The 113,581-nt window shown below is 58.2% G+C and carries 114 protein-coding genes, 1 pseudogene and 1 riboswitch (1 of these 116 cut by a window edge); of the genes and pseudogenes, 52 read left to right on the forward strand and 63 right to left on the reverse strand.

Annotated elements, in window-relative coordinates:
- Window positions 1-299 precede the first annotated feature (299 nt).
- Window positions 300-638 (reverse strand): hypothetical protein, encoded by a 339-nt coding sequence (locus GH784_RS10145; protein WP_065702513.1) that lies wholly within the window; start codon window positions 636-638, stop codon window positions 300-302.
- Between the two features lie 319 nt (window positions 639-957).
- On the opposite strand from GH784_RS10145, the gene GH784_RS10150 reads away from it, so the two are divergent.
- The 9 genes from GH784_RS10150 (at window position 958) to GH784_RS10190 (ending at window position 11,161) form a co-directional block, all read left to right on the forward strand.
- On the forward strand, window positions 958-2,046 hold the full coding sequence (locus GH784_RS10150) for a septal ring lytic transglycosylase RlpA family protein (RefSeq protein ID WP_065702554.1): 1,089 nt from the start codon (window positions 958-960) through the stop codon (window positions 2,044-2,046).
- A 76-nt stretch (window positions 2,047-2,122) separates the two neighbouring features.
- Entirely contained in the window at window positions 2,123-3,295 is a 1,173-nt protein-coding gene (locus tag GH784_RS10155; protein WP_003515250.1) for a D-alanyl-D-alanine carboxypeptidase family protein, read from the forward strand.
- A gap of 137 nt (window positions 3,296-3,432) precedes the next feature.
- Window positions 3,433-4,107 carry a dTMP kinase gene (tmk, locus tag GH784_RS10160; RefSeq protein ID WP_065702514.1) on the forward strand — a complete coding sequence of 225 codons (675 nt, stop codon included), beginning with the start codon at window positions 3,433-3,435 and terminating at the stop codon, window positions 4,105-4,107.
- The gene (locus GH784_RS10165) at window positions 4,100-5,125 is read left to right on the forward strand and encodes a DNA polymerase III subunit delta' (protein ID WP_038490997.1); all 1,026 of its coding nucleotides are present in this window, start codon (window positions 4,100-4,102) and stop codon (window positions 5,123-5,125) included. Before tmk ends, GH784_RS10165 begins: the two co-directional genes overlap by 8 nt.
- A 104-nt stretch (window positions 5,126-5,229) precedes the next feature.
- Window positions 5,230-6,780: a methionine--tRNA ligase gene (gene metG / locus GH784_RS10170; RefSeq protein WP_003515246.1), complete on the forward strand. Its 1,551-nt coding sequence runs from the start codon at window positions 5,230-5,232 to the stop codon at window positions 6,778-6,780.
- An 11-nt stretch (window positions 6,781-6,791) separates the two neighbouring features.
- Complete coding sequence (locus GH784_RS10175; protein WP_065702555.1) at window positions 6,792-7,574, forward strand: TatD family hydrolase; 783 nt, start codon at window positions 6,792-6,794, stop codon at window positions 7,572-7,574.
- A 2-nt stretch (window positions 7,575-7,576) separates the two neighbouring features.
- Window positions 7,577-8,407 (forward strand): MBL fold metallo-hydrolase, encoded by an 831-nt coding sequence (locus GH784_RS10180; RefSeq protein WP_065702515.1) that lies wholly within the window; start codon window positions 7,577-7,579, stop codon window positions 8,405-8,407.
- 21 nt (window positions 8,408-8,428) lie between these two features.
- Entirely contained in the window at window positions 8,429-10,210 is a 1,782-nt protein-coding gene (locus GH784_RS10185) for a chloride channel protein (RefSeq protein WP_013636093.1), read from the forward strand.
- Window positions 10,211-10,387: 177 nt separating this feature from the next.
- Window positions 10,388-11,161 (forward strand): class I SAM-dependent methyltransferase, encoded by a 774-nt coding sequence (locus tag GH784_RS10190; protein WP_065702516.1) that lies wholly within the window; start codon window positions 10,388-10,390, stop codon window positions 11,159-11,161.
- 65 nt (window positions 11,162-11,226) lie between these two features.
- On the opposite strand, the gene GH784_RS10195 is transcribed toward GH784_RS10190, so the two are convergent.
- Window positions 11,227-11,607 (reverse strand): RDD family protein, encoded by a 381-nt coding sequence (locus GH784_RS10195; protein WP_003515241.1) that lies wholly within the window; start codon window positions 11,605-11,607, stop codon window positions 11,227-11,229.
- A gap of 118 nt (window positions 11,608-11,725) precedes the next feature.
- Here GH784_RS10195 and GH784_RS10200 point away from each other — a divergent pair, with 118 nt between their 5' ends.
- The 12 genes from GH784_RS10200 to GH784_RS10255 all read left to right on the forward strand — a co-directional run bounded on the left by GH784_RS10200 (window position 11,726) and on the right by GH784_RS10255 (window position 24,182).
- Window positions 11,726-12,199: a ribonuclease H family protein gene (locus GH784_RS10200; RefSeq protein WP_065702517.1), complete on the forward strand. Its 474-nt coding sequence runs from the start codon at window positions 11,726-11,728 to the stop codon at window positions 12,197-12,199.
- 300 nt (window positions 12,200-12,499) lie between these two features.
- Window positions 12,500-13,522, forward strand: coding sequence for a substrate-binding domain-containing protein (locus GH784_RS10205; protein WP_003515239.1), 1,023 nt, complete (start codon window positions 12,500-12,502; stop codon window positions 13,520-13,522).
- Window positions 13,523-13,641: 119 nt separating this feature from the next.
- A complete protein-coding gene (locus GH784_RS10210; RefSeq protein ID WP_065702518.1) occupies window positions 13,642-15,135 on the forward strand; it encodes a sugar ABC transporter ATP-binding protein in 1,494 nt (497 codons plus the stop codon).
- Complete coding sequence (locus GH784_RS10215) at window positions 15,132-16,076, forward strand: ABC transporter permease (RefSeq protein ID WP_019566277.1); 945 nt, start codon at window positions 15,132-15,134, stop codon at window positions 16,074-16,076. Before GH784_RS10210 ends, GH784_RS10215 begins: the two co-directional genes overlap by 4 nt.
- A gap of 1 nt (window position 16,077) precedes the next feature.
- Complete coding sequence (locus GH784_RS10220; RefSeq protein ID WP_003515236.1) at window positions 16,078-17,046, forward strand: ABC transporter permease; 969 nt, start codon at window positions 16,078-16,080, stop codon at window positions 17,044-17,046.
- Window positions 17,047-17,049: 3 nt separating this feature from the next.
- Window positions 17,050-18,072 (forward strand): LacI family DNA-binding transcriptional regulator, encoded by a 1,023-nt coding sequence (locus GH784_RS10225; protein WP_003515235.1) that lies wholly within the window; start codon window positions 17,050-17,052, stop codon window positions 18,070-18,072.
- Between the two features lie 33 nt (window positions 18,073-18,105).
- Window positions 18,106-19,155, forward strand: a complete 1,050-nt coding sequence (locus GH784_RS10230; protein ID WP_065702519.1) for a sugar phosphate isomerase/epimerase family protein — start codon at window positions 18,106-18,108, stop codon at window positions 19,153-19,155.
- Between the two features lie 11 nt (window positions 19,156-19,166).
- Entirely contained in the window at window positions 19,167-20,336 is a 1,170-nt protein-coding gene (locus GH784_RS10235; protein WP_065702520.1) for a Gfo/Idh/MocA family protein, read from the forward strand.
- 128 nt (window positions 20,337-20,464) lie between these two features.
- A complete protein-coding gene (locus GH784_RS10240) occupies window positions 20,465-21,319 on the forward strand; it encodes a sugar phosphate isomerase/epimerase family protein (RefSeq protein WP_194842960.1) in 855 nt (284 codons plus the stop codon).
- Window positions 21,320-21,472: 153 nt separating this feature from the next.
- Entirely contained in the window at window positions 21,473-23,158 is a 1,686-nt protein-coding gene (locus GH784_RS10245; protein ID WP_065702522.1) for a GMC oxidoreductase, read from the forward strand.
- Entirely contained in the window at window positions 23,158-23,718 is a 561-nt protein-coding gene (locus tag GH784_RS10250; RefSeq protein ID WP_065702523.1) for a gluconate 2-dehydrogenase subunit 3 family protein, read from the forward strand. The genes GH784_RS10245 and GH784_RS10250 overlap by 1 nt, the downstream gene beginning before the upstream one ends.
- Window positions 23,719-23,786: 68 nt before the next feature.
- Window positions 23,787-24,182 (forward strand): c-type cytochrome, encoded by a 396-nt coding sequence (locus GH784_RS10255; RefSeq protein ID WP_065702524.1) that lies wholly within the window; start codon window positions 23,787-23,789, stop codon window positions 24,180-24,182.
- Between the two features lie 160 nt (window positions 24,183-24,342).
- Here the strand turns inward: GH784_RS10255 and GH784_RS10260 are convergent, their stop codons facing one another.
- From GH784_RS10260 to GH784_RS10300, 9 genes are all read right to left on the reverse strand, one after another.
- Entirely contained in the window at window positions 24,343-25,503 is a 1,161-nt protein-coding gene (locus GH784_RS10260) for a glucoamylase family protein (protein WP_065702525.1), read from the reverse strand.
- Window positions 25,504-25,727: 224 nt separating this feature from the next.
- A complete protein-coding gene (locus tag GH784_RS10265; protein ID WP_013636078.1) occupies window positions 25,728-26,111 on the reverse strand; it encodes a response regulator in 384 nt (127 codons plus the stop codon).
- Window positions 26,108-28,426, reverse strand: a complete 2,319-nt coding sequence (locus GH784_RS10270) for a GAF domain-containing protein (RefSeq protein ID WP_236768926.1) — start codon at window positions 28,424-28,426, stop codon at window positions 26,108-26,110. Before GH784_RS10270 ends, GH784_RS10265 begins: the two co-directional genes overlap by 4 nt.
- Before the next feature lie 27 nt (window positions 28,427-28,453).
- Window positions 28,454-28,879 (reverse strand): response regulator, encoded by a 426-nt coding sequence (locus GH784_RS10275; protein WP_065702526.1) that lies wholly within the window; start codon window positions 28,877-28,879, stop codon window positions 28,454-28,456.
- A gap of 11 nt (window positions 28,880-28,890) precedes the next feature.
- Entirely contained in the window at window positions 28,891-30,000 is a 1,110-nt protein-coding gene (locus GH784_RS10280; RefSeq protein WP_003515223.1) for a PAS domain-containing protein, read from the reverse strand.
- Window positions 30,001-30,232: 232 nt separating this feature from the next.
- The gene (locus GH784_RS10285; RefSeq protein WP_038490962.1) at window positions 30,233-31,009 is read right to left on the reverse strand and encodes an ABC transporter permease; all 777 of its coding nucleotides are present in this window, start codon (window positions 31,007-31,009) and stop codon (window positions 30,233-30,235) included.
- A complete protein-coding gene (locus GH784_RS10290) occupies window positions 30,996-31,817 on the reverse strand; it encodes an ABC transporter ATP-binding protein (RefSeq protein ID WP_083211501.1) in 822 nt (273 codons plus the stop codon). Before GH784_RS10290 ends, GH784_RS10285 begins: the two co-directional genes overlap by 14 nt.
- 9 nt (window positions 31,818-31,826) lie before the next feature.
- Window positions 31,827-32,828, reverse strand: a complete 1,002-nt coding sequence (locus GH784_RS10295) for an ABC transporter substrate-binding protein (RefSeq protein WP_003515219.1) — start codon at window positions 32,826-32,828, stop codon at window positions 31,827-31,829.
- 48 nt (window positions 32,829-32,876) lie between these two features.
- A complete protein-coding gene (locus GH784_RS10300; RefSeq protein ID WP_065702528.1) occupies window positions 32,877-33,959 on the reverse strand; it encodes a 4-oxalomesaconate tautomerase in 1,083 nt (360 codons plus the stop codon).
- Between the two features lie 105 nt (window positions 33,960-34,064).
- Between GH784_RS10300 and GH784_RS10305 the strand changes: the two genes are divergently transcribed.
- From GH784_RS10305 to GH784_RS10340, 8 genes and pseudogenes are all read left to right on the forward strand, one after another.
- Window positions 34,065-34,961, forward strand: coding sequence for a LysR family transcriptional regulator (locus GH784_RS10305; protein ID WP_003515217.1), 897 nt, complete (start codon window positions 34,065-34,067; stop codon window positions 34,959-34,961).
- Between the two features lie 814 nt (window positions 34,962-35,775).
- A pseudogene (locus tag GH784_RS10310) lies at window positions 35,776-36,201 on the forward strand (ISNCY family transposase); the annotation flags it as partial.
- Between the two features lie 63 nt (window positions 36,202-36,264).
- A complete protein-coding gene (locus tag GH784_RS10315; protein WP_075807477.1) occupies window positions 36,265-36,552 on the forward strand; it encodes a hypothetical protein in 288 nt (95 codons plus the stop codon).
- A gap of 223 nt (window positions 36,553-36,775) precedes the next feature.
- Window positions 36,776-37,342 (forward strand): YceI family protein, encoded by a 567-nt coding sequence (locus tag GH784_RS10320; protein ID WP_038490955.1) that lies wholly within the window; start codon window positions 36,776-36,778, stop codon window positions 37,340-37,342.
- Window positions 37,343-37,453: 111 nt separating this feature from the next.
- On the forward strand, window positions 37,454-37,843 hold the full coding sequence (locus GH784_RS10325) for a COG4315 family predicted lipoprotein (protein WP_065704576.1): 390 nt from the start codon (window positions 37,454-37,456) through the stop codon (window positions 37,841-37,843).
- A gap of 5 nt (window positions 37,844-37,848) precedes the next feature.
- Window positions 37,849-38,355 (forward strand): sigma-70 family RNA polymerase sigma factor, encoded by a 507-nt coding sequence (locus GH784_RS10330; protein WP_065704579.1) that lies wholly within the window; start codon window positions 37,849-37,851, stop codon window positions 38,353-38,355.
- Window positions 38,352-39,131 carry an anti-sigma factor family protein gene (locus GH784_RS10335; protein WP_065704581.1) on the forward strand — a complete coding sequence of 260 codons (780 nt, stop codon included), beginning with the start codon at window positions 38,352-38,354 and terminating at the stop codon, window positions 39,129-39,131. The genes GH784_RS10330 and GH784_RS10335 overlap by 4 nt, the downstream gene beginning before the upstream one ends.
- Before the next feature lie 3 nt (window positions 39,132-39,134).
- Window positions 39,135-39,776, forward strand: a complete 642-nt coding sequence (locus GH784_RS10340) for a cytochrome b (RefSeq protein ID WP_153793406.1) — start codon at window positions 39,135-39,137, stop codon at window positions 39,774-39,776.
- On the opposite strand, the gene GH784_RS10345 is transcribed toward GH784_RS10340, so the two are convergent.
- Window positions 39,777-40,427: a pyridoxamine 5'-phosphate oxidase family protein gene (locus GH784_RS10345; protein ID WP_013636066.1), complete on the reverse strand. Its 651-nt coding sequence runs from the start codon at window positions 40,425-40,427 to the stop codon at window positions 39,777-39,779.
- Between the two features lie 298 nt (window positions 40,428-40,725).
- Complete coding sequence (locus GH784_RS10350) at window positions 40,726-41,376, reverse strand: glutathione S-transferase family protein (RefSeq protein ID WP_065704583.1); 651 nt, start codon at window positions 41,374-41,376, stop codon at window positions 40,726-40,728.
- Between the two features lie 268 nt (window positions 41,377-41,644).
- Between GH784_RS10350 and GH784_RS10355 the strand changes: the two genes are divergently transcribed.
- Entirely contained in the window at window positions 41,645-42,301 is a 657-nt protein-coding gene (locus GH784_RS10355; RefSeq protein WP_003512980.1) for a peroxiredoxin, read from the forward strand.
- A gap of 63 nt (window positions 42,302-42,364) precedes the next feature.
- On the opposite strand, the gene GH784_RS10360 is transcribed toward GH784_RS10355, so the two are convergent.
- On the reverse strand, window positions 42,365-42,817 hold the full coding sequence (locus GH784_RS10360; RefSeq protein ID WP_065704585.1) for a DUF5680 domain-containing protein: 453 nt from the start codon (window positions 42,815-42,817) through the stop codon (window positions 42,365-42,367).
- Between the two features lie 166 nt (window positions 42,818-42,983).
- Between GH784_RS10360 and GH784_RS10365 the strand changes: the two genes are divergently transcribed.
- From GH784_RS10365 to fghA, 3 genes are read left to right on the forward strand one after another with little or no spacing between them, the layout of a single operon-like run.
- Window positions 42,984-43,439 carry a YaiI/YqxD family protein gene (locus tag GH784_RS10365; RefSeq protein WP_003512976.1) on the forward strand — a complete coding sequence of 152 codons (456 nt, stop codon included), beginning with the start codon at window positions 42,984-42,986 and terminating at the stop codon, window positions 43,437-43,439.
- A 25-nt stretch (window positions 43,440-43,464) separates the two neighbouring features.
- Complete coding sequence (locus GH784_RS10370; protein ID WP_065704588.1) at window positions 43,465-44,124, forward strand: DUF1345 domain-containing protein; 660 nt, start codon at window positions 43,465-43,467, stop codon at window positions 44,122-44,124.
- A 33-nt stretch (window positions 44,125-44,157) separates the two neighbouring features.
- Complete coding sequence (gene fghA, locus GH784_RS10375; RefSeq protein ID WP_065704590.1) at window positions 44,158-44,991, forward strand: S-formylglutathione hydrolase; 834 nt, start codon at window positions 44,158-44,160, stop codon at window positions 44,989-44,991.
- A 108-nt stretch (window positions 44,992-45,099) separates the two neighbouring features.
- Here fghA and GH784_RS10380 read toward each other — a convergent pair whose 3' ends face one another.
- The gene (locus GH784_RS10380; RefSeq protein ID WP_013636059.1) at window positions 45,100-45,498 is read right to left on the reverse strand and encodes a RidA family protein; all 399 of its coding nucleotides are present in this window, start codon (window positions 45,496-45,498) and stop codon (window positions 45,100-45,102) included.
- A 165-nt stretch (window positions 45,499-45,663) separates the two neighbouring features.
- On the opposite strand from GH784_RS10380, the gene GH784_RS10385 reads away from it, so the two are divergent.
- Entirely contained in the window at window positions 45,664-46,257 is a 594-nt protein-coding gene (locus tag GH784_RS10385) for a TetR/AcrR family transcriptional regulator (protein ID WP_065704593.1), read from the forward strand.
- 24 nt (window positions 46,258-46,281) lie between these two features.
- Here the strand turns inward: GH784_RS10385 and GH784_RS10390 are convergent, their stop codons facing one another.
- From GH784_RS10390 to crcB, 5 genes are all read right to left on the reverse strand, one after another.
- Window positions 46,282-46,770, reverse strand: coding sequence for a hypothetical protein (locus GH784_RS10390; protein ID WP_013636057.1), 489 nt, complete (start codon window positions 46,768-46,770; stop codon window positions 46,282-46,284).
- Between the two features lie 60 nt (window positions 46,771-46,830).
- Entirely contained in the window at window positions 46,831-47,625 is a 795-nt protein-coding gene (locus GH784_RS10395) for an ATP12 family chaperone protein (RefSeq protein ID WP_065704595.1), read from the reverse strand.
- Window positions 47,626-47,655: 30 nt separating this feature from the next.
- Entirely contained in the window at window positions 47,656-48,324 is a 669-nt protein-coding gene (locus GH784_RS10400; protein ID WP_065704597.1) for an HAD family hydrolase, read from the reverse strand.
- A 6-nt stretch (window positions 48,325-48,330) separates the two neighbouring features.
- Entirely contained in the window at window positions 48,331-49,320 is a 990-nt protein-coding gene (locus GH784_RS10405) for an RluA family pseudouridine synthase (RefSeq protein WP_003512960.1), read from the reverse strand.
- Between the two features lie 66 nt (window positions 49,321-49,386).
- Entirely contained in the window at window positions 49,387-49,764 is a 378-nt protein-coding gene (gene crcB / locus GH784_RS10410) for a fluoride efflux transporter CrcB (RefSeq protein ID WP_013636055.1), read from the reverse strand.
- A 202-nt stretch (window positions 49,765-49,966) separates the two neighbouring features.
- Here crcB and GH784_RS10415 point away from each other — a divergent pair, with 202 nt between their 5' ends.
- Both GH784_RS10415 and GH784_RS10420 read left to right on the forward strand, forming a co-directional pair.
- Window positions 49,967-50,257 (forward strand): hypothetical protein, encoded by a 291-nt coding sequence (locus GH784_RS10415; protein WP_065704598.1) that lies wholly within the window; start codon window positions 49,967-49,969, stop codon window positions 50,255-50,257.
- 119 nt (window positions 50,258-50,376) lie between these two features.
- Window positions 50,377-50,805 (forward strand): plastocyanin/azurin family copper-binding protein, encoded by a 429-nt coding sequence (locus tag GH784_RS10420; RefSeq protein ID WP_003512955.1) that lies wholly within the window; start codon window positions 50,377-50,379, stop codon window positions 50,803-50,805.
- Window positions 50,806-50,867: 62 nt separating this feature from the next.
- Here the strand turns inward: GH784_RS10420 and GH784_RS10425 are convergent, their stop codons facing one another.
- Complete coding sequence (locus GH784_RS10425) at window positions 50,868-51,857, reverse strand: copper chaperone PCu(A)C (protein ID WP_065704600.1); 990 nt, start codon at window positions 51,855-51,857, stop codon at window positions 50,868-50,870.
- 88 nt (window positions 51,858-51,945) lie between these two features.
- A complete protein-coding gene (locus tag GH784_RS10430) occupies window positions 51,946-52,326 on the reverse strand; it encodes a hypothetical protein (protein ID WP_083211652.1) in 381 nt (126 codons plus the stop codon).
- Between the two features lie 173 nt (window positions 52,327-52,499).
- Here GH784_RS10430 and GH784_RS10435 point away from each other — a divergent pair, with 173 nt between their 5' ends.
- From GH784_RS10435 to GH784_RS10455, 5 genes are all read left to right on the forward strand, one after another.
- Window positions 52,500-52,685, forward strand: a complete 186-nt coding sequence (locus GH784_RS10435; protein WP_003496099.1) for a DUF3008 family protein — start codon at window positions 52,500-52,502, stop codon at window positions 52,683-52,685.
- Window positions 52,686-52,809: 124 nt separating this feature from the next.
- Window positions 52,810-52,897: riboswitch (glycine riboswitch) on the forward strand.
- Window positions 52,898-53,051: 154 nt separating this feature from the next.
- Window positions 53,052-54,191: a glycine cleavage system aminomethyltransferase GcvT gene (gene gcvT / locus GH784_RS10440; RefSeq protein WP_065704604.1), complete on the forward strand. Its 1,140-nt coding sequence runs from the start codon at window positions 53,052-53,054 to the stop codon at window positions 54,189-54,191.
- Window positions 54,192-54,219: 28 nt separating this feature from the next.
- Complete coding sequence (gcvH, locus tag GH784_RS10445; RefSeq protein ID WP_013636049.1) at window positions 54,220-54,582, forward strand: glycine cleavage system protein GcvH; 363 nt, start codon at window positions 54,220-54,222, stop codon at window positions 54,580-54,582.
- Complete coding sequence (gcvP, locus tag GH784_RS10450) at window positions 54,582-57,446, forward strand: aminomethyl-transferring glycine dehydrogenase (protein ID WP_003512945.1); 2,865 nt, start codon at window positions 54,582-54,584, stop codon at window positions 57,444-57,446. The genes gcvH and gcvP overlap by 1 nt, the downstream gene beginning before the upstream one ends.
- A 159-nt stretch (window positions 57,447-57,605) precedes the next feature.
- Entirely contained in the window at window positions 57,606-58,409 is an 804-nt protein-coding gene (locus GH784_RS10455) for an endonuclease/exonuclease/phosphatase family protein (protein WP_153793407.1), read from the forward strand.
- A 46-nt stretch (window positions 58,410-58,455) separates the two neighbouring features.
- Here GH784_RS10455 and GH784_RS10460 read toward each other — a convergent pair whose 3' ends face one another.
- Entirely contained in the window at window positions 58,456-58,959 is a 504-nt protein-coding gene (locus GH784_RS10460; protein WP_153793408.1) for a hypothetical protein, read from the reverse strand.
- A gap of 133 nt (window positions 58,960-59,092) precedes the next feature.
- Between GH784_RS10460 and GH784_RS10465 the strand changes: the two genes are divergently transcribed.
- Complete coding sequence (locus GH784_RS10465) at window positions 59,093-60,433, forward strand: MFS transporter (protein ID WP_029658762.1); 1,341 nt, start codon at window positions 59,093-59,095, stop codon at window positions 60,431-60,433.
- Between the two features lie 60 nt (window positions 60,434-60,493).
- Here GH784_RS10465 and GH784_RS10470 read toward each other — a convergent pair whose 3' ends face one another.
- From GH784_RS10470 to cysG, 5 genes are all read right to left on the reverse strand, one after another.
- The gene (locus GH784_RS10470; RefSeq protein WP_003512938.1) at window positions 60,494-61,306 is read right to left on the reverse strand and encodes a ferredoxin--NADP reductase; all 813 of its coding nucleotides are present in this window, start codon (window positions 61,304-61,306) and stop codon (window positions 60,494-60,496) included.
- 146 nt (window positions 61,307-61,452) lie between these two features.
- A complete protein-coding gene (locus GH784_RS10475; RefSeq protein ID WP_003502665.1) occupies window positions 61,453-61,959 on the reverse strand; it encodes a DUF934 domain-containing protein in 507 nt (168 codons plus the stop codon).
- Window positions 61,960-61,969: 10 nt separating this feature from the next.
- Entirely contained in the window at window positions 61,970-63,640 is a 1,671-nt protein-coding gene (locus GH784_RS10480; RefSeq protein WP_003512935.1) for a nitrite/sulfite reductase, read from the reverse strand.
- Between the two features lie 8 nt (window positions 63,641-63,648).
- A complete protein-coding gene (locus GH784_RS10485) occupies window positions 63,649-63,963 on the reverse strand; it encodes a DUF2849 domain-containing protein (protein ID WP_003512933.1) in 315 nt (104 codons plus the stop codon).
- Entirely contained in the window at window positions 63,956-65,419 is a 1,464-nt protein-coding gene (gene cysG, locus GH784_RS10490) for a siroheme synthase CysG (RefSeq protein WP_065704609.1), read from the reverse strand. The genes GH784_RS10485 and cysG overlap by 8 nt, the downstream gene beginning before the upstream one ends.
- 262 nt (window positions 65,420-65,681) lie before the next feature.
- Between cysG and GH784_RS10495 the strand changes: the two genes are divergently transcribed.
- The gene (locus GH784_RS10495; protein WP_065661048.1) at window positions 65,682-66,269 is read left to right on the forward strand and encodes a deaminase; all 588 of its coding nucleotides are present in this window, start codon (window positions 65,682-65,684) and stop codon (window positions 66,267-66,269) included.
- A gap of 64 nt (window positions 66,270-66,333) precedes the next feature.
- Window positions 66,334-67,179 carry a nucleoside triphosphate pyrophosphohydrolase gene (mazG, locus tag GH784_RS10500; RefSeq protein WP_025593370.1) on the forward strand — a complete coding sequence of 282 codons (846 nt, stop codon included), beginning with the start codon at window positions 66,334-66,336 and terminating at the stop codon, window positions 67,177-67,179.
- A 202-nt stretch (window positions 67,180-67,381) separates the two neighbouring features.
- Here the strand turns inward: mazG and hflX are convergent, their stop codons facing one another.
- From hflX to dusB, 8 genes are all read right to left on the reverse strand, one after another.
- The gene (gene hflX, locus GH784_RS10505; protein ID WP_236761495.1) at window positions 67,382-68,749 is read right to left on the reverse strand and encodes a GTPase HflX; all 1,368 of its coding nucleotides are present in this window, start codon (window positions 68,747-68,749) and stop codon (window positions 67,382-67,384) included.
- A 165-nt stretch (window positions 68,750-68,914) separates the two neighbouring features.
- Window positions 68,915-69,157 (reverse strand): RNA chaperone Hfq, encoded by a 243-nt coding sequence (hfq, locus tag GH784_RS10510; protein WP_003496145.1) that lies wholly within the window; start codon window positions 69,155-69,157, stop codon window positions 68,915-68,917.
- A 184-nt stretch (window positions 69,158-69,341) separates the two neighbouring features.
- Entirely contained in the window at window positions 69,342-70,718 is a 1,377-nt protein-coding gene (trkA, locus tag GH784_RS10515) for a Trk system potassium transporter TrkA (RefSeq protein WP_003512920.1), read from the reverse strand.
- Between the two features lie 50 nt (window positions 70,719-70,768).
- Complete coding sequence (ntrX, locus tag GH784_RS10520; RefSeq protein WP_003512918.1) at window positions 70,769-72,133, reverse strand: nitrogen assimilation response regulator NtrX; 1,365 nt, start codon at window positions 72,131-72,133, stop codon at window positions 70,769-70,771.
- Window positions 72,123-74,384, reverse strand: a complete 2,262-nt coding sequence (locus GH784_RS10525; RefSeq protein ID WP_003512916.1) for a sensor histidine kinase NtrY-like — start codon at window positions 74,382-74,384, stop codon at window positions 72,123-72,125. Before GH784_RS10525 ends, ntrX begins: the two co-directional genes overlap by 11 nt.
- A gap of 149 nt (window positions 74,385-74,533) precedes the next feature.
- Window positions 74,534-75,985: a nitrogen regulation protein NR(I) gene (gene ntrC, locus GH784_RS10530; protein WP_003512914.1), complete on the reverse strand. Its 1,452-nt coding sequence runs from the start codon at window positions 75,983-75,985 to the stop codon at window positions 74,534-74,536.
- Entirely contained in the window at window positions 75,982-77,130 is a 1,149-nt protein-coding gene (locus GH784_RS10535) for a two-component system sensor histidine kinase NtrB (RefSeq protein WP_003512904.1), read from the reverse strand. Before GH784_RS10535 ends, ntrC begins: the two co-directional genes overlap by 4 nt.
- Window positions 77,127-78,113 (reverse strand): tRNA dihydrouridine synthase DusB, encoded by a 987-nt coding sequence (dusB, locus tag GH784_RS10540; protein WP_272870597.1) that lies wholly within the window; start codon window positions 78,111-78,113, stop codon window positions 77,127-77,129. Before dusB ends, GH784_RS10535 begins: the two co-directional genes overlap by 4 nt.
- A 305-nt stretch (window positions 78,114-78,418) precedes the next feature.
- On the opposite strand from dusB, the gene GH784_RS10545 reads away from it, so the two are divergent.
- Together GH784_RS10545 and GH784_RS10550 are read left to right on the forward strand one after the other, a co-directional pair.
- Window positions 78,419-79,606 (forward strand): bifunctional 2-C-methyl-D-erythritol 4-phosphate cytidylyltransferase/2-C-methyl-D-erythritol 2,4-cyclodiphosphate synthase, encoded by a 1,188-nt coding sequence (locus GH784_RS10545; protein ID WP_065704611.1) that lies wholly within the window; start codon window positions 78,419-78,421, stop codon window positions 79,604-79,606.
- Window positions 79,603-80,112 carry a CinA family protein gene (locus GH784_RS10550; protein ID WP_038490894.1) on the forward strand — a complete coding sequence of 170 codons (510 nt, stop codon included), beginning with the start codon at window positions 79,603-79,605 and terminating at the stop codon, window positions 80,110-80,112. Before GH784_RS10545 ends, GH784_RS10550 begins: the two co-directional genes overlap by 4 nt.
- Here GH784_RS10550 and GH784_RS10555 read toward each other — a convergent pair.
- Entirely contained in the window at window positions 80,094-80,549 is a 456-nt protein-coding gene (locus tag GH784_RS10555) for a type II toxin-antitoxin system RatA family toxin (protein WP_003512897.1), read from the reverse strand. The two genes, GH784_RS10550 and GH784_RS10555, sit on opposite strands and share 19 nt — an antisense overlap.
- 9 nt (window positions 80,550-80,558) lie before the next feature.
- On the reverse strand, window positions 80,559-81,128 hold the full coding sequence (locus tag GH784_RS10560) for a P-loop NTPase family protein (protein WP_065704613.1): 570 nt from the start codon (window positions 81,126-81,128) through the stop codon (window positions 80,559-80,561).
- A 247-nt stretch (window positions 81,129-81,375) separates the two neighbouring features.
- Here GH784_RS10560 and GH784_RS27125 point away from each other — a divergent pair, with 247 nt between their 5' ends.
- The 3 genes from GH784_RS27125 to GH784_RS10570 all read left to right on the forward strand — a co-directional run bounded on the left by GH784_RS27125 (window position 81,376) and on the right by GH784_RS10570 (window position 83,474).
- Entirely contained in the window at window positions 81,376-81,552 is a 177-nt protein-coding gene (locus tag GH784_RS27125; protein WP_003512893.1) for a hypothetical protein, read from the forward strand.
- Window positions 81,553-81,666: 114 nt separating this feature from the next.
- Window positions 81,667-82,401, forward strand: coding sequence for a helix-turn-helix transcriptional regulator (locus GH784_RS10565; protein ID WP_025593361.1), 735 nt, complete (start codon window positions 81,667-81,669; stop codon window positions 82,399-82,401).
- A gap of 95 nt (window positions 82,402-82,496) precedes the next feature.
- Complete coding sequence (locus tag GH784_RS10570; protein WP_065704616.1) at window positions 82,497-83,474, forward strand: DMT family transporter; 978 nt, start codon at window positions 82,497-82,499, stop codon at window positions 83,472-83,474.
- A 30-nt stretch (window positions 83,475-83,504) separates the two neighbouring features.
- Here the strand turns inward: GH784_RS10570 and lipA are convergent, their stop codons facing one another.
- The 11 genes from lipA to GH784_RS10625 form a co-directional block, all read right to left on the reverse strand.
- Window positions 83,505-84,476: a lipoyl synthase gene (gene lipA, locus GH784_RS10575; RefSeq protein ID WP_065688311.1), complete on the reverse strand. Its 972-nt coding sequence runs from the start codon at window positions 84,474-84,476 to the stop codon at window positions 83,505-83,507.
- A 104-nt stretch (window positions 84,477-84,580) separates the two neighbouring features.
- A complete protein-coding gene (locus GH784_RS10580; RefSeq protein WP_003512885.1) occupies window positions 84,581-84,829 on the reverse strand; it encodes a GlsB/YeaQ/YmgE family stress response membrane protein in 249 nt (82 codons plus the stop codon).
- An 81-nt stretch (window positions 84,830-84,910) separates the two neighbouring features.
- Window positions 84,911-86,356 carry a dihydrolipoyl dehydrogenase gene (lpdA, locus tag GH784_RS10585; protein WP_013636031.1) on the reverse strand — a complete coding sequence of 482 codons (1,446 nt, stop codon included), beginning with the start codon at window positions 86,354-86,356 and terminating at the stop codon, window positions 84,911-84,913.
- Between the two features lie 58 nt (window positions 86,357-86,414).
- Complete coding sequence (locus GH784_RS10590) at window positions 86,415-87,059, reverse strand: SGNH/GDSL hydrolase family protein (protein ID WP_003512881.1); 645 nt, start codon at window positions 87,057-87,059, stop codon at window positions 86,415-86,417.
- A gap of 12 nt (window positions 87,060-87,071) precedes the next feature.
- The gene (locus GH784_RS10595; RefSeq protein WP_013636029.1) at window positions 87,072-88,442 is read right to left on the reverse strand and encodes a pyruvate dehydrogenase complex dihydrolipoamide acetyltransferase; all 1,371 of its coding nucleotides are present in this window, start codon (window positions 88,440-88,442) and stop codon (window positions 87,072-87,074) included.
- A 14-nt stretch (window positions 88,443-88,456) separates the two neighbouring features.
- On the reverse strand, window positions 88,457-89,878 hold the full coding sequence (locus GH784_RS10600) for a pyruvate dehydrogenase complex E1 component subunit beta (protein WP_065704618.1): 1,422 nt from the start codon (window positions 89,876-89,878) through the stop codon (window positions 88,457-88,459).
- A 17-nt stretch (window positions 89,879-89,895) separates the two neighbouring features.
- On the reverse strand, window positions 89,896-90,939 hold the full coding sequence (gene pdhA, locus GH784_RS10605; RefSeq protein ID WP_003512874.1) for a pyruvate dehydrogenase (acetyl-transferring) E1 component subunit alpha: 1,044 nt from the start codon (window positions 90,937-90,939) through the stop codon (window positions 89,896-89,898).
- Window positions 90,940-91,092: 153 nt separating this feature from the next.
- Complete coding sequence (locus GH784_RS10610; protein WP_003512872.1) at window positions 91,093-91,410, reverse strand: FtsB family cell division protein; 318 nt, start codon at window positions 91,408-91,410, stop codon at window positions 91,093-91,095.
- A 234-nt stretch (window positions 91,411-91,644) separates the two neighbouring features.
- Window positions 91,645-92,919 (reverse strand): phosphopyruvate hydratase, encoded by a 1,275-nt coding sequence (gene eno, locus GH784_RS10615; protein WP_003512870.1) that lies wholly within the window; start codon window positions 92,917-92,919, stop codon window positions 91,645-91,647.
- Between the two features lie 147 nt (window positions 92,920-93,066).
- Window positions 93,067-93,912, reverse strand: a complete 846-nt coding sequence (kdsA, locus tag GH784_RS10620) for a 3-deoxy-8-phosphooctulonate synthase (protein ID WP_065704620.1) — start codon at window positions 93,910-93,912, stop codon at window positions 93,067-93,069.
- Complete coding sequence (locus GH784_RS10625) at window positions 93,912-94,793, reverse strand: VOC family protein (protein WP_065704622.1); 882 nt, start codon at window positions 94,791-94,793, stop codon at window positions 93,912-93,914. The genes kdsA and GH784_RS10625 overlap by 1 nt, the downstream gene beginning before the upstream one ends.
- A gap of 210 nt (window positions 94,794-95,003) precedes the next feature.
- Between GH784_RS10625 and lexA the strand changes: the two genes are divergently transcribed.
- Window positions 95,004-95,726 carry a transcriptional repressor LexA gene (gene lexA, locus GH784_RS10630; protein ID WP_003512859.1) on the forward strand — a complete coding sequence of 241 codons (723 nt, stop codon included), beginning with the start codon at window positions 95,004-95,006 and terminating at the stop codon, window positions 95,724-95,726.
- A 438-nt stretch (window positions 95,727-96,164) separates the two neighbouring features.
- A complete protein-coding gene (locus GH784_RS10635; protein WP_065704624.1) occupies window positions 96,165-96,848 on the forward strand; it encodes a glutathione S-transferase family protein in 684 nt (227 codons plus the stop codon).
- Window positions 96,849-96,864: 16 nt separating this feature from the next.
- On the opposite strand, the gene GH784_RS10640 is transcribed toward GH784_RS10635, so the two are convergent.
- Window positions 96,865-99,300 (reverse strand): ComEC/Rec2 family competence protein, encoded by a 2,436-nt coding sequence (locus tag GH784_RS10640; RefSeq protein ID WP_065704626.1) that lies wholly within the window; start codon window positions 99,298-99,300, stop codon window positions 96,865-96,867.
- A 306-nt stretch (window positions 99,301-99,606) separates the two neighbouring features.
- Here GH784_RS10640 and gltA point away from each other — a divergent pair, with 306 nt between their 5' ends.
- Window positions 99,607-100,896 carry a citrate synthase gene (gltA, locus tag GH784_RS10645; protein WP_003496202.1) on the forward strand — a complete coding sequence of 430 codons (1,290 nt, stop codon included), beginning with the start codon at window positions 99,607-99,609 and terminating at the stop codon, window positions 100,894-100,896.
- 130 nt (window positions 100,897-101,026) lie between these two features.
- On the opposite strand, the gene lpxB is transcribed toward gltA, so the two are convergent.
- From lpxB to rpsB, 13 genes are all read right to left on the reverse strand, one after another.
- A complete protein-coding gene (gene lpxB / locus GH784_RS10650; protein ID WP_153793409.1) occupies window positions 101,027-102,208 on the reverse strand; it encodes a lipid-A-disaccharide synthase in 1,182 nt (393 codons plus the stop codon).
- Window positions 102,205-103,086 carry an LpxI family protein gene (locus tag GH784_RS10655; RefSeq protein WP_003512855.1) on the reverse strand — a complete coding sequence of 294 codons (882 nt, stop codon included), beginning with the start codon at window positions 103,084-103,086 and terminating at the stop codon, window positions 102,205-102,207. The genes lpxB and GH784_RS10655 overlap by 4 nt, the downstream gene beginning before the upstream one ends.
- A 3-nt stretch (window positions 103,087-103,089) precedes the next feature.
- Window positions 103,090-103,905: an acyl-ACP--UDP-N-acetylglucosamine O-acyltransferase gene (gene lpxA, locus GH784_RS10660; protein WP_013636021.1), complete on the reverse strand. Its 816-nt coding sequence runs from the start codon at window positions 103,903-103,905 to the stop codon at window positions 103,090-103,092.
- A complete protein-coding gene (fabZ, locus tag GH784_RS10665; RefSeq protein ID WP_013636020.1) occupies window positions 103,902-104,369 on the reverse strand; it encodes a 3-hydroxyacyl-ACP dehydratase FabZ in 468 nt (155 codons plus the stop codon). The genes lpxA and fabZ overlap by 4 nt, the downstream gene beginning before the upstream one ends.
- On the reverse strand, window positions 104,362-105,429 hold the full coding sequence (gene lpxD / locus GH784_RS10670; protein ID WP_013636019.1) for a UDP-3-O-(3-hydroxymyristoyl)glucosamine N-acyltransferase: 1,068 nt from the start codon (window positions 105,427-105,429) through the stop codon (window positions 104,362-104,364). Before lpxD ends, fabZ begins: the two co-directional genes overlap by 8 nt.
- Window positions 105,430-105,478: 49 nt before the next feature.
- Window positions 105,479-107,803 carry an outer membrane protein assembly factor BamA gene (gene bamA, locus GH784_RS10675; RefSeq protein ID WP_065704631.1) on the reverse strand — a complete coding sequence of 775 codons (2,325 nt, stop codon included), beginning with the start codon at window positions 107,801-107,803 and terminating at the stop codon, window positions 105,479-105,481.
- Window positions 107,804-108,002: 199 nt separating this feature from the next.
- On the reverse strand, window positions 108,003-109,124 hold the full coding sequence (gene rseP, locus GH784_RS10680; RefSeq protein WP_019565535.1) for an RIP metalloprotease RseP: 1,122 nt from the start codon (window positions 109,122-109,124) through the stop codon (window positions 108,003-108,005).
- A gap of 49 nt (window positions 109,125-109,173) precedes the next feature.
- Complete coding sequence (locus GH784_RS10685) at window positions 109,174-110,007, reverse strand: phosphatidate cytidylyltransferase (RefSeq protein WP_003512845.1); 834 nt, start codon at window positions 110,005-110,007, stop codon at window positions 109,174-109,176.
- On the reverse strand, window positions 110,007-110,750 hold the full coding sequence (locus GH784_RS10690; protein WP_065704633.1) for an isoprenyl transferase: 744 nt from the start codon (window positions 110,748-110,750) through the stop codon (window positions 110,007-110,009). The genes GH784_RS10685 and GH784_RS10690 overlap by 1 nt, the downstream gene beginning before the upstream one ends.
- A gap of 64 nt (window positions 110,751-110,814) precedes the next feature.
- Window positions 110,815-111,372: a ribosome recycling factor gene (frr, locus tag GH784_RS10695; protein WP_003512840.1), complete on the reverse strand. Its 558-nt coding sequence runs from the start codon at window positions 111,370-111,372 to the stop codon at window positions 110,815-110,817.
- Between the two features lie 66 nt (window positions 111,373-111,438).
- The gene (gene pyrH / locus GH784_RS10700) at window positions 111,439-112,161 is read right to left on the reverse strand and encodes a UMP kinase (RefSeq protein WP_035218853.1); all 723 of its coding nucleotides are present in this window, start codon (window positions 112,159-112,161) and stop codon (window positions 111,439-111,441) included.
- A gap of 97 nt (window positions 112,162-112,258) precedes the next feature.
- Window positions 112,259-113,185 carry a translation elongation factor Ts gene (tsf, locus tag GH784_RS10705; protein WP_003512838.1) on the reverse strand — a complete coding sequence of 309 codons (927 nt, stop codon included), beginning with the start codon at window positions 113,183-113,185 and terminating at the stop codon, window positions 112,259-112,261.
- Between the two features lie 361 nt (window positions 113,186-113,546).
- Window positions 113,547-113,581 carry the final stretch of a 30S ribosomal protein S2 gene (gene rpsB, locus GH784_RS10710; RefSeq protein WP_003512836.1) on the reverse strand. Its footprint extends 733 nt past the window's final position, so only the last 35 of its 768 coding nucleotides appear in the window; its start codon lies off the right edge, out of view; the stop codon is at window positions 113,547-113,549.

A 113,581-nucleotide genomic window follows, 5' to 3' on the forward strand; every position in this document is an offset into this window, starting at 1 on the left:
TCTAAGTGCTGACATAATAATTACCTCAAATATAAGTAATATATTAAATCAGCATTTTCTTACGGGTCAACATCTTTCACTAGGCGCTTGATCGCATCGCAATATTCTTCGCATGGACGATTTCAACGCGGTAGGGGCTTAAACGTGACAGACACCCTATCTGCCATAAATTCCAAACAGACAGTTTGAAATCAACAGAACCGGCAGCGTTAGCGACGCGTGGTGCTTTTAGCTTGGAAATTTCTTGTATCACCGAAATGAAGAAACCCGCCTGTCGGCGGGTTCCGTTGATTAATGTATTAGAGTTCTGGACAGCCGCGTTCGTTCGCGAATGTGATGCGCTCCGGTCCTCGGCGGGTGAAGCCTTGGACGACGACGCGACCGGGGGTGACGCGCACGATTTCGGGGTCGCGCAGGCCTGCCTCGCGGGCGGCGGCGCGGGCTTCGCGTTCGCCGCAGCCACGCATGCGCGGAGGTCCTCGTCGGTCCATGTCGCGGTCGCGATCACGTATAACCGGGCGAACGCCGTCGGGGCCGATCCGCAGCTCCATGTCCTGCGCACTTGCGTGAATAGGCGCGGCAATGGACACCAACGCGATGCCGAGTGCCAGGCCGGCGGTTTTCATTGACTTGATCATGTTCCCTCACTCAGCCGAAAACCGGCGGAAGCTCGTGTGTTTGCGAGGGGAAAACGCGGTCGGGCTTCGTTTGTTCCTTGAGCAGGAGACATCTCGAGACCGCGCGTTTACAGGCGCGTCGGGCTTCCCGCGCTGCGGAAAAGACATAAATCGTTAACCACGTTCATTACAATTTTATCGAATTTGCAGAAGTCGTTCGCATTTTTGCCACGTTATGCACAAGATTAAGCGACTGTTAGGTGCTTCGATGGCAGGGGCATGCATCGAGGCAAATGAGGGTGCGGTTCTCCGAGCCTGCAAGCAGCGTGGGGCAGACGATTTGAAATCTACGGTCAAGAAACTCGGCATCAACGCCAGATCGGGCGTGAAGTGGCTTGCAATTTCCGTGCTTTGCGCCGCGACAGCCTCGTGTTCCACCACCTCTGAGACCAAACCGAAGCAGAAGCGCAGCAAGGAATATTTCTCCGAATCGGAATATGGCGTCAAAGCCAGCCCGCGCGTGGCCGACGGCCAGAACATTCCCAAGGGCGGCGGGCGTGAGCTTCTCGGCAATGCATATACCGTCAAGGGCCGACGTTATTTTCCGAAGGAAGAGCCGGGTTACAACAAGACCGGTCTTGCCTCCTGGTATGGTTCCGCCTTCCACGGCCGCCTGACGGCAAATGGCGAGGTCTATGACAAGGAACATCTTTCCGCTGCGCATCCGACATTTCCCCTACCGAGCTATGCGCGCATCACCAATATGGAAAACGGTGCATCGGTTCTGGTGCGCGTCAACGATCGCGGACCCTTCCATGAAGGTCGCCTGATCGACGTTTCCAGCAAGACCGCAGATCTTCTCGACATGAAGGGCACTGGAACGGCGAATGTGCGGGTGCAATATGCAGGCCGCGCGCCGCTTGATGGGCACGACATGCCTTATCTGATGGCGTCCTATGTTCCGAAGGGCTCTCGTTCTCCGGGTGTTGCGCCGGAAGGGCAGATCGCGACTGGTGTCATGGTGGCTTCGGCTTCGCCGAATTTCGTGCCGGCCCCGACATCAAACCCGAATTACGGTGCTTCGACGCAGACGGCGCTGGTTGGTACCAAAAAGAATGCAGCGCTCCAGGCCATGCCGCTGGTCAACGGCCCCGCACCGGCCTTCGAACAATTTGCAATCCTGCCGGAAATCGGTCCGTTCCTGGCGGAACGCCCGGAAGGCAATTTCACGCGTGAGCCGGCAGCACCTGGCGGCAACTATCTGCGCGTGCCAACGCCGTCGTCCAAATATGCAGCGGCTTATTCCGAGGAGTCCTCTGCGGTTTCGAGAACGTCACGTGCGTTCGACAGCGTGCTCGTCGATCGCGGAGCGCTCAACGAGGATTCCATACTTGCCCATGCGAAGCGTCAGCAGGCGAAGACGCGCTGACGGGTTGAAGAGTTTATGGCTGACTTGCGTTTTCGTCGCGAGCGGCGGGTTGCGGCAGGGAAAGCTGGGCGGTTTCATGCACAAGGCCATTCATCGTTCTTTTCTCCCGGTCGCGGCAGCGCTCGCATTTGCGTTTTTCGGTAACGGTCCGGCGCAAGCGCAAACGCAAACAGCACCTTTCATCGCCAAGGCCGAACAGGCCTATATGATCGATGCCGAAACCGGCACGGTGCTGCTTTCCCAGAATGAAAATCAATCCTTTCCGCCCGCTTCGCTTGCCAAGCTGATGACTGTTGAGGTGATGCTGGATGCGCTGGCCAAAGGGCAGGTAACGCCCGAGACAGCTTATCCCGTTTCTGAATATGCCTGGCGCACGGGTGGTGCGCCGTCGCGGACCTCGACCATGTTTGCAGCGCTGAAATCTTCCGTCAGCGTCAACGATCTTCTGACTGGAATTATTGTGCAGAACGCGAATGATGGCTGCATCATTGTCGCCGAAGGCATGGCAGGGTCCGACTCCGCTTTCGCCAAGCGCATGACGGTGAGAGCCGGCGAACTCGGCATGAACCGCAGTGTCTTTGCCAATTCGACGGGTCTTCCCGATCCGGGCAACCAGACGACCGCGAAGGATATGGTGCTTCTCGCCCAGCATCTGCGCGATACCTATCCCGATCGCTATGGGCTTTTCACCAAGCCGGATTTCGAATGGAACCGGATTTTCCAGCGCAACAAGAACTCTCTGCTGGGTAACGGCATAGACGGTCTCGGGCTTGGTTTTGCGGAAGGCAGCGGTTTCGCAGCTGTCGTTTCGGCCGAGCGGGAAGGGCGCCGGGTCTATCTGGCGCTTGGCGGCATCGCCGACGACAAGACGCGCCAGGACGAAGCACGCCGGGTGGTTGACTGGGGGCTGACGGCCTTCGAAAAACGCCATCTTTTTGCAAAGGACGAAGCTGTAGGTTCGGTCAGCGTCTACGGTGGCGATGTCTCGCATATAGACCTGTCGCCCCGGGAAGATGTCAGCGTGCTGGTACCGGTCAATAATCCCGAGCGTATTTCCGGGCGGATCGTCTATCGCTGGCCGCTCAATGCACCGCTCGACACTGGTGCGAATGTCGGCACACTCAAGGTTTTTTCGGGCGAAAGGCTGTTGCGGGAAGTGCCGCTTTACACGAGAACGGCAGTCGGCAAGGGCACGTTGACGCAGAATGCAGCCGGGGCGCTCAAGGAATTGCTGCTGTTCTGGCTCTGATGCCTATCCCGCAAGCCGCAACTTTCCCTATGCTTTTGTTCAGACATCGGATTTTCTGAAAAGCGCTTCACACTTTTCGGTTCGATGCTGTAAACAGGCATTTCGATATTTCTGAGAATTCCTCACAGGACGTGACATTGGACGAAAAGACCGGATTGTTCATCAGCTTCGAGGGCGGCGAAGGCGCTGGCAAGTCGACGCAGATTCGCACGCTTGCCGAGGCGCTTCGCGACCGTGGTTTCGATGTGATCGTAACCCGTGAGCCGGGTGGTTCGCCGGGGGCGGAGGCCGTTCGCCATGTTCTGCTGTCGGGTGCTGCCGAATCCTTCGGCGTGCGCATGGAGGCAATCCTGTTTGCGGCAGCGCGCAACGACCATGTCGAGGAGGTCATTCGCCCGGCACTGGAACGTGGCGCAATCGTGCTTTGTGACCGGTTTCTTGACTCCTCACGTGTCTATCAGGGTACGACCGGCAATCTGGAGCCGGATTTCATCGAGACGCTGCAACGCGTTGCTATTGATGGCGTTGTACCGGAACTGACGTTGATCTTCGATATCGCCGCCGAAAAGGGCCTTGCCCGGGCCAGAAAGCGTGCGGATGAGGGTGCCGCACCGGACCGTTTCGAAAAAGAGCAAATCGAGACCCACGAGAAGCGGCGTGAAGCCTATCTGGATATTGCGCTTGCCGAGCCGCGTCGTTGTCGGATCGTCAATGCCGATCAGCCGGAAGACAAGGTGACGGAAGACGTCATGTCATTTGTCGAGCCTTTGCTCGAGCGGCTGGAGACTGCGGCGGGCACGGCGCATGAGTGAGGTTCAGGGCGTTCTCGACGGCGCAATTGCGCCGCAGCAGAACACGAAGCTTTTCGGCCATGGCGAAGCGGAGGCGTTTCTTGCGCAGTCCTATCGCTCCGGCAAGGGCCACCATGCGATCCTGATCGAAGGCCCTGAAGGCATTGGTAAGGCAACACTCGCTTTCCGTTTCGCCAACCACGTACTTACCCATCCCGATCCAGCCACAGCACCGGATTTCCTGGCCGATCCCGATACGGAATCGCTTGTCAGCCGGCAGATAACGTCGGGTGCGTCGCATAATCTGCTGCATCTGACCCGCCCGGCGGATGAAAAGACCGGCCGCGTGAAATCCGCCATCACGGTGGATGAGGTGCGGCGGGCAGGGCACTTCTTCTCGCAGACCTCGGGCACCGGCAATTGGCGTATCGTCATCATCGATCCGGCTGACGATCTCAATCGCAATGCCGCAAACGCCATTCTGAAAATACTGGAAGAGCCGCCAAAGCGGGCGATGTTCCTCGTTTTGTCGCATGCGCCGGGCAAATTGCTGCCGACCATCCGCTCGCGCTGCATGCCGCTCCGGCTGCTGCCGCTTTCGGATGCGGATATGGTGCAGTCGCTCGATCATCTCGGTATCAGCCCGGCTGGCGAAAAGCGGGATGCGTTGCTTTCCGCCTCCAAGGGCAGCGTCGCGCAGGCGTTAAAACTGATGAATTACGGCGGCTCCGACATTGTGGAGGCGCTCGCCTCCGTCATGACGGCCGAAGGGCCCGGTGCACGCAAGCAGATGCACAAGCTTGCCGAAGTTCTGGCACAGAAGGATGGCGATATCGTTCTCGGCTTCTTCATGGAGCACGTGACGGAGGAGTTGATGGCGCGTGCGAGAGCGGCGGCGATGGCCGGTGATATCGCGGCGGCAGAGAAACATGCGCGCCTTTCGTCGACGCTTTCGGAACGCATTACCGTGGCGCAGGCCTATAATCTCGACAAGAAGCAGATGGTGCTTTCCATTCTGGAAGATGTTCGCGGCGTGTGAGACCCAAGAGATCGAACGGAACGTACGCTTTTGCTTTCGCTGTTGCGAACAATCGTTTAAGAGCGGTCTATCCAAAAAACAGCCTGTAAAGTCGATAGACCGTCATGACAGACAAGACACCCTTCTACATCACCACCGCAATCTCCTATCCTAACGGCAAGCCGCATATCGGCCATGCCTACGAACTGATTGCGACGGATGCCATGGCACGCTTTCAGCGCCTGGACGGAATGGATGTTTTCTTCCTGACCGGCACCGACGAACACGGCCAGAAGATGCAGCAGACAGCGCGGGCGGAAGGCATTTCGCCGGAAGAGCTGGCGCAGCGCAATTCCGACCAGTTCCGCGAGATGGGCAAGCTGCTCAACGCCTCGAACGACGATTTCATCCGCACCACGGAAGAACGTCACCACGAGACCTCGCGCAATATCTGGAACCTGATGGCCGACAGCGGCGACATCTACAAGGACAGTTATGCCGGCTGGTATTCAGTGCGCGACGAGGCCTATTACGGCGAGGACGAGACGGAAGTGCGCGCCGACGGCGTTCGCTATGGGCCGCAGGGCACGCCCGTCGAATGGGTCGAGGAGGAGAGCTATTTCTTCAAGCTCTCGGAATATCAGGACAAGCTGCTGAAGCTCTACGAGGAGAACCCGGATTTCATCGGTCCCGCTGAGCGTCGCAACGAGATCATCTCCTTCGTCAAATCCGGCCTCAAGGACCTGTCGATTTCCCGCACGACATTCGACTGGGGCATCAAGGTTCCTGATGATCCGAAGCACGTCATGTATGTCTGGGTCGATGCGTTGACCAACTACATTACCGCTACGGGTTACATCGAAGACAAGAACGGTCCGCGCGCAAAATATTGGCCGGCCGACGTGCATATCATCGGCAAGGACATCATTCGCTTCCACGCGGTCTATTGGCCGGCCTTCCTGATGAGCGCCAAGCTGCCGCTGCCCAAGCGGGTTTATGCGCACGGCTTCCTGCTCAACAAGGGCGAGAAGATGTCTAAGTCGCTTGGTAACGTCGTCGATCCGGTCAATCTGGTCAACCATTTCGGTCTCGATCAGGTCCGCTATTTCTTCATGCGCGAAGTCTCCTTCGGCCAGGACGGCAGCTATAGCGAAGAGGGCATCGCCACCCGCATCAACGCAGATCTTGCCAATGGCATCGGCAATCTGGCCAGCCGCTCGCTGTCGATGATCGTCAAGAATTGTGACGGACAGATCCCGACGCCCGGGCCGTTGACCGATGAAGACAAGGCGATGCTCGCCTCCGCCGACGGGCTTCTGGCACTCTGCCGTGAGGAAATGGGCAAGCAGCTCATCCATCGCGCGCTTGCGGCCATCATCGCCGTCGTTTCGGAAACCGACCGCTATTTCGCGTCGCAGGAGCCGTGGGCTCTGAAGAAGACCGACCCAGAACGAATGGGCACCGTTCTTTATGTGACGGCGGAAGTCGTCCGCCAGATCGGCATTCTGTTGCAGCCCTTCATGCCGGGATCCTGCGAGAAGCTGCTCGATCTCGTTGCTGCCCCTGCCGACAAACGGGATTTTGCCGCACTCGGCGAAGCCGGACGTCTGGTTCCGGGAACGCCGCTTGAGGCACCGAAGCCGGTCTTCCCGCGTTACGTCGCACCGGAAGCGTGAAGGCGACGACCATGCTGATCGATACGCATTGCCATCTGGATTTTCCCGATTTCGAGGCTGAGCGCGACGATATCATCGCCCGCGCCCATGCTTCCGGCGTTGCCCAGATGGTGACGATCTCGACCCGGGTGCGCCGTCTGCCCGAGCTTCTAAAGATTGCGGAAAAATATCCGTCGGTTTTCTGCTCGGTCGGCACGCATCCAAACAATGCCGACGAAGAACTCGACATTTCGGCCGACGAGCTTGTGCGGCTTGCCGAGAGCCACGACAAGATCGTGGCGATCGGCGAGGCGGGGCTGGATTATTTCTACGACACGCAAAAGCCGGAAGACCAGAAGACCGGCCTCGTTCGCCACATCGAGGCGGCAAGGAGAACGAAGCTTCCGCTCGTCATCCACAGCCGCAGCGCTGATGAGGACATGGCTGCGATTCTGCGTGAAGAAAGCGACAAGAGTGCTTTTCCCTTTATTCTGCATTGCTTTTCCGCAGGTCCCGATCTCGCCAAAACCGGCGTCGAACTTGGCGGTTACGTATCCTTTTCCGGCATTCTGACGTTCCCGAAATCGCAGGATATCCGCGATATTGCAGCCACCGTGCCGCTCAACCGTCTGCTGGTGGAAACGGATGCGCCTTATCTCGCGCCCAAGCGTTGGCGCGGCAAGCGCAATGAGCCTTCTTATGTGGTGAACACGGCGGAAGTGCTGGCCGAGGTACATGGCATCTCGTTCGAGCGCATGGCCGAAATCAGCACCGAGAATGCTTTCCGCTGCTTTTCGAAGATGACAAGGGTGTAGGCGTGGCAATCTACCGTCGCCGCTTTACGGTTCTCGGATGTGCGTCGTCTCCCGGCGTGCCGCGCATCAACGGCGACTGGGGCGCCTGCGATCCTGAAAACCCCAGGAATCGGCGTACTCGTGCGGCCTTCATGGTGGAGCAGATCGGACCCGATGGCGGTAAGACCACCGTCGTCATCGACACCGGGCCTGATTTTCGCGAGCAGATGATTGCCGCCAAAGTGGAGGCAGTCGATGCGGTTCTATACACTCATGCCCATGCCGACCATTTGCACGGTATTGACGATCTGCGCATCTATTTCGCCATTCAGCAGAGCCGCATTCCGATCTATGCCGATCCAGTCACCATGGCGCGCATCTGGGATGGTTTTGCCTATTGCCTGGAAACGCCTCCGGGCAGCAATTATCCGCCGATCGTCGAGCCGCGGATCATCGCCGATATCGACGCGACCCTGATCATCGACGGGGCAGGCGGGTCGATACCTTTCAACGTGCACATGCAGCAGCATGGTGACGTGCACTCGCTCGGCTTTCGGATTGGCAATGTCGCCTATTGCACCGATGTCAGCGATTTTCCGACCGAAAGCGTGCCCAAGCTTGCCGGTCTCGACGTCCTCGTCATCGATGCGCTGCAGCACCGTTATCACCCCAGCCATCTCTCGCTCGAACAGGCGCTCGGCTGGATCGATAGATTTGCACCCAAAAGGGCGATCTTGACCCATATGCACATTCCGCTCGATTATGACACGGTGATGCGCGAAACGCCTGATCATGTTGAACCGGCTTACGACCAGATGCGTTTCGAAGTCGAACTTGAGATTGAAGCGCCCTAATACCGCCTGAAAAGGAACAGCATGTCGACCCGGCCTTTCCGTGCACCCAGTATGGCGAGCTTCTTCGACAATCTGCGCTCCAGTCGCCTGCGGGCGATGTTCCGGCGCGGCGAGCTGGGGCTGGTGGCTCTCGCCGTCCTCATCGGCATTGCGGCCGGCCTTCTGGTGGCGCTGATCGGTGGATTGAGTACGGCCCTTCATGTGCTGGTCTTCGGTGTCGAGCGGCTGAGCAGCAGTGAACTCTCCGGCTGGATCGTGCTTGCCGGGCCAGTCATTGGCGGCATCGTACTCGGCCTGATCCTCTTCATTCTTTCGAAAACCCGCAAAAAGCCAATGGTCGACCCCATCGAGGCAAATGCGCTGCATGGCGGCCGCCTGTCGCTGACGGACAGCATCATCGTCTGCGTGCAGAACATCGTCTCAAACGGTTTCGGCGCATCTGTCGGGCTTGAGGCAGGCTATACGCAGATCGCCAGCGGTGTCGCTTCCAAGATCGGCATCAAGCTAAAGCTGAGACGAGGAGACATGCGCATCCTCGTCGGCTGTGGTGCTGCTGGTGCCATTGCCGCTGCCTTCAACGCGCCTCTGACCGGGGCATTCTATGCCATAGAACTCATCATCGGCACCTATACCGTCGTGACACTCGCGCCGCTCATTGTCTCGGCGCTGGTGGCCAGCATCGTGGCAGGGCTCATCGGCGGACATGGCCTGTCCATCGATATCTATGATGCCAGCCGTGTGACGCCGCCGGATTATGTACCGGCCATCTTTCTCGGCGTGGTATGTGCGTTTATCGGCATCGTGCTGATGCAGACGGTCTCCCTTATCGAGGAAACGGCCCGCAAAAGCGCCATTCCCGGCTGGCTGCGTCCAACAATCGGTGGCGTGGCGGTGGGCGCACTTGCGCTGATTTCACCGCAGGTCCTGTCGAGCGGCCACGGTGCGCTCCATCTCAACATCGATGCCGATCTGACGATTTACGGGCTGGCCGGGCTTTTCCTGCTGAAGGCTGCGGCGAGCGCGATTTCCATCGGCTCGAATTTCCGCGGCGGTCTGTTTTTTGCCTCGCTGTTCATGGGCTCGCTGGTCGGCAAGATTTTCGCACTCTGCGCACCCTATATCGGCTATGGCTCGACAGCACCCGTGGTCTACGCCGTGGTCGGCATGAGTGCTTTTGCCGCCGCCATTATCGGCGGTCCTCTGACGATGACGTTTCTGGCGCTGGAACTGACCGGAGACTTCCAGATCACGGCTTTGGTGCTGGCGGCCGTTATCACGACATCGCTCGTGGTACGCACCACCTTCGGTTACTCCTTCGCCACCTGGCGTTTTCATCTGCGGGGCGAAAGCATTCGCAGCGCCCACGATATCGGCTGGATCCGCGACCTGACGGTGGGCAAGATGATGCGCGCCGATATTCGCAAGGCCAATGTCAGCATGGGTCTTCCCGCCTTCAAGGAGAAGTTTCCGCTAGGCTCGACGCAGCGGGTTATCATGACACATGACGACGGGCGTTATGCCGGCATGGTCCTGGTGCCGGAAATCTACGCCGATCCGATGGATCGCGATCCCTCCAAGATCAGCCTCGAGACCTACCTAAATTACAAGAACGACGTGCTGCTGCCGGCGATGAACGCACGTCAGGCGGCGGCAGCCTTCGATGCTACCGAAAGCGAAGCTCTGGTTGTCGTCAACGACAAGATCGAAAACCGACCCGTGGGCCTGCTGACGGAAAGCCATACGCTGAGGCGGTATAGCGAAGAGCTCGAGCAAAGGCGCCGGGAGGCATCAGGAGAGTTATAAATCACATCAGGAAACTGCGCTTATATGTTGAAATAAATAGTTTTATCGCGGTTTATATCTTGGGAAACAGACTTGTGATTTTCCAGTGATGTCGCATGGGCTAACTTGGCATCACATTGTGAAGCAAGCTGTCATTCGCCGCAGCGGATGCGATTTGAGTAGTCAAAGGAATAGACCATGGATGGCGGCAACTTCGATCTCAAGGAGGAAATCCGCGATTATTGGTCGAAAAGATCAGAGACTTTCGATCTGGCCTTTGGACACAAGATAGCAGCCGGCGCCGAGGCCAATGCATGGCAGAAGCCGATCCGCGACCTGGTGGGATCTGAGCCGAAACATATCCTTGAACTGGCCTGTGGCACCGGCGAGGTGACGCGGCTTATTCATGATCTCGGCCACGAGGTCACGGCACTCGACTTTTCAGAAGCGATGTTATCCGTAGCGCGCGCCAAACATGCGGGAAAACCAAGGCTACGTTTCGTGATGGCGGATGCCGAAAACACCATGGAGCCGGATGCGTCCTATGATGCGATCATCTGCAGGCATCTGGTCTGGACACTGACGCAGCCTGAGGAGACCTTCCGCGAGTGGTTCAGGCTGCTTCGTCCGGGCGGTCGGCTCTTGTTTTTCGATGGTGACTGGGCAACGCCAAAACCGGCAGGGCGTCTCGCCAGCCTTTTGATCCGGCTCATCGATCTTTCGGTGGGGGCCGACAAGAATTACGATGGTGCCCAAAGCAGCCATCATGCCGCAATCATGAAGGCGCTTCCGTTCGGGCAGGGGTTGCGCCCGCAGATGCTGACGCCGCTCCTGATCGCCGCCGGCTTTACCGGCATCGAACTGCACTCACATGCCCCGATTGCGAGAGCGCAGCGGAAAAACACCAACCTGCGCAACAGGCTGCGAACTTTCGTCTACCGTCGTTTCATCCTGACCTGCCGCCGTCCTTGAAACGGGACTGGTAATGGGAAACGGGAAAGGTGAGGGGCCGAATGTGAAATCACACAACCACAAACTCAGCGGTCCTTTACAATAGCACCACCCGAGAAATGGTCGCGGTACCAGGGCAGAAACCATATTGCGAGCGGGCCGAAGACCATGCGATAGAGCGCTTGCGTAAAAGTCAGTCTTTCGCCGGTGCGCCGGACGACCTTTAATCGCATTAGCAGTTTTCCGGGAGTTGCCATGAAGGCGCTGCTTTCGAAGGCCGGGAAATAGCAAAACAACACGGATGCCAGCCATAAAAGCGTTACGCCCATCAGAGGTGTCGGCGGTTGCCCCGCTGGAGCGTCCATATATTGCGGTAGCCACTCTGCGGCGATGAATGTCGGTGCAAACGCCACACTGATGAGCAAGATGAGATCGACTATTCCTGCGACGATGCGTTTGAAGACCATGTTTCATCCCTGGACGTGAATCTGACTCGAATAAGATGATTGTACAAGCTATCTACAGAAAACACCCGAAAGCGCTGTCATTCTTTCCAAGCGCCTTTGACGCAAGGAAACGAGCTCCATGACTGCTCCACTCGTCATCTACGCGGATGGTTCGTACGACCCCGTTGCATTATCGGGAAGCTGGGCGTTCATCGTGTTTGAAACCGAGCGGCAGATCCATGCTGCGCGAGGAACGGAAATCGGACTTACGAACAATTCGTTTGAAGTCATGGCGGTCATGAATGCACTTTTATGGCTCGATGCACAGGCTCCAGGCCGGCCAGCCAAGCTCTGGACAGACTCCGCTCACGTGATGGAAGGTTGCCATCGCTGGCGCGAAATCTGGCGGAGCAACGGGTGGAAACGCATCAATCCAGATTCGCGAAAACGCAAACGACAGATACCAGATGGCGGTCTGTGGCAGAATGTGGATCGTTTGCTCCTTTGTAATCCGAACGTCGAGATAGCGTGGTGCAAGGGACATTCCGGTATAGCCGGGAACGATCTCGCGGATGCTTTGGCCCGTGCCAAGATGGTGGATGGGGGCAATTAGTCTCACGCCAACCGGTCTATAGACGCCCGCCAGCAGCTTGTTCTTGTTGAAGTAGCGGAGCTTCAAGCTGTCCGTGCATGAACAAAATTGGGGCGTTATCAGCCCTGCAATCCACGCCAGTATGGTGCCGCTGTTCCTCCTTAAATTGCCGTCCCATCTCTCCGCCAAGGCTCGGCAATTCGTTGTGGCAACGAGAGCATAAAAAATCCCAGCTGGGTTGACTCATTTATGAAACCGGTTACATTTCCTCATGTAAACGGTTTCATCGGTTAAAAACCGTGCTTGGAGGAGCAAATTTTCATGTTTAAACATTTGATGGCTGCTGCCGCTATGGTGCTGGCGGCGGGCACGTCCGTGCATGCTCAGGAACAGAGCTTCAAGATCGGTCTTTCCAATTCTTTCGTCGGCAGCGAGTGGCGCACGCAGATGATCGAGGAAGCTCAGGCTGCCGCAAAGGCGTGGGGCGAAAAGGGCGTGAAGGTCGAAGTCGTCGTTCAGAGCGGTAATGTCGATGTGCAGGGGCAGATCGGCCATATCCGCAATTTCATGAACCAGGGCGTTGATGCGATCCTCATCAATCCGGGCAGCCCGACTGCCTTTGATCCGATCTTCGCTCAGGCGAAGGCACGCAACATTCTCGTCATCGCAACCGACGCGGAAGTGTCTTCTAAGGACGCGATCTATGTCGGCATCGACCAGAAGGCCTGGGCGGCACAGTCCGCACAGTGGCTTGCGGATTCGCTGAAGGGCAAGGGAAGCGTCGTCGCGATCAACGGTATCGCCGGCAATCCCGCCAACGAAGCCCGCGTCGCCGGTTACCGCGAAGTGTTCAAGAAATATCCTGATATCAAGGTGCTGAACGAAGCCAATGCGAGCTGGGATCAGGCGCAGGGCCAGCAGGCGATGCAAAACCTTCTCGCCACGTATCCCGATATCAGCGGTGTGTGGGTGCAGGACGGCATGGCCGACGGCGCATGGCGCGCAATCGAAGCCGCCGGCAAGACCAAGGACATCGCCGCGACAGGTGAAATCCGCAAGGACTTCATGACGCGCTGGGAGAAGGAAAAGTTCAACTCCGGCGCCTCCGTCAATCCTCCGGGTGTCATGGCCAGCGCGCTCAACGTTGCGGTTCTGAAGCTGCAGGGCAAGGAATTCAAGGACGGCATTTTCGGCGGTACCTACGGCAACGCCATCTATATTCCGATCCCCTTCGTCAGCAACGACAACCTCGCGGACAACATCAAGTCCGCCGAAGGTAAGCCGGGCTATTGGTCCGTCACGGCAACCGTGACGCCGGAACAGGCTGGCGAGTTCTTCAAGTAAGATCAGTCTCGGGCTGGCCGCAAACGCCAGCCCGAAACCTGAAATTCGAATGTGGACCGCGTATTGCGCGCGTCCGCCAGTGACGAAGCACAATGACAAGTAAAATTCGGGGACATGCGATGGCGAACGCTCTGGAAGCGGCCGGCATACAGAAGAATTTTGGCGCCGTGCGTGCGCTTTCCGACGGCAGGCTGACCGTTGGTCGCGGTGAAATTCACGCGCTGCTCGGTGCGAATGGTTGCGGCAAGAGCACGCTGTGCAAGATCGTTGCAGGTGCGGTCGCGCCGACCAGCGGCACCATCCGGTTCAAGGGCGAAAACGTGCGCTTCAAAAGCCCGCGTGACGCCGAAAATGCCGGCATTGCGCTGTTTTATCAGGAGCTAAGCCTCATTCCGCAGCTTTCCGTCGCTGACAATATTTTTCTCGGTCGCGAACCGAAGCGCGGCGTTTTTGTCGACAGCAAGGCCCTGAAAGCCGAGGTGCGCAGGCTGATCGCGCTGTTTGACGGTGTTGCCGGCACCGGTCTGGAGCCGGATGCGATCGTCGGCAATCTGCCGCCCGATCAGCGCCAGCTCGTCGAAATCCTGAAAGTTTTCGCCCAGAATGCCAGCCTCATGATCATGGATGAGGCAACGGCGGCACTTGATGGCCGCCAGTCCGAGCGTTTTTTTGAGATACTCAGAGCCAAGAAGGCGGACGGTATCTCCACCATCATGATTTCCCACCGGCTCGATGAGGTTTTTGCTGTCTGCGACCGCATCACCGTCATGCGTAACGGTGCGACCATTTCGGAACTCGACACCGCCGCTACCACCCGCGAGGCCGTGGTACATGACATGGTCGGCGATGTCCGCGCCGCGCCTGCCCGCCAGCAGGGACGCGCAGGTGCAGCGCCCAGCCTGAAGGTGACGGACGTTGCGGGCGAGGGTGTTCGCGGTGTCAGTCTTGAAGCCTATCCGGGTGAAATCGTCGGTTTGGCGGGATTGCAGGGGCAGGGCCAGTCGGCCTTGCTGAAGGGCCTGTTCGGCGCAAGCCCCTTTGCCGCCGGGCAAATCCAGTTCGAGAGCCGTGATGTCGCCATCGGCAAGCCTTCGCAGGCGGTTCATAACGGTTTTGCCTATGTATCGGGCGACCGCGGGCGTGATGCCTCGCTTCAGGGCCGGTCGATCTTCGAAAATCTTGTTGCAGCTCTGATGGTGCGCGAAAAGATGAGACTGGTCCGGCCCGCGACGCTGAAGCCGCGAGTGCAGAAGGTCGCGGACGACATGAAGACGAAGTTTGCCGGCATGGATATGCCTATCGGCACGCTCTCAGGCGGCAACCAGCAGAAAATCTTCATTTCCCGCTGGCTTGCCACCGCGCCGAAACTGCTGCTGCTCGATGATCCGACCAAGGGTATCGATCTTGGCGCCAAGGCCGATCTCTTCGCGCTGATGCGCCAGCAGGCTGACGCGGGCGCGACCATTCTTCTTTATTCCTCGGAAGATGCGGAAATCCTCGAATATGCCGACCGCATTCTCGTGTTCAACGGCGGACGCATTTCTGCGGAGCTGACCGGAGCCGACATGACATCCGTCAACATGACCCGCGCCGCCTATGGAGACGCCGCATGAATTCCCTCGGTTTTGTGCGCAAGCAACCCTGGATCATAACTCTTGTGGTTCTGGCCGTTCTCATCGGCGTCAACACGTTTCTGCAGCCGTCTTTCGTGCAGCCGGCCGTATTGCAGTCGAACCTGACGACATTTCTTCCCCTGATCCTGGTCGCCATCGGCCAGACCTATGTCATTCTGGCGGGGGATATAGATCTGTCGGTCGGAAGCATCGTAGCGCTCGCCAATGTCGTTACCGTCAGCGTCATCGCTGCACTTGGCGGAACGGCAGGTGCCGTCGTTGCAGGTATGGGAGCGGGTGTTGCGGTCGGGCTGATCTGTGGGCTGGTCAACGGCCTGTTCATATCCGGCCTGCGTTTCCAGCCCATCGTCACCACCTTCGCGACGGGCATCATCTTCGCCGGTCTGGCGATCTGGGTTCTGCCGCAGGCCGGTCTTCCCGTGCCCGAAGCCTATTGGCAGACCTATTCCGGCAGCTTCATCGGTTTGCCTTTCGTGCTGTGGATGCTGTTGGCTGGTATTGCCTTTACGCTCGTTGTGTCGCGCATTCCGTTTCACGTGCATTTGTTGGCCGTGGGCGGCAATCGCACGGGCGCTTTCCAGACGGGCCTGCGCCTCTCCGGCATTCGCATTGGCGCCTACATGATTTCCGGTCTGTTTTCAGCGCTCGCAGCGCTGTGCCTGACGGGCGAGACCGCCTCCGGCGACCCCTTGCTCGGTGCAAGCCTGGCGCTCTCCTCCATTTCGGCGGTCGTTCTTGGCGGCACAGCACTTTCCGGCGGCTTCGGCAGCTCGACAGGATCGATCGCCGGCGCGCTGGTGCTGGGCATGATCGGCAATGTGATTTTCTTTGCGGGCTTGCCCTTCGAGTACCAGACATTGGTGCAGGGGTTGATCGTGCTGACGGCACTTGCCGGCGGCGTTCTGGTGACGAGGCGTTGAGATGACAAATTCCGGTTTGAAAATCAAATCCATCATCACCGATCCGCTGACCATTGCGATTGGCGCGTCAGTCTTCCTGCTGCTGGTCGGCGAACTGTTGTCGCCCGGCTTCGCACAGGGGTCGCAGATCGTGCGGCTGCTGACGATCGCCGCCATTCTCGGCATCGTCGCGGCGGGCCAAAATCTTGTGATCCTCGGCGGACGCGAAGGCATCGATCTTTCCGTCGGCGCGATGATCTCGCTCGGCGCGGTCCTTGCCGGCAACATGATGAACGGACAGAATGTCGGAATACCGCTCGCCATACTGGTCGCAGGTGGCATTCCCTTCCTGATCGGCCTCATCAATGGCCTCGGCATCACCTTCGTTCGCATTCCGCCGCTGGTCATGACACTGGGCATGACAGCGGTGATCCAGGGCGGGCTTGTGGTCTATTCGCAGGGCGTTCCATCAGGTGCGGCGGCGCCGCTTCTGGCGGGTTTCATCAACCGGCCTCTCGTTTTCGGTATTCCCGGCGTCCTCTTCGTCTGGCTTGGCATTGCCGCGATCATGCTGTTCGTGCTGCGCCGCACGGCCTTCGGCTTCTCCATTTACGCCATCGGCTCCAACGAGCGGGCGGCGACCTTGGTCGGATTGCCCGTGTCTTTGATCCGCACGCTGCTTTACGGCCTGTCCGGCCTGTTTGCCGGTCTGACCGGGGTCTGCGTGATCGGTTATACCGGCACCTCCTTCATTTCTGTCGGCGACCAATATGTCCTTCCATCGATCATCGCTGTTGTCATCGGCGGCACTTCGCTTGCCGGTGGTGCGGGCGGATATATCGGAACCATGGCCGGGGCAGTTGCGCTCACCATTCTGCAAAGCGTACTGATAACGCTCAACCTCGATGTATGGGCCCGGCAGATCATATTCGGTGTCACGTTACTTGCGCTGATGCTGCTTTATGGCCGCCAAAAGCAGTTGCGTGTGTGACAGATGAGCAAAGACCAAGGTTCGAATATCAGGGAAGTTGCAGCTCTCGCGGGCGTTTCAATTGCGACCGTGTCACGGGCGCTGCAACAACCCGACAAAGTCCGCCCGGAAACGAGGAAGAAGGTTTTCGATGCCGTCAGGCAGGCAAACTTTGTTCCCAACGCCCAGGCCGCAAGCTTCAGGCGTCAATCCAACAATACCGTCATTCTTCTCGTTCGCGATATCGGCAACCCGTTTTATCTCGAGATCTACAAGGGCGTGGAGGAAGCGGCGGGGGAGGCGGGCTTCAAGGTGCTCATGGGCGACGCCCGTAACGACGAAAACCGCGTGGCGACACATATCGACATGGTCAGGCAGAAACATGCTGACGGCCTCATCCTGATGACCGGCCAGTTTCCTTCAGAGCTTCTCGGTCAGGGTGACGCGCTGCCGCCGATCGTCATCGCTTCGGAAACCGTGCCAGGCATCGCGCTGCCCACCGTCAAGGTCGATAACCGCGCCGCGTCCAAAAACGCCGTGCATCATCTGATCGAAGCAGGGCACACGAAGATCGCACATCTCGCCGGACCTTTTCCGGAAAGTCTGGCACAGGAGCGTTTCGAGGGCTACCGCGACGCGCTTGAGGAAGCGGGTATCGGTTACGCGGATGAACTCGTCGTGACAGGCGATTACAGCATCGAAGCCGGTAGACAGGCGATTGCCGGACTTCTCGAAAACGGCATTTCCTTCACCGCCATCTTCGCCTCGAGCGACCAGATGGCGATTGGCGCGATCAGCGAGCTGCGCGGGCGCGGGCTGTCCGTGCCGACCGATGTCTCGGTTATTGGCTTCGACGATATAATTTTCGCCAATGCTTTCGAACCACCGCTAACTACAGTGCGCCAGCCCCGGCAGGAAATGGGCCGCAAAGCCATGGCGCTGATGGTCGACCGGCTTAATGGCAAACGCACGGCCGAAACCATCGTGCTGGATACGGAACTGGTGGTGCGCGGCTCGGTCGCGCCCTGCCGTTCGCCGCACCGGTAGCGGCCAGACTGTGAATGCAAGGAGTGTAAGGACATGAAGACGATCAAAGGCCCGGCGATTTTCCTCGCGCAATTTGTCGGGGACAAGGCACCCTTCGACACGCTGGACAATCTCGGCCAATGGGCGGCTTCCCTTGGTTACAAGGGCATTCAGGTGCCGACCGATCCCAAGCTCTTCGATCTTGAGAAAGCTGCCGCTTCCAAGGCTTATTGCGATGATATCAAGGGACGTCTGGCCGAGACAGGCATCGAGATCACCGAGCTTTCAACCCATATTCAGGGTCAGCTCGTCGCTGTTCATCCTGCCTATGACGAGATGTTCGACGGTTTTGCGCCCGCCGAACTGCGCGGCAAACCGCAGGCGCGTCAGGAATGGGCGGTCAACCAGCTGAAGTGCGCGGCGAAAGCCTCGCAGCATCTGGGCCTCAAGAGCCATGCGAGTTTTTCCGGCGCGCTGGCGTGGCCTTTCGTTTATCCGTGGCCGCAGCGCCCCGCAGGTCTTGTCGAAATGGCCTTTGCTGAACTCGGCAAGCGCTGGACGCCCATTCTCGATACATTCGAGGAGAATGGCGTCGATCTCTGCTACGAGCTGCATCCCGGCGAAGACCTGCATGACGGCATTACCTTCGAGCGTTTTCTCGAAGCCACCGGCAATCATTCGCGCGCCAACATCCTTTATGATCCCTCGCACTTCGTGCTTCAGGCGATGGATTATCTTGATTTCATCGATATCTACCACGAGCGCATCCGGGCCTTTCACGTCAAGGATGCCGAGTTCAATCCGACCGGCCGGTCCGGCGTCTATGGCGGTTATCAAGGCTGGGTCGACCGGCCGGGGCGCTTTCGCTCACTCGGCGACGGGCATGTCGATTTCGGCGCGGTGTTTTCCAAGCTCACCCAATACGACTTCGAAGGATGGGCCGTGCTGGAATGGGAATGCGCGCTGAAACACCCGGAGGACGGGGCGCGTGAAGGTGTTGGCTTCATTGAAAATCACATCATCCGCGTGACTGAGCGGGCTTTCGACGATTTCGCCAAAAGCGGCGTCGATGATGCCGCCAACCGTCGCCTTCTCGGGCTTTGAAAGGGATAGACATGTCCTCCGCAACAGCAAGATTTAATAGCCGCCGCATTCGTCTCGGCATGGTGGGTGGCGGTCAGGGTGCCTTTATCGGCGCGGTGCATCGTATCGCCGCGCGGCTCGACGACCGTTACGAATTGGTCGCCGGTGCGCTTTCCTCCGACCCGGCACGCGCCAGCGCTTCGGCAACCCTGCTCGGCATTGCGCCCGAGCGGTCCTACGCTTCTTTTGAGGAGATGGCGTCGGCCGAGGCCGGTCGTGAAGACGGTATCGAGGCGGTCGCCATCGTCACTCCCAATCACCTGCATTTCGCCCCGTCCAAGGTCTTTCTCGAATCTGGCATCCACGTCATCTGCGACAAGCCCGTCACAGCGACGCTGGAGGAGGCCAAGGAGCTGGCGAATATCGTGAGGGCATCCGACAGGCTGTTCATCCTCACGCATAATTACACCGGCTATGCCATGTTGCGGCAGATGCGGGAGATGGTTGCCAACGGTGCCATAGGCAAGCTGCGCCATGTCCAGGCCGAATATGCGCAGGACTGGCTGACCGAAGCGGTTGAAAAGACCGGCGCAAAGGGAGCGGAATGGCGCACCGATCCGAGCCGCTCGGGCGCGGGCGGGGCAATCGGCGACATCGGCACCCACGCTTTCAACGCCGCCGCCTTCGTGACCGGTGAAATTCCCGCGAGCCTCTACGCAGATCTCACTTCCTTCGTTCCGGGCAGGCAGCTGGATGACAGCGCCAATATTCTGCTGCGTTACGAAAGCGGCGCGAAGGGCATGCTCTGGGCAAGCCAGATCGCTGTCGGCAATGAAAACGCCCTGTCGCTCAGGGTCTATGGCGATAAGGGCGGCCTTGAATGGCACCACCGCGTGCCGGACGAGCTGTGGTTCACACCTTACGGCGAGCCCAAGCGGCTGATTACGCGCAATGGCGCGGGCGCAGGCGCTGCCGCCAACCGCGTCAGCCGTGTGCCATCAGGGCACCCGGAGGGATATCTCGAGGGTTTTGCGACGATCTACCGTGAAGCCGCAGACGCAATCATCGCAAAAAGGGAGGGAAAAGCAGCCGCCGGGGATGTGATTTATCCCGGCATAGAGGACGGCCTTGCGGGTCTCGCATTCATCGATGCGGCCGTGCGGTCCAGCCTGACCTCGTCCTGGGTAGAGATCGACATATAGATCACTGGATATCGGGGACTGACGACGCAGGGCATCGGAGGTTGTGCCCAGCATTACCCGACTGATTGTTCGGAAGAGCACGGGCAGGCGTGTCGTCATATTGATCAAACGGAAAGGGAGTCACGCGTTTGAAAACGTTCAAGTCAAAATTCGCAAAGATGGCATTCGTCGTCGGACTGGCGGCCGGTATCGCAAATCCGGTTTTTGCCGATGACAGCAAGACGCTGCCGATTGCCGCGCAGATGTACACACTGCGCAACGCCGGAACGCTTGAGGAGCAGCTTGCCATCCTCAACCGCGCGGGCGTTTCCGCCGTGGAAACGGTGGATATGCAGAAGGTCAGCGCCAGCGAGCTGAACGCGCTTCTGGAAAAGCACAAGATCAAGGTCATTTCCTCGCATGTGCCGATCGACAAGCTTCGCGGCAATCTCGACGATGTCATCACCGAGCAGAAGGCTGTCGGCAATCAGGTCGTGACCGTGCCGTTCCTCAAGCCCGAAGACCGCCCCAAGGACGCCGCAGGCTGGACAGCCTTCGGCAAGGAACTTGGCGGATATGCCGACAAGCTTTCCGCGGCTGGCCTCTCCATGGCCTATCACAACCATGATTTTGAAATGGTCAAGTTCGACGGCAAGACGGCGCTTGAACTGCTGCTCGATGCCGCGGGCCCGAAACTGCAGAGCGAACTCGACGTCGCCTGGGTGGCGCGCAGCGGCAATGATCCGGCTGAGTTCCTCGGCACTCTGAACGGTCGGGTTTTTGCAATCCACGCCAAGGACAATGCACCGGCCGGCACGGCCGAAAACGAGCGCGGCTTTGCAACGATTGGCACCGGCGTTCTCGACTGGAAGACGATCCTGCCGGCGGCCAAACATGCCGGTGCACAATGGTTCATCCTTGAACACGACCTTCCGCTCGATGCCGAAGCGGTCGTGACCAAGGGCAACGCGTTCCTGAGCGAGCGCCTGCCGACCATTCAGTAAACACTACCAGTAAAACCAGAACCGCACCCCGGCGGCCGGTTTCGCCGGGGCGCATAAGGTTCGACAGACGCATGATGAAGTTTCCGCCGCGTTGCGACGGGGAGCGCATTGTCTCGTCGACTTTTTACCCAAGTACCAATCGGAGGAGTTATCATGGCGGACAATCATTATGATGCGATTGTTGTCGGTTCAGGCATAAGTGGAGGCTGGGCTGCAAAGGAACTCACGGAAAAAGGCCTGAAGGTTCTGCTGCTGGAGCGCGGCAGAAACATCGAGCACATTACCGACTATCAGAATGCCGACAAGGAAGCCTGGGACTATCCCCATCGCAACCGCGCCACGCAGGAGATGAAGGCGAAGTATCCGGTGCTCAGCCGCGACTATCTGCTGGAAGAGGCCACGCTCGGCATGTGGGCCGACGAGCAGGAAACGCCCTATGTCGAAGAAAAGCGTTTCGACTGGTTCCGTGGTTATCACGTCGGCGGCCGTTCGCTGCTGTGGGGACGCCAGACCTACCGCTGGTCGCAGACCGATTTCGAGGCCAATGCCAAAGAAGGGATCGCCGTTGACTGGCCGATCCGTTATCAGGACATTGCTCCCTGGTATGATTACGTCGAGCGTTTCGCCGGCATTTCCGGCAGCCGCGAAGGCCTGGACATTCTTCCTGATGGTGAATTCCTGCCGCCTATTCCGCTGAATTGCGTTGAAGAGGATGTGGCACGCCGGTTGAAAACCGCCTTTAAAGGCACGCGACACCTCATCAATTCGCGCTGCGCCAACATCACCCAGGAACTTCCCGATCAGGAGCGCACGCGCTGCCAGTTCCGCAACAAGTGCCGGTTGGGCTGTCCTTTCGGCGGCTATTTCAGCACGCAGTCATCGACCCTGCCGGCGGCAGTCGCCACCGGAAATCTTACGCTCCGGCCTTTCTCCATCGTCAAGGAAATCCTTTACGACAAGGACAAGAAGAAGGCGCGCGGTGTCGAAATCATCGATGCCGAAACGAACCTGACCTATGAATACACCGCCGATGTGATCTTCCTCAACGCTTCGACGCTCAACTCGACCTGGGTTCTGATGAACTCGGCCACAGACGTGTGGGAGGGAGGGCTCGGCAGCAGCTCGGGCGAACTCGGCCACAATGTGATGGACCACCATTTCCGCATGGGCGCCACCGGCGAGGTGGAAGGTTTCGAAGAGTTTTATTTCAAGGGCCGCCGCCCGGCGGGATTCTATATTCCCCGTTTCCGCAACACCGGCGACGACAAGCGGAGCTATCTGCGCGGTTTCGGTTATCAGGGATCCGCCAGCCGTTCGCGCTGGGAACGGGAAATCGCCGAACTCAACATCGGAGCCGACTACAAGGAAGCGCTGACCCAGCCGGGCGCCTGGACTATCGGCATGACTGCCTTCGGTGAAATGCTGCCTTATCACGAGAACCGCGTGAAGCTGGACCACGACAAGAAGGACAAATGGGGCCTGCCGGTCCTGTCGATGAATGTCGAGATGAAGCAGAACGAACTCGATATGCGCGAAGACATGGTCAATGACGCAGTCGAGATGTTCGAAGCGGTCGGCATCAAGAACGTCAAACCGTCGAGGGGCAGCTATGCGCCGGGCATGGGCATCCATGAAATGGGTACGGCTCGCATGGGACGCGACCCCAAAACTTCCGTGCTCAATGGCAACAACCAGGTCTGGGATGCGCCGAACGTCTTTGTTACTGACGGTGCCTGCATGACTTCGGCCTCCTGCGTCAACCCGTCGCTTACCTACATGGCGCTGACGGCGCGTGCCGCGGAATTTGCCGTTTCCGAACGCAAGAAGGGGAATCTGTGATGAACAGACGTGAACTGCTGAAACTGATAGCCATTGCCTCCGGTCTTCCGCTGATCGGCGCTGACGTGGTCACTGCGGCGGAAAACGCCGCCAAGCCCTCCGGCGACGTCCACGTGTTCAGCCCGGAGGAAATCCGGCTTCTGGACGAGGTGGCTGAAACGATTATCCCTCGCACATCCACCCCGGGTGCGAAGGACGCTGCCGTTGGCGCATTCATGGCAGTCTATGCGGCGGATTGTTACACGGGCGAACAGCGGAAACTCTTCCTCTCCGCTATGGCTGACATCGAAAACCGCAGCCGGACGGAATACAAGAAGGCGTTTCTGGAGCTGACGTCGCAGGAGCGGCAGACGCTGATTTCTGCGCTGGACAAACACGCCCGGGCGGAACAGACACCGACCGCACCGCATCCCTTCACACTCGTCAAGCAGCTGACGCTGCTCGGTTTCTTCACCTCGAAGATCGGCGCCACCGAGGTTCTCGTTTACGACGAAATCCCCGGCGGCTTTGAGACCTGCGTTCCCTACAAGAAGGGTACGCCCGCCTGGGGCACGACCTGAATTGAGAACAAGCCGCCCGCCTGCATTCGCAGGCGGGCGCGTTCATACGGCAGAACAAGGATGACACGATGCGCAAGAGAATGATCATCACGGCGGCAATGCTGGCAGCAAGCGCCATTCCCGCTTTTTCAGAGGGCGATGTTGCCAAGGGGGAGGCGGCCTTCAAGCGCTGTTCCGCCTGTCACGCCATCGGCGAGGGCGCGAAAAACAAGGTCGGCCCGCAGCTTAACGGGATCATCGGCCGCACTGCGGGCGGCGATCCGGACTATAATTACTCGAATGCGATGAAAAAAGCAGGCGGGGAAGGGATGGTGTGGACACCGGAGGAACTGCGAGACTTTCTCAGCGCTCCCAAGAAGAAAATCCCCGGAAACAAGATGGCCTTGGCGGGCATCAGCAAACCGGAAGAACTGGATAATCTTATCGCCTATATCGAAAGCGCGTCTTCGAAACCAGCCGAATGACAGCACGCCGTTTATCGAACATCAAAACTCCTGCAGTTTTGAGACGATGACCACGACTTTACCCCAGCATATCCTGCGCGCCGAAGGCCTTGCCAAGGAATTGCCAAGGCCTTCCGGCGTTGTCTTCAAGGATGCATTTGCGCTACTCAAACACCGGTTCTCAGGGGTCGGTCCGTCCTTCCTGCAGGCCAGACTTTTCGAAAGACCTGTCCTGATGGAAGCCCAGTTTGGCCAAGCCGTTTTTCACCTCCGGTGCGTTCATGAATAAATCCCAGATCAGGCCGCTGCGATAGTTTTCCATCATCGCAACAACAGGCCCTTGATTGATCGCAAGATGCGTTCCGGACACCCAGCCGGTTGAGGGCTGGAATGAATCCATGAGGCCAAAGCGGCCGATGAGTGCACCATTGTTCCATTGCAGAAAACGCAACGCCGCCTCGCGTGAGCGATGAGAAAAGAAGGGCATGCTAGAGAGGGCTGCCGTTGTCGCAATGATGCCGTCATCGTCGGTCGGAGAATTTACGACATAGCCCTTTGGCCCATCACACGCAGACAGACCCCACCCGGCCTCACTTGGGTAGCGCGTGTGGCAGTAGCGGTAATTGATCATGCAATGCGCGTGAACCTGATCGAGATAGTCGTGACAATAAACATCGCCGAGACCGCGCGGATCGAGTGTGCAGAAGGAATAGTGCGAAAGGAAAAGCGGTCCTCCATACGGCTGGCCAAGCGGCAGCCGAACACCGAGATACATCGATCCGTTCCGGATTTCGCCATCGCTTGCCCATCCGGAATGATAAGACTCGGCGCTGATTGCATGCGTCGTTGATCCTGCCGCGAGCACATAACAGACAAGGGCCTCGTTCCAGCCCACAATCGGCAAGTTTTTCGCCCAGGCATACCGACGGCTCCAATGCCAGAACAGCGGCCCGGGCTTTCCCCTGGTAAACCAGCCCCACTCCACCGTCTCGACGATTTCATTTATGGACCGGCGTAAATCGATTTGGGAGGATGTCTGCGCGCCAAAAAACTGCCTGACGCAGATCAGCGCCTGAACCAGAAGAGCGGTTTCAACGAGATCTCCGCCGTCGTCGAATTTCGCGAAGGGTATCGTTCTTCCGCTGGACGCGTCGATAAAGTGAGGGAAGGCGCCATGAAAACGCTTCACACTTGCCAGCGATCTCAACATCCGGCTCGCCCGGGCGATGGCTTCCTGTTCGGTTATCCAAGAACGGCGGACACCAACAATGAGCGAAAGAAAACCAAACCCGATCCCGGAGACCGACGCGATCTCATGGATCGCAAGACCATCGGATCGCATACGATCCCGCGGTAGGCCACTCTCCGGATGGCTCCCGGACCAGAAATATTCAAAGGTATTGCGATGCAAACCATCAAGTTCAGCAGGTAATTTATCCGTCAATTCCAACCTCAGGGACCAGCGGCAATCAGTCGGCAGATCGACTGCCAAGCCTTATCCGACTCTGTCACCATCTCCAAATTTCAAGCGGAGCGGTGAATGCCGGTAGCCGCAAAAATTCTCGGCTACCGCAGCATCTGTCTTATCGTCTCCACGATCTGCTCTTCGCAGTAAGGTTTCGTAAAGAAAGCCGTATCAGCCGCGATCATATGACCGGGATCTTCGAGATGGCCGGAAACCAGGATAACTTTAATAGGGGGCCACCTGTCACGAATAATGGCTGCCAGTTGCAGGCCGTCGACGCCGCGTGGCATATCGATATCAGTGAAGACGATCCGAATGTCTGCGCGTGCCTCAAGGATATTAACCGCCTCCGTAGCATCTGCCGCAGCAAGCGCTGTGTATCCTGCGGTTTCAACCAGATCCACGGCGGCAAGGCGTAGCAGCGGCTCATCCTCGACGACGAGTATTGTTGCCACATCGGCAGCATTCGAGGTCACGGTCATCATGACTGTCTCAAATGGGAAACCAGTCCCTGCATCGTTACCCGCAGGCCGTCAGGGTCAAAATTGACCTCGACACCGCCTGTACCCATCAGACCAAGCTGGATGAGCTTCGATCCGAAACCTTTACCCGATGGAGCGGTCACCGGCGGGCCGTCCTGCTCCTTCCATTCCAGAACAAGCGCGTTCTCGCCGCCTGCATCTTCTATCGTCCATGAAATAACGACGGTTCCGGCATCAGAAGACCAGGCTCCATATTTCAAGGCGTTTGTGCCAAGCTCGTGCATCAGGAGAGCCAGCGACAGTGCAGTCCTGGGCCCGATTTCCATGTCGGTGCCCGATATGCGGTATCGCTCGGGAAGAGAAAGTTGGCGAAGCACGGAATCGATCACTGCCACCATGCGCGCCGACGACCAGTCCTGGTTCAGGAGAACCTCATGCGCATTGGAAAGCGCGCGCAATCTGCTCGTGAAGGCTTCGACAGGGGCTCTGTCGGTGACGGGGCGAAGCGTCTGTGTCGCAATCGCCTGAACCATGGCCATCGTGTTCTTGAGCCGGTGGCTGATCTCGTGATTGAGAACCTGCTGTTCCTGCTCGGCCCGAATCCTGGAGATCGCCTCACGCGTACGGTCCGCTATCGCACGCACAAAATCACGCTCCTCGGACGAGAATTCATGCGGCTTGTCGTAGTGTACGAACATGACCCCCGCGAATGCACCTCTTTCGATGATTGGCACATTCACGAGGACGGAGATGCCTAATGAGTGTAGAAGCTCGGCTGAAGCGGAGGTTCTCGGATCTGTCGCCACATCGGGTATGATGACCGTCTCGCCGCGCTTCAAATCCTGGATGTAGGATCCGTAATTCCTGAAATGATGGAGCCCCGCGACGGTGAACATTCCCTCCGCACACCAGTCGGGAAGCATCTGCACCGTCTCGGCGATAGGGTCAACGATGCCGTAGCCCGCCCGCGTCGCGCCTCTCAGACTCCGTGCCAAAATCTCGGCGGCGGCAAATGCCACTTCCGCAACAGTATCCAGCTCGCGGATCTTTTCGCCGAGTTCCAGGAATGCAAGCTGCCTGTCCTCCGACAGTTTTTGAGCGGTGGCGTTGCGTGCGACCTTGATATATCCCGGGACCTTGGGCGACGAATGGTTGGACATCGGCCGGATCGTGCCGTCCAAAAAGATGCTGGAGCCATCGGCAGCGAGGTGCCATCGGCGGTCGGGTGCAACCCCTTCGGACGTGGCTCTGCTCACTTCAGCCGCAGGAACGCCCGCTGCCCGGTCCTCCTCAGTAAAAATCGACTCAAACGGCCGTCCGAGCATCTCGGCTTCCGACCAGCCAAATGTCTCCTGCGCTCCACCGAACCAGCTTGTAATGCGCTGGTCTTCATCGATCGTCATGATAATATAGTCTTTGGCGCCTTCGACGATCAGGCGAAGCTTCGTTTCGCTGTCGCGTAAAGCCTCCTGGGCTTGCATACGGTCAGTGACTTCAACGAACATGATGACGAACGTATCTTCACCAGTGGCTTGAACATAGCCGTCAAACCACCGGTCCATCGATCCGATCTTGCGGGTGAAACGCTTGCTTTGTTGGGTCTCGACGGCCTCCACCACATCGGAAACCCACTCATTCTCGAATTCTGGAAAGAGTTCGCGCATGGTTCGACCAGGCACATCATCGCCTGGTAATCCAAGAAGAGTGCTCCATGCGGGATTGACCGTCTCGTACCGCCAATCGACAATCGTTCCGTCGACGTCACGGATCACCGAGCCTACGACGATGCCTTCCTCCAATTGCTGGAAAAGCGCACCCCAGCGCCGCTCGGAAAGGAAGGTCGCAATCTGGTTCGAGGCGACCCTTCCGATCTGGTTCAGTAACTGCAGCTCGCTTTCCGTCCATGTGCGTGGTTCGCCATCGATTGCTGCGAGCGCGCCGATCACCATGCCATCAGGGAGTGTTACAGGCACTCCCATGTAGGAGATCACGCCCAGATCGGTTATGGCCAGATTATTTCTAACGAGATCATGAACCGTCGCATCCCCGATAATCAAAGGCTGTCTGTCGCGAACCACATGCTGACAGAATGAATGCGTGAGTGGCGTTTCCGCTGCTTCAGCCCATTTGGGTGGCAACCCGACATGAGCGATGAAAACCTGCCGGTGCTCGTCCAGAATGGAGATCAAAGCCACTGGGCATTTCAGGCCGGTTTTGACGACCTCGATAATATCCTGGAATTCGGGTGGGCTCTGGACATCAAGCAGCCCAGAGTTTCGAACTGCGTCAATGCGTTCCGACGGTGAATTCAAGGTCAATCCTTATCCGCACAGGGGCGGCGTTGGTCAAGACGACAAGGCGGCAAGCAGTTTGGGCGAAACAACAAGGCTGGGAGGAGGGGTAGCGGAGCGCTCTGCGCCAATAACGATGCCTTCAATGAACTGCAAGGCATTTTGCAAACCGTTCATCGTGTAGGGTTTCTCGATCGCTCCAAGTGCGCCTGCAAAGTCCTCAGGTATTCTCTTCAGGTTACCCGAAACAAAAACATAGGGGATGGAGCTCGAGGAAAGATATCGGCCGACTTCTATGCCCGTTGGACCATCCAGCAATTGAATGTCTACAAATGCGAATTGCGGCAGTGCCTTATTGGCAAGCTCGATAGCTTCCTTGCTGTCGGCAGCGATCCCCACAATCTCGTGTCCGGCATCTTCCACTTCGCTTTCAAGTTCCATCGCCAGCAGAGCTTCGTCCTCTACGATCAAGATTTTCACAGGAGATCCTTTCAGTCTTTTACAGAAAGCGTGACACGAACATCCGAGAGGCAACCTTCAACCGTCCGAACTATCGTAGCACGCAATTGTTTTACGCACGCTTCCAGCATCTTTTTGCTAAAGGCTGCTTCTTCCTTGTCCACTTCGCCCGGCGTGACGGTATCGGCAACCCTGACAAGGAAGTGGCCGTTGAGGCGCTTGACCTCCAGGTGCAATTGCCCGCCACGGTCCTTCAATCCTCTGCGAATGGCGTCGCCGATGAGTTCGTTGATGATCAACGCAAGGGGGGAGGCCTTGGTCGCCGGAACCACAACCTCGTGAAGATCGGTGGTGAGGATGATGTCGGTTCGCTTCAAGGCGCCGATCTTATCGAGCATCAATGTATTGGCAAAATCTGCGACATCGAAATGCCCTACATCTTCATCGTTCAGAAGCTTGCGCTGAACGGTGCTGAGTGCTTCGACCCTGTTCAGCACAGACATCAATGTCCGCTCCACAACATCGTTATCAGTCATCCGCGCCTGAAGCTTCACGATTGAGGCGATTGTCAGGAGGTTGTTTTTTACGCGATGATCAACTTCGTGGACGAGGGTTGTTTTTGCCCGCAATGCCTCAGTCAAATCCGCCGTTCGCAGCGCCACCTCTCCCTCCGCGATGTGGCGGGCGCGAGCGAGTTCGGCTTCCTTGCTCTTGATATCGGTGAAGTCGAGTTGCGAGGCGAAAAAATAGATGACGGTTCCGGCAGCATCGCGAACAGGACTTACGAAGAGAGCATTCCAAAACTCTGATCCGTCCTTGCGATAATTAAGGATGTCGATCGCCAAATCCTGCTCGGCTGCGATTGCCTCACGCAGCTTCGTAACTGAGCCAGGATCCGTGTCTGGACCTTGGAGCAGACGACAATTTTGACCAACCAGCTCTTCGGCGGAATAGCCCGTCAATCTGCTGAAAGCAGCATTGCAGAAGATGATTGGATTGTCGTTGAGGAGTGGATTTGTGATGATCATGGGCATGCGGGTGGCCTTGAAGGCTGCCGCAAACGGATCTTCAGAAGCGTGGCCAGATACTAGACGCTCTCCAGCGTCTTGGGCATCCTGCCGGAGGAGATCATTATCTTTCATGCAAGGTCCTGAAGGTAACGGTCCCCTAAAATGTTTGAATGGGAATTTGGTTCCAACGACAAAGTGAATTATTCCTGTTTTACAGGGTAGGGGATCCACCATCTTTTTGCATATTGTCCGTGAGCAGGTCTGTCGGCGTCCGATAGCCGAGAGATCGGCCTGATGACGTCAGTAGAACAAAAACGGGGCGACCAACTGGCCGCCCCGCTTGATGTGAGACTGGGTCGAAACCTCAAGCAGGCCGTTCTTCGCCCGCGTTCGGCCTCCAGGTGATCAGCTTTCTTTCGGCGACATCGAGAATGAGATCGATGACGAGAACAAAAATGGCGAGAATGATGATACCGGCGAAAACGCCGACCGCGTCGAAGTTACCTTCAGAACGGGCGATCAGGTAACCGAGGCCTGCGGAAGACCCGAGATATTCGCCGATGATCGCGCCAACCACCGCAAATCCGACGGATGTGCGCAGCGACGACAGAATCCAGCTGGCTGCCGCCGGAAAATAAACATGACGCAAGAGATCAGAGCGCTTTGCACCGAGAATGCGCGTGTTGGAAAGCACGACGGGGTTCACTTCGCGAACACCTTGCATGGCGTTGAAGAACGTCACGAAGAAGACGAGGGTGACCGCAAGAGCGACCTTTGACCAGAGGCCAAGCCCCAGCCAAAGGACGAAAATTGGCGCGAGGACCACACGCGGGATGGCATTCACGGCCTTGATGAACGGATCCAACACACGGGCCACAAAGGGACTGAGGCCCAGCCAGACACCGGCGCCGACGCCGAGACCTGTACCGATGAGGTAACCGAGAACCGTTTCACTCAAGGTGATACCGACATGTTTGTAAAAGCCGGCATCGGCAACCCAGGTGGTGACCTGCTTAACGATGTCGATGGGTGCCGGGAAGAAGAAGCGGTCGATCGCCCCGGAGCTTACCCCGAGTTGCCACCCACCCAGGAGCACGACCAGAAGCACGATCTGGATGATGCGAACATTAACGGCTTGCATAGCTTTTCTCCACTTCGCCGCGCAAAGACGCCCATATATCGCGATATAGGGTCATGAATTTCGGATCGAGCTTGATTTCGGCCACGTTGCGGGGCCGTTCCAGATCAACCGGGAAGCTCTCGATAACCCGGCTCTTGGGGCCGGCCGCAAGGACGACAACCCGGTCCCCGAGTGCAATCGCCTCTTCGAGATCGTGCGTGATCATGACCACTGCACGGCGATCCTCTTGCCACAATCTCAGGAGTTCATTCTGCATGACGTGGCGCGTGTGAATGTCGAGTGCGGAGAAGGGCTCGTCCATCAGGATAACCTTCGGCTCGGTTATAAGCGCCTGCGCCATCTGGACACGTTTGCGCTGTCCGCCTGAAAGTTGATGCGGAAAGCGCTCTTCAAACCCCTTCAGGCCAACTTTTTCCAGCCAGGCCAGAACTTTGGTACGGCGCTCATGTTCGGATACGCCGCGGAACAGCAGGCCAAGCTCGACATTCTGATAGGCCGTTTTCCAGGGAAGCAGCGCATCCTGCTGGAAGAGATATCCAATGTTGTTCTGCACGCCCTGCACGGCCGAACCATCGATGGAGACCTTTCCCTGCGCCGGTTTCAGCAAGCCCGCGATGGCATTGAGAATGGTGGACTTGCCGCATCCGGTTGGGCCGACAATCGAGAGAAACTCACCATCTCCAACTTTCAGGTTCACATCCTGGACCGCAACGAACGCGCCAAAGGCCATTGTTACGTTCTCGATTGCCACCATTGGCTGAAGATTGAGTTCCGCCACGGGTTCTAACTTTCTAATTGGCAAAGACATTGAAGACCCTCAGTTTACGCCCTTCGAAGCCGCAGCCTCGACGAACTTGTTGGTGTAGGTCGTGTTGAGATCGATCGTGGCCTTCGCGACTGCGTCGTTGAAGCTTTTCAAAACCGCCAACGGGGTTTCCAGATCGGCCTGGTTGAAGGTTCCATCTTCGGAGAAGATCGCCTTGGCGGCTTCGACGGCCTTGATGTAGGTCTGTTTGTCGCCGGACACGAAATCATCAGGAAGCTTTGCAACAATTTCCTCGGCCGAATGCTCCTTCATCCAATGCAGCGCCTTTACCGTGGCATTGGTAACCTTCTGGATCACCTCGGGATGTGCATCGATGTATTCCTGCGTCGCATACAAGACGGAGGTGGGGTAGATCCCGCCGTAGACGTCCTTGGCGCCCTGATCGCTACGGGCATCGATCAAGATCTTGCCAAGACCACGCTCAACCACGATCGTCGCAGCCGGATCGTAATTGACCAACAGGTCAATCTTGCCCTGCTGCAGAGCGGCAACAGCAGCAGCGCCAGAGCCAACGCCGATGATGGCGATGTCGTTGTCGCTCAGATTGTGCTGCTTCATGTAATAACGAATGAAGAAATCGGACGAAGACCCGGGCGAGGTGATCCCGACCTTTTTGCCCTTGATGGTTTCAGGTTTTGCCGGATCGAAGTCTGTATCGTTCTTTCCTGCGAGAACCAGCCCGGAATTGCGGGCAAGCTGAACGAAGCCAACCACGTGCTTGTTCTGGGACTGCATCTGGATCGTGTGATCGTAGAAACCGACGGCTACATCCGTGGACCCTGCGACGAGCGCCTGCAGGACTTTCGAACCGCCTTGGGCAAAGTTCTCGGTCGTCACCTCAAGGCCCTCGTCCTTGTAGAAGCCGAGGCTGGCCGCCACCGGAAAAGGCAGGTTGTTGAGGTTGTACGAACCAACACTCATTCTGACAGATTCTGCATTTGCCGACGCTGCCAGCGCACAGAGCGCCGCTGTTGCAAGCAAGTATTTACGCATGAGGGTCTCCTCCCAGTTTTGCTATGTTTTGAGCCAGTATGGCTTTGTCTAGGCTGCGTCTTCAATCGCAGCGTTTGGCTTGGCGAAGGCAAAGCCTTCGAAAAGTCTGCGGGCCGTTCTCACAAGCCCGGCTGTTATTGCTCCGTTCCGCATCTCAAGTTGCACGTCCAGCCGACCGGCGGGATGCTCGATGCAGATCTGGGTCGGAACAGATCGATTTCCCGCTTGTTCAAATGCCACGGAGCCTTCCGTGATCGCTGCGGTTGCTATGCCAACGGCGCCGGTCGTTGCCAGGGCAGGGTGGCACTCATTGGGCATGAAGTATCGGACAGACAGAGTGCCTCCCTTGCGGGCCGGCGCTACGATCACGGGTTTTGGTATGACCATATCCGTTACATCCCCCATCCCCATCAATTTGCCTGCCTGAATGCGAATGCGGGTCAATCGTTCGATGAGATCGCTATCGGAAGTCAGGGTCTGCGGATCTTCATATCCCGTGACGCCGAGGTCCGCTGCACGCATTAGGACCATCGGAATTGCGCAGTCTATCGCTGTCACATCTATTCCCTCAACCGTGTCGACAGGGTTTCCGGTCGGCAACAGTTTTCCGGTTTTCGCACCCGCCGCATCCACGAAAGTCAGGGCGATCGGTGCAGCCAGACCCGGAACGCCGTCGATGGATGCGTCTCCGAGATAAATTACTTCGCGACCACGCGTCGGCACCTTTGCCTCGATCAATTTTCCGGTGTTCACGTTGTGGATGCGAACCACGGTATCGCTTCCCCGAGCCTCTACAAGTCCAGCTTCGATCGCAAAGGGACCGACCGCGGCCAGCATATTTCCGCAATTGGGCGAATAGTCGACATACTGCCTGTCGGTACGAACCTGTGCGAACAGATAGTCGATGTCTGCACCTTCGACGGTGGAAGGACCTATGATCGCCACTTTCGAGGTGACCGGATTGCCGCCTCCAATCCCGTCTATCTGCAGCGGATGACCGGAACCCATGATGGACAAAAGTGCCGCATCCCGTTCCGCTCGATTACGCGGAAGGTCAGACGCCAGGAAGAACGGTCCACGAGATGTTCCGCCGCGCATCAGCACACAGGGTATCTTAAGCAGGTCGTTCATTTATCGCCTCAATCTTGCATTTGGTGGATCAATCCGCCTTGTTGTTGCAATATGAGCAAAAGAATCTAATCTGTTAAATGCAATGTTCGGAGGTATTATTGCAATATGAGCATCAATTGCGAAATTCTGGATCTAAGAGCATTTCAAGCAGTAGTTGAGCTTGAAAGTTTTCATAGGGCTGCCGACGCGTTGCATATTTCGCAACCGGCGCTTACCCGGCGCATCCAGAAACTGGAACAGGCCATTGGCGCGCCACTCCTGGAAAGGACCACACGCCACGTTGCCCCGACAGCGATGGGTCAGGAGGTAATGCCGCTTGTCCGGCGCATGCTGGAAGAGTTCGACGGATCGCTTTTTGCGATGAAAGATGGTGCACATCGGCGCGGCCTCATCACGATGGCCTGCGTTCCAACCGCAGCGTTTTATTTTCTACCCACCGTGATCAAAACATTTAGCAAGCAATATCCGCATATTAGGCTGCGTATCAGAGACCTTACGGCAAACGAGGGGCTGCAGGCGGTTGCGCGGGGCGAGGTGGAGTTCGGGATAAACCTCATGGGTAATTCTGATCCAGACCTGGCATTCGAACCTCTTATCGATGACCCATTTGTGCTGGCGATGCGGAAAGACCACCCTCTGGCGGCTTTCGAAACGATCCAATGGAATCAACTGGAGCCTTACCCGCTGGTTGTCGTCGATCGCTCCAGCGGCAATAGAACGCTTCTGGATGGCGCACTCGCGCGGCACAATCTAAAGCTGAACTGGTTTTATGAGGTGACCCATCTCAATACCTCGCTTGGCCTGGTGGAGGCTGGGTTGGGGATTTCCGTGTTGCCGCGACTGGCTACCCCACAGGATGACCATCCTTTCCTCGTCACGCGGCCGATCGTTAATCCCGTGGTCTCCCGAACCATCGGTATCGTGCAAAGAAGAAGCAGTGCCTTATCTCCCGCCGCGGAGAAATTCGTGGAAATGCTGTTGAAGACCTGGAAAACGCCTTAGGGTTTGCAGCCGTTCATATCACCGTAAAGGGTTGGGTCTGACGCCACTCGGTGTAAGGTCGAGAAACGGGCGAGGGTGACGACGTCTTCTCAGAGATGGTTGCGTCGTCACGCCGCCTTACCGGCTCTTCTAATAGCGGACCGCCTTGGCGTTCTGGGTCATAGATATGGGTTTTACTGTTGCCATTTTCGCTGTTGAAGGAAACGGCGATGTGCACCGCGCCGATTGACGTCAGCAAGCTCAATACTGATCAACCGCACAATGTGGATGTGGTTGAAGATCATAGCCTGCTTATCGACTGACAAGGCATACTCGCAGCAAGAGCGACCTCCATCAGTATCGCTTGAGGCAATAATGTGAGGCGGAAATTGAGTGGTGTTTTGTCTAGAGCGAAAGGATTCGTTACGCTTCGACTCAGCGCGATAACGCGACAACCAGATAAGGTTCAAAACGAGTTCTGAAGGTTGCCTAAAGAGTCATTTGGACTGAAAACGCAAGACATTTAAACCAGAAAAAGTTCCATAATCTATCTTATGCGATTATCGTATGTAGCGGCTATTTAGTAATGCGACAGTTGGGCCAGTTAGAGATGCGACAGTCTCGCCTCTCGATGTTCTGGTCAATGCCAACGTTGGGAGCAAGGATGACGACCTTCCTGGTCGAGACCATGTGCGGTCGGAGTCGTCATGTCCTGTTTGATCACCATGTCGCAGAAAGAATTGCATCGCCTCGAAGTTATTCAGAAGATCCGTGATCAGCGCCTGTGCGTCGTCCAGGCCGCTGAGCTGCTTGGCCTCAGCCGAAGTCAGGTGCACAGTACGACGTGTTATTTATCCTCGATCCAACAGAACAGGCCAATGCGCTGGCGGGAAAGAAGGTCGTCGTCTGCGACTATCCGGACGGTCGCCTCGAGATCATGCACGAGAGCTTCACCCTACCCTACAGAACCTTTGATAAGTTGCGATCAGTGCACCGATCCGAAGTGGTCGAGAACAAGCGGCTGGACGACATGCTGTTGATCGTGGCCGAGATGCAGGCCGGGCGGGAACAGCAGCGCAGCAAGAGCGGCCCTCGCCGCACCGGCCAGACGGATCATATGTTCGGCATTCGCGATGGCAGCCAGAGCAACGGTTATCAGAAGCGCGGCCGCAAGCCCGGCCGGCGGACGGACTTCATGAACGACCAGGAGGTGATTGCCAAAAGGCAGAAGGCGCTGGCGCGGATAGAAGCGGCAGAATGAACTGGCGACGTTGAATGCCAGCGGTCTATTGCAGACGTCAGCGGCGCATGCGAGTTTCGCGTTATGAAAGACGAACAACAAACTTCTTCCGATCATACACAAATCCACCTTGCTCCAGACGAAGCTCTGGTTCTTTTTGAGCTTCTTTCTCGTTGGTGCAAAGAGAGCAGCGCTCCCACGCCAAGCGCGTCCTGTTTCGAGAGCCCTGCCGAATGCGCTGTGCTGCACGGACTGCTTGCCGGTCTCGAAAAGCAGCTGGTTGCACCCTTCAGGGCAGACTACCTTGACCTTGTAAAAGAGGCCCGTCGCCGTTTGCAGTCATCGTGGGATTATCCTGCACTTAGGGTTTGATCTCATACCCGGAATGCCTGTTGATTGCCAAGGCAGATTATGCACCCTGCTGAGGAAGCTAAAGCCGAATAGGCATTCCCTCACCCGCCCCCCGCTGACGAAATGCCCATGCATGGGCTGATGCGGCAAAGATTTTGATGATCTGTCGGAACTGATGGGGATTAAATAGTGGCCAGCGGTGTTCTCACGGGTACGACCACGTACTCATGAAGGAGCCTGCGCCGTGAAGCACCTCTACTCCATCACGCTCGTTATTGCCACATTGGCCTGCACGCCTGTATCTGCAAGCCCGTTTTCGTCCGCCGCCGGACGTTACCGTATCGATCCCGCCTCGCACATCGGATTTTCGATTGCACAGGTTGCCGGTCCGGGCATCAACGGCACTATTCCCGATATATCCGGCCGCTTCGATATCGATCCGGACCAACCGTCCAAGTCCTATGTGGAAATCAGTTTGAACCCTTCCAGCGTGAAGACAGGCCAAGAGCGGGTGGAAAATTTCCTGCGGTCCAGCGCAGTTTTCAACATCGCCGCCTATCCGCAGATCGTGTTTCGCTCCAACCGCGTTACGCAAGACGGGCCGCGCAGCGCGGTGGTTGAAGGTGTGCTCACGGCCCGAGGCGTCTCCAGAGCCGAGACGTTTCACGCAACATTCGTTGAGCAGCAAAAGGGTTCCGTCACCTTCCATGTCACCGGAAATATCCCCCGCCTGCCCTATGGCATGGGCGTTGGCGTGCCGCTCTATTCGAACACGGTTGCCTTCGACATAGATTTGAAGGGCGTCAGATAAAAACGACGGAACGTCAAAAAAATCGGCGGGACGGGATTAATTGCCGCTGGCCGGTGTTCTGTCTTGTATCGGACATGGTGTCCGCACCGTTACCTCTCAAAGGACGATCTCATGCGTGAACATCATTTCATTCTGGCAGGCGCTCTCGCGCTCGCCTCCACTGCCGCGCTTGCCGAACCATACGCCGGTGGCGCGGTGGTTGAAACGGCGACGGCAAAGGGCACGATCCTGACTGACACCAAGGGCATGACCCTTTATACGTTCGACAATGATGGCGATGGCTCGTCAGCCTGCTATGACGGCTGCGCGAAGAAATGGCCGCCGCTTGCGGCTGCCAAAACCGAAAAGGCGGATGGCGACTACAGACCACTCGCCCGCAGGGATGGCACGATGCAGTGGTCGCATGATGGAAAGCCGCTGTATCATTGGCAGATGGACAAGAAGCCCGGCGATGTCACGGGTGATGGTATTGGTGGCGTCTGGCACGTTGCCAAGGAATAGCACCCATGCCTGATTTTCTTGACGAGATCACAAGTTGCATACCGGCGCTTCGACGTTACGCGAATGCGCTCACGCACGACCGTGACACGGCTGACGATCTCGTTCAGGACTGTCTGGAAAGAGCGATCCGCAAAAAGGCGCTGTGGCGGCCGCAGGGGCCGTTACGTCCATGGTTGTACCGGGTGCTGGTCAACGTTTACCGCAACAATCTGCGCGGCAGAAACCGCCGGCCCTCGCAAATCCCGATTGATGATGTTGCCGAACAGATGTTTGTGCCGGCGCCGCAGACGGGCCGGATCGCGCTTGCCGAAATGGCCCGTGCCATCGAAAAGCTGTCATGCGAGCACCGTGAGGCCCTCCTCCTCGTCGTCGTCGAAGGCCTGAGCTATGCGGAAGCGGCAAAGGTTCTGGAAATTCCGTTGGGTACTTTGATGTCCCGTCTGGGGCGCGCCCGAACAGCCTTGGCCCGCATGACCCAGGAAGACCAGCCAAATCTCAAGGTGATAAAATGACTGGCAACGAGCCGCAGATAACCGAAGCCGATCTGATATCCTATGTCGACGGGCAGCTCGAAGACCAGCGACGTGATGCCGTTCGCTCCCACCTCGCCTCCAATCCAGCCGATGCGCGCAAGGTCGAGATATGGCAGCGGCAGAATGCGACACTTACGGCTCTCTATCGCCCTGCTGATGTCGATGTTTTACCCGAGCGCCTCGATGTTTATCGGATGGAGCGGCGCTTGCGATCGGAGCGTGCAAATTGGCGCAATCTGGCAGCGGCATCCGTTCTCGTTCTGGCAGTTGGACTGACAGGTGGCTGGTTCGGGCGCGGACTTGTGTTGGAGGTCGAGGCACCTGCCCATTCCATCGTGGCGGATGCGACACAGGCGCACAAGTTGTTTGCAAGCGAGGTTCTGCACCCTGTCGAAGTTCGGGCTGATGCCGAGAACGCCTCCAGTCTGCCGAAATGGCTGTCAAAACGGCTCGACCGTAAACTGAACGTGCCGGACCTCACCCGCCATGGCTTGTCCCTTGTCGGCGGCCGGGTGCTGCCCAGCTCCGAAGGCGCCGCAGCTCAGCTGATGTATGAAGACAAAAGTGGGCAGCGTGTCACTCTTTACATCGTGGCTGCGGCTGAAACGAGCGATACCGCCATGCGGCGCTCCAATGTCGACGCGCTGGAAACAGTGTCCTGGGATGACGAAACAATCCGCTGCGCTCTGGTCGGCAGCCTGCCGTCCGACCGCATGGACGCTATTGCCAAAGACACCTATCAACAGCTGAGTTAGCCGATGCAATATCTCAAGGGGCATTCCGATAGAGCGACGAGCGGCGTAAGGAGATGGCGAAACACGTCCGCCTCCTTTGGTTTGGTGGCGATCGTTTTCCATTGGACGATCGCGCTCCTATTCCTCGCGCAGCTTGCGCTGGGATATCTCATGAGCCGCGACATCGATCCGGTGCTTCAGTTCAATCTTTTTCAGTATCACAAGTCGATTGGGTTTCTGGTTCTGGCCCTCGCCCCCCCCCGCTTCATCTGGTCGGTTTTCAGCAGGAAACCGCGGGCTCTGGATGGTGAAGGGATGGCTTCGAGGTTGGCCGCACGGGCGGCTCACGCCGCACTGCTGTTCCTTACTCTTGCCGTTCCCCTTGCCGGTTGGGCCGTCGCGTCGACGTCTCCTCTGCAGATCCCCAGTTACGTCTTCGATCTTGTCGTCGTGCCGGGACTACCCATGGCGATCTCCGACCAAGCCGAGGCCTTCTGGACTAAGGTTCACGCCACTCTGGCCTATCTTGCCGCAGTTATCGTCGTTCTTCATGTGGCAGCGGCGCTGTGGCACCATTTCGTCCGCAAAGATCCAACGCTTCGGCGCATGATCGCTTTCAGGGCTGCTGCAGACAACAGGAGCCGCACCGCCTCCCCTCGAAAATAGCTAATAAAGTGTTCTCTGGTAGTCCTTTTCCAGATCGTCATCCAATTTCCGCATCTCATCCTTGTTGCTGGGCGCCCCCGTCGTTTCGTCAAGGATGATTTTGATGAGCGACGGCATCTCGGAGCGATCCTGAAAATGATCCGGGCTCCACAAATGAGACCGCCGAAACGCCTTGGCGCAATGCATGAAAACCTCACTCACCCTGACGACAATCGCGAGTTTGGGCGCACGATCATTGATGCTCATGCTTCTCAGAAGTTCCGGGTCGGTTGCGAGCTTTGCCTGCCCGTTCACACGCAACGTGTCGTCAAATCCCGGTATGACAAACAACAGCCCGACGCTTGGATTGGCAATGATATTGGTCAACGTATCCAGACGATTGTTACCCGGCCGATCCGGTATCGCGAGTGTGCGTTCATCAAGAATCTTGACGAACCCCGCAGGGTCGCCACGAGGGCTTACGTCAGCACTTCCCGCCAGATTCTGCGTTCCTATGCACAGGAACGGAGAGCGTCTGATAAATTCCCGCGCATGCTCGCCAATGGTGTCCTGACACTTCAATATCGCCAGCGCGTGGGTCGCCTCGAACAACCCTCGAAGCGATGGCTCATCTGTTATTGCAAATTCCGGATCAAGTTCAAACGCCGTCATCATCCTCACCCTTGTGACGTTGCCCCGTTGTTCCGATCAGCTTCACCAGACGAAAACGCCTGGATATTGCTGACATATCGATTGTTCTTCTCTGTCCGCATTTGAGCTGCTTCTAAGTTTGAGGTACGTACCTCAAACTTAGCACTATCGCAGATTTCAATTTCAATCAAGAAGTAGAACCGGCGCCGATAGAGGCACAACAATCACCGAAACGGCTGCGGGAGCCTTTGAGGGCGGGCAATCCTGTACAGACCGTGTAGTTTGTTCTTACCTTAAGGCCCTCGCTATTCACCGACGTTCAAGCGGTCGAAGCGGCCTTGAAGACGGCAAGCTGGTCGGCAAAGGCGCGTTGATAGGCCGGACGCGCCTCACCGCGAGCCACATAGGCTGAAAGGTTTGGATATTCGTCGAGGATGCCTGAGCTTTTTATCCTTTGCAGCACCGATATCATCAACAGATCTCCAGCGCTGAACGCACCGTCGAGCCAGTCGTCGTCACCGAGGCAGCGGGAGAGTTCGCCGAGCCGCTTGCTGATATTTTTATCGATCATCGCTAAGCGCTCTTCGTACCAGCTCTTGTCGCCCTCCAGAAATCGGGCAATCGAGCGGTCAACGATTGGCGGCTCCACCGTGTTGAGCGCGGCGAACATCCAGGTTATCGCCCGTGCCCGCGCATTCACATCCCGCGGCAACAGGCCGGCATTGCGCTCCGCGATGTGGAAAATGATCGCGCCGGATTCGAACAGTACAAGGTCGCCCTCCTCATAGGTCGGGATTTGTCCGAACGGCTGAAGTGCCAGATGCGCAGGTTCCCGCATCGCCTTGAAGGAGAGAAGGCGAACATCGTAGGACAGCCCCGCTTCCTCCAGCGCCCAGCGGACGCGCATGTCGCGGGCCAGACCCTTGCCGCCATCGGGCGAGCGTTCAAAAGCGGTGATCGTGATCGTCATTGCTGTTCCCCATCGCGTCTGTTTGGAGACTATTGGCTCATTGTGGTCGAGCATCAGCTTTTTGCGCCGGCCGGAAAAGGCAGCGCGTCAGAATAGGCGTTTGCCAGAACGAAAACAATCCTTGTACGTTTCAATGACAGGTCATTAGCGTGCCGTTTGCCGTGGAAAGGGCTGGCCATTTCACGCAAAAACTCTAAGCTCCTGCGCCGGACGCGGATTGCCAAAACCTTCAGGATTTCAATTTAAATCATTAGGGAGAAACCATCAGATGAGCCTGCGTATAAACGACATCGCACCCGATTTCACCGCCGAGACCACACACGGTCCGGTGAGCTTTCACGAATGGATCGGCGACGGCTGGGCGGTCCTGTTTTCGCATCCGAAGAATTTCACGCCGGTCTGCACCACGGAACTCGGCGCGATGGGCGGCCTGCAGCCGGAATTCGAAAAGCGCGGCGTCAAGATCATCGGCATTTCGGTCGATCCGGTCGAAAGCCATGAGAAATGGAAAAACGACATCCGCACCGCGACCGGCTTTAATGTCGATTATCCGCTGATCGGCGACAAGGACCTGAAAGTCGCGAAGCTCTATGACATGCTGCCGGCGGGCGCTGGAGACAGTTCCGAAGGCCGCACGCCGGCCGACAACGCCACCGTGCGCTCCGTCTTCGTTGTCGGTCCCGACAAGAAGATCAAGCTGGTCCTCACCTACCCGATGACCACCGGGCGGAACTTCGACGAAATTCTTCGCGCGATCGATTCCATCCAGCTGACTTCTAAACATCAGGTGGCGACACCGGCAAACTGGAAACAGGGCGAAGACGTCATTATCACCGCCGCCGTCTCCAACGAGGATGCGATTGCCCGTTTCGGCTCTTATGACACTGTTCTTCCATACCTGCGCAAGACGAAGCAGCCCGGCTGATTTGAAATCGATAAAGGGGCGATGGATCTCCATCGTCCCTGTTTGATCTTACTCGCGGCGCGGCTACGGCTTTATCACGCCGCCGTGGTAGTCGAGCCGGTACACCTCAACGCTGTCCCGATATATGCGCTCCACGCCGGTAAAAGACCGGAATTCGCCCTCATTGGTATCGACATAGATCATGTCTTCGACCTCGTGGGTGAAGCCGCCGAGGAAGCGCCCTTCCCTGTATAGCGTGGAAAGCGATCGCTGGATCACCCTGCCCGCCACCGTGCCGTCGATTAGCTCAGGGCGGATGATGCGGCCGTAATAATTCATGGCCCAAAGTGGAATTCCCTGATGCCAGACGACCTCCTGACCGATGAAGTCGGTTCCGCCGAAATAGCTATCGATATAGTTCCAGTCGCCACTTCGAAAGCCGAGGTCGTGTGAGCCGATGCGGGTGGGTGTCGAGGATTTGTTGCCGCCGCCCACATAAGTGGCGGACTTGGCCTGCACGATGAATTCTTCCAGCATCGGGAATACCTCACATCAGGAACATAAAGTGAACATACTGGACTTGTGTGAAGGTCGCAAGCGTATTCCTTACCCTGCCTGTCGCCATATTTTCACAGATGGCGGGCTTGGTAATCGCAGCGTTTGCCCTTAAAAGCGATGCATAAATGATCCTCGAAGAGTGCCCATGTCGCAGACCCCGCAAATCTATGTCGATGCCGACGCTTGCCCCGTGAAACCCGAGATTCTCAAGGTGGCGGAACGGCATGGGCTGGAGGTGACTTTCGTTGCCAATTCCGGTTTGCGCCCGTCGCGCGATCCGATGGTGAAAAACGTGATCGTATCGGCCGGTTTCGATGCGGCGGATGACTGGATTGCGGAGCGTGCGGGCGAAAACGATATCGTCATTACCGCCGATGTGCCGCTCGCCGGGCGTTGCGTTGCCAGGGGCGCGCTGGTGACGGGACCGACCGGCCGCGTTTTCGACCAAACCAACATCGGCATGGCAACTGCGATGCGCGACCTTGGCGCACACCTGCGCGAAACCGGTGAGAGCAAGGGATATAACGCGGCTTTCTCGCCGCGCGACCGGTCTGCTTTTCTGGAGACGCTTGACCGTTTCTGCCGCCGTGTCAAAAAATGACCGCGTAAACAGGAAGGCGCAGCCCATGACCCCGGCCAATCCGCAGAGCAACACCTATAGCCGCCATAAGCCTTTCTTCGTCGCTCTTTTTGTTGGCGCCTTCGGCCTTGGCTTGGCGCTGGCATTCGCACGGCCGCTCGCCATCGAAATTGCAGCCATTCTGTTTTTCCTGACCTATCTCGGGCTGGTGGCCTTTCGGCTTCCGAAATTAACGGCCCAGCACCTGAAAGCGCATGCCGATAGTGATGACCTGCCGGCAATGGCCATCATCGCCATTACGCTGATCGCTGCCACCGTCGCCGTCGTTTCACTTTTCCAAGCACTCAACCATTCCGGCGAAACCGTCTGGACGCTGCTGCTCGCCTTCGGCTCCGTGATTTTCGGGTGGCTGACAATCCACACCATGACCGCCTTGCACTACGCACATCTTTACTGGCGTCCGGAAATCGTTGATGGCAAGCGCAAGCATCGCGGCGGCATGGATTTCCCGGCAACGAAGGAACCCTGCGGTTACGACTTCCTCTATTTCGCTGTTGTCATCGGCATGACGGCGCAGACCTCGGATGTTGCTGTAACCACGACACCGATGCGCAAGGTCACCCTGTTGCACTCCATCGTCTCCTTCTTCTTCAACACGGTTCTGGTAGCAGCGGCGGTCAATGCTGCGGTCGCGCTTGCGGGCTGAACCGGAAAAAACTCTTCATAAAGGAATGGCTTCATGAATATCATCTCGCAAAATACGGCCTTTGGCGGCATGCAGGGCGTATTTTCGCACCCATCCGAAACCCTGAAATGCGAGATGACCTTTGCAGTCTATGTGCCGCCGAAGGCGATCAGCGAGCCGTGCCCGGTTCTGTGGTATCTTTCCGGCCTCACTTGCACCCACGCCAATGTCATGGAAAAAGGCGAATATCGCCGCATGGCATCCGAACTCGGGCTGATCATCGTTTGCCCGGATACCAGCCCGCGTGGCAACGATGTGCCTGATGAAGTGACCAACTGGCAAATGGGCAAGGGCGCGGGCTTTTATCTCGACGCCACGCAGGAGCCTTGGTCGGAGCACTACCATATGTACAGCTACGTGACGGAAGAGCTGCCAGCCTTCATTGGCCAGCATTTCCGCGCGGATATGAGCCGTCAGGGCATTTTCGGCCATTCGATGGGCGGCCATGGTGCCATGACGATTGCGCTTAAGAACCCAGACCGCTTCAAGAGCTGCTCCGCCTTCGCCCCAATCGTCGCCCCCTCCTCTGCCGACTGGTCCGAACCGGCGCTGGAAAAATATCTCGGAACGGATCGTGCCGCATGGCGGCAATACGACGCCTGCTCGCTGGTCGAAGACGGCGCCCGTTTTCCGGAATTCCTGATCGACCAGGGCAAGGCCGACAGTTTCCTCGAAAAAGGCCTGCGTCCCTGGCTGTTCGAAGAGGCGATCAAAGGAACCGATATCGGCCTGACGCTGCGCATGCACGAGCGTTACGACCACTCCTATTATTTCATCTCCAGCTTCATGGATGACCATCTGAAATGGCATGCCGAGCGACTTGGCTAAGGCTGCGAAAGGGGAAGCTTAACCTGCGCGGTTTGGATTCGTCCGACATCTTGAACAGCGACGTGACGGCGTTTTTAGTACGCCGTCTTCGCTATGGCTTTCGGAGATTTATGCATCCAAAGGAATGCGGGCGATGACCTTGATCTCGAAATCGAAGCCCGCGAGCCAGTTCACGCCTATTGCAGTCCAGTTCGGGTAAGGCTTCGTGCTGAAAATCTGCTGCTTGACGGCCATGATGGTTCCGAACTGTTTTTCGGGGTCCGTATGGAATGTCGTCACGTCGACAATATCATCAAATGTACAGCCCGCTGCATGCAGCGTGGCTTTGAGATTTTCGAAAGCCAATTGTACCTGACGTTCAAAATCGGGTTCTGGCGTTCCATCGGAAAGGCTGCCCACCTGCCCGGAAACGAACAGAAGGTCCCCGGATCGGATAGCCGCCGAATAGCCGTGCTCCTCGTAAAGAGCATGTCTGTTTGCGGGAAAGATTGCTTCGCGCTTCGCCATTTTTAAATCTCTCTTCTTTGTAATCAAGTGCACTCTCTGGGCGGAACGTTACGCTTCGAGCGCTTCACACAACGCCTTATTTGATATACGGTGCGTATTTGAATTTGGTGGCATACGTTCCGTATGTCAACCCGTATACGTCACGTATGTGAAATTGAGGAGAGTATGGCGAAAAGACGCGCGGAAACGATGGAGGAAAATCGCGTAAAACTGATCGCGGCTGCACGAAAGATTTTCGCCGAAAAGGGATACTCTTCCGCATCAATGGACGAGTTGACTGCTGAGGTTGGTCTGACGCGTGGGGCGCTTTATCACAATTTCGGAGATAAGCGTGGGCTGCTGGCGGCGGTGGTCGATCAGATCGATTCTGAAATGGCGTCTCGCGCTCAAGAGATCGGGGCATTGGCCGAGGACGATTGGCAAGGTTTGCTCGCCGAGGGCGCCGCCTATATCGAAATGGCGCTTGATCCGGAAGTACAACGCATCGTTCTGCTCGACGGGCCTGCGGTGTTGGGTGATCCGTCGCAGTGGCCTAGCCAGAGCAGTTGTCTGCATGCGACCAAGCGAACGGTTCAGAGCCTCATCGAACAAGGGGTCATCAAGTCAGTCGATGCGGAAGCTGCTGCCCGGCTTCTAAGCGGCGCTGCACTTAATGCTGCGCTATGGATCGCCGCCAGTGACGATCCCGTGAGGGTGCTGCCGAAGGCTGTCGAGGCTTTCCAGTCCATGGCCACCGGCCTTCTTGTGAAACCAGTTTAAACTCTATCTGGAAACCATATTTGTTCACGGAAACAACGCCGTCGCGAGCGTTGTCGGTCCGGGTCGGCTCAGCCGGAACTCGCGGATCACGCGCTCCGCGACGCCGTAAGCGAGATCCTGCTCGATCGACTGATTGTCGAAGCTGACGACGGTGGCTGTGAATTTGGCCTCGGCGATCACCTCGCCCGTCGCCACGGCGGCCGCACGAACGATGACACGGGCCGATGCCCGTTCTCCAAACAGGAAGGGGCCGCGGGTGACGGATGCGAGGCGAATGGTCAGCACAACGCGCGGTCTGATTTCGCCGCGTGCCGTCGTTTTGATGGCATTCTGTAGTTGCGCATGAATGGATTGCATCAATGCTGGCGCTACATCCGGCCGTGCCGCTACAAAGGCGCCGCGCACATCATAAAGCAGCCGGTCGGCATTGGTCGCCTCCGGTTCCAGCCTGAAAGACATGAGCGTGAAACACGCCAGCACAACAATGCCAAGGCGTTTCAATCGAGTGTTCATGATCTGCGGCTCCCCTAACGTGAGGTAACCGCATATTCGGTCATCAGGGTTAGAAAAGCGTTAAGGCGCGCTCTTCAACGCCTCCAGAACGTTGAGTGCTGCACGCATGTCGATGAGCCTAGTGGCGCGGCGCTCCAGCGCCTCCTCGTCCTCGCCCCAATGTTCGGCGGTCCAGTCCTCGTCAAGATGAGCCAGCGCCCAGGTTTCCTCCAGCGTCAGCTGCCCTTCCGCCAGTGCCAGCGCCAGAATGGCGGAGCCGGTCAGCGACGTCATGGTGTGCAGGGCGGCAAGCGCGATCGGCGTATCGTATTTTTTGAGCGTCACGGCAAAGGCTGCAACGGCTTCCCGAGGCTGATCGCGATGCATGACGCCTTCGACGAGAGTGAAGCGTGCGCCGAGAACATTGGCCGCCCAGTCGATCACCGGATCCCAATGGTCCGCCTGCCGCGCCACAAGCGCTTCCGGTTGACCTGCGCGGTAGCACAGGAGATCGGAAGAGGAAAAGCGCAGTATGTCCTCGAAAACCGCCTGGGTATCGCTGGCGATGCCGTCGATGGCGGTGTTCACATGCCGGGAGACCGGCATGACGACCGGGTTCACCACTTCTTTCTGCGCATCCCATTCATCGCGAAGCAGATCCGCAAGCGCCTTCGATGGCAAGACAAGCGGCTTCTTGGCGGGCGTGCGCAAAGGTTTGCCATCGAGATGGATGGTGAAGCCGCCGTCTTCCACGTCAGCAACGGTAACGTCCTTATAGAAACGTTTCGGCAGGGGCCGCTGCATCTGGATTTGGGCGCGAAGGATCGGATCGGGGTGGCTGAGGCCTTCCGAAAGGTCGTTCAGGAGATCACGCATGGCACGTCCTCATCAGTCGAATAGAAAGGATCATTCAAGAATATCGGCAGGAACATGGGCCGGAACTTCGCTTGGATGGCTGACGACGGCGTCTGCGCCCGCCTTCCAGAGATCATCGACCGAGGCGTAGCCCCAAGCAACGCCGATGGCCTTTGCGCCGGCGGCCTTTGCCATCTGCATGTCATAGATAGCATCGCCGATGACGACAGTGTCGGCCGGAACCATGCCGGTTTCATGGCAACATTCCATCACCATGGCCGGATGCGGCTTGGAAGGGCAATCATCCGCCGTGCGCGACACGATGAAATGCTCGGCAAAACCATGCGTTTCGAGAATATGGGTCAACCCGCGACGGCCCTTGCCGGTGACCGCGCCGATCAGCACCTCATCCCGCCTGGCGAGCGTGTCGATTAAGGGCGCGATACCGTCGAACAGCGGCTCGATCATGCCAGGTCGGGCGCGGATCGGGTGATAGATTTCCCGATAGCGCTCAGTCATCGCGCGCGCCTCGTCATCCACATGCGCCTTACCGAGCATGCGGGCGATGGCGATGTCGAGCGTCAGGCCGATAATTGCCTTGGTCTGCGCAATATCAGGCCGTGGCTTTCCGAAATCGGCAAAGGTATCGACCATGACGGCATGGATAAGGCCGGCGCTGTCGACCAGCGTGCCGTCACAATCGAAAAGAACGAGTTTCATCTGATATCAGCCTTCCCTGTCGCCATCGGCCACGTCGAGGCCGAGCAGGTTCCAAGTCTGTACCATATGCGGTGGCAAAGGCGCGCTGACGCGAAGCCGGCCGCCATTCGGGTGCGGAATGTCGATATGGCGTGCATGCAGGTGCAGACGCTTTTGTACACCGCCCGGAAAATCCCAGTTCGGATCATCGATGTAATATTTCGGATCGCCGATGATCGGGTGCCCCATATGCAGTGCGTGAACGCGCAGCTGGTGGGTACGGCCGGTATAGGGCTCCATTTCCAGCCAGGCGAGGTTCTGCGCAGCGGTATCGATGACACGGTAATAGGAAATGGCGTGATCTGCCCCCTCCTCGCCGTGCTTGGCAATGCGCATGCGGTCGCCGTCGGGGGTCTGCTCCTTGACCAGCCAGGTGGAAATCTTGTCCTGATGCTTGCGCGGTACGCCGCGAACCAGCGCCCAATAGGTCTTCTTGGTATCGCGCTCGCGGAAAGCGGCCGTCAGCTTCTGTGCAGCACCTCGGGTGCGGGCCACTACCAGCACGCCCGACGTGTCACGGTCCAGACGGTGCACCAGACGCGGCTTTTCGCCCTTCGGGCTGGTCCACGCTTCCAGAAGCCCGTCGATGTGACGGTTGACGCCCGAGCCGCCCTGCACGGCAATGCCGGCCGGCTTGTTGAACACCAGAACCTTGTCGTCCTCATGCAGCAGCATGCGCGCCAGAAGTTCACCGTCTGCCGAATGTTTGAGGTCCCTGGATCCGATCGGTCCGCTTTTGACCTTGAGGTCGGAATCAACAGGCGGCACACGCACCATCTGTCCCGGCTGCACCCGTGCGTCCGTCTTCACCCGGCCGCCGTCCACACGCACCTGTCCGGAGCGCAGAAGCTTTTGCAGCTGCCCGAACCCCAGACCCGGATAGTGAATCTTGAACCAGCGATCGAGGCGCATACCGGCCTCGTCGGCCTCGACCTTGATATGCTCGATACCTGCCATGAAATTTCCAGTCTCTCTGTCTTGATCGCGCGCCCTGTTATCCGGCGCACCGTTTGGAGCAAGCCTTTAGAACAAACTGCGGCCCAAGGCCAGCCCGGCGAAAACCGCCGCGATGGAAACCACCAGGCTTGCCGTGATGTAAACCGCCGAAAGGCCGAGCGCGCCGCGTTCGAAAAGCGCTACCGCATCCAGCGAGAAGGACGAAAAGGTGGTGAAGCCACCGAGAACGCCGGTGACCAGAAACAGGCGCATCTCCATGGACGCGTTCAGCCGCCTTGCAACAAGCTCAACCAGGAAACCGATGAGAAAGGATCCGACCACATTCACCGCAAGCGTTCCCCAAGGGAAAGTCATACCCACAAGGCGCACACTCAACAGACCGACGAGATAGCGGAAAACCGAACCGATTGCGCCGCCTGCTGCGACAAGAGCGATATTCAGCATTTGGGGAATGTCTCCGGAGAAATACCCGACGGGTCTGTTGAAGACGTTTTCTAGAACATAGCCACGGGTGGTGAAACCCCCTCGTCCCGACCTTTTTTCGATTAAAACTCGATTAAATTGCACGTCCGCGATTTAGGCTTCCAACAAGACGCAGCTGCTAATCTGCGGTTTTACGGGTCGGCGAAGGATGGCCGGAGGTTGGATGACACAGGTTCTTTCCGTTTCTGCAAACACTGCGGCCTACGCACTGGAGGCCGTGAAGCCGTCGCAGCGTGTTTCGCGCAGAAGCGAGGTTGAGGAAGCCATTCACGAATTGGCGCGCAAGGCCGAACAGGGAGACGATTTCCAGTTGAGAGCCTTGCTCACCGCCATCAAGCCGCCGGCCTTGACCCTCTATTTCCTGACAAGCGCCAGCCATCGCAACGCCCCCCAGACAACACTCGATCAGGCCGTGCAGGCCTACGAGGAAAACCAATCCAATAAAAACTCATAATATCAATTCTATATCCATACTTATTAAATCGATTTATAAGTTTTTTAGTGCGCATTTCGCCCGTTCAGGTTGTTGTCAGATTCAAATTTTAGTCCTTCGGTACCAACTGGAGGAAGATCATGATTTCTATTGCCCGTCACGTCACAGCCACCACGATCGCGCTCCTTGTTTCGGCGCCGGCTTTCGCGGCCACGACCATCAAGGTCACCGAAGGCGGTGAAGGTGGCGGACCAATGACACTCGTGATGGACCAGACGACGGTCAAAGCCGGTGAAGCCGTGTTTCATGTGCATAACGATGCCATGAGCGAGCAGCACGAAATGGTGCTCGTCAAGCTGAAGTCTGCAGACGAAAAAATACCGCTCAATACCGCGAAACACCGTGTCGATGAAAAACAGCTTAAAAGTCTTGGCGAAGTGGCCGACCTGAAGCCCGGCGGCGATGGTCAGCTCAAGGCAAAGCTTACGCCCGGCACATATCTCCTCTTATGCAACATAAAAGGTCACTACGAAGCGGGTATGCAGGCCAAGCTGACTGTTACAAAATAATATTGGTCGAACAAGCTGAGGCTGCCGGATGAGTATTGCGTTCCGGCAGCCTCTTTTTTGCGTCAGTTGTGCTGGTGAGCGTTCTTGTCGTCACCACCCTTGGCCGAGCCTGCGGAAAGCACAATCTCGACCTTGCCAGCCTTTTCAAAGATCAGCGTCACCGGCACCTTGTCGCCTTCGGCAAACGGCTTCTTCACGTTGAAGAACATCATGTGCAGGCCGCCGGGCTTCAGTTCCACTGTCTCACCGGCGGGAATGACGATGCCGTCATCCAGCTTGCGCATTTTCATGACGTCGTTGACCATGGCCATTTCGTGAATTTCCGCGCGGCCGGCGGCGGAGGATTCGACGCCGATCAGCTTGTCGTCGCTGGAACCGGTATTCTTGATCGTCACATAACCGCCGCCCACGGGCTGACCGGGCAGCATGGCCTTTGTCGCGCCAGCCGAGAGCTCGAGACTGCCAGCCTTCACCACGTCCATATCCATATCCATGGCCATAGCGGAATGATCATGCCCGCCGGCATGGGCTTTTGCGGTAACGCGGATGGTCGGCGCCGGGCTTTTCAGCGAATGCGGATCGACGCCTGCGGCCGCCACCTCGTCCCAGGAAACCTTGCCTTTGTCGCCGCAAAGCTGCGTCACCTTGAAGGGAAGATCCTGCCCGGCCTCTATGCCGGAGATTTTTCCCTGAACGGCAAAGGTGTCATAGAATTCATCCGGCAGATTGCCGCCCTTCCAGCGGATTTCGACCGCGCCGCTTTTGATGTCCTTTCCGTGGTTCTTGTAGGCTTTCTGATAGTCGCCCTTGATGACCTCAAGGTCCCAACCGGCCTTGGGCTGCGGCTTGGCAGTGATGAAGCCTTCCGGCAGCTTGATCTGCACTTCTGTGGTGGCAAGTCCGCCATCGCAGCCATGCGGCACCTGAAGTGCGGCAACGATGGTGCTTTCCTGTTCGGCCGAACCGTCAACGAAGGTCGTATGGGCGAAGGCCTGCGCCGTGTAGACGGAGGCGACGAACAGGGTGCAGGTGATGATCTTGGTGGTTTTCATTTGTTTGTCCTTGCGACTGCGGCGCCATTGGCCCGGGCAGCTGCTCCGTGCCGCCACCCGGCGGCGATGATCCTGTGAAACGAAGAGATCAGGCGGACAGGGTTGGCGGGCCGCGTGCGGACGGTTTGCGGATCGTCTGGACCGAGTGAAAGCCCCATTCCGCGGTCAGGCGATTGTCGAGCCAGGCGAATTCCGTCCTCAGCCAGCCGGCCGCATCGGGCACCGGCAAGAGAATGGACGAGGCCAGCAGGCAGGCCTCGCAAAACAGGATCGCATCGCTTGAATGGGCGGGGCCGTCATTGGGGTGCGAGACATTTACCCCGCCGCTGTGGCCTAGGCAGATTTCGGCAAAGGTGCCGTCCGGCAGCCGGTAGCTCTCATCCAGAAGAACGGCAGGTGCCGCGGCGAGCGCGGGCTTGTGGGCAAAACCAAGCGACAACATCAAAAGCGCGCAGAAAATGCGAAGCATTTTCTCCACTCTTGTCAGCGGTCGTTTTCGATTTGCGTCCATCTTCTGGCGATACCCCTCTTTCTTTCCGATTTCAAAGGGGAAATTTGCCGCAGGCCCAACCGCTCAAAGGAACAATCGATACAGGGCGGCATTTCCTTTCCAATACGGATCGTTTCGGAAGGAGTACCGACATGCCAGCCAAATCGAAAGCCCAGCAGAAAGCCGCAGGTGCGGCGCTGGCCGCCAAACGCGGTGAAGTCAAGAAATCCAGTTTACAAGGTGCTTCAAAAAGCATGGAGAAGTCCATGACAGAAAAGGAACTTGATGAACTGGCGTCGACAAAGCGCAAGGGTCTGCCGGAGAAAAAATCAGACTGACGGCACGCTTCATGCTTGGAACTCGCCGTGTATCTAGCCAGCGATGGCGCAGATGGAGCAAAAATCTGTTCAGATGCGTCATTTCGTCCTTGCCAATGACCGGGCTTCGAAGATAATGAGCCTCGCATCATCGTTGGGAGAAACCGCTTCATTGCGGTGCCGAAGGAGCAACCGCCCCGGAAACTCTCAGGCAAAAGGACCACCGGTGACGACGGAACTCTGGAGAGAAGCCACCTTTCATAAGGACGGCTCGCCGAAGGGATAACAATCTCAGGCGACAAGGACAGAGGGGGCTCTTGAACCCGGCGCGTTTTTCGCGTCATGACCTGAGCCCGCGCGATCTTTCGCGCAACCCTGGAGGCGTCCTTGGACGATACCGCCGAGCTTAAAATCACGCCGCTCCATTCCCTGCATGTTTCCCTTGGCGCCCGCATGGTGCCTTTCGCCGGTTACGACATGCCGGTGCAATATCCGGCGGGCGTGCTGAAGGAACATCTTCAGACCCGTACCTCTGCTGGCCTCTTCGACGTGTCTCACATGGGCCAGGTTATCGTAAAGGCGAAGTCGGGCAACAATGCCGACGCTGCAATCGCGCTTGAAAAACTGGTGCCGGTTGACATCCTCGGCCTAAAGGAGGGCCGCCAGCGTTACGGTTTCTTCACCGATGAAAACGGCTGTATCCTCGATGATCTGATGATCACCAATCGCGGCGATCACCTTTTCGTCGTCGTCAACGCGGCGTGCAAGGACGCTGATGTCGCCCATATGAAGGCGCATCTTTCTGACACTTGCGACATTACCCTTCTCGATGATCGGGCGCTGATTGCGCTTCAGGGACCACGCGCTGAAGCGGTTCTGGCCGAACTTTGGGCCGGTGTTTCCGAAATGAAGTTCATGGACGTACTGGAAGTTCCTCTCCACGACGTTCCCTGCATCGTTTCCCGTTCCGGTTATTCCGGCGAGGATGGTTTTGAAATCTCCGTGCCTGCCGAAAAGGCGGAAGAGATCGCCAAGGCCCTGCTTGAGCACCCTGATTGCGAGCCGATCGGGCTTGGAGCGCGCGACAGCCTGCGTCTTGAAGCTGGCCTTTGTCTCTACGGCAACGATATCGATACAACGACCTCCCCCATCGAAGCCTCGCTTGAATGGGCGATCCAGAAGGCGCGCCGCGCCGGCGGTGATCGCGAAGGCGGTTTCCCTGGGGCAGAGCGTATTCTCGGTGAACTCAAGGACGGCACATCGCGTCGTCGCGTCGGCCTGAAGCCAGAGGGCAAGGCACCGGTGCGCGGTCATTCCAAGCTTTTCGCGGATGCAGAAGGCAAGACGGAAATCGGCGAAGTGACTTCCGGCGGCTTCGGTCCGTCGGTCGAAGGTCCCGTTGCCATGGGTTACATCCCTGCGGCCCATACTGCTCCCGGCACTGCGATCTTTGCGGAAGTGCGCGGCAAATATCTGCCCGTCACCGTCGCTGCCCTGCCCTTCATCAAGCCCACCTACAAACGATAATCTTCATCCCATCTCCGGAGAGAATACGATGCTGAAATTTACCGCAGAACACGAATGGCTGAAGTTCGACGGCGATATCGCCACCGTTGGCATTACCAGCCACGCCGCTGAACAGCTTGGCGACCTCGTCTTCGTCGAATTGCCGGAAGTGGGCGCCACCTTCTCCAAGAATGGCGACGCGGCGACCGTTGAATCCGTCAAGGCGGCTTCCGATGTCTATTGTCCGCTGGATGGCGAAGTGGTGGAAATCAACCAGGCCATCGTCGACGATCCCTCGCTGGTCAATTCCGATCCGCAGGGTGCCGGCTGGTTCTTCAAGCTGAAGCTCTCCAACGCCGCGGATGCCGATACGCTGCTCGACGAGGCAGCCTACAAGGAGCTGATCGCGTAATGACGACGCCCACGGAATTCCATTTCACCGACTATCAGCCCTATGATTTCGCCAACCGGCGTCACATCGGGCCGTCGCCGTCGGAAATGGCGGAGATGCTGAAGGTCATCGGCTACAAGAGCCTCGATGCCCTGATCGACGCCACCGTTCCCTCCTCCATCCGCCAGAAGGTGCCGCTGACCTGGGGTGCAGCGCTGACCGAACGCGAGGCGCTCGACCGCCTGCGCGAGACGGCCAACAAGAACCAGGTGCTGACCTCGCTGATCGGCCAGGGCTATTACGGCACAATCACGCCGCCGGTGATCCAGCGTAACATTCTGGAAAACCCGGCCTGGTACACCGCCTATACGCCTTACCAGCCAGAAATCAGCCAGGGCCGTCTTGAGGCGCTGCTGAACTACCAGACCATGGTCTGCGATCTGACCGGCCTCGATGTCGCCAATGCATCGCTGCTTGATGAAGCGACCGCCGCTGCCGAAGCCATGGCGATGTGCCAGCGCGTCGCGAAGTCCAAGGCAACCGCCTTCTTCGTCGATGCCAATTGCCATCCGCAGACCATCGCGCTGATCGAGACACGTGCGGCGCCACTCGGCTGGAAGGTGATCGTTGGTAATCCCTTTACCGATCTCGATCCTGTCGACGTGTTCGGCGCGATCTTCCAGTATCCGGGCACCCACGGTCATGTCAGCGATTTCTCGGGCCTGATTTCCCGCCTGCACCAGACGGGTGCCATCGCTGCCGTTGCCGCCGATCTTCTGGCGCTGACGCTGTTGAAGTCACCCGGTGAAATGGGTGCGGATATCGCCATCGGCACCTCGCAGCGTTTCGGCGTTCCGGTCGGCTATGGTGGTCCGCATGCGGCTTACATGTCCGTCAAGGATGCACATAAGCGCTCCATGCCTGGCCGTCTGGTCGGCGTCTCAGTCGATGCGCGCGGCAATCGCGCCTATCGTCTGTCGCTGCAGACCCGCGAGCAGCATATCCGCCGCGAGAAGGCTACCTCCAACATCTGCACCGCGCAGGTGCTGCTTGCAGTCATGGCGTCGATGTATGGCGTCTTCCATGGCCCGCAGGGCATCAAGGCGATTGCCCAGCAGACCCACCAGAAAGCCGTTTTGATGGCCAAGGGCTTGGAGAAGCTTGGCTACGTCATCGAGCCGGAAACCTTCTTCGACACCATCACCGTCGAAGTCGGCCATATGCAGGGCGTCATCCTGCGCTCGGCCGTTGCGGAAGGTGTGAACCTGCGCAAGGTCGGCGCGACCAAGATCGGCATGAGCCTTGACGAGCGCACGCGTCCCGCGACGCTTGAGGCGGTCTGGCGCGCATTCGGCGGCAATTTCTCGATCTCGGATTTCGAGTTGGAATATCGCCTGCCGAAGGAACTGCTGCGCACCAGCCAGTACATGACGCATCCGATCTTCCACATGAACCGTGCCGAAAGCGAGATGACCCGTTACATCCGCCGTCTTTCGGACCGTGATCTCGCGCTCGACCGCTCGATGATCCCGCTCGGTTCCTGCACCATGAAACTGAACGCAACTGCGGAAATGCTGCCCATAACGTGGCCGGAATTTTCCGACATCCATCCCTTCGTGCCGGCCAATCAGGCGCTCGGCTACAAGGAAATGATCGATGACCTCTCGGAAAAGCTGTGCTCGGTCACCGGTTACGACGCCTTCTCCATGCAGCCGAATTCCGGCGCGCAGGGTGAATATGCGGGGCTCCTGACCATCCGCAACTACCACATCGCCAATGGCGGCGCACATCGCGACGTTTGCCTCATTCCAACCTCGGCGCATGGCACCAATCCAGCGTCCGCGCAGATGGTTGGCATGAAAGTGGTGCCGGTGAAAGTGCGGGAAAATGGCGACATCGATATCGACGATTTTCGAGCAAAAGCAGAGCAGTATGCGGAAAACCTCTCGTGCTGCATGATCACCTATCCGTCCACCCATGGCGTGTTTGAGGAGACGGTTCGCGAGATTTGCGAGATCACCCATAAACACGGTGGTCAGGTCTATCTCGACGGCGCCAACATGAACGCCATGGTCGGTCTTGCCCGTCCCGGCGATATCGGTTCCGACGTCAGCCACCTCAACCTGCACAAGACCTTCTGCATCCCGCATGGCGGCGGCGGTCCGGGCATGGGGCCGATCGGCGTCAAGGCGCATCTTGCTCCCTATCTTCCCGGCCATCCGACGACGGACGGTCGTGAAGGTGCGGTTTCGGCTGCCCCCTTCGGCTCGCCGTCGATCCTGCCGATTTCCTGGAGCTACTGCCTGATGATGGGCGGCGAAGGGCTGACGCAGGCGACCAAGGTTGCGATCCTCAACGCCAACTACATCGCCGAACGGCTGAAGGGCGCTTACGACGTGCTCTACAAGTCCGAAACGGGACGTGTGGCGCATGAGTGCATCATCGACACCCGCCCGCTGGCAGACAGTTGCGGCGTGACGGTGGACGACGTTGCAAAGCGCCTCGTCGACTGCGGTTTCCATGCGCCGACCATGAGCTGGCCGGTTGCCGGCACGCTGATGATCGAGCCAACGGAATCCGAGACCAAAGCGGAAATCGACCGTTTCTGCGATGCCATGCTGGCGATCCGCGAGGAAGCCCGCGACATCGAGGAAGGCCGTGCGGACAAGACCAACAATCCGCTGAAGAACGCGCCGCACACGGTGGAAGATCTCGTCGGCGAGTGGGATCGTCCCTACAGCCGCGAACAGGGTTGCTTCCCGCCCGGCGCCTTCCGCATCGACAAATACTGGTCGCCGGTAAACCGCATTGACAATGTCTATGGCGACCGCAACCTCATCTGCACCTGCCCGCCGATGGAGGCTTATGCCGAGGCCGCCGAATAAAGGCATCGGTACGAACGAACTTATGAAGGCCCGGAGCGATCCGGGCCTTTTTCGTTCCGGACACAAGCCCCAAGACCGGGCGACCACGTCACATGCGATTGATCGTAACCCGTTCCATGCTAAACCGGATGCTGCAATTTAAGCGGTGATGGAGTTTGAATGCGTTTGATTTGCCTGAATGGTTGGGGCGGAAAGCTCCATGACGAGCTTGTTCCCTATATCTCCGCGTCCGATCCCGACATTCTATGTTTGCAGGAAGTGGTGCATACACCGGCAGCCGAAGAGGACTGGCTGAGCTATCGCGATGACGGTAGGGATCTGCCGCAAAGGGCGAACTTTCTTCGCGATGTCGAAGAAGCCCTACCCGATCATCTGGCAATCTTTTGCCCGGCGTCACAGGGGGACCTCTGGCACGGGGAGACACGATATCCCTCTCAATGGGGGCTGGCGACTTTCGTGCGTAAATCCATCGCGATTGTTGCGCAGGCTCAAGGTTTTGTGCACGGCTGCTTTTCTGCGAATGGATACGGAGATCACCCGCGTTCGCGCACGGGCCATGCTGTCAGGGTTTTCGACTTCACGACCGGCCAGCCAGCCGTCATCGCCCATATGCATGGGCTGCGTGACCCCAACGGTAAACACGATATTCCCGCCCGTCTGATGCAGGCAAAACGCCTCGTGAAACTCGTCAAAGACATCGCGGAGGATGGTGACCGGATCATCGTGTGCGGCGATTTTAATGTTCTGCCTGAGAGCGACACCTTCACGGTATTGAAGGAACTGGATCTCATCGAACTCGTCACGACACGTGGTTTCACAGACACGCGCACCTCGCATTATGCCAAACAAAACCGTTTTGCAGATTACATGCTGGTCAACCCAGTTGTGCAGGTCGATCATTTCGATGTGGTGAGACAGCCAGAAGTCTCGGATCATTGCCCCTTCCTGCTCGAATTCAGCTAGAGGCTTAAGCCGCCTTATCGGTCGTTGTCTTCATCTCACAGTTTGGTCAGCGCACGAGCCGGATATCGCTCGTCACCACCGTCTTGCCGGTCCTGCCGTCCTTGTCGGTGGTGCGAAGCCGCAGGCCGTTTTGCCCGACTTTTTCGATTGTCATGGCTGCGACGCGGTCGCCGTTGATGTCGCGGTTCCAGCGAACCGTCAGATTGATTGCATTTCCCTGCCGCGTACCGGAAAGGGCAGACGGTCGGCCGGAGGGTCCGGTGTAAGCGCCGCTGTAACGTCCACCTTTCTCCGACAGGTCGGCTGCAATTGCGCGCCTGACCACTAGAAGGCCACGGCATGTGCCGGACATATTGAGCGACGAGGTCCCCGCTTTGGAATTCAGCGTACAATTGACGTTGATTGGCGGCGTGCCAATGCGGGCGATCACGGTTCCCTTACCCGCCCATGTGCCTTTCAGCGACGAGAGGAATTCACGTTCGTCCGCTAATGCCGGCTGCACACCGAGCAGCCCTGCAAAAAATAAACTCGTGATAGCCGTCGTTTTCATGGCGCGTATCCAATTTTTCACGAAGACTAACTCGCTTGCACCGTCAAACGTTCCTCCGGTTTATTTAGCAACTGTCAAAAAATTCGAGAGGCTCATGTTTCTATCGTGCCGATGCAACCAAATGCAGGCATAGATGTTTCTCGCCAGCGTCGATCAATTTCTGATCACCTACCGCATATTTTTCGGAGCATATTTCATGACGACGATCGGCGTTTTGGCACCGCGCGGCAGCCTCCCCTCCGGCGGTCTGCCTCGCAGCGGTGGTATGTCAGACCGCACGCTTTTTGCCCTTGCGGCGCTTAATTTCTTTCTGGCCGATGCCCGCGACGGGCTAGGGCCGTTCCTGGACGCATTTTTGGCGACACAGGGCTGGTCATCGCTTTCGCTGGGGATGATTGCCACGGTCGGTGGCCTTGTCGGTCTGCTTGCCACACCGCTCTGCGGCGCGTTGGTGGACGGCACGACGTGGAAAAGAACGTTGATTGCCATCCCCGTCGTTCTCGTCACCGTCGGCGCGCTGATTACGCTGATCTTTCCCGATGCGTGGATCGTCTGGACCGGCCAGATCATGACTGCGGTTGTCGGCGCCGTCGTTGGACCGGCTCTGGCCGGACTGACGCTTGGTCTGGTCGGTGAACGCCTGTTCTCCCGTCAGATATCGCGAAACGAATTCTGGAACCATGGCGGCAATTTCGCATCGCTCTTCGCCACTTACGTTGCCGTTTCCTTCTTCGGCCTGCATGGCGTCATCGGACTGATGCTTCTGACGGCTGCCGGCGCACTTGTTGCCGCCGCCGCCATCGACCCCGACAGGATCGACCACAAGGTGGCGCGAGGCCTTGGCGAGGACAAGGGCGAACCGGGGCCTTCAGGCATCAACGTGCTGCTTCACGAACGCGGTCTGATATTCCTCGCGATCATTCTTCTTATCTTCCACTTCGGCAACGCGCCGATGGGGCGGCTTATCGCGCAGAATTTTGCCATCGAACTGCAGACACCATTCCGCACGACAGCGATCATTACTGGCGTCGCGCAATTTGCCATGATCTTCGTTGCGGCCCTGGCGCCGTGGCTGATCCGTCGCTTCGGTCTTGCGACGGTGTTCCTGATCGCGCTTGCGGCCCTGCCGATCCGCGGTCTGCTGGCTTCCGCCTTCACCGATTTCTGGGTAATCTTTCCGGTACAGTTGCTTGACGGTATCGGTGCCGGCCTTCTGGGCATCGTGACGCCTGTGGCCGCCGAACGCATTCTCAAGGGAACAGGCCGGTTCAATGTCGGCCTTGCAAGCGTCATGATGGTGCAGGGCATTGGTGCGTCCCTCAGCAACGTCGTTGCCGGCTGGCTGGTCACCAAAGGCGGTTACGCCCTTTCGCACTTGGTCGGCGGCGGGATATCGGCCATCGCCATCGCTCTCTTCTTCATCTACCGAAACGAGATCGCCCCGAAGCAGGCCGACGAAGCGCTGCCTCAGTAAACCGTACAAATAAAAAAGGAGGCCTCGGGGCCTCCTTCATCCAACTTGCGCAAATGTCGGTTATCCGACGAAAGCGCGCTCGATGACGAACTCGGCAGGCTTGTTGTTCGCACCTTCGTTAAGGCCGGCCTTTTCAAGAAGCTCCTTCGTGTCCTTCAGCATGGCCGAAGAACCGCAGATCATGCCGCGATCGATCGCGGGATCGAGTGCGGGAACACCCAGATCCGCAAACAGCTTGCCGTTCTCAATCAGCGAGGTGATGCGGCCCTTGAAGGGATAATCCTCGCGCGTGACAGTCGCATAGTGCTTGAGCTTGTCGCCGACGATCTCGTTCAGGAATTCATGGTTCCTGATTTCCTCGACCAGATCGAAACCGTATTTCAGTTCGGCCACATCGCGGCAGGTATGGGTGAGGATGACCTCTTCAAACTTTTCATAGGTCTCGGGATCGCGGATCAGGCTTGCGAAAGGTGCAATGCCGGTGCCGGTCGAGAACATATAGAGCCGTCTGCCTGGTGTCAGGGCATCCAGAACCAGAGTTCCTGTCGGCTTCTTGCGCATAAGCACGGTATCGCCGGGCTTGATCGCCTGAAGATGCGAGGTCAGCGGGCCATCCGGAACCTTGATCGAGAAGAATTCAAGCTCCTCGTCCCAGGCAGGGCTGGCGATGGAATAGGCGCGGTAGATCGGCTTTTCGCCGACCATCAGGCCGATCATGGCGAATTCGCCGGAGCGGAAGCGGAAGCCGGCCGGACGCGTCATGCGGAAACGGAACAGGTGATCCGTATAGTGCTCCACCGACAAAACTGTCTCGGCGTAAACACCATCAGGTATCTTGATCGCGAAATCTTCCGTCTTGGCTGGCGCGTTCATTTCAGGTTCCGTCCATTCATTCGATAAGCGACATTCTTCGACCGGGCAATTATACCATTTTTGCCGCGGTTTGAAGGCATGAGAATATCAATACTGCCATGCGCGCAGAAAATATGCATCTAAAACTCATATTTCCGTGCAACGCGTCATTGGGCCGCACGGCGGCGCCAGCTATAGGCCTCTCCACCCTTGGCCGAAAGGGCCGTCGGCTGGTAATAGACCGGGATTTCCGGCAGGCGATTTTCGGAGAGGCGGCGGATCGCCGTCTCGTTCGTGACCGCAAAGCTGGTAAAGCCGGTGCGCAGCATCAGCGGCACCTGGTCGATCAAAACATCGCCAACCGCCCTCACCTCGCCGGCAAAATCAAGACGGCTGCGCAGCAACGAGGCATGGCTGAAACCCCGCCCGTCATTGAAGGCCGGGAAGCTGACGGCGACAAGGTCGATGCGGTCGAGATAGGGCTCGAGTCGGGTGACATCGTCGGCAGGCGCAATCAGAACGCCGAGGCCGACATCATTGCTTTCAGCCGCACGGACAAGGAAATCAGCAAGCGACAGCACCGGTTTCTGCTCGGCAGTTGCCTTCACTTCTTCCGTTTCGATCACCCAGGGATCGTTTTCCACGAAGCCGTCGCGGTTCCAGATTTTCGTCATGTCAATCTCCTCAGGCGGCTTCAGCGGCGGAACCGTAGAGCGCATCCTTGAACGGCTGCGGTCCGACGCGGCGATAGGCTTCGAGGAAGGTTTCTTCCTTCGAAAGACGCAAGCCCAGATAGGTGTCGACGATGGTTTCCACCGCGTCGGTCACTTTTTCCGGCTCGAAACCGCGGCCAATGATCTCACCAATCGAGGTGTTTTCATCACCCGATCCGCCAAGCGTGATCTGGTAGAGTTCCGCACCCTTCTTCTCAACACCCAGAAGACCGATATGGCCGACATGGTGGTGGCCGCAGGCATTGATGCAGCCGGAAATCTTGATCTTAAGCTCGCCGATTTCCGCCTGACGTTCCGGCGCGCCAAAACGGGTAGAGATTTCCTGCGCCACCGGAATGGAGCGCGCATTGGCAAGCGCGCAATAGTCCAGCCCGGGACAGGCAATGATATCGGTGATCAACCCGGCATTGGCAGTCGCCAGTCCGGCTCCTACAAGTGCGCGATAGACCGGCTCAAGATCGGCCAGTGCCACATGCGGCAGGATGATGTTCTGCTCGTGGCTGATGCGGATTTCGTCAAACGCGTATTCGGCGGCGATATCGGCGACGAGTTCCATCTGCTCGTCGGTCGCATCGCCGGGAATGCCGCCAATCGGCTTCAGGGAAATCGTCACCATGCCGTAGTCCGGATGCTTATGCGGCTGGACGTTCTGCTCGACAAAACGGGCAAAACCCTCATCCGCCCGCTTCCAGCGCGCCAGGCTCTCCCAGCCTTCAGGACGGTCCTTAAGTGCCGGCGGTGCGAAATAGGCGGTGATGGCCGCAATATCGGCATCCGGCAGCTTCAATTCCGTGTTTTTCAGCTCCGCGAATTCAACCTCGACCTGGCGGGCCAGTTCTTCTGCGCCGGTTTCATGCACGAGGATCTTGATACGCGCCTTGTACTTGTTGTCGCGGCGGCCGTGCAGGTTGTAAACGCGCATGACGGCCGTGGTATAGGACAGCAGGTCTTCTTCCGGCAGGAAGTCGCGGATCTTCTTGGCGATCATCGGCGTACGGCCCTGCCCGCCGCCGACATAGACGGCAAAACCGATCTCGCCCTTGTCGTTCTTTTTCAGATGCAGGCCGATATCGTGAACCTGAATCGCGGCGCGGTCGCGCTCGGCGCCCGTTACAGCGATCTTGAACTTGCGCGGCAGGAACGAGAACTCCGGATGCACGGAAGACCATTGACGCAGGATTTCCGCATAAGGACGCGGATCGGCGACCTCGTCTGCGGCGGCGCCCGCGAAATGGTCGGCGGTCACGTTGCGAATGCAGTTACCCGAGGTCTGCAGCGCATGCATTTCCACGCTTGCCAGTTCGGAGAGGATATCGGGCGTGTCGGACAGGCGCGGCCAGTTGTACTGAATGTTCTGGCGGGTGGTGAAGTGGCCGTAACCCCGGTCATATTTGCGGGCGATATGGGCCAGCATCCGCATCTGCTGCGAATTCAGCGTGCCGTAGGGAATGGCGACGCGCAGCATATAGGCATGGAGCTGGAGATAGACACCGTTCATAAGGCGCAGCGGCTTGAACGCGTCCTCAGCAAGCTCGCCGGACAACCGGCGCTCGACCTGATCGCGAAACTGTGCCACGCGGCCTTCAACAAATGCGTGATCGAACTCGTCGTAACGGTACATATTCTTCCTCAGACTGCGATGAATGCTGCATCGGCCGGCTTGAAGCCGTTGGCATAGTGCATAGTCGGGCCAGCGGCGCGAATGCGCTCACGAAGCCGCGTCGGCCAAAGCTTGCCATTCTCCTCCACCACGTCGATGACATTCACGTCAACGACCTTGTTGGCGGAAAAATCCCGCTTGCCGATTTCCTCGAACGAAGCGACGGCCTCCGCGTGGCGGGCGACGATTGCGTCCTGCAGGTTCTCCGTCCATTCGCCATTGGCATCGAGCCATACAGCGATCCCATCGCCCAGGCGGTTGGCGGTCAAAACCTTGTCAGCCATTTGCATACTCCCTTTTAAGGTTCGCTGGCCGCGCAACAAGCGCGAGCGCCTCGGACCTGTCAAAATTGGCGCCCGCCACCGCATCGCCGATGATGACCATGACCGGACCGGTCAGTTCGTCGCGATGTTCGAGGTCGGGCAGATCGTTCAAAGTGCCATGCAGCAGGCGGCGATCCGCGCGGCTGGCATTTTCGATAACGGCTACGGTCGTTTCCACGCCGAGACCTGCCTCTATCAGCCTCGTCGCGACCGACGCGGCAACGCTGCGGCCCATATAGACAGCAATGGTAGCGCCGGAGACGGCAAGCCGCGCCCAATCCGGCAGGACATCGCCGGTCAGATCGTGGCCGGTGGTGAAAATCAGCGACGAAGCGACACCGCGCAGCGTCAAGGGCAATTCGAAATCCGCAGCAGCGGCGAAGGCGGAGGTAATGCCCGGAACGATCTCGTAACCTATACCGGCATCGCGCAGCGCCGCCATCTCCTCTCCCGCCCGGCCATAGACCAGCGGATCACCGGATTTGAGGCGCACGACGCGCTTGCCGTCTTTACCAAGACGCACCAGCAGGCGGTTGATCTCATCCTGCGACTTGCTGTGGCAGCCCTTGCGTTTGCCGACGGACAGCCGCTCGGCGTCGCGGCGCCCCATGTCAACGATTGCCTGCGGCACTAGCGCATCGTAGACGATCACATCCGCTTCCATCAGCACGCGCTGCGCGCGCAGCGTCAGCAAATCTTCGGCACCGGGACCAGCGCCCACAAGCCAGACGCGGCCTTCGCTGCGCTCGGGCGATTGCAGCAAACGGTCAGCGGCATGGCGGGCGGATGATGTATCGCCGAGAGCGACGGCATCTGCGACAGCACCGGAAAAGAACCGGCGCCAGAAATTGCGCCGCAACGCGCCCTTGGGAACATTCTGCTCGGCGGCGTCACGATATTGCACGGCGAGGCGCGCAAGCTTGCCCAGCGACGGAGACAGCATCTGGTCGATGCGTGCACGGATCATCTGGGCAAGAACCGGGCCTGCGCCTTCGGTGCCAATGGCGATGGCGACGGGTGCGCGGGCGACGAGTGCCGGCGTGAAGAAATCGCAGAACTCCGGCTGATCCACCGCATTGGCAGGGATTTTCTTGGCGCGCGCAGCCAAAACGATCTCACGGTCCAGTGCCTCGTCTCCAGTGGCGGCAAAAACCAGCGTTGCGCCTTCAATCAACTGGCTTGCGAAACCCATGGCCCGATGATCGATGCCGTTTTCGCTGATATAGCGCGCAAAATCCGCTTCCGGCTGGTCGGCATAAGCAATGATATGTGCATTGGTATTGGCAAGCAGCCTTACCTTCGCAAAGGCCTCGTCACCATTGCCGAAAACAGCGACCCGCCGTCCCTCAACCCGGAAGAACGCGGGGAAGGTCGAAAGGCGATCGCCAGAAGCGGAAAAATCGTGTTCCTTGTGCATCGGGCATTTATCCCGCATTGCGGCGCAAGATTGAAGAAACAGAAATTCAAGCCTTTCCGACACCTGGATTTTTATTTCTCGAACACCCCTGTTTTTGAGGAAAACTAACCGGCGCACCTTTATCAACCCTGTCGAACGCCTCTAAATCCCATGAGAATCCCTTGACAAACCAGGCCCTCGCGCCGAACAAGAAGGGACTATTTTCGTCGATATCTCCATGCAAAAACCGCTTCGCCCTGAGGCGGTACGAAGGATCAGACCCTTGACCAGCTCGACAATTGCCGCCCGTCTTCTCGATGTTATCGAACAAGATATCCTGCCCCTGACGGCGCGCGGCGTCAGCCTCGGCAACAAGGTTTTCGGTGCGGCGATCCTGCGTAAATCCGATCTGTCGCTGGTGATCGCAGAGACGAATAACGAGTTGGAAAACCCGCTCTGGCATGGTGAAGTGCACGCGCTGAAGCGGTTTTACGAGCTGGGTGAGAAGCCGAACACCAAGGAATTGATTTTCCTTTCCACCCATGAACCCTGCACCATGTGCATGTCCGCCATCACCTGGGCCGGCTTCGACAATTTCTACTCCTTTTTCAGCCACGAGGATTCGCGCGACGCTTTCGCCATTCCGCACGACCTGAAAATCCTCAAGGAAGTTTTCGGGCTGGAGCCGGGCGGGTACCGCCGCAGCAACGCCTTCTGGAACTCTTTCTTCATTGCCGATCTGGTGGAGAGCGAAGACGATCCGCTGAAGACCGAGCTGAAGGCGCAGACGGCCCGCATCAAGGCTGCCTATGACGAGCTTTCCACCAGCTATCAGTCATCGAAGAGCGGCAACGATATTCCGCTGAACTAGAGCATTTCTAGACGGTTTTCCGCCTGGATATGTATGAAAATAAAGAACGAAGGTTTGAAAGACTATGGAAGCCTCGAAGGATATTTCCCGCCTGATCGAGATCATGGAAGCCCTGCGCCAGCCGGAAACCGGCTGCCCCTGGGATGTCGTCCAGACCTTCGAGACGATCAAGCCTTACACCATCGAAGAGGCTTATGAGGTTGCCGACGCCATCGAGCGCAAGGATATGGACGATCTTTGCGAAGAACTGGGCGACCTCTTGCTGCAGGTGGTTTTCCATGCCCGCATCGCCGAGGAACGGGGCGAATTCGCCTTTGGCGACGTGGTTGAGGCCGTGACGTCCAAAATGATCCGCCGCCATCCGCACGTCTTTGCCGTTTCCGCCGCCAATACGCCTGACAGCGTCAAGCTGCAATGGGACCAGATTAAAGCCGAGGAAAAGCGCGAGCGCGCGGAACGGCGCGCCCGCCGCGGTATCACCGAGGATTTCAAGGCCGGCTTTTTAGGCGGTGTGCAGCGTAGCCAGCCGGCTCTGACCGAGGCTCTCAAGTTGCAGGAACAGGCTGCGCGCGTCGGTTTCGATTGGTCGGATCCAGCCCCCATTCTCGACAAGATCGAGGAGGAAATCGCCGAACTGCGTGAAGCGCTGGCGGAGGGAAAGCCGGAGAAGGTCTCTGATGAACTTGGCGATCTCATCTTCGCGCTGGTCAATATCGGCCGCCATGTCAAAGCCGATCCGGAAGACGCGCTGCGCGGCACCAATACGAAATTCCGCAGACGTTTCAATCACATCGAGACGTCGCTCACCGAAAATGGCGAAACGCTTCAGGAAGCGAGCCTTGAGAGAATGGAAGACCTGTGGCAGGCGGCAAAACGCATAGAACGCTCGCTGGATATGATTTCGTCCTGATCACCCGGATATGCTGAAAAACTCAGAGCGCCCGGTGCTTTCGACAGTGGTGACGAAAACCTAGAACCTCTCCTGCGTCACGCTCGGGCCTGCCCCGAGCATATGCGACGTCCTGATTGTATCTTGTGTGTCTAGATCCTTGGGACAAGCCCAAGGATGACGTTGAGTATAAGGGAACATACCGCAATCGTTCTCGGAGCGCTTACTGCTCCCAGTCTTCCCGCTCGCGGATGGTTGCCTTTCCAAGCTTCCGTTCCAGCTCGGTGGCCTGCGCTTCCGACAGGCGTACATCAAGGGAAACCGAACCGTCCTCATTGTCTTCGCGGCTATCCACGATGGAGTTGCTATAGACCCATGAGATCAGCGGCAATTGCTCGACGGAGAGGACTACAGTCGTTTCCGTCAGGACACCTGACAGACGGCCGGAAATCTCGTCCATCAGGGCATCGACGCCCTCGCCCGTGACCGCCGAAACGGCACGAATATCGGAGCGGCCCTCGGCACGTTCAATGATGGCGTCATGCGCTTCGGGTTCGAGACGATCGACCTTGTTCCAGACCTCGATGATGCGCTTTTCGGCTTCCTTTTCGTCGATGCCGAGATCGCCAAGAATGCGCAGCACATCGGCCGACTGGGCGGCATTATCCGGATCGGACATGTCGCGCACGTGCAAAATAAGATCGGCTTCCAGCACCTCTTCCAGCGTTGCGCGGAAAGCGGCGACGAGATGTGTCGGCAGATCGGAGATGAAACCGACGGTATCGGACAGGATAACCGTGCGGCCATGCGGCAGCTTCATGCGGCGCAAGGTTGGATCGAGCGTTGCGAACAGCATGTCTTCCGCCAGAACGCCAGCGCCGGTAATACGATTGAACAGGGTGGACTTGCCGGCATTGGTATAACCGACCAGCGCCACGATCGGATGCGGCACCTTTCGGCGCTTGGCGCGGTGAAGCTGGCGGGTGCGCACGACCTGCTCCAGCTCGCGCTCGAGCTTGACGATGCGATCCTGCAGCAGCCGACGGTCGGCCTCGATCTGCGTTTCACCCGGACCGCCCATGAAGCCCGCGCCACCGCGCTGGCGTTCAAGGTGGGTCCAGCTTCTGACGAGGCGGCCCTTCTGATAGTTCAGATGCGCAAGATCGACCTGCAACGTGCCTTCCTTGGTGGAGGCACGGCGGCCGAAGATTTCGAGGATCAGGCCCGTCCTGTCGATGACCTTGGCATTCCACTGCTTTTCAAGATTGCGCTGCTGCACCGGGGTCAAAGGATGATCGACGATCACCAGACCGGAATTGGTTTCATCCAGAAGATGGCCGATTTCCTCGATCTTGCCGGTTCCAAACAAAGTCGCCGGACGCGGCTGGTTGACCGGCACGACAAGACCTTGCGTCACCTCAAGATCAATGGCGAGCGCCAGCCCCTTTGCTTCCTCAAGCTTGGCCTCAACAGACCGTACAGGAGAAACCGGACCCGCCACCGCATCACGGCTTTCGCGCTGCTGCTTGAGGACAGGCACGATGACCACCGCACGCATGTCGTCGCGGTGCTTTTCCTGTTCGGGGATCATCGATTCGTTCGAGGTGTCGCGCGTCGTAATGGGTTCAGCCTTATCAAGAAATGAATTTGCAGCCGACCGCATCCGTGCGGACGACTATGCGGATTAACCTGATTGAACCGGAAATGTTCCCGGTTCAGGTCAGCTTATATCGAAGATACCGTTGAGGGAGCCTGATCAGGCTGCGCCTTCTTCGCTCTCGAACATCTGCATCGGCTGGCCGGGCATGATGGTGGAGATCGCATGCTTGTAAACAAGCTGCGAGTGACCGTCACGGCGCAGAAGCACGCAGAAATTATCGAAGGAAGTGACAACGCCCGTCAGCTTGACGCCGTTGATCAGGAAAATCGTGAGCGAAATCTTTTGCTTACGAACGGTATTGAGGAAAAGATCCTGAAGGTTTTGAGAACGTTCCGCCATGGCGCCGCTTCTTTCTTTTTTGCCGGCAGGGATACCGGAAAATAATCAATCAATAATAAGCCGGCCGAGTCTAGTCCCCCGCTTGGCCGACCTGCAACTCTGGTATCAAATCGTGTCCTGTTCCGCAACGGCGAAAACAGCCGAATGAGTACGAGTATTGACCTGCTTTTTCGATTCGAAACAGTCAGAAATATTGTATCGAAACCCGGAAAAGCTGTTCCACGTCGCGCACCGCATCGGCAGATGCAAACAGCACGACGCGGTCCTTCGCCTTGATCTTCGTGCTGCCGTCCGGGCGGATCACCACACCGTCGCGATAGATCGCGCCGATGCGCACGCCATCAGGCATATCGATGTCACGGAAGGACTGGCCGACCAGCGGCGAAGTCTCCAGCGCCTCTGCCTCGATTACCTCCGCCGAGCCGCGCTGAACGGCATAAACCGACCGGATACGGCCCTTGCGCACATGCTGGAGAACGCGCGAAATGGTAACGGCCCGGGGATTAATATAGGCGTCGAGACCGAGTGAATCCGCAACCTCGTGAAAGGACGAGCTGTTCAACAATGCAAGGTTGGATTTGCAGCCGAGCTGCTTGGCCATCACCGCCGCCAGTATATTGGTCTGATCGCTGTTGGTCAGCGTCACGATCAGATCCGCATCCTGAATATCGGCCTGCAGCAAAATCTTCTGGTCCAGCGCCGAACCATGCATGACAATGGTGTTGCTGAGCTGTTCCGATGCGGCAATAGCCCTGTCGCGATCCGCCTCGATGATCTTTACCCGCGTCTTAGGCTGCAACTCCTCGATCTTCTGCGCGACGAAGTGGCCAATATTGCCGGCGCCCGCAATGACGATGCGCTGCGCCTCCTGCTCCTCATGGCCGAAGAGGCCAAGGGTGCGGCGTGCGTGCTGGCGCTGACAGATGACATAAGCGAGGTCGCCGACGCGCAGCTGCTCGGAGGAGTGCGCGACCTTGAGGATGCCGTTCCGGTAGACACCCACCACGGTTGCGATAAGGTCCGGAAAGAGGTTGGAAAGCTGCTGGAGCGGCGTATTGATGACCGGGCAGTCCTCCATGCACTCGATTGCCAGCATGAAGACCGTGTCGTCGGCGAAACGCACGACATCGGTGGCACCCGGAAAGGCGATGCGCCTGAGTACCATCTTGCCGACTTCGACTTCAGGCGAAATCGTCACGTCGATCGACATGTTTTCGCGGCTGAACAGATCGGCATATTCCGGTTTCAGATAGCTTTGGTCGCGGATGCGGGCGATCTTGGTCGGAACGCTGAACAGCGCATGCGCAACCTCGCAGGCGACGATATTGATCTCGTCATGCAGGGTCACGGCGATGATCATGTCGGCCTGGTCCGCACCCGCCTTTGCCAGCATGTCGGGATGGGCGCCATGGCCGACATAACCGCGCACATCCAGCGTCTCTGTAATGGCGGTAATGAGGGTCGCGGAGGTATCGATGACCGATACCTCATTATCCTCGCGCGACAGTTGTTCGGCAATGCCGTAACCCACCTGCCCTGCGCCGCAAATGATGACTTTCATGCTGTCTCTCTGACGGAATAATCGATTACGACGACTTGGGCCTTCGTCTCTTATACGCCGAGAGATTTCAGTTTGCGATGCAGTGCCGATCTTTCCATGCCGACAAATTCCGCCGTTCGTGAAATATTGCCGCCGAAGCGGTTGATCTGGGCGACCAGATAGTCCCGCTCGAACATTTCACGTGCTTCGCGCAGCGGCAGGGTCATGATGTGCTGATCGCCTTGCGCCGAAATCTTCGGCAGCATGTCGCCAATATCCGCCGGCAACATGTCTGCCGAGATTGGTGCCTCACCGCCTTCGGGGCGTGCCAGAATCATCAGCCGCTCGATATTGTTGCGGAGCTGGCGAATGTTACCCGGCCAGTCATGCGTCTGGAGAACGGCCATGGCGTCATCGCCGATCTTGCGCGGGCGGATGCCGGCCTGTTCGGAAATCTGCCGCATGAACATGTCTACGAGGAAAGGAATATCCTCACGCCGCTCGGACAGCGCCGGCACCTTCACCGGCACCACGGCGAGGCGATGGTAGAGATCTTCGCGGAACTGGCCTTCGGCGATCAGGCTTTCGAGGTGATGGGCGGTTGAGGAGATGATGCGCACATCCACCTTTACCCGCTTGCCGCCACCGACACGCTCGAACTGCTGATCGACCAGCACGCGCAGGATCTTGTTCTGCGTTTCGCGCGGCATCTCGCCGACTTCATCGAGATAGAGAACACCGCGATGGGCCTCTTCCAGAGCGCCCACCTTGCGCGGCTGCCCGGGCAGGCCTTCCGTGCCGAACAAGGCGATTTCCATGCGGTCCGGCGTGATGGTCGCAGCGTTCAGCGCAACGAAAGGTCCTGTAGCACGCGAGGATTTCTTGTGCACCATGCGCGCCACCAGCTCCTTTCCGGAACCGGAGGGGCCGAGAATCATGATGCGGCTGTTGGTGGGCGCCACGCGGTCAATGGTCTGGCGAAGTTGGGAAACCGCAAGCGACGCGCCGACGAGTTCAACCGCATCGCCAGTGCGCTTCTTGAGTTCCTGCACCTCCCGCTTCAGCTTGGAGTTCTCCAGCGCGCGTTCGGCAATCAGGATCAGGCGGTCTGCCTTGAACGGCTTCTCAATGAAATCGAACGCGCCGCGCTTGATGGCGTTGACGGCGGTTTCGATGTTGCCGTGACCGGAAATCATCACAACAGGGATATCGGGATGGCGGCTCTTGATCTCGTCCAGCAGGGCCAGACCGTCGAGCTTCGACCCCTGCATCCAGATGTCGAGAAAGATGAGACGCGGAACGCGTTCGGAAATGGCGGCCAGCGCGCTGTCGCTGTCGAACGCCATGCGCGTCTCGTGGCCTTCATCGGAAAGAATACCCGCTACGATTTCGCGAATGTCCGCCTCGTCATCCACGACCAGAATATCAGACGCCATATGCTGCTTCCTTGTTATTTTTGCCGCCGACCGCCTCGATATAGGGCAGCAGCACTCTGATCATGGCACCGTGGCCATGGTCGAACTCCGGCGGGGCATCGTGGAGTTCCAGATACCCGCCATGCTCTTCGATGATTTTCTTGACGATGGCGAGGCCGAGGCCCGTACCCTTGTCCCGCATCGTCATATAGGGTTCGAGAATGCGGTGACGGTTCTCGACGGGCAAGCCTCTGCCATTGTCGATGATGTCAGCCACGAACCGCGAATTGGCCTCGTCGAAGGATGCGCGCACCAGGATTTTACCTGGCCGCTTTTCGCCTTCCACCGCTTCGATCGCTTCCGTTGCATTCTTGATGAGATTGCCGAACGCCTGTCCCAGCATGCGGGCATCGAACATGCCCTCCAGCGGGACATCGCCAAATTCCGTCGAGAATTTCGTGTCTGCGGCGCTTATTTCGCGCAGGAATGCCGCGTCCTTCAAGATCGAACGCAGGTCCGACTTTTCCTTCGTGGGCTTCGGCATGCGCGCAAAGGCCGAGAATTCATCCACCATCCGGCCGATGTCACCAACCTGCCGGACGATGGTGTCCGTACACTGGTCAAAGATGGCGCGATCGTTCTCGTCGATCTGCTTGCCGAAGCGGCGTTTGATGCGCTCGGCAGAAAGCTGGATAGGTGTCAGAGGATTCTTGATCTCATGCGCAATACGCCGCGCGACGTCGGACCAGGCGGTCGAGCGCTGGGCAATGACGAGATCGGTGATATCGTCGAGCGTGATGACGTAGCTGTCGCGGCTGTCGCGCGCATCCTCACGGGTCACCTGCACATTGAGCGTCCGTTCCGTGCCGCGCCGCATGATGTTGATCTGCTTGCGGAAATTGCCGCGCGACCAGGTGTTGGCCTCGGTCACGACCTCTTCGATTTCAGGCGCGATATCAGATAGTTGCGCACCGATAAGCTGGTCGGAGGAAAGCGCCACGAATTCTTCAGCCGAAGGATTGACGATGGTGATCCTGCGGTTTTCATCAATGCCGATAACGGCGGCGGTAACGCCCGACAACACGGCCTCGATGAAGCGGCGGCGATCATCGATGTCGTCTTTCGCTTCAATGATCTGTTCCTGTTGGCTGCGCAGTTCCGAGACCATCTTGTTGAAGGTGCGCGACAGGCGGCCAACGTCGCCATCGATGGCGCGAACGGGAACCAGCACATGCATGTTTCCGGTGGCGACACTGTCTGCGGCGCTGATGAGGAGACGGATAGGACGCACGATACGGTCGGCCACCGCAATCGCGGTCCAGATCGCCGCCAGAAGCACGATCAGCGCGAAACCGAGATAAAGGATTGCAAACGCAATCTGCAACGGCGCACGGCCGGCCTCCATCGCCTTGTATTCGGCGCGGTTCTCTTCCATCAGCCGCATCGCGCCCATCACCTTGGGATCGACGGCACGCACGGTATAAAGAAACGTACCGCTGATGCCCTCGAGCTTGATGATGGCGCCGACGAGATTGGTGATGCCAGGCGGAATAAGGGTTGGCTGACCAGCGGCGGCCTTTTCAAGCGCATCGTGCGGAATGGCCGGAAGCGGCTTTTCCGTCTTGATATCGGCTTGCGCGACGGCGTCGCCGTCTTCCTGCACCAGGAATGCGCCGAGAAGACCACGGCCCTTGGCCTGACGGGTCATGAGATCGACGAAGCCGGTGCGGTCGAGATAAAAGAGCGCGCGATTGCGGTCGAGGTCGGTGGCCATCGACAGGGTCTGTCCCTGAAGATAACCGGCATTCTCCATCATATAGGCCTGGGCGATATTGCTGGAGGAATCGACGATCGACTGGGTACGTAGCGCAAACCAGCGGTCGAGACCGACATTCAGCGTCAGACTGGCGAAGATGGCGACAAGAACGGCCGGTGTAATCGCAACGATGGAAAACAGCACGACGATGCGCACATGCAATCGTGCCGCCGCCCTGCCCTTTTTCCGCGCTTTCAGCAGGCGGTTGATTTCCCGACCGATGAGAAAGATCAGTCCGATCACAAAGACCGAATTGATGACGACCGAGGCGATGACGACATTCGATGTCGGCGCAATCGGTGTTACGCCCAGAAGCACGAAAAGTGTCAGTATGGCGCAAACAAGGGCGACACCGGCAAGCACCAGCCCCGGCAGAGCGAAAGACATCCTGCGATCGGCTACCACCATTCCCGCTGCGTCTTCGGCAACGGCTTTTTCGGCGGCGGGTTTCCGCATGCATTTCTCCCAATCGCTGGCTAGCCAGCACCACATTCATGAAAATGGGCGAATCCGCCTCGTGCCGGCGAATCTCTCTCCATCCTAGTGTTTTCCAAGCAACACAATGTGGCGAAAATGCAACGACAACCGCGGCCTTGTCAACATTCTCAGCTGGGGCGGGAGCTGCGATACACGGAAACGCCAAGCTCGCGAATCTTCTTGCGCAGCGTATTGCGGTTAAGGCCAAGAAGATCGGCGGCCTTGATCTGGTTACCGCGCGTCGCCGTCAGGGCGGCAAGAATAAGCGGATATTCCAGTTCGCGCAGAACACGGTCGTAGAGACCCGGCGGCGGCAGGCCTTCGCCGAAACTTGCGAAATAATCCCGCATGTTTTCCTCGACCGCCTGCGAAATGGTCAATGAGCCGGTGCGAACCGCCATCTTGTCGAGCGGGCTGTCTGGAACATCCGACTGCAATTCCTGCTCGATGATCTCGCGGGTGATGACTTCCTGCGGATAAAGCGCCATCAGGCGACGGATCAGGTTTTCGAGTTCGCGCACGTTGCCGGGCCAGGCATAGGCCTTCATGACTTCCAGCGCCTCGGTCTCGAAGCGCTTTCCTTCCAGCCCCTCCTTCTCACCCGTCTGGATGAAATGGCGAACCAGATCGGGAATATCCTCAGCGCGGTCGCGCAGCGGCGGTAGGCGCAGCGGCACGACGTTTAGGCGGTAATAGAGGTCTTCGCGGAAAAGGCCCTGGTTGATCGACTGCTTCAAGTCCTTGTTGGTGGCGGCGACGATACGAACATCGGTCCTGATCGGCGTGCGTCCACCGACCGTCGTATATTCGCCCTGCTGCAATACGCGCAGCAGCCGCGTCTGGGCGTCCATTGGCATATCGCCGATTTCGTCGAGAAACAGCGTGCCGCCCTCGGCCTGTTCGAAACGGCCGGTCGAGCGGTTCTGCGCGCCGGTGAAGGCGCCCTTCTCATGGCCGAACAGTTCGGATTCGATCAGATCACGCGGGATTGCCGCCATGTTGATGGCGACGAAGGGGCCGTTGCGGCGCTTGCCGTAATCATGCAGCGCGCGCGCCACCAGTTCCTTGCCGGTGCCGGATTCGCCGGTAATCATTAGCGTCAGGTCGGTTTGCATCAGGCGGGCGAGAACCCGGTAGATTTCCTGCATGGCGGCCGAGCGGCCGACGAGCGGCATGCCGTCCTGCATATCGTCGTCCAGTTTGGCGGGCTTGCGCTTCGGCTCCGACAAGGCGCGGCCGATGATGGCAATCAGCTCCGTCAGGTCGAAGGGCTTGGGCAGGTAATCGTAAGCGCCCTTTTCCGAAGCCTTGATCGCGGTCATGAAAGTGTTTTGGGCACTCATCACCAGAACCGGCAGGTCCGGGCGAGCCTTCTTGATGCGCGGAAGCAGATCGAAGGCATTTTCATCGGGCATCACGACATCGGTAACGACCAGATCGCCCTCGCCGGCAGAAACCCAGCGCCAGAGCGTTGCGGCATTGGACGTGATGCGCACATCGTAACCGGCACGGCTGAGCGCCTGATTAAGCACGGTGCGGATCGCGGCATCATCATCGGCGACGAGGATAGTAGCTGTCATCTGTCATTTCCTGTCGAGTTCGGCAAGATGCGGTCGTCCAGCGCCACTTCAGGCGAGACGGGCATCAATACGCGGAAAGTCGTGCGATGGTTCTGGCTGTCGCATTCGACAATGCCGCCATGGGCGCCAATCAGTTTGGCGACAAGCGCCAGACCCAGGCCCGAACCATTCGTCTTGGTGGTAATGAAGGGGTCGAAGAGATGCGGCAGGAGATCGGCCGGCACTCCCGGCCCATTGTCATGGACGCAAAACTCAAGCGGCAGCGAGATGCGTTCGCGGCTGCCTGCCACGGACATGCGCATGCCGGGACGATATGCCGTCGTCAGCACGATCTCGCCCTCCGACTGATTCCCGACGGCTTCCGCCGCATTTTTCACCAGATTGAGAAAGACCTGCACCAGCTGGTCGCGATTGGCATAGACCGCCGGCAGCGATGGATCATAATTCTCGGAAATCTTGATGTTACGGGCAAAGCCAGCCTTGGCTATGGCCTTCACATGGTCGAGCACCGAATGGATGTTGACCGGCACGCGGTCCACCGGACGCTCGTCGGAAAACACTTCCATGCGGTCAACCAGCGAGACGATACGATCGGTCTCGTCGCAGATCAGCCGCGTCAGCGCACGGTCCTCATCGGCAACCGATGTCTCGAGAAGCTGCGCGGCACCACGAATGCCCGAAAGCGGGTTCTTGATCTCATGCGCCAGCATCGAGGCAAGGCCGGTGACAGACCGTGCAGCAGCCCGATGGGTCAATTGCCGGTCGATCTTGTCAGCCATCGACCGTTCCTGGAAGACGACGACAACAGACCCCGGCTCGCTGACAACAGGCGCGACATAGAGATCGACGAGCTTGTCCTGTCCAAGCCGGGGGGAGCTCAGATCGACCCGATATTCATTTACCGGCGCGCGGCGTTCCCGCACCTGATCGATCAGCGCAAGCAGCGGACTGCCGAAGGGAATGAAGGTGGAGACGCGGTAGCGGGCGAGATGGGAGGCGCTGGCCCCGAAAAAAGCTTCTGCTTCCCAATTGGCAAAAGCGATGAAACCTTCGGCATCCACCAGAATAACGGGATTCTGCACCGCGTTCAGAACCGCCATGGCGAGCGGGTTCGCATCTGCCGGGCTGTGTTTATCAGCACTCATGCGGCCTTCCTTGCGGCTTCTTCGCCCGCATTGTCGCAAAGGGCGGAGCGCAGCAGATCAGCCACTTCCCCCGTATCACGCGATGTCATGATTCTAGCCTTGTCGGTGGTGGCGATCTCCGTCGCGAAACGGTCGAGATACCAGCCCAGATGTTTGCGGGCATGCCGAAGACCGGCTTCCCTTCCATAAAATTCGAGCATCATGTCGTAATGTTCGACGGCGATATCGGCAATATCGGCGCGTTGCGGCGCTGCATGTCCGGCCAGTACCGCCGGCAGCCAGGGTTGACCCTGTGCACCGCGACCGACCATAACGGCATCCGCGCCGGAACGGCTGAGGATTTCACGCGCATCTTCGGCGGTCTCGACATCGCCATTGGCGATCAGCGGCACGGAAATCACCTCGCGCACGGCGCGAATGGCATCCCAGTTCGCCCGTCCTTCGTAAAACTGCATGCGGGTGCGGCCGTGAATGGTGATCAGCTGGACACCGGCGGCTTGAGCGCGGCGAGCAATTTCGGGTGCATTGATGGTGTTTTCATCCCAGCCGAGCCGCATCTTCAGCGTCACGGGCACATCGACCGCGCCGACGGTCGCCTCGATCAACGACAGCGCATGATCAGGATCCCGCATCAAGGCCGAACCGGAGTAACCGCCCGTAACCTTCTTGGCCGGACAACCCATATTGATGTCGATGATGCCAGCGCCATTGTCAGCCGCAATTTTTGCCGCTTCCGCCATGAAATGCGCTTCGCGTCCGGCGAGCTGCACCATATGCGGAACCATCCCGGCATTTTTAAGCCGCGCCCAGGATTCCCCACGATTGGCGACAAGTTCCCGGCTTGCGACCATTTCAGTCACCACAAGGCCCGCGCCGTAACGCCAGGCGAGCTGACGGAAAGGCAAATCTGTCACGCCCGACATAGGCGCCAGCACTGCGCGATTACGGATCGCGACTGAGCCGATGCTGAACGGGACTGACAACTCCGGAAGGGGCAAGTGATGATCTTTCGTGCAGAAGAGTTATATGCATTATTTTTAGACAGTGTTTGCGCAGTTGCCAAGCACTTTTACAGGGTTGCACCTTTTATTTGCGCGTGGCCTGCCTGCCTGTTTTGCTGGCGGCGGCAATTTATGCAGGTTTGAACAAACGGGATGACCGATCCTGCGGCATGTGGGTGCGGGTGGGCGGCTTATCGGGCTGGCCATTCGGGTTTTGAAACGCTAGAGCAGGACTGTCAACCATTAAGGGTTGCGCACAAAGCATAAGACCAATGCAGGAAAGTACTATGAAACTCGGCATCGTCGTTGTCGCCGCAGGACGCGGAGAAAGAGCCGGCTCCCCCGAGGAAGGGCCGAAACAATATCGCCCGATCGGTGGCAAGGCCGTGATCGAGCATACATTGTCGACCTTTCTTGCCTGGGCAGACACATCCCCTATCGTGGTCGTTATCCATGCCGACGATGCGGCACTCCTGTCACCAATCCTTGAACGGCTGAATGCCGGAAAGCGGATCGTCACCGTCACGGGCGGCGCAACCCGGCAGCAATCGGTGCTCGCTGGTCTGGAAGCGCTGGCCGCGCAAGACTTCACACATGTGATGATCCACGATGCCGTGCGGCCTTTCATCGCCGTGGACATGCTGGAACGCATCGTGGCGCTGCACAAGGCGGGCGCTGTCGGCGTTCTGCCTGCCCTGCCCGTCACTGATACGCTGAAGCGTGGCGCAGGCGATTCTGTCACGGAAACGGTTTCAAGGCAGGGTCTTTATGCGGCGCAGACACCGCAAAGCTTCGGCTATGGCGAAATCCTCGCCGCGCATCGCGCTGCTGCCACATCTGGAAAAGCCGACTTTACCGATGACGCCTCGATCGCCGAATGGGCAAGTCTGCCTGTGACGCTGACCGAAGGCTCGGTCGACAATGTGAAACTCACTCTCAAGCGGGATATCGCCATGGCCGATGAAAAGCTCTCCTACGGACTGCCTGACGTGCGCACCGGCAATGGTTACGACGTGCACCAGCTGGAAGCAGGAGACGGTGTGACACTGTGCGGCGTCTTCATCGAACACGACCAGAAACTCAAAGGCCATTCGGATGCCGATGTGGCGCTGCATGCGCTGACGGATGCCCTGCTCGCCACCTGCGGCGCTGGCGACATAGGCGATCACTTCCCGCCTTCCGATCCGCAATGGAAGGGTGCCGCTTCGCGCATCTTCCTCGAACACGCGGCCAAGGTAGTCCGCGGCAATGGCGGCACGATCATGAATGCCGATGTCTCGCTGATTGCCGAAGCGCCGCGCATCGGACCGCATCGGCAGGCCATGCGTGAGGCGCTTTCCGACATGCTCGGCATCGCGCTGGAGCGCTGCTCGGTCAAGGCGACCACCAACGAGACGATCGGCTTCGTCGGCCGCCGCGAAGGTATTGCTGCGATTGCCACTGCCACTGTGGTCTACAAGGGCAGACCGCTATGAGCCTGTTTCCTGCGGATATAGAAGAACTGGCGCGGCGGATCATTTCTGACTTTACCGCCGGCGGCTTCATGGTCTCGACGGCGGAAAGCTGTACGGGCGGCCTAATTGCTGGTTCGCTGACGGAAATCGCCGGCTCTTCTGCCGTCGTCGATCGCGGCTTCGTCACCTACACGAACCAGGCCAAGATGGACATGCTTGGGGTTGGAACTGAGACGCTGGCGAATTTCGGCGCCGTATCCCGACAGACCGCGCTGCAAATGGCGCATGGCGCGCTATTTCGTTCCCGGGCGGATTTTGCCGTAGCCGTGACCGGCATTGCCGGTCCGGGCGGAGGTTCGGCTGAAAAACCGGTGGGGCTGGTGCATCTGGCCGCCAGGGCGCGCAGCGGTAAAATCCTGCACCATGAAATGCACTACGGAGAGATCGGGCGCACGGAAATCCGTCTTGCAACCATCAGAACGGCGCTCGAGATGCTGATTACCCTCAATCAGGCTGGGTCCGCGTAGATTTTATCGGCGCGGGTCTCGAAGGCTTCGGCGAACATGCGGAAGGCCCTGTCGAACATCGATCCCATGACCGCACCGAGCAGCCGGTTCTTGAATTCATACTCGATGAAAAAATGAATGGCCGAGCCGCCCTCTGCGGAGGCTTCAAAACGCCAGCGATTGTCGAGATATTTGAACGGGCCGTCGATATATTTCACGTCGATGGCGCGCTCTGCCGGGTTCAGCAGCACCTGCGTGGTGAAGGTCTCGCGAATGGCCTTGTAGCCCACCGTCATATCTGCCACCAGCAGGGTCTTGCCGTCCCGCTCCTTGCGCGAGCGGATGACCAGCGCTTCGCAAAGCGGCAGAAACTGTGGATACTTCTCCACATCGGCGACGAGGTCGTACATGCGGTCGGGTGAATGTTTTACAAGGCGATGCGTTTCGAACTGTGGCATGAGCGGGAGTTAATCCTCGATAACAAGAAGATCAAGAAGGCGGCGAAGCTGTTTTCGGCTTTTAAGCTGGAATACCGGCACGTTGGGACCATAAAGCGCGAAATTCTGCTCGAAGATCGGGGCGTGCCGGCGTTCGAAATTCCAGATATAGCGCAGGAAATCGAGATCCAGTCTTTCGGGGCACCCTTCAGCCATTTCAGGACGCGCCTTGCCATACCCCTTGGCAATCCGGGTGATGGCGCCCCAAAGGCAAAGCCAGCGCGGCATGCGCACCCAAAGGACGATGTCGGATCTCGGCAGACGCATGTCGAAAGACGATGGATTGCTGCCGTCCATCAGCCACCGGTCTTTGGCGACGATAGCGGCAATCCTTTGTCGCTGTTCTTGGCGCGGGCGTGCCTGCCAGCCTGGCAACCAGAAAATATCGCGATCCATGGAAATGTATTCAAATCCAAAGCGTCTTACGAGCTTCCGGGAAAGCGTCGATTTTCCGCCTCCGGAGCAACCAACGACCGAAATACGCTGCGCAGATGCGATAATCGCAGCCGCGTCCTCCACGTTTTCAAGATAGTTCGGCATCGAATAAACCTCGTCTTCGCCACCATGCCATTTTAAATAGCGCGGCTATTATTCTGCGGCGGTATGGCCGCGGCGTCCGATGTTACGGAAATTTAACTATTGCAACCCCCTCGCAGGGATTGCTATTTATTTGCGACTAATATTACACCCATTGGATGCAACGGCGCTGGAACCTCCCATTTTCACCGCGCTTATTCATCCCTGGGTTCACACCCACATAACCCGCTTTGAGCCACTGAGTGAGCCGATGGACGATTTTTCCAACATCATCAACCTTCTCGAATCCGCCAAGCAACTTGCATCGATGAACGAAATGCCGATGCTTGCCTATCTCATCGACGTTGCGAAATGCGAGGCGAGAGAGAACAAGCCGGTTTTGCGCAAGCGCAAACGCGGCGAATCGACCGCCAAGGAAGAATGTTAGACGCCGGCTCGATAAAGCCGGCTCGCCCAATCTTCAAGACGATGTCATAATCAGGACTGAAACCGGCCGCTTTTCGAGGCGGCCGTTTCTTTGCACGATGGAAATGACAATCTCATGATCGCCGCATCCGCCGATATCAGGACCTATACGCAGGAAAGACCGAAGGAACGGCACGGCTTCGTGCAGATCGTTCTTCCGGTCTCGGGATGTCTGCGGATCGATGTAGCAGGGCTACAGGACGAATTGTCCACCGGGCGCGCGGTCTTCATTCATCCCAACACATCGCACACACAGGAAGCGACGACGATCAACCGGTCGCTGGTGGTCGATATTGACGAAACTGCTGTTCCCGAACAGGTGCTGGAGAGATTTGTCCACAAGCCGTTTCTCGATATCGCACGGGATACACGGCAGCTGATCGCTTACATGCGCGGCGTCATCGGATCGGATGGGCCGCGTGAGGATATTGCCAACCTCTGGGCACCGCTCCTGATCGACAGCCTTGCGACTGAAAAGACCGATATCCGCCACCGCCTGCATGCGCTGGGCGAGATCGTCAGAGCGGAGCCATTTTTCCCGTGGACCATCGAGACGCTCGCATCCTGCGCCGCAATCAGCGATAGCCGCCTGCATGCGCTGTTTCTGGAAGAGTTTAGCCTCCCTCCTCACCGCTGGCTTGCAGAGCTGCGCATGGACAAGGTCTGCGCATTGCTGCGCCACTCCACATTGCCGATTGCGGAAATTGCCTTGCGGGCCGGCTTTTCCGACCAGACGGCACTGACGCGCGCCATGCGCAACGCGATGGGCAAAACGCCTGCCGCTTATCGCCGGGCCTTCGGAATTCACTGAAAGCACAGCACCTCTTCTCTCAGGAGTTTTTGTCAAGACAGCCGTACGTGGCTGTGGCACATCGCGGGCAATCGTGAATGCGGATGTGACATGACATGAACAAGACAAGCCTAGGTGTTATCTACGGCATGATGGCGGGCGCTCTCTGGGGCGCGATCTTTCTCGCCCCGAAACTCGTACCGGATTTTTCCGCCCTGCAACTGTCGACGGCCCGTTACCTGACCTACGGGCTAATTTCGCTCGTCATCATAGGACCGCGCCTGAAACGGGTATCTGCCCATTTCGGTGCGCGCGAATGGATCGCGCTCGGCTGGCTGAGCATGATCGGCAACATCGCCTATTATGTCTTCATATCAACGGCGGTGAAACTGAGCGGCGTTGCCTTCACGTCCATCATCATCGGCTTCCTGCCGGTTGCCGTCACCATCATCGGCACGCGCGATCATGGCGCGGTATCGCTCAAGCGTCTGTGGCCGTCGCTCGCCTTTGGCGCAATCGGCATTATCGGCATATCCTGGCAGTCGTTGACGGAAAGCGATACGGGGCTGGATGTCTCCCGCCTGATCGGGCTGGCCTGTGCGCTTGGCGCGCTCGCCTCATGGACGGCCTTTGCGGTTGGCAATGCCCGCTGGCTGTCACGCCTTCACGATGTCAGCGCCGACGACTGGAACATGATGACGGGTGTGGTGACCGGAGGGCTGGCGCTGGCGCTCGCCATACCGGCCTTTGCTTTCGGCGGGGAAGGCCATAGCTCCGAGGACTGGCTGCATTTTGCGGCCATCGCCGCCGGTCTCGGTTTCACCGCATCCATTCTCGGAAATGCTCTCTGGAACCGCATGAGCCGCCTGCTGCCGCTCACCATGGTTGGGCAGATGATCCTGTTCGAGACGCTCTTTGCCTTGCTCTATGGTTTCCTCTGGGAAGGTCGTGGGCCAACAATCGTAGAGGTCCTGGCGATTTCCTCAGTCGTGCTGAGCGTCATCCTGTGCATGCGCGCGCATCGGCCGGAGAAGGTTGTGGCCGGACTTCAGGTGAAAGCAGCAACGTCATCCTCGGGACAAGCCCAAGGATGACGCGTGAGAGAAATTGCCCGCCCCGCCCACTTACTCCGCAGCGGCCAGAATCTTCTTCTCGCGGGCTGCGCGCAGGCGTGCAAAATCGTCGCCCGCATGGTGGGAAGAACGCGTCAGCGGGCTGGAGGAGACCATCAGGAAGCCCTTGGTATAGGCGACCGTCTCATAGGACTTGAATTCCTCCGGCGTGACGTAAGCCTCGACCTTGTGGTGCTTGCGGGTCGGCTGCAGATACTGGCCGATAGTCAGGAAGTCCACGTCAGCACTGCGCAGATCGTCCATCAACTGCAGCACTTCGTTGCGCTCTTCGCCAAGGCCGACCATGATACCTGATTTGGTGAACATGGTGGGGTCCAGTTCCTTGACGCGCTGCAACAGGCGCACGGAATGAAAATAACGCGCACCGGGGCGAACCGTGAGGTAATTGCCGGGAACGGTTTCCATATTGTGGTTGAAGACATCGGGCTTCGCCGCGACGACACGCTCCAGCGCGCCGGGCTTCTTCAGGAAGTCCGGGGTCAGAATTTCGATGGTGGTGTTGGGAGACGCAGCGCGGATCGCCCAGATCACCTTTTCGAAGTGCTCCGCGCCGCCATCGGCGAGATCATCGCGGTCGACCGAGGTAATGACGACGTGGCTGAGGCCCATCTGCTTGACGGCCTTGGCGACGTTTTCCGGCTCGTCCATGTCAAGCGCATTGGGCTTGCCGGTCGCGACGTTGCAGAAGGCGCAGGCGCGGGTGCAGATCTCACCCATGATCATGAAGGTCGCGTGTTTCTTGTCCCAGCATTCGCCGATATTTGGACAGCCGGCTTCCTCGCACACCGTCACCAGCTTGTGACTGCGCACCAGTTCGCGCGTCTCGTGGTAGCCTTTGGATGTCGGCGCCTTGACGCGGATCCATTCCGGCTTGCGCATGACTTCGGTATCGGGCCGATGGGCCTTTTCCGGGTGGCGGATACGCTTTTCTTCGGACGAAGTCCTGTCGAGAATAGTGACCATAAGAAACCTGTTTCTATCGCTTGCCGCGATCATCACATTTATTGACGCGATGCTTTAGAACAATTCCAGAAAAAGCGTAAGCCCCTTCCGGGCACGAAGCCTAGTCAGCGCCGTACCAGCTTAGCCATGAACAACAACAGGCTGGCGCCGATGAAGGACGTTACGAAATAACCGAGCCTGCTGTCCTGCACGAAAACGTCGAAGGTTCTCAGCACCGCAACGGCAACCACCGAACCGACGATGCCGAGAACGATATTCATGAAGATGCCGAAACGCATATCCATGAGTTTGCCGGCGAGCCAGCCGGCAAGACCGCCTATGATGATTGCCGCAATCCAGCCGATATTTTCCATTCCCGCGCTCCCTTATAGAACCAGCGTTGAGACATATGGGACACCCGGCATGGTTAGACAATGCCGGGCATCACGGGGCACTCATGCGTTCAGCACACGTCCGTAGGCGTCGAGCACGCTTTCCTTCATCGACTCGGAAATGGTCGGATGCGGGAAGATCGTGTGCATCAGTTCCTCTTCGGTGGTTTCGAGGTTCATGGCGACCACGAAGCCCTGAATGAGTTCGGTGACTTCCGCACCAACCATGTGCGCGCCGATCAACTCGCCTGTCTTCTTGTCGAAGATGGTCTTGACCATGCCCTGATCTTCACCGAGTGCCACGGCCTTGCCGTTGGCCGCAAAGGAGAAGCGGCCGACGCGAATATCGCGGCCCAGTTCCTTCGCCTTGGCTTCGGTGAGACCAACAGAGGCGACCTGTGGGTTGCAATAGGTGCAGCCGGGGATCTTGAGCTTGTCCATCGGGTGAACATTCGGCAGACCGGCGATCTTTTCAACGCAGATCACGGCCTCATGCTCGGCCTTGTGGGCGAGCAGCGGCGGGCCGGCGACATCGCCGATGGCGTAGACGCCAGGCACGTTGGTCTTGCCGTAACCGTCGATGACGATGAAGCCGCGATCGGTCTTCACGCCGACGGCCTCAAGGCCGATGCCTTCGATGTTGGCGACGACGCCGACAGCCGAAATCATCCGGTCAGCGGTGATCTTCTCGGACGAACCGTCCTTCTTCTCGAGCGTCGCAGTAACCGAATTAGCAGCCTTCTCGACCTTGGCAACCTTGGTTTCCAGATGGAACTTGATGCCCTGCTTCTCCAGCTGCTTCTTGGCGAAGGCAGATATCTCCGCATCTTCGACCGGCATCACCTGGCTCATGATTTCAACGACGGTAACGTCGACACCCATGGTGCGGTAGAAGCTGGCGAATTCGATGCCGATGGCGCCGGAACCCATGACGAGCAGCGACTTCGGCAGTTCTTCCGGCTTCATTGCCTCGAAATAGGTCCAGATCAGCTTGCCATCCGGTTCGATGCCTGGAAGCGCGCGCGGGCGGGCGCCTGTGGCGACGATGATGTGCTTGGCGGTATAGGTGCCCTCGCCCAGCGTGTTCTTCGGAACCGGGCCCATCGGTTCGACGGGCTTCTTCTGGGTCTTGGAAACTACGATTTCACCGGGCTTGGTGATCTTGGCCTCGCCCCAGATGATATCGACCTTGTTCTTCTTGAACAGGAAGCCGACGCCGTTGTTCATGCGGTGCGCGATGCCGCGCGAACGATCAACGATCGCCTTGACATCAGGCTTGATCGAGCCTTCGAGCGTCAGGCCGTAATCCTTGGCGTGCTGAGCCGTATGCAAGACATCGGCAGTACGCAGCAGCGCCTTGGTGGGAATGCAGCCCCAGTTGGAGCAGATGCCTGCAAGGTGCTCGCGCTCGACCACGGCAACCTTCATGCCGAGCTGGGCTGCGCGAATCGCGGCAATATAACCGCCCGGTCCCGAACCGATGATGATGACGTCATAAGATTGAGCCATAGGTATCCTGCCTTGTCCTATCGGGTCACGGCATGCCGTTCCGAAACGAGAATTGTTGTCAAAGTCCGAGCATCATGCGAACGACGGGCTCCAGCCCGCGCCCGATGGCCCGCGTGTTTTCAGCATCGAGATGAACGCCGTCTACGGGCGTCGTGCGGGCAACTGACCCCGCATCGAAAAATCCGCAATCGAGATCGTCGGCCAAATCCCGGTAGACCGGGGCGAGCATCGCCGATTCATCGATCGCATCGCGAAAGATAGCGCCCATCACGGGGTTGGCCGTTTCGCACAGTTGCGGCGGCGCGACGATCAGAACATCCGGCGCTTCCCAGTCCGGCACCTGCCAGACATGGTTGCGCACCAGTTTGACCAGCCGCTCCACACCCTTCATCGCGACGATGGCCGAGCCATGAATCGACGGTTTCAAGTCGTTGGTGCCGAGCATGATGATGACCAGATCAAGCGGCGCGTGGCTGTGCAGAAGCGTCGGCAAGAGCCTTGCGCCGTTGCGATCGCAATCAGCGGTATGGTCATCATAGGCGGTGGTTCGTCCACCCAGCCCTTCGTGGATCACCTTCACATCAGGCCCGAGCGCCTTTTGCAAGACGCTCGGCCAAAGATCGTCATGGCTATGCCGGCCACCCGTTTCCGCATCTGATCCCCATGTGAGGGAATCGCCAAAGCAGAGGACCGACTTCACCATCTCACTCTCCGATCAAACCAGCATGCCCATCGGGTTTTCGATATAGCGCTTGAAGGCGCCGATCAGTTCGGCTCCGAGCGCGCCATCGACGCAACGGTGGTCGGTAGAGAGCGTAACCGTCATGACATTGGCGATCTTGATCTCGCCGTTCTTCACGACAGCACGCTGTTCGCCCGCGCCGACTGCCAGAATGGTGGCGTGCGGCGGGTTGATGACGGCGGAGAAGCTCTTGACGCCCATCATGCCCATGTTGGACACGGCCGTCGTGCCGCCCTGATACTCCTCGGGCTTCAGCTTGCGCTCCTTGGCGCGCTTGCCGTAGTCCTTCATCTCGTTGGAGATGGTGGAGAGCGACTTCTCTTCCGCCTTGCGGATGATCGGCGTGATCAAGCCACCCGGAATGGAAACGGCAACGCCGACATCCGAATGCTTGTGCTTGACCATGTTGCTTTCCGTCCAGGAGACGTTGGCATCAGGCACATCGCGCAGCGCGAGAGCCAGCGCCTTGATGACCATGTCGTTGACCGAAAGCTTGTAGGCGGGCTTGCCGTCCTTTTCGGGAGCGGCGGCGTTGAGCTGGGCGCGCAGCGCCAGAAGCGTATCCAGTTCGCAATCCACGGAAACGTAGAAATGCGGAACGGTCTGCTTGGATTCGACCAGACGCTTGGCGATGACCTTGCGCATGCCGTCATGCGGCACCAGTTCGTAAGAACCGGGTTCGAACAGCTTGAGAACAGCTTCTTCGGACGGGCCCTTGGCAAGTGCGGCAGCCGGTGCGCCTGCGGATGCTGCGGCGGCAGGAGCTGCCTTCGCACCACCAGAAGCGGCGGCCTTTTCTACGTCTGTCTTGACGATACGGCCATGCGGGCCTGAACCGGACACGGCCGTGAGGTCGAGACCGGCTTCCTTTGCGAGACGACGGGCAAGCGGCGAAGCGAAGATGCGCTCGCCGGATTTTGCAACCGGGGCCGGGGTGGAAGGTGCGGAGGCCTGGTCGGCAGCTGGCTTTTCAGCCTTGGCCGGGACAGCCTCTTCCTTTGGCGCTTCGGCCTTTGCAGCTTCCTGCTTCGGAGCCTCGGCTTTGGCCTGGGACGCGGCAGGAGCAGCATTGCCGCCCTTTGCTGCCTCAGCCACATCCTCGCCATCGGCGGCGAGGATAGCGATCAGGGCGTTGACCTTGACCGCTTCCGTGCCTGCGGGAACCACGAGCTTGGCGACCGTGCCCTCATCGACGGCTTCCACTTCCATGGTTGCCTTGTCGGTCTCGATCTCGGCGATCACGTCACCGGGTGCGACCTTGTCGCCTTCCTTGACCAGCCACTTGGCCAGATTGCCCTCTTCCATGGTGGGAGAAAGGGCAGGCATGGTGATGTTTATCGGCATCGAAACGCCTCCCCTTACTTGTAGCAGACGGTTTTGACAGCCTGAACGACTTCATCGACGTTCGGCAAAGCCAGCTTTTCGAGGTTTGCCGCGTAAGGCATCGGAACGTCTTTGCCGGCAATCGTCAGGATCGGCGCATCGAGATAGTCGAAAGCGGCACGCATGACCTGATTGGCGATGAAGTCACCAACCGATGACTGCGGGAAGCCTTCCTCGACTGTGACCAGACGACCGGTCTTCTTGACCGATTCGATGACGGTGGGCAGATCCATCGGACGGATGGTGCGAAGGTCGATCAGTTCGACGTCGATGCCGAGCTTTTCGAGTTCCGCAACCGCCTTGATTGCGTAGGTCATGCCGATGCCGAAGGAAACGATCGTCGCATCCTTGCCCTTGCGGTGAATGCGCGCCTTGCCGATCGGCAGCACGAAATCGTCGAGCTTCGGCACTTCGAAGCTCTGGCCGTAGAGAATTTCATTCTCAAGGAAGATGACCGGATTCGGATCGCGGATGGCTGCCTTCAGGAGACCCTTGGCGTCCGCTGCCGTGTAGGGCATGACGACCTTGAGGCCCGGAATATGGCTGTACCATGCGGCGTAACATTGCGAATGCTGAGCGCCAACGCGGGCAGCAGCACCCGAGGGGCCACGGAACACCATCGGCGCGCCCATCTGGCCGCCCGACATGTAAAGCGTCTTCGCAGCCGAGTTGACGATCTGGTCGATCGCCTGCATGGCGAAGTTGAAGGTCATGAATTCGACGATGGGCCGCAGGCCCGTCATTGCCGCACCGACGCCGATACCGGCAAAACCGTGCTCGGTGATCGGGGTGTCGATAACGCGGCGTTCGCCGAATTCCTGCAACAGGCCTTGGGTAATCTTGTAGGCGCCCTGATATTCGGCGACTTCCTCACCCATGACGAAGACTTTTTCGTCCGCGCGCATTTCTTCGGCCATGGCGTCGCGCAGCGCTTCACGCACCGTCGTCATCACCATTTCCGTGCCTTCAGGAATATCCGGATCGGCAGCGACTTCGATCTTAGGTGCTGCCGGAACCTTTGCGGCTTCCTTGGCAGCGCTCGGCTCCTCGGACGCTTCGCGGGTCTTGCCGCCTGCGGCATCCGAATCGGAATTTGCAGCTTCAGCCTTCGGCTCTTCCTTCTTGGCGGAGGAAGAGATGTCGGCAGCGCTTTCGCCTTCCTGGATGAGAACGGCGATCGGCGTGTTGACCTTGACGCCTTCGGTGCCGGCGTCGATCAGCAGCTTGCCGATAACACCTTCATCCACAGCTTCCACTTCCATGGTCGCCTTGTCGGTCTCGATCTCGGCAATCACGTCGCCGGATGCGACCTTGTCGCCTTCCTTTTTAAGCCATTTGGAAAGCGTGCCTTCCTCCATGGTCGGCGAAAGGGCGGGCATAAGAATTTCTACTGGCATGGGTTTCCCTTTCCCGATCAGAGCAGAATGTCGGTGTAGAGCTCGGATACATCCGGCTCTGGGTCGTTCTGGGCGAAGTCTGCGCTATCGGCGACAATATCACGGACATCCTTGTCGATGGCCTTGAGTTCGTCTTCGCTTGCCCAGCCCTGCTCCAGAAGCCGTGCCTTGACCTGCTCAATCGGGTCATGTTCGGAGCGCATCTTCTGCACTTCGTCTTTCGAACGGTATTTCGCCGGGTCGGACATGGAGTGACCACGGTAACGGTAGGTCAGCATTTCCAGAATGATCGGACCCTTGCCGGAGCGGCAATGTTCCAGCGCCTGATCGGCGGCGGCCTTTACGGCGCGCACATCCATGCCATCCACCTGGATGCCGGGAATGCCGAAGGACTGGCCGCGCAGCGAATAGTTCGACTGTGCGGTGGCGCGGGCGGTCGAGGTGCCCATGGCGTAACGGTTGTTTTCAACGATATAGATGATCGGCAGTTTCCAGAGAGCGGCCATGTTGAAGCTCTCGTAGACCTGACCCTGGTTGGCGGCGCCGTCACCGAAATAGGTCACGGAGACATTGTCGTTGCCGCGATATTTATTGGCGAAGGCAAGACCGGTTCCGAGCGAAACCTGCGCACCGACGATGCCGTGGCCGCCGTAGAAATGTTTCTCCTTGGAGAACATGTGCATCGAGCCGCCCTTGCCCTTCGACAGGCCGCCCTTGCGACCGGTCAATTCGGCCATGACGCCACGCGCGCTCATGCCCAGAGCCAACATATGGCCGTGGTCACGGTAAGCGGTGATGACCTGATCGCCTTCCTTCTGAGACATCTGCATGCCGACAACAACGGCTTCCTGACCGATGTAGAGGTGACAGAAACCACCGATGAAGCCCATGCCGTAAAGCTGGCCGGCCTTTTCCTCGAAGCGACGGATGAGAAGCATCTCACGATAGGCGTGAAGCTCTTCTTCCTTCGAAAAGTCCGGGCTGTTCTTACCGGTGAATTCGCCTGCAGCCTTTGCCGTTGTCTTTCGGCCGGATACGGACGCGGTTTTTCGCGGCGCCATTCATCCCTCCCTGAGTTGCCGTTTGAATGGATAGATTGGCGCGTACCATATGCAAGAAAATGCCATGCAGCAATGCTTTAAACGCATGGCACATATTCACGCTAAAGTGCTGTGAATAAATCACAAATCATTAATTAACTTGATTTCGGTTAATTAGAAGTAGGTATTCATGATGACAATTTCGTCCGTACGGGACATATTCAACTGATAACGGGAAATCTCGTCAATCATGTCACGTTCGAGAGAACCGTCGCTCAATAATTCGACCTGCCGCTCCAGCGCAACGCGCGCCTGCGTCAGCTTGGCGAGCTCTGCCGTTCTGGCAATACGCTGCCGCTCCAGCCGCTCCGTCGCCTGAAGGCCGAAGTCGCCGTGGATGGAATGATACCCGAAATAGGAAAGAAAAGCGATCGTAATGGCCGGAACGATCAAACGGCCGAATCGTCTCTTTTTATGATGTCTGGTCCACATGCCGGAGAGAAGCCTTAAAACGCATAATGTGAGTCTCGAGACTAATGCGGATTGTTTAACTATCCGTTGACCTTAAATTCCGCGCGACTGATAGACGCAAAAAAGCCCTTTCAACCCAGGGACCTGGCCTGACTGAACCCCAGATCAACTCGGGAGTGAGCAGTGCGGATAAACCGCCCATCCCTGAGACTGACCCGCCAGGCGGCGGGCCATATCGCGAAACCCGAACGCGGATTATCCGCGCAGGATCGAACGGCCGGCGTAAGCAGCCTGTGGGCCCAGCATTTCTTCAATGCGGATAAGCTGGTTGTACTTTGCGAGCCGGTCGGAACGGGCAAGCGAGCCGGTCTTGATCTGACCGCAGTTGGTTGCAACCGCGAGATCGGCGATGGTGGAATCTTCCGTTTCGCCCGAACGGTGCGACATGACGGCGGTGTAACCTGCCTTGTGCGCAGTTTCGACTGCGTCCAGCGTCTCGGAAAGCGAACCGATCTGGTTGACCTTGACGAGGATGGAGTTGGCGACACCCATCTTGATACCATCGCGAAGGCGGGCGGAGTTGGTGACGAAAAGATCGTCGCCCACCAGCTGGCACTTGTTGCCAATGAGATCGGTCAGCGCCTTCCAGCCATCCCAGTCGTCTTCAGCCATGCCGTCTTCGACGGAGATGATCGGATATTTCGCCACGAGCTCGGCCAGGTATTCGGCCTGCTCGATCGGCGAACGGGTCTTGCCTTCGCCTTCATAAACGTAATTGCCGTTCTTGAAGAATTCGGTCGCCGCACAGTCGAGACCGATGAACATGTCGTCGCCTGGACGGTAGCCAGCCTTTTCGATCGACTTCATGATGAAATCGAGTGCTGCCGGCGCGCTTTCGAGACCCGGTGCAAAACCGCCCTCATCGCCGACATTGGTGTTGTGGCCCTGTGCGGACAGTTCTTTTTTCAGCGTATGGAAGACTTCGGAGCCCATGCGCACGGCTTCGCGAATATTTTCTGCGCCGACCGGCAGGATCATGAATTCCTGGAAGTCGATGGGGTTATCGGCATGCGCGCCGCCGTTGATGATGTTCATCATCGGAACCGGCAGCAGATGCGCGTTCGGGCCGCCGACATAACGGTAAAGCGGCAGGCCGGACGCTTCAGCGGCAGCCTTCGCAACGGCGAGCGACACGCCGAGGATGGCGTTGGCGCCGATGCGCGACTTGTTCGGCGTGCCGTCGAGCGCGATCATCATCTGGTCGATCTGGATCTGGTTTTCAGCGTCGAAACCGCCAATCGCGTCGAAGATTTCCGTATTGACGGCTTCGACCGCCTTTTCCACGCCCTTGCCGAGATAACGCTTGCCGCCATCGCGCAGCTCAACCGCCTCATGCGCGCCGGTGGAGGCGCCGGAGGGAACGGCGGCACGGCCCATGGAGCCGTCTTCGAGATAAACGTCGACTTCAACGGTCGGATTGCCGCGGCTGTCGAGAATTTCGCGCGCGATGATATCGGTAATGGCAGTCATGGTCTCTCCCTTGGGAATGGAACAGATATTTTCCGTCGCCTGTCTTAGACGATGGCGAAGAAATTACAATGACGGTGGGCAGCGGAAACGGCCCGCCCGCCATTAAAATCGATTGGCACAAAAGTGCCCGCCGTCACGGTCAGCCGATCAGGCTTTCGTAATCGCGTCGAAAGCCAGAAGCTTTTCGAGCATTTTCGGCATGTCCTTCAGATGGACCATGTTAGGGCCGTCTGACGGCGCATTGTCCGGATCCTCATGCGTCTCGATGAAGAGGCCGGCCACGCCAACCGCAACGGCCGCACGCGCCAACGTCTCGACGAATTCGCGCTGGCCACCTGTGGAGCCGCCCTGCCCGCCCGGCTGCTGCACCGAATGGGTGGCATCGAACACGACAGGTGCGCCGAGCGCTGCCATGATCGGCAAAGAGCGCATGTCGGAAACCAGCGTGTTGTAACCGAAGGACGCGCCGCGCTCGCACAACATCACATTCGGATTGCCGCTCTCATTGAGCTTGGCAAGCACGTTCTTCATGTCCCAGGGCGCCAGAAACTGGCCTTTCTTGACGTTGATGACGCGGCCGGTTTTGGCGGCAGCAACGAGAAGATCGGTCTGGCGGCTGAGGAACGCCGGGATCTGCAGCACGTCCACTACCTCGGAAACGATGGCGCATTGCTCTTCCGTGTGGATGTCGGTCAGAACAGGAAAACCGAATTCCTTTTTGAGATCGGTAAAAACCTGCATCGCGTTATCCAGGCCGATGCCGCGTTTTCCGGAAAGCGAAGTGCGGTTCGCCTTGTCGAAAGAGGACTTGTAGACAAGCCCTATTCCCAGCTTGTCGCAAAGCTCCTTCAGGACGCCAGCGATCATGAAGGCATGTTCGCGGCTTTCCATCTGGCAGGGACCGGCAATCAGCGAAAACCGCTCAGTATTCGAGAAGGAAACCTTGCTGGCGCCGTCGCCGGCAGTGACTTTAAGATTGTTCGTAACGCTCATCATTTTTCCTCGAAGGCGAAGGCAACGCCCTGACCGGGTGCTGCGGGCACCACCAGACGGCCGTCCGCTTTTGCGCAGGACACGCCATTAGCAGCAAGCACCGCCTCTGTCACGGCAAGATCGTGTGACGAAAAGACGATGCCCGCGCCGCGCAATCCGCCTTCGTTGCCATCCTGAGCACTCAGGGCCTGCCCGCCGAAAGGCGGTTTTCCGGTCAATCTGATGCTGGCATTGCCGGTCGCGAAAACCATATCACCGCGCGGAGACCATTTACCTTCACAGCCAAACACCGTCTCGATCAGGCCCGCCACCTTCGCATCGCCGCCGGTAAACAGGACGATTTCACTCAGGCCGGTGACACCATTGGCGTGGCGCTCAAGCATGGTGCGATCGCCCGGAAGGGCTTGAAGCCGTTGACAACTGAACAAAAAGAAATCCGCGGCCGCCCCGCTTGCCGCAAAAGCCAGCCGGAACGCCGCCTCGCCTTGCGAGCCATCCGGCATCCGAACAGGCCGCGAAAACTCGAAAACATCGCCCGCCGAAAGGCCGGCTGCCCGAAACCGCTCATGGTCAACCAAGGCGTCTTTAGTCCTGGCGACAAGAGCCGAAAAACCCTCCTGCCCGTCCCGTTGCCGGAAGGCCACATCCCTGCCGGTGAACACATCACCCCCCTCTATTGACGCATTATATTTAGCCGGATCAGCAATTGCGAGCGGCTCCAGATAGGTGCCATCGGCGAAAAATACGCAGGCATTTTGGGTGCCGAAAGGGTGCAGAGCCTCCGGCGCAACCGTAAAGCCAAGACTGACGAGGCGCTTCACGGCGACGCCTATGACTTCCACGGGCAAAACGAGATGGTCAACGCTATAGGGTTTCGTCATGACATGTATCCTGCTGGCCTTCCGCCCGGAGCATGCCGGGACGGTTTTGACCGCACAAAAGCACAATTGCGTGCTATGAGGCAAATCATCACAGCAATAGATGGCACCTTCACGAAATTTTAGGGGATTGCAGAACACATATGGAACATATAGTGTTCGTTCTGTATTTGTTTCGCGACTTCCACTACGATTCTAAAGGGTGTTTTCCTCATGCTCACGCGCAAACAGCAGGAATTGCTTCTCTTCATTCATGAACGAATGAAAGAGTCCGGCGTGCCGCCCTCCTTCGATGAAATGAAGGACGCACTCGATCTTGCTTCGAAATCCGGCATCCACCGCCTGATAACCGCTCTCGAAGAGCGCGGGTTCATTCGTCGGCTACCGAATAGAGCTCGGGCGCTGGAAGTCATCAAGCTGCCCGAGGCTTATACGCCGGGCGCAAGGCCGCAGCGCGGCTTTTCGCCAAGCGTTATCGAAGGCAGCCTTGGCAAACCCAAAACGCCGGAACCGGCCCCTGCCCCCAAGACGCCGGCCAACGATCTGGGCGGGGCTGTCACCGTGCCGGTCATGGGCCGCATCGCTGCGGGCGTGCCGATTTCCGCCATTCAGAACAACACCCATGATGTGGCCGTGCCAGTAGACATGCTTGGCACGGGCGAACATTACGCTCTTGAGGTCAAGGGTGATTCGATGATCGAGGCCGGCATTTTCGACGGCGACACAGTCATCATCCGCAACGGCAACACCGCCAATCCCGGGGATATCGTTGTGGCTCTGGTGGATGACGAGGAAGCCACGCTGAAGCGCTTCCGCCGCAAGGGTGCCTCCATTGCGCTCGAGGCGGCAAACCCAGCCTATGAGACCCGTATTTTCGGGCCCGACCGGGTGAAAATTCAGGGCAAGCTGGTGGGGCTGATCCGCCGCTACCATTGATCTTATCGAACCGAACGTGCTCACTTTACATTAGGCGTCATCGTGAAGATGGCGCCTATATATGGTTTGGCTGTTTCCAAACGTGGCGTGCTTTAGCGGGTGCACGAGGATATGCGCCATTCAGCCTATGCGCGTTGCCCTTTCCAAACTAAGTTCCTGCTCCATAAAGATGCTTCGGTTTCGCTACAGGCGTGGTGGCGAATGGGCTGTTCGCTGTAATTGTCGAAGCGATCCCATCCGCTGTTTTTTAGCGACGTTGTTCTGTCGTGTTGCGCAGTCAGTTTAGTGGTCACCAAAGGGTGACTTATCGCAAGGCGCGCTCTCAGTGACCCCACATCACCATTCATCAACGGCGTTTATGGGAGCCATGGATAATTTTCGATATTCCGTGAACGCTTGGCAGGTGTAGAAATACGCGTCATATCCGGGAGATACGCCATGTACGATCTTTATATAGCCAACAAGAACTATTCTTCATGGTCGCTGCGGCCGTGGGTATTGATGCGCACGCTCGGTATCGCCTTTGATGAAAAGCTCATTCCGTTCGGCGAAGGCGTCTCCTTCTCCTCCTTTTCGCCGACGGGCAAGGTGCCCTGCCTGGTCGACGAGGGTATGACGGTTTGGGAAACGCTTTCGATCGTCGAATATCTTGCTGAAAGACACCAGAGCGTCTGGGCAAGCGACAAGCATGCGAGGGCCTGGTCGCGTTCGGCCGCAAGTGAGATGCATGCCGGCTTTTCCTCGCTGCGCAATCTCTATCCCATGTCGGTGGGCATTCGGGTCAAACCCAGGGGCGGCGATTCCGGGCTTAAAGCCGATATAAAGCGGATCGATGCGTTGTGGAGCGAGGGTCTCACAAAATTCGGCGGGCCATATCTTGCCGGTCAAAAGTTCACGGCGGTCGATGCTTTCTTCTGCCCGGTTGCATTCCGTTTCCAGACCTATGGCAGCGCGGATCTTTCGCCAGCAGCGAAAGCCTATTGCGACCGGCTGCTCGCCCTACCTGCCATGCAAGAATGGTACGAGGCCGGTTTGAAGGAGAGCTGGCGCGACGCTGGTCATGAAGAGGAAGTTGGCGGGATCGGCGAATTGACTGAAGATTTGCGCGCCAAGGCCCGATGATCCATGCTGACGGCGGTCATTGCGACGCCGCCAGCAGCCGGACGATGGGCTGCGGCAGATCACGGTCGAAACGTCCGCTTTTCCAGTCGTAATAACGGTGCTGGCTCCAGGGCCTGTCCGTTCCGGCGATTGCGGCGCGCAACCCGCTCGCCACACCCTCCTCCCTCTTGTCGGCAAAATCTATTTCCACAGAACCGAGACGCCGCAAGATGTCACGGCTGAGCAGGAGTGCACCCGAGCGGCACTTAGAAAAAGAGGTTCTGCGGGAAACAACGACGATATCGGCAATATCGCAGGCTTTTCCCGCGAAGCGGCCATCTTCCAGAACGACGATCCACTCTCCGCTTGCGGCGCTCGCTACGCACCATATGTCTTTCCTGCAGGTGAAGACGCCAGCTTTGGCGTCTTTGAGCGCCGCCGTCATCTCGCGTACCACGACAGCCATGTCTTCCGGCGACAGTTTCGATCTCGAGTCAGAACCAGCAGTATTTGCCATGCTCTCACCATTTATAAAATCTGGCGGCACGGTTTTTTCCGGCAGCAGCAGCGCCCTTTGCCACTGGCCGTAAACGAAGCCCTGCGGACGGGCTTTTGTGGTTGAGACCTTGCCGTCCTCCAGGAGTGCCACCAAGTCGCCGTCCTCGTGAATCAATAGATCCGGCAGATCACGATAGGCCGTAACTGCCGACACACCGAAGGCGAAGAGCAGAAACGGGATGCCAAGAAGCGCAAGCCGGCTGCGCAGCAATGTCAGCAGCAGGAAACCCACCGAAGCCAAACCGATAAACCAGCCGTGCGGACGCCCAGTCGCTGCGCTGCCGCCCCAGGAGGCCACCTCGTTTGCAACCTCGATGACGAGTGCCATGCCATAACCCATGATCTTCAGGAACGGCGCATCGAGCCCGAAGGGCATCAGCAGCATGGCGATAAGAGCGAATGGCATGACGATCAGCGACATGAGCGGCATTGCAGCCAGATTGGCGAACAGTCCATAGGTGGTGACACGGTGAAAATGTTCGGCCGAATAGATCGCCGTAGAAAGGCCCCCGATCAGCGACGTCGTGATAACGCCGCCAATGACCGCGCCCATCATTTCCGCCACCTTCAGCCATGCGGGCTTGCGCCCGATGAACAGCCGCTCGCGATCCGTGCGCCAACGGCTCCAGAAGGCATAGGCCGAAACAAGCGCTATGGTGGCCGCAAATGACATCTGAAAACTCGGACCCATGATTTCCGAGGGCGAGAAAGCCAGAATGATCAGGGCGGAAATGGCAACGTTTCTGAGGCTGAGTGATGGCTGATCGAAAAGGACCGCGATCAGCATCACAGACATCATCAGCCAGGCACGCTCGGCGGAAACGGCGAAACCGGAAATCAGATAATAGGCAAGCGTCATCAGCAGTGCCGCGAAAGCCGCGATCTTCTTGACCGGCCAGCGCTGCGCAAAGGCGGGAAACAGGCTGAAAGCCAGTCTCAGGCCAACAAAGAATATGCCGGAGGCCAGTGCCATGTTGAGCCCGGATATGGCAACGATATGGGCAAGGCCGGAGAGCCGCAACGCCTCCATCGTCTCCGCCGATATGGCCTGTCTCTCATCGGTGATGATGGAGGCGGCGAAGGCTCCGGCATCACCGCCGATGGTGGTGCGGATGCGTTCGGCAATTGCGCTGCGAAGGCCGTAAAGCCGCATATCGGCCCATTCCAACCAACCCTTGTCAGGCCTTGCGTCACCAACGGGTGATACAAGCGCCTGCGGTGATTTATAAAAGAAACCGGTCGCGCCTATGCCTTTGAAATAGGACGTGAAGGCGAAGTCGTTCAGTCCCGGTAAGGCCGGGCCGGATGGCGGCGAGAGGCGGACCTTGCCGCGAAGGGTTGCGCCGAGTGCGATCGGCTCGCCTCCGCCACGCGAAAGCACCGATATCCTCTGCGGCGGACGCGACAATGTCGGGTCCGCTGTTGCGGTCAGATCGACGACATATCGCCAGTAGCCGCGTGCATCGACCTCCCGGCGCGCCACGGTGCCGGTGATGGTGGTGGTGACGGGGGTATCCAGCACCACGGTCCCTGCCCTTCGGGTTTCGAAATCTGCCAGAAGCATGCCCAGCAATAGAAAAGCGAAAGGGCCGCAAACCGCCGCCGCAATGCCAGCTTTATATCTCACAAAGAGCGCCAGAACGGCGACAAAAAGAAATGTGGCAATCAAAACGACCGGGGAAGGCGTGGCATCTAGAGAAAACCAGAGTACCGCGCCGCAGCCGATGGAAACGGGAATGAAAAGAAAATCGTGGCCGAATGCGCGCTCCTCGGCCAGGCACATGGCGATTTTTTCGGCCACGGTAGTGTTGCGGTTAATCTCGGGAATAATGGCGGGAGTGTCATATGTTGCCGCATCACTGCTTCGGCGGAGAGGAAACAGAATTTCCCGTGTGCCGGGCAAGTCTCCCTGCATCGTTTTAGCATATTCGAAATGCTGTTTTTCCCCTTGACCGAGCAATCCCCACCGCCCCTTGCCGCACCAAAAACAGGTTTGCAGACCAGCGCTGGGGATTGCAATCCTTTACTTTAACGATGCGTTGACCGAGATTGAATTGCTGCTGCCGGGAAAGCCTGAAGCAACGCGATTGCGTTTGCCGCAATGCACAATTTGACCTTTGGATAGCTTGGCATCCGCGCAAGGATCATATAGCTAATCGGTAGACGCTTAACCGCGGGGCGTATCTCAACGCCCCCACCCGCATGTTTTCGGAGGATCAGTATGACGGAAAAAAGCGCTACAGTGACACTTGGCGAAAAACAGGTCGAACTCCCGGTCAGGGAAGGCACGATTGGACCAAGCGTCGTCGATATCGCCACGCTGTACAAGCACACGGGCTCCTTCACCTACGACCCCGGCTTCACCTCGACAGCCTCCTGCGAATCCAAGATCACCTATATCGATGGTGACGAAGGCGTTCTTCTGCACCGCGGCTTCCCCATTGAGCAGCTTGCCGAACAGGGCGACTTCCTGGAAACCTGCTATCTGCTGCTTTACGGAGAATTGCCGACAGCTGCGCAGAAGAAGGACTTCGACACCCGCGTAACGCGCCACACCATGGTGCACGAGCAGATGAGCCGCTTCTTCACCGGCTACCGTCGCGACGCACATCCGATGGCTGTCATGTGCGGCACGGTCGGCGCTCTGTCGGCCTTCTATCACGACTCGACGGACATTACGGATCCGCACCAGCGCATGGTCGCTTCGCTGCGGATGATCGCGAAAATGCCGACGATCGCCGCCATGGCCTACAAGTACCATATCGGCCAGCCCTTCGTTTACCCGAAGAACGACCTCGATTACGCTTCCAACTTCCTGCACATGTGCTTTGCCGTGCCTTGCGAAGAGTACAAGGTCGATCCGGTTCTGGCTCGCGCCATGGACCGCATCTTCATCCTGCATGCGGATCACGAACAGAACGCTTCCACCTCCACGGTGCGTCTTGCCGGTTCGTCGGGTGCAAACCCGTTCGCCTGTATTGCAGCGGGCATCGCCTGCCTCTGGGGTCCGGCACATGGCGGCGCCAACGAAGCGGCGCTCAACATGCTCAACGAAATCGGCACGGTTGACCGCATTCCGGAGTACATTGCCCGCGCCAAGGACAAGAACGATCCGTTCCGCCTGATGGGCTTTGGCCACCGCGTGTACAAGAACTACGACCCGCGCGCCAAGATCATGCAGAAGACGATGTACGAAGTGCTGGAAGCCACCGGCAACTCCGACGATCCGATCATGCAGGTCGCGCTCGAACTCGAAAAGATCGCTCTTTCCGATCCTTATTTCGTCGAGAAGAAGCTGTACCCGAACGTCGACTTCTATTCGGGTATCACGCTGAAGGCGCTTGGCTTCCCCACGACCATGTTTACCGTGCTGTTCGCACTGGCCCGCACCGTCGGCTGGATCGCGCAGTGGAACGAAATGATCGAGGATCCGCAGCAGCGCATCGGCCGTCCGCGCCAGCTCTACACGGGCGCCGGCAAGCGTGACTACGTTCCGGTTTCCAAGCGTTAAGCCGGGAAACCAACCAACATAAAAAAGCCGGCGGGTTTTATCCGCCGGCTTTTTTGTTGGATATGATCATCGATAAGAATAGCGAAACCTGCCCTGCCGACCCCAGGAAGCAGACAGGATCGCTACCGGTTCAGCCTTGCCGGTTGCGGCTGTTCAGCACATCGAGAAGGATAAGGGCGCCGGTTTCGCCAGGAGGCACTTCTGTGTGCAAACGCTCCTGCACAAGAGCATAGCCTTCCAGCATCGCCCGCCGTTCGGTGGTGTCGGATGAGAGCCGCTCGGCCCAACGCAGCATCGACCCTGCCCGTACCACCTCGTTGAAATATTCTGGCACCACGACATAGTCGGCAATCAGGTTCGGAAGCGCACCTGTCCAGGTTTTCACCCGCTTGCTCAGCATCGTGAAAATCCAGTCGGTCTTGTAGACCGATATGGTTGGTACGCCGACGAGCGCGAGCTCGAGAATAACGGTGCCGGACGCGGCAATCGCCGCATCGGCGCGCGCAAATGCATTCCACTTGAAGGCGGGATCGATGCCGATTTCAGGCCTGATATCCTGCGGCCATGTTGCCGCCAGTTCGCGGATGCGGTTTTCCTGGCGCGGCACTGTCGGCAGCAGAAACTTCGTCGGGCCGTTGCGCTCGACATATGCTTTTGCCGCTTCCTGAAACGGCTCCATCAACCGGGTCGTTTCGGTGGAACGTGACCCCGGCAGGAGCAGAATAGTTTTCGGTTCGCCGTTGGCAGGCAGGGGCCGCTCAGCCCGCCTCTGCCGCACGGAGAGCACGTCTTGATCGACGCTGAGGCGATGGCCGACAAAGGTTGTCGGTGGGCCGCCGAGACGCCGCATCGCCTCCGGCTCGAATGGAAGCAGGGCCAGAACGTGATCGACATAGGACAACATCGCAGTGGCGCGATATTCCTTCCACGCCCAGACGCTGGGGCAGACATAATTGACGACCGGCAGATGCGGCAATTGTTTGCGGACTTTTTTCGCAACACGATGGGTGAAATCCGGGCTGTCGATGATCAGCAGAATATCCGGCTTTGCGACAATGATTGCCTGCGCAGTCTGGTTGATCCGCGAAATCAGCTTCGGCAGCTTCTTCAGAACCTGCGTGAAGCCCATGATGGAGAGTTCGGAATAATCGAACAGCGAAACCAGCCCCTGCGCCTCCAGAGCCTCACCGCCGACGCCCATCAGCTCGACAGAACCCGAATAATGGCCTTTCAGGGACCGGATGAGATCGGCACCCAGAAGATCGCCGGATACCTCGCCGGCTATAACCGCCACCTTCAATGTTGCCGTCATCCCACCATGTCTCCGCCCATCATGTCTTCACCGAGTGACGTATCGATACCGCACACGAATATGCCGGCCTGATCTGCCGCCTTCAACATCTCATCGCGATCAAGTACCAGCGCGCGCCCGGCTTCAACGGCGATCCCCGCCAGCCCGGCCTTATGCGCGTTCTCCACCGTTTCCACGCCGATGGTCGGCAAGTCAGCGCGGATATCCTGCTGCGGCTTGCAGAGCTTCACCAAAACACCCTTGCGACGGGTCGAGATGCGGCCCTCAGCGCGTAATGCCGCGACACGCGCCAGCATCGCGTCTGTGCCCTCGACGCCCTCCAGTGCAACGATACGGCCGCCAACGGCGACTGCACCCTGCCCGACATCAAGCGTGCCGAGTGCCAGTGCGGCCTGCGCGGCCTTGCGTATGTCGCGCAGATCGTCTTCAGCAGGTTTATGCGCACCGAAAGGGCCGGTCGTAGCAAGCAGACCGGGTGCGATCTCGTGGGCGCCAATGACTTTTGCCCCAAGCGTGCCGATGACCTTGATGACCATCTGTAAAACGGCGTCATCGCCGCTCGACAGCAGGGTGCGGACGATGGATGGCAGTTTCAGCAATATGCCGATCGTGGGGCGGATTTCCCGCCATTCAGGGCGCCGCGCCACGGCGCCGGAAAGCACGACGCGGTCCACCTGGTTTTCGCGCAGCAGGCGACCAAGCCCGGCGACATCGCCGACGCTAATCACCGCATTGTCGAAACCGCTCCAGTCAAACTGGGAATCATCGCGTAGCTGTACAATGAAGGGGTTCTCCCCCATCTCGCGCGCGGCCGCCGCGACATGCAGCGGCAGCTGGCCGCTGCCGGCCACGATGGCGAGACGCCCGCCGCCTGTCACGGCTCACTTGCCCCGGTTTGGCGAAGAAAGCGCGCGGTCGCTGTCCGCACCGATGAAATCGAGGATTTCGATGACCTGGGGGCAATCGAGATATTCTGCGCGGTCAATCGCAGCCGCATTGCTGCGGATGGCGCCTTCGCCTTCGAATATCTGCTTGAAGACACGCCTGACCTTGTGAATATCCGCGCGGTCGATACCGGAACGCGTCATGCCAACGACATTCAGCCCGCCGAGAATGCCGGGATTACCGTTCAGCATGCCATAGGGAATGACGTCATAATTGACCGCCGACAACCCGCCGATAAAGGCCTGACGACCGATTCGAGTGAACTGGTGCACGGCACAGCCGCCGCCCAGGATAGCGCGGTCCTCAATGGTGACATGTCCCGCCAGCATCACATTGTTCGACAGGATGATATGGCTGCCGAGGCGACAATCATGCGCCACATGCGAATTGGCGAGGAACAGGTTGTCATCGCCGACAATCGTCTTGCCGCTGCCGTCGGAGCTGCCCGCATTCATCGTAACGCCTTCGCGCATGATGCAGCGCGCACCGATCTCGAGCGTCGTTTCCGAGCCATCGTGGCGAATTGCCTGCGGTGTACCGCCAATAACGGCCATTGGATGGATGACCGAACCACGGCCAATGACGGTGAGACCGGAGACGACGGCATGATTGTGCAGCGTGACCTCGTCTTGCAGAGTAACTTTCGCGCCGACATAGCTCAGGGCACCGATGACGACATTTTCACCGATAACCGCGCCGTCTTCTACAACGGCGGTCGGGTGAATTTTTGCCGAAGCCGCAATAGTGCTCATTGCTGGTCCTCGGGGATCATCATCGCACCGACGTCAGCTTCCGCCACCAGCGCGCCTTCGACCTTGGCCTCGCAATGAAATTTGAAGACATTGCCCCGCTGGCGCTGCTTGACCACGTGAATTTCCAGACGATCGCCGGGAACGACGGGTCTGCGGAAGCGCGCGTTGTCGATTGTCATGAAATAGACGAGATAACCGCCCTCACCCTGGCTGCGGGCGCAGATCGCACCTGCCGTCTGGGCCATGGCCTCGACGATCAAAACGCCCGGCATGATCGGGCGATCCGGGAAATGACCGGTGAAATGCGGTTCGTTGACCGTCACGTTCTTGATGCCAATCGCCGAATTATTACCATCGATCTCGATGATCTTGTCGATGAGCAAGAACGGGTAACGATGCGGCAAAAGCTTCATGACTTCCAGAATGTCAGCCGCGCCGAGCGTCGTCTTGGTTTCTTCAGTCATCGTTTTTTTCTCCTGTTTTTTTATCACGCCCTTCAGCGCGTGCCAGAATATCGGCCATGTCGCGCAGGAAATACTTCATCGGACGCGCTGGCGTCCCACCATAACGGGCGCCGGCCGGAACGTCGGCGACAACACCGCTCATCGCCGCAATCTGCACGCCGTCACCAATAGTGATATGGCCGTTGATACCCGCCGCGCCGCCGATCATCACACCATCGCCGATGCGGGTGCTGCCCGCAATGCCGACCTTGCTGACGATGCCGCAATGGCGGCCGATGCGGACGTTGTGGCCGATCTGAACCTGATTGTCGATCTTGGTACCTTCGCCGATGACCGTATCGTCCATCGTGCCACGGTCGATCGTCGTATTAGCGCCGATCTCAACATTATCCTGAATGATAACCCGGCCGATCTGCACGATTTTCAGCATGCCGCGCGGACCGGGCGCATAACCGAACCCGTCCTGACCGATGCGCGCTCCGTTGTGAATAATCACATTGTTGCCGATGAGAGCGGCAAGAATGCTCGCGCCGCCGGCAATCGTGCAATCACGCCCCACCTGAACATCCGCGCCGATGATGACACCAGGCCCGATCCGCGTACCGGCGCCGATATGGGCACCAGCGCCAATCACGGCGAGCGGCTCGACAATCACGCCAGCTTCCAGCTTTGCAGACGGATCGACATGCGCGGTATGGGAAACTTCAGCTTCCATCACCACAATCGTACCGGGACGCATCGCGGCGGGATGCAACAAGGCACCTACCTGCGCAAAAAGCGTGTGCGGGTTTTTCGATATCAGCGCCGGGATGTGAGACGGCAGCATATCCGCAAGTGCGGCGTCACAAATGACGGCGCCAGCCTCACAGGTCGGCAACTCATCGCGGTTCTTGCGAGAAAGAATATAGCAGAGCTGGTCGGGTTTTGCCCGGTAGACCGGCGCAACGGATCTGATGATCCGTTCTCCCGCCGCCTCATCAGACAGTTCCGCCCCAAAACGGTCTGCGATGTCTTTCAATCGCAGTCCCTCGTGGGGCGGAAAAAACGCGTTGTATTCCATTAGCCGGACACTCCAGAACGTTCAAAGTTGCAGTTCTGGACTGCCGATATCAGAAAGTGTTGGACATGCCAAACCGGAAACGCTGTTCCTCGTCGTAGTCTTCCTTGGCGATCGGAACCGCATAGTCGACGCGGATCGGGCCGAAGGGCGATGCCCACATCACGCCGATACCGGCGGATGCGCGGATGGAGTTGTCATCCTTCACGCCTGCGCTGTTTGCAACCTTGTTGCCGTACAGCGTACCGGCATCGACGAAACCGGCGAGACGGAGGCCGAAATCTTCCGGAACACCTGGCATCGGAGCCGTGACTTCAGCAGAAGCCGCGAAGTAGGTCGTGCCGCCGATGGAGTCGGAACCGATACGCGGGCCAATACCATCGTTCTTGAAGCCACGAACCTGACGACCACCGAACTTGAACTGATCGAACACCAGCAGATTGTCGCCCGTCGGAACGACGTGACCCGCCTGACCGGTGAGCGAGCCGATAACATCGTACTCGTCCGAAAGCGTGTAGTAGAAGCGCGCCTTGGCGTAGATCTTGTAATATTCGGAATCGCCGCCGAGGCCTGCAAATTCGTTCGTCAAGGCAGCCTGCCAGCCTTCGCGCGGCATGTTGCGGTCGTCGAGCGTATTGTAGTTCAGCGTGTTGGAGATGATGGACTGTGTCCAGTCACCGCCACGGATCAGAGCCTTATAGGGCTCGGCAAGATTGCTGCCGGTTTCCCAATCGCCCTCACCGTCGTAGTTGAGCTGCTTGTAGGTGTACTTGAACGTCGTCGAGAGGTTCTCGGTGATCGGCGCAGTCACGCGCAGTGCGAAGCCCTGCTCGTCGTAATCGTAATAGTCTTCGCTGCGGCTCTGGCTCTTGAACAGGTCGAAACCTGCGGCCAGACGGTAACCAAGGAAATACGGCTCGGTGAAGGACAGCGTGTAGCTGCGTGCATCGTCTTCACCCGCACCGGCGGCGAGACGAATGTACTGGCCACGACCGAGGAAGTTCTTCTCTTCGATCGATGCTTCAAGCAGCACACCGTCGTTCTGCGAGTAACCCGCACCGATACCGAACGAACCTGTCGACTGATCTTCAACGTCGACAACGATGACGACGCGATCAGGCGCGCTACCGCCGGCAGTCGAGACATTGACCTTCGAGAAGTAACCGAGCGCTTCAAGACGGCGCTTGGCAGCCGTGATGACCGTCTGGTTGAAAGCATCGCCTTCGGAAATATCGAACTCGCGGCGAATGACGTAGTCACGCGTACGCGTGTTGCCACGGATTTCGATACGCTCGACATAGGCGCGCTCGCCCTGATCGACGATATAGGTCACACCGATGGTGTTACCGGACATATCGCGGTCGCCGCGCGGCGTTACACGGGCGAAAGGATACCCCTCACCGGCAACGCGCTTGGAAATCGCTTCCATGCTCTGCTGGACTTCCTTGGCGCTGTAGCTAGCGCCCTGGCGGGTTTCCACGAGACCCTGAAGCTCGGAGCCGTCAATACCCGGAACAGTCGATTCGACTGCGACGTTGCCGAAGTCGTACTTCTTGCCTTCGTCGACCGTGATGGAGATGGTGTATTCGTTCTTGGACTCATCAAGCACAGCGTCGGACGACACGACCCGGAAGTCGGCATAACCACGGTTGTAGTAGAACTGGCGCAGCGCCTCTTCGTCGGCGCGCAGCTTGTCCTCGTTATAGACGTCCTTGCGTGTCAGGAACGACAGCATGTTGGACTTCTTGGTATTGATGACAGCGGCCAGACGACCGTCGCTATAGGAATTGTTGCCGACAAAATCGATGCGGCCGATCTTCGTGCGCTCGCCTTCGTTAATGACGAAAGCGATGTTCACACGGCCCTGACCAACGGAAACGGTCTGGGTGGTGATTTCGACGTCGCTGCGGCCGATCGCGGAATAGGCTTCCTTGATGCGCGCGATATCGGCAGTAACGATTGCCTGATTGAACGGGCCGAGCGGCTGGGTCTGCACGACGCCAGCGAGCTTGTCGTCCTTGATCTTGCGGTTACCGTTGAAAACCACCTGATTGACGAGCTGGTTTTCGTTGACCGTTACAACCAGCGTGCTGCCGGAAACGCGCATGGAGACATTCGAGAAGTAACCGGTGGCGTAAAGACGCTTCACCGATTCATCGATGTCCGAATTGGAAAAGTTCTTACCCGGCGCAATGGTGATGTTGGAGCGTACGGAGTCCGCACCGGATCTCTCAGCGCCACGAACATCAATCTTGCTGATGACGGCTGCATTCGCAGCACCAGCAGAGGCAAGCACGCCGAGGCCCGCAACCGAAGAAACACCAGCAGACAGCGCAACCGCCGACACCGCGTTCAAAAATCTTGAACCAGCCTTCATTTCAATTCTTACCTTTTTACGTTGTCCCTCAGCGGGCGGAACCCGACTCCGGCCATGTGCGTCGTTTTACCTGCTTTTCCCCTACAAGCAAGTCAGAACGTTAAATTCTGTTTACTTCGTGATCCAGAGTGGCGCATTCGCCACTTCGGGATAAAAACAGGGTAAACAATCGACTAACAAAACCGTTAAAACACTATCCTCAGCCAATCAAGCTGCTGATATCATTCCATGTTGCAAAAACCATAAGACCCAAAATCATTGCCATGCCGATACGGAACGCAACCTCCTGCGCACCGGCACCAAGCGGTCTGCCGCGGATGGCCTCGATTGCATAAAACACCAGATGTCCGCCGTCCAGAACCGGCACAGGCATCAGGTTCAAAAGACCGATCGATACGGAAAGAACCGCTGCAAGCTGGATGACAGCCGAAATACCGAGCGTCGCCATCTGACCGGAAGCCTGTGCTACGCGGACTGGACCGCCCAGTTGATCGGCGTTCATGCGCCCGGTCACGAGGTTACCGATGTAGTTGAAAGTACCGGTGATGACGTGGCCAGTTTCACGCACGCCCTCAAGCAGCGCCTCAGACGGCGAATACTCGATGTGGCGGAAATTGCCGCTGTTCTGGTCGGTGACAATGCCGATGATGCCCATTTCCAGTTTGTTGCCGAACTGGTCCGTGGTTTCGGTGCGGGTCGGAACCATCGGAAGCTTCAGCTCCTCGCCTGCCCTTTCGACGGTCACGGTGATCGGCGTGCCCGGACGGATGCCGACATAACGGCGTACGTCCTCGAACGTCTTGACCTTTTCACCGTCGATCGCAACGAGGCGGTCACCGGGGTGCACGCCGGCGGCCGCAGCCGCGCTGTTTTCACGCACTTCCGCCACGACCGGATCGGCGATCATACGGCCATAGACACCGAACAGGACCGCGAAGATGAGAATGGCGAGAATGAAATTGGCAATAGGTCCGGCGGCAACCGTCGCCGCCCTTTTCCACAGCTTAGCGCCGGAAAGCGTCTGCGCCCTCTCCTCAAGCGACATGTGCGACAGGCCGGAACTATCCGGCTTGCTGGATGCATCCTCGTCGCCGAAGAATTTTACATAGCCGCCGAGCGGTATGGCGGAAATCTTCCACCGCGTGCCGTGCCTGTCGGTAAAGCCAATCAGCTCCGGGCCGAAACCGATGGAAAAGGCCGTGGAGCGAATGCCGCTCCAGCGGCCGACAAGGTAGTGGCCCATTTCATGGACGAAAACGAGCAGGGAAAGTACGAGGACGAAGGGCACGATATAGCCGGTCAGAAAACCGGTCGCCGCCATTACTGTGTTCATGACAATCTGCCCTTTATTTCATGACCTTGCGTGCCGCTTAAAAGCCCGGCAACAGGCCGCCGCCCGATCCGGGCACGTCGCCGGTTGCCGCCGCATGCACGAAAGCAATGAGGAATACCGTAAAGCAGGCGAAAACAAGACCGTCAACCCGGTCCATGAAGCCGCCATGGCCGGGAATGAGATGGCTCGAATCCTTGACCTGAAAACGCCGTTTCACGAAGGATTCGAAGAGATCGCCTATCTGGCTGAACACCGAAAGAATGAGAGCGAGCCCAAGCAGCAGCAGGCTGATCCTGCCGTGATAGGCAAGAGACACCGCGCCGCCGCCGATCAATGCGGCCACCGCTCCGCCGATTGCGCCTGACCAAGTCTTGCCCGGTGAAATCGACGGCGCAAGCTTTGGCCCGCCGATGGCGCGCCCGACGAAATAAGCGAGAATATCCGTTGACCAGACGACAGCGAAAATGAACAGGATGGCGACGAAACCGGTCAGCTCATCGCCGCGAATGGCGGCCAGCGATATGCCGCTCAGACCCGCATAAACGATGCCGCCCACCAGCCACCAGTTTCTGCCACGCAACACGGGAAAAAGTGCCGCCGTCAGCGTGAAGCCGGAGAGTAGAGGCAGATCGAGCGAAGGTTCGCCGAAAATCGTGTTGCCGGCGATGACGGCAACCGCAAACCAGCCCCAGGCATTGCCGGTGGAATTGGTTTCCGACATGCGGGTGATTGTCGCCCATTCATAATAGATGAGGATCGCCAGCAGACCGGCCACGATGCGGAACAGAATGCCGCCATACCAGGTCGCAGCCAAAATGACCGCCGCCATGACGATTGCGGATATGATCCGCAGTCTGAGTTCACGGCTCATCAGGCGCCTGCCACGGCAACCTGCTCGGCCAGAGCGCCAAAACGGCGATCACGCGTTGCATATTGCTCGATTGCGGAAAAAAACCGCTGCCGGTCGAAGTCGGGCCAATATTCGGGAACGAACAGGAACTCGGAATAGGCGGCCTGCCAGAGCAGGAAGTTCGACAGCCGTTCCTCGCCGCTGGTGCGGATGATCAGATCAGGATCCGGTATGCCTGATGTATCAAGTCTTGTCGAAATAATCTCCGGCGTGATCGATTCTGCATCCAGCCGGCCTTCGGCGACATCGCGGGCAATCGCCATTGTCGCGCGGGCAATCTCGTCGCGGCTGCCGTAATTGAAGGCAATCACCAGCGTCAGCCTGGTGTTATCAGCCGTCATATGTTCCGCTTCTTCGAGAAGACTGCGGATATCGTTTTTCAGCCCCTGCCTATCGCCGATGATGCGCACACGCACGTTTTCGCGGTGCAGTTCCGCAAGGTCGCGCCTAATGAAAGCCTTCAAGAGCCCCATCAGGTCGCTGACCTCGGATTCGGGCCTGCGCCAGTTTTCCGACGAGAACGCGAAAAGTGTGAGATAGCGGACACCGCAGTCGCCGGCCGCGCGCACCGTTTCGCGCACAGCCTCGACCCCGCGGCGATGCCCCATCACGCGCGGGAGACCGCGCTGTTTTGCCCACCGCCCATTTCCATCCATGATGATGGCGACGTGCTCGGGTATTGAGGAACGTGTCGTCGTCGGCATATCGATCCAGTAACAGGCAGCGCGGAATTAAAACGAATAAAATACAGGTCTATCGCAAGCGATACTAGACCTGCATGATTTCCTTTTCCTTCTCGCCAAGCAAGCGCTCAATTTCCGAAATCGTGTCGTCGGTGATTTTCTGCACTTTTTCCGACTGTCCACGGCTTTCGTCCTGACCGATATCACCGTCTTTTTCGGCTTTTTTCAGACCATCCATGCCATCGCGACGCACGTGACGAATCGCTACCTTGGACTTCTCGGCGTAGTCATGAGCTACCTTGACGAGCGATTTGCGGCGCTCCTCGTTGAGTTCTGGCAGCGGGATACGCAGGTTCTGACCATCAACGATCGGGTTGAGGCCGAGATTGGATTCGCGGATGGCACGGTCGACGGCGTTCACCATCGACTTGTCCCAGATGTTGACGCCGAGCATGCGCGGCTCCGGAACCGTGATGTTTGCGACCTGGTTTAGCGGAACGCGCGAGCCATAGGCCTCGATGGTCACCGGATCGAGAATGTTGGCCGAAGCGCGGCCAGTGCGCAGCGATGCGATATCGCTTTTGAATGCATTGATGGCACCATCCATGCGGCGCTTGATATCGTTGAGGTCAATACCACTCATCTTGATACTCCATCTCTATCGGCCGTGGCGGCCGGAATACGCCACAGGGGCGACATCGTTTTTTGATTATTTGTCGTGCACGATGGTCTTGCGGCCGCCGCCGGTCAATATCTGCGCGAAACCGCCCTTCTCGTGGATCGAGAAAACAATGATCGGGATGTGATTCTCGCGGGCAAGCGCGACAGCTGCAATATCCATGACCGCCAGTCCCTTGCCTAGCACTTCGCTGTGGGTCAGCTCGTCGAAACGGGTGGCTGCCGGGTCCTTTTTCGGATCGGCGGAATAGATGCCGTCCACCTGGGTGCCCTTGAAGATTGCTTCCGCACCCATTTCCGCGGCGCGCAGCGCTGCAGCGGAATCGGTTGTAAAGAAGGGGTTGCCCGTGCCGCCGGCAAAAATCACCACGCGGCCCTGCGCCAGATGGTGGAGCGCTGCACGCTGCGAGAAGCTCTCACAGATTTCCGGCATCGCGATTGCGGACAGAACGACGGTGTCAATGCTGAGCTTGCGCAGGGAGGTTGCGAGCGCCAGCGCGTTGATGACGGTGGCCAGCATGCCCATATGGTCGCCGGTAACGCGATCACCGCCCTTGGACGCCACGGCAACGCCGCGGAAAATATTGCCACCGCCGACGACAACGCCGACTTCAACGCCCATCGCCCTCGCCTCGGCAATATCGGAGGCGATACGGTCTGCAACCGCCACATCGATACCGAAACCCTGATCGCCCATAAGGGCTTCGCCGGAAGCCTTGAGAAGAACACGTTTGTAGATCGGCTTGGAAGACATCATGACTCCTCGGAAATGTAACCGAAACGCGGATACACGAAGGGCACCGCGTTGTCACGCGATGCCCTCCCGTTTTCCCAAGATTGGGTAAATATAATCAGCCCTTGGCGACTGCGGCGACTTCTGCTGCGAAATCGCTTTCTTCCTTTTCGACGCCTTCGCCGAGCAGCAGGCGAACCATGCCCGTCACTTCGATGGCAGCACCGGCTTCCTTTTCAGCTTCCTTGACGGCAGCGCCGACAGTGATGTCGGGATTGATGACGAAAGCCTGCGACAGAAGAGCGACTTCTTCGAAGAACTTGCGCATACGGCCATCAACCATCTTTTCGATGATGGCTTCCGGCTTGCCGGATTCGCGGGCCTGCTCGATGAAGACGTTGCGTTCGCGCTCGGCCACGGCTGCGTCAACTTCCTCGGCGCGGATGGCGAGCGGGTTGGTTGCAGCGATGTGCATGGCGACCTGGCGGCCGATGGAGCTCAGAACGGCCTTGTCGCCGACCGACTTCAGGGCAACGAGAACGCCAAGCTTGCCGATGCCTTCGCCGGCAGCATTGTGGATGTAGGTCGCGACAACGCCGTGCTCGACTTCGAGTGCTGCCGAACGGCGCAGCGTCATGTTCTCGCCGATGGTGGCGATCGCGTCCTTGATGCTGTCGGAAACGGACTTGCCGGTTGCCGGATAGGTGGCGGCGCTGACGGCTTCAACGGTGCCGTCGGTGGAGAGCGCTACCTGGGCAATGCCGCGAATGAGATCCTGGAACGCGTCGTTGCGAGCAACGAAGTCGGTTTCGGAGTTGAGTTCGACAACAACAGCCTTGTGACCCATGGTGGCGACGCCGATCAGACCTTCGGCAGCCGTACGGCCAGACTTCTTGTCGGCCTTTGCGATGCCCTTGGCGCGCAGCCAGTCGATCGCCGCTTCCATGTCGCCATTGGTTTCAGCAAGAGCCTTCTTGCAGTCCATCATGCCTGCGCCGGATTTCTCGCGCAGTTCCTTCACCATTGCGGCTGTGATTTCGGTCATTGTTTGCCTCTTATCGGTTCGATCGGTCAGCCGGCTGAATTCGCCGTGCCGAAGTTCTGGGTGATGAGTGTACCCGGCCGCACACCCTTTGAAACCGGGACGATTTCGGAAAGGGGCATGCGCATTCCCAAGTGCTGCGGCGTCTCCATACATCGAAACGATGGGTGCCGCTCAAGTGTGACAGCGTTATGAAGGCTGCCACCGGATTTCATCCGCATCAAAACGCCAGAGACTTCACCGAAGCCCCGACGGAGCGGTTTGAAACGAACAAGGCCGTCAACCCATTTAAGGTCTTTGACGGCCTTGTCATATCCTGGTCGAGGAGACGGCGACAAGAAATCGCCGCCAGACAGGGCCTATATCAGGCGCCAGCCTCGTCTTCGAGCGCGGGCTCGA

Origin of the sequence: Agrobacterium tumefaciens, from assembly GCF_009649785.1 — a bacterium.
GTDB lineage: Bacteria > Pseudomonadota > Alphaproteobacteria > Rhizobiales > Rhizobiaceae > Agrobacterium > Agrobacterium tumefaciens.

Excerpts from the sequence above, each read along its gene's own strand:
- GH784_RS10455 (WP_153793407.1), top strand. The coding sequence starts at position 57,606 with ATGCGTTTGATTTGCCTGAATGGTTGGGGCGGAAAGCTCCATGACGAG.
- GH784_RS10395 (WP_065704595.1), bottom strand. The coding sequence starts at position 47,625 with ATGCGTGATCTCCTGAACGACCTTTCGGAAGGCCTCAGCCACCCCGAT.
- cysG (WP_065704609.1), bottom strand. The coding sequence starts at position 65,419 with ATGCACAAGGAACACGATTTTTCCGCTTCTGGCGATCGCCTTTCGACC.
- GH784_RS10300 (WP_065702528.1), bottom strand. The coding sequence starts at position 33,959 with ATGAACGACCTGCTTAAGATACCCTGTGTGCTGATGCGCGGCGGAACA.
- GH784_RS10640 (WP_065704626.1), bottom strand. The coding sequence starts at position 99,300 with ATGCAGGGAGACTTGCCCGGCACACGGGAAATTCTGTTTCCTCTCCGC.
- GH784_RS10255 (WP_065702524.1), top strand. The coding sequence starts at position 23,787 with ATGCGCAAGAGAATGATCATCACGGCGGCAATGCTGGCAGCAAGCGCC.
- GH784_RS10210 (WP_065702518.1), top strand. The coding sequence starts at position 13,642 with ATGGCGAACGCTCTGGAAGCGGCCGGCATACAGAAGAATTTTGGCGCC.
- GH784_RS10470 (WP_003512938.1), bottom strand. The coding sequence starts at position 61,306 with ATGAACGCGCCAGCCAAGACGGAAGATTTCGCGATCAAGATACCTGAT.
- eno (WP_003512870.1), bottom strand. The coding sequence starts at position 92,919 with ATGACTGCCATTACCGATATCATCGCGCGCGAAATTCTCGACAGCCGC.
- GH784_RS10250 (WP_065702523.1), top strand. The coding sequence starts at position 23,158 with ATGAACAGACGTGAACTGCTGAAACTGATAGCCATTGCCTCCGGTCTT.
- GH784_RS10415 (WP_065704598.1), top strand. The coding sequence starts at position 49,967 with ATGACACAGGTTCTTTCCGTTTCTGCAAACACTGCGGCCTACGCACTG.
- GH784_RS10370 (WP_065704588.1), top strand. The coding sequence starts at position 43,465 with ATGACCCCGGCCAATCCGCAGAGCAACACCTATAGCCGCCATAAGCCT.
- GH784_RS10590 (WP_003512881.1), bottom strand. The coding sequence starts at position 87,059 with ATGGTGAAGTCGGTCCTCTGCTTTGGCGATTCCCTCACATGGGGATCA.
- GH784_RS10355 (WP_003512980.1), top strand. The coding sequence starts at position 41,645 with ATGAGCCTGCGTATAAACGACATCGCACCCGATTTCACCGCCGAGACC.
- GH784_RS10425 (WP_065704600.1), bottom strand. The coding sequence starts at position 51,857 with ATGAAAACCACCAAGATCATCACCTGCACCCTGTTCGTCGCCTCCGTC.
- GH784_RS10525 (WP_003512916.1), bottom strand. The coding sequence starts at position 74,384 with ATGCGGAAACCCGCCGCCGAAAAAGCCGTTGCCGAAGACGCAGCGGGA.
- GH784_RS10420 (WP_003512955.1), top strand. The coding sequence starts at position 50,377 with ATGATTTCTATTGCCCGTCACGTCACAGCCACCACGATCGCGCTCCTT.
- GH784_RS10595 (WP_013636029.1), bottom strand. The coding sequence starts at position 88,442 with ATGCCGATAAACATCACCATGCCTGCCCTTTCTCCCACCATGGAAGAG.
- GH784_RS10185 (WP_013636093.1), top strand. The coding sequence starts at position 8,429 with ATGTCGACCCGGCCTTTCCGTGCACCCAGTATGGCGAGCTTCTTCGAC.
- GH784_RS10325 (WP_065704576.1), top strand. The coding sequence starts at position 37,454 with ATGCGTGAACATCATTTCATTCTGGCAGGCGCTCTCGCGCTCGCCTCC.
- GH784_RS10635 (WP_065704624.1), top strand. The coding sequence starts at position 96,165 with ATGTACGATCTTTATATAGCCAACAAGAACTATTCTTCATGGTCGCTG.
- GH784_RS10295 (WP_003515219.1), bottom strand. The coding sequence starts at position 32,828 with ATGCGTAAATACTTGCTTGCAACAGCGGCGCTCTGTGCGCTGGCAGCG.
- rseP (WP_019565535.1), bottom strand. The coding sequence starts at position 109,124 with ATGGCGGCGACCGGTTTTCTGACCGGCTATATCGTGCCCTTCGTCCTC.
- gltA (WP_003496202.1), top strand. The coding sequence starts at position 99,607 with ATGACGGAAAAAAGCGCTACAGTGACACTTGGCGAAAAACAGGTCGAA.
- metG (WP_003515246.1), top strand. The coding sequence starts at position 5,230 with ATGACAGACAAGACACCCTTCTACATCACCACCGCAATCTCCTATCCT.
- GH784_RS10175 (WP_065702555.1), top strand. The coding sequence starts at position 6,792 with ATGCTGATCGATACGCATTGCCATCTGGATTTTCCCGATTTCGAGGCT.
- lexA (WP_003512859.1), top strand. The coding sequence starts at position 95,004 with ATGCTCACGCGCAAACAGCAGGAATTGCTTCTCTTCATTCATGAACGA.
- lipA (WP_065688311.1), bottom strand. The coding sequence starts at position 84,476 with ATGGTCACTATTCTCGACAGGACTTCGTCCGAAGAAAAGCGTATCCGC.
- GH784_RS10350 (WP_065704583.1), bottom strand. The coding sequence starts at position 41,376 with ATGACGATCACGATCACCGCTTTTGAACGCTCGCCCGATGGCGGCAAG.
- GH784_RS10560 (WP_065704613.1), bottom strand. The coding sequence starts at position 81,128 with ATGCCGAACTATCTTGAAAACGTGGAGGACGCGGCTGCGATTATCGCA.
- fghA (WP_065704590.1), top strand. The coding sequence starts at position 44,158 with ATGAATATCATCTCGCAAAATACGGCCTTTGGCGGCATGCAGGGCGTA.
- GH784_RS10685 (WP_003512845.1), bottom strand. The coding sequence starts at position 110,007 with ATGAGCCGTGAACTCAGACTGCGGATCATATCCGCAATCGTCATGGCG.
- ntrC (WP_003512914.1), bottom strand. The coding sequence starts at position 75,985 with ATGACAGCTACTATCCTCGTCGCCGATGATGATGCCGCGATCCGCACC.
- GH784_RS10340 (WP_153793406.1), top strand. The coding sequence starts at position 39,135 with ATGCAATATCTCAAGGGGCATTCCGATAGAGCGACGAGCGGCGTAAGG.
- GH784_RS10280 (WP_003515223.1), bottom strand. The coding sequence starts at position 30,000 with ATGAAAGATAATGATCTCCTCCGGCAGGATGCCCAAGACGCTGGAGAG.
- GH784_RS10365 (WP_003512976.1), top strand. The coding sequence starts at position 42,984 with ATGTCGCAGACCCCGCAAATCTATGTCGATGCCGACGCTTGCCCCGTG.
- GH784_RS10550 (WP_038490894.1), top strand. The coding sequence starts at position 79,603 with ATGAGCCTGTTTCCTGCGGATATAGAAGAACTGGCGCGGCGGATCATT.
- bamA (WP_065704631.1), bottom strand. The coding sequence starts at position 107,803 with ATGAAGGCTGGTTCAAGATTTTTGAACGCGGTGTCGGCGGTTGCGCTG.
- GH784_RS10480 (WP_003512935.1), bottom strand. The coding sequence starts at position 63,640 with ATGTACCGTTACGACGAGTTCGATCACGCATTTGTTGAAGGCCGCGTG.
- GH784_RS10335 (WP_065704581.1), top strand. The coding sequence starts at position 38,352 with ATGACTGGCAACGAGCCGCAGATAACCGAAGCCGATCTGATATCCTAT.
- GH784_RS10380 (WP_013636059.1), bottom strand. The coding sequence starts at position 45,498 with ATGGCGAAGCGCGAAGCAATCTTTCCCGCAAACAGACATGCTCTTTAC.
- GH784_RS10545 (WP_065704611.1), top strand. The coding sequence starts at position 78,419 with ATGAAACTCGGCATCGTCGTTGTCGCCGCAGGACGCGGAGAAAGAGCC.
- lpxA (WP_013636021.1), bottom strand. The coding sequence starts at position 103,905 with ATGAGCACTATTGCGGCTTCGGCAAAAATTCACCCGACCGCCGTTGTA.
- GH784_RS10330 (WP_065704579.1), top strand. The coding sequence starts at position 37,849 with ATGCCTGATTTTCTTGACGAGATCACAAGTTGCATACCGGCGCTTCGA.
- GH784_RS10475 (WP_003502665.1), bottom strand. The coding sequence starts at position 61,959 with ATGACGAAAATCTGGAACCGCGACGGCTTCGTGGAAAACGATCCCTGG.
- GH784_RS10285 (WP_038490962.1), bottom strand. The coding sequence starts at position 31,009 with ATGCAAGCCGTTAATGTTCGCATCATCCAGATCGTGCTTCTGGTCGTG.
- GH784_RS10625 (WP_065704622.1), bottom strand. The coding sequence starts at position 94,793 with ATGACGAAACCCTATAGCGTTGACCATCTCGTTTTGCCCGTGGAAGTC.
- GH784_RS10610 (WP_003512872.1), bottom strand. The coding sequence starts at position 91,410 with ATGTGGACCAGACATCATAAAAAGAGACGATTCGGCCGTTTGATCGTT.
- GH784_RS10430 (WP_083211652.1), bottom strand. The coding sequence starts at position 52,326 with ATGCTTCGCATTTTCTGCGCGCTTTTGATGTTGTCGCTTGGTTTTGCC.
- GH784_RS10225 (WP_003515235.1), top strand. The coding sequence starts at position 17,050 with ATGAGCAAAGACCAAGGTTCGAATATCAGGGAAGTTGCAGCTCTCGCG.
- GH784_RS10570 (WP_065704616.1), top strand. The coding sequence starts at position 82,497 with ATGAACAAGACAAGCCTAGGTGTTATCTACGGCATGATGGCGGGCGCT.
- lpdA (WP_013636031.1), bottom strand. The coding sequence starts at position 86,356 with ATGGCTCAATCTTATGACGTCATCATCATCGGTTCGGGACCGGGCGGT.
- GH784_RS10690 (WP_065704633.1), bottom strand. The coding sequence starts at position 110,750 with ATGCCGACGACGACACGTTCCTCAATACCCGAGCACGTCGCCATCATC.
- gcvP (WP_003512945.1), top strand. The coding sequence starts at position 54,582 with ATGACGACGCCCACGGAATTCCATTTCACCGACTATCAGCCCTATGAT.
- fabZ (WP_013636020.1), bottom strand. The coding sequence starts at position 104,369 with ATGACTGAAGAAACCAAGACGACGCTCGGCGCGGCTGACATTCTGGAA.
- mazG (WP_025593370.1), top strand. The coding sequence starts at position 66,334 with ATGGAAGCCTCGAAGGATATTTCCCGCCTGATCGAGATCATGGAAGCC.
- lpxD (WP_013636019.1), bottom strand. The coding sequence starts at position 105,429 with ATGGAATACAACGCGTTTTTTCCGCCCCACGAGGGACTGCGATTGAAA.
- pyrH (WP_035218853.1), bottom strand. The coding sequence starts at position 112,161 with ATGTCTTCCAAGCCGATCTACAAACGTGTTCTTCTCAAGGCTTCCGGC.
- GH784_RS10345 (WP_013636066.1), bottom strand. The coding sequence starts at position 40,427 with ATGACGGCGTTTGAACTTGATCCGGAATTTGCAATAACAGATGAGCCA.
- GH784_RS10465 (WP_029658762.1), top strand. The coding sequence starts at position 59,093 with ATGTTTCTCGCCAGCGTCGATCAATTTCTGATCACCTACCGCATATTT.
- GH784_RS10190 (WP_065702516.1), top strand. The coding sequence starts at position 10,388 with ATGGATGGCGGCAACTTCGATCTCAAGGAGGAAATCCGCGATTATTGG.
- GH784_RS10305 (WP_003515217.1), top strand. The coding sequence starts at position 34,065 with ATGAGCATCAATTGCGAAATTCTGGATCTAAGAGCATTTCAAGCAGTA.
- GH784_RS10215 (WP_019566277.1), top strand. The coding sequence starts at position 15,132 with ATGAATTCCCTCGGTTTTGTGCGCAAGCAACCCTGGATCATAACTCTT.
- GH784_RS10205 (WP_003515239.1), top strand. The coding sequence starts at position 12,500 with ATGTTTAAACATTTGATGGCTGCTGCCGCTATGGTGCTGGCGGCGGGC.
- GH784_RS10290 (WP_083211501.1), bottom strand. The coding sequence starts at position 31,817 with ATGTCTTTGCCAATTAGAAAGTTAGAACCCGTGGCGGAACTCAATCTT.
- GH784_RS10245 (WP_065702522.1), top strand. The coding sequence starts at position 21,473 with ATGGCGGACAATCATTATGATGCGATTGTTGTCGGTTCAGGCATAAGT.
- GH784_RS10315 (WP_075807477.1), top strand. The coding sequence starts at position 36,265 with ATGAAAGACGAACAACAAACTTCTTCCGATCATACACAAATCCACCTT.
- GH784_RS10260 (WP_065702525.1), bottom strand. The coding sequence starts at position 25,503 with ATGCGATCCGATGGTCTTGCGATCCATGAGATCGCGTCGGTCTCCGGG.
- GH784_RS10145 (WP_065702513.1), bottom strand. The coding sequence starts at position 638 with ATGATCAAGTCAATGAAAACCGCCGGCCTGGCACTCGGCATCGCGTTG.
- hfq (WP_003496145.1), bottom strand. The coding sequence starts at position 69,157 with ATGGCGGAACGTTCTCAAAACCTTCAGGATCTTTTCCTCAATACCGTT.
- GH784_RS10435 (WP_003496099.1), top strand. The coding sequence starts at position 52,500 with ATGCCAGCCAAATCGAAAGCCCAGCAGAAAGCCGCAGGTGCGGCGCTG.
- GH784_RS10360 (WP_065704585.1), bottom strand. The coding sequence starts at position 42,817 with ATGCTGGAAGAATTCATCGTGCAGGCCAAGTCCGCCACTTATGTGGGC.
- GH784_RS10535 (WP_003512904.1), bottom strand. The coding sequence starts at position 77,130 with ATGAGTGCTGATAAACACAGCCCGGCAGATGCGAACCCGCTCGCCATG.
- GH784_RS10600 (WP_065704618.1), bottom strand. The coding sequence starts at position 89,878 with ATGCCAGTAGAAATTCTTATGCCCGCCCTTTCGCCGACCATGGAGGAA.
- GH784_RS10390 (WP_013636057.1), bottom strand. The coding sequence starts at position 46,770 with ATGAACACTCGATTGAAACGCCTTGGCATTGTTGTGCTGGCGTGTTTC.
- GH784_RS10405 (WP_003512960.1), bottom strand. The coding sequence starts at position 49,320 with ATGGCAGGTATCGAGCATATCAAGGTCGAGGCCGACGAGGCCGGTATG.
- tsf (WP_003512838.1), bottom strand. The coding sequence starts at position 113,185 with ATGACCGAAATCACAGCCGCAATGGTGAAGGAACTGCGCGAGAAATCC.
- hflX (WP_236761495.1), bottom strand. The coding sequence starts at position 68,749 with ATGATCCCCGAACAGGAAAAGCACCGCGACGACATGCGTGCGGTGGTC.
- GH784_RS10195 (WP_003515241.1), bottom strand. The coding sequence starts at position 11,607 with ATGGTCTTCAAACGCATCGTCGCAGGAATAGTCGATCTCATCTTGCTC.
- GH784_RS10580 (WP_003512885.1), bottom strand. The coding sequence starts at position 84,829 with ATGGAAAATATCGGCTGGATTGCGGCAATCATCATAGGCGGTCTTGCC.
- GH784_RS10230 (WP_065702519.1), top strand. The coding sequence starts at position 18,106 with ATGAAGACGATCAAAGGCCCGGCGATTTTCCTCGCGCAATTTGTCGGG.
- GH784_RS10165 (WP_038490997.1), top strand. The coding sequence starts at position 4,100 with ATGAGTGAGGTTCAGGGCGTTCTCGACGGCGCAATTGCGCCGCAGCAG.
- pdhA (WP_003512874.1), bottom strand. The coding sequence starts at position 90,939 with ATGGCGCCGCGAAAAACCGCGTCCGTATCCGGCCGAAAGACAACGGCA.
- GH784_RS10385 (WP_065704593.1), top strand. The coding sequence starts at position 45,664 with ATGGCGAAAAGACGCGCGGAAACGATGGAGGAAAATCGCGTAAAACTG.
- kdsA (WP_065704620.1), bottom strand. The coding sequence starts at position 93,912 with ATGAGCGTTACGAACAATCTTAAAGTCACTGCCGGCGACGGCGCCAGC.
- GH784_RS10400 (WP_065704597.1), bottom strand. The coding sequence starts at position 48,324 with ATGAAACTCGTTCTTTTCGATTGTGACGGCACGCTGGTCGACAGCGCC.
- GH784_RS10235 (WP_065702520.1), top strand. The coding sequence starts at position 19,167 with ATGTCCTCCGCAACAGCAAGATTTAATAGCCGCCGCATTCGTCTCGGC.
- ntrX (WP_003512918.1), bottom strand. The coding sequence starts at position 72,133 with ATGGCGTCTGATATTCTGGTCGTGGATGACGAGGCGGACATTCGCGAA.
- frr (WP_003512840.1), bottom strand. The coding sequence starts at position 111,372 with ATGAGTGGTATTGACCTCAACGATATCAAGCGCCGCATGGATGGTGCC.
- GH784_RS10555 (WP_003512897.1), bottom strand. The coding sequence starts at position 80,549 with ATGCCACAGTTCGAAACGCATCGCCTTGTAAAACATTCACCCGACCGC.
- GH784_RS10155 (WP_003515250.1), top strand. The coding sequence starts at position 2,123 with ATGCACAAGGCCATTCATCGTTCTTTTCTCCCGGTCGCGGCAGCGCTC.
- GH784_RS10565 (WP_025593361.1), top strand. The coding sequence starts at position 81,667 with ATGATCGCCGCATCCGCCGATATCAGGACCTATACGCAGGAAAGACCG.
- GH784_RS10220 (WP_003515236.1), top strand. The coding sequence starts at position 16,078 with ATGACAAATTCCGGTTTGAAAATCAAATCCATCATCACCGATCCGCTG.
- lpxB (WP_153793409.1), bottom strand. The coding sequence starts at position 102,208 with ATGACGGCAACATTGAAGGTGGCGGTTATAGCCGGCGAGGTATCCGGC.
- trkA (WP_003512920.1), bottom strand. The coding sequence starts at position 70,718 with ATGAAAGTCATCATTTGCGGCGCAGGGCAGGTGGGTTACGGCATTGCC.
- GH784_RS10460 (WP_153793408.1), bottom strand. The coding sequence starts at position 58,959 with ATGAAAACGACGGCTATCACGAGTTTATTTTTTGCAGGGCTGCTCGGT.
- crcB (WP_013636055.1), bottom strand. The coding sequence starts at position 49,764 with ATGCTGAATATCGCTCTTGTCGCAGCAGGCGGCGCAATCGGTTCGGTT.
- GH784_RS10200 (WP_065702517.1), top strand. The coding sequence starts at position 11,726 with ATGACTGCTCCACTCGTCATCTACGCGGATGGTTCGTACGACCCCGTT.
- gcvH (WP_013636049.1), top strand. The coding sequence starts at position 54,220 with ATGCTGAAATTTACCGCAGAACACGAATGGCTGAAGTTCGACGGCGAT.
- GH784_RS27125 (WP_003512893.1), top strand. The coding sequence starts at position 81,376 with ATGGACGATTTTTCCAACATCATCAACCTTCTCGAATCCGCCAAGCAA.
- GH784_RS10485 (WP_003512933.1), bottom strand. The coding sequence starts at position 63,963 with ATGGCTGACAAGGTTTTGACCGCCAACCGCCTGGGCGATGGGATCGCT.
- GH784_RS10265 (WP_013636078.1), bottom strand. The coding sequence starts at position 26,111 with ATGATGACCGTGACCTCGAATGCTGCCGATGTGGCAACAATACTCGTC.